Origin of the sequence: Aeromonas sp. 62-46 (genome assembly GCF_001898585.1) — a bacterium.
Lineage (GTDB): Bacteria > Pseudomonadota > Gammaproteobacteria > Enterobacterales > Aeromonadaceae > Aeromonas > Aeromonas caviae.
The window spans coordinates 55,684-145,055 of sequence record NZ_MKUI01000017.1 but is presented as its reverse complement, the minus strand read 5'-3'; the positions used below and the strand labels follow the sequence as shown (position 1 = coordinate 145,055).

The following is an 89,372-nucleotide window of genomic DNA, read 5'->3' as shown; positions in this document are numbered from 1 at the left end:
CCAGCGATGGATCATAGCTCTATGGCAGGTATGGATCATGGCTCAATGCCTGGCATGGCATCGGGGGCAATGCCAACGATGGATCATAGCTCCATGGCTGGTATGGATCATGGTTCTATGGCTGGTATGAGTAATGCTACACCGCCAAGCAAGGTTAGGCATGCCAGTACAGAGTTTGGGCCCAGTGTTGATGCGAGGGTAGATACACCAAGACGCAATCTGAATGACCCTGGTGTAGGGCTACGTAATAATGGGAGAAGAGTGCTTACGTTAGCAGACCTGAAAACTAAAGGTGGGCCCATAGATCCAAGACCAGCAGAACGCGAAATTGAACTTCATTTGACTGGAAATATGGAACGCTATACATGGTCGTTTGATGGCGTTGAGTTCGGTAAATCAACACCAATTCATTTTAATTATGGAGAAAGAGTTAGAATTACTCTCCACAATGACACCATGATGACCCATCCCATGCATTTACATGGTATGTGGAGTGAACTTGAGAATGAAGATGGCTCCTTTTTGGCAAGAAAGCACACAATACCTGTGCAGCCAGCACAACGAATTAGTTTTCTTGTGACCGCTGATGCCATTGGCCGTTGGGCTTGGCACTGTCATATTATGTTCCATATGGATGCTGGAATGTTCCGTGAAGTAGTGGTTTCTTGAGGAAATAAATAATGCTAATTCAAAGTATAGTAAAAAATGGAATATGGTTGATCAGCCTTGGGTTATTTGCTTCTCTTTCTTTTTCTGAGGAGTCAAAAGATGCTGTTAGCGGCTATCACCCTGATTTAACCGCATCTGAGGATAGCGAACAAAGAAGCCCTGATGAATATTCTGATGGACTCACACTTAGTTCAGGCCCAAGCCTTTTTGAAGGCAGAGAGCAGCTTTCCTTAGCAGATGAACATACCTTTTCTTCTCTGTTAATTGACAGGCTTGAATATTCAAATGGACGAGAGGAAAATTATGCTTCCTACAAAGCCCTTGCTTGGGTAGGGAAAGACTATCAAAAAATATGGTTTAAATCTGAAGGTGAATATAAAAATTCATTACAGGATACAGAAAACCAAGTTCTTTATGGGTATGCTACATCTGCATACTGGGACATCCTTTTTGGAGCAAGATATGATACATATCAATCTAGAAGCGATAAAGGATGGCTTGCCCTTGGCCTACAAGGATTAGCGCCATATTGGTTTGAGGTTGACTCCTCTTTATTTGTAGATCAGCATGGTCTAATGCTTTTAAGCCTAGAGGCGGAATATGACCTCTTACTTACTCAGAAATTGATACTACAGCCCCAAGCTGCAATGAATATTTACAGTAAAGATAATGATGATATGTCTGTTGGGCGAGGTATCTCAGACATCAGCACTGGCTTGCGGTTACGTTATGAAATAAGTAGGCAGTTTGCTCCTTACATAGGCGTTGAATGGAAAACTCTCGCTGGCAATACATACGATCTAGCAAAAGATCATGGGGAGAGTACATCTGATACGAGATTTATTGCAGGTGCCAGATTCTGGTTCTGATTACATAAGGAAGGTAATGTATGAAATTCAAAATGATTACTGCTGCTGTGATAGTAATTTCTACGGGTGTGATGGCTTCTGAGCAAGGTCATGACATGAACTCAATGAAGAATGGCATGAACCATGACATGAGTTCAATGAAGGGGAATCCAGCTCCTATGGGGCATGACATGGGGAGTATGGCTGGTTCCCCTGGTGTTGCCAAAGATGTGTCTAGAACCATTGACGTATCTATGGATGACACCATGCGGTTTACACCGAAAACGATATCGGTCAAACAAGGTGAAACAATCCGATTCTTTATAAAGAATAATGGAAAACTACCACATGAGTTCGTTCTCGGAACAACCTCAGAGCTCAAAGAGCATGCGGGAATGATGCAACAAATGCAAGGTATGCAGATGAAACATAGCATGCCAAACATGATCTCTCTTGCACCCAGTCAGAAGAGTGCAGTGCTATGGAAATTTGATAAAGCAGGTACAGTATCATTTGCTTGTCTTGTACCTGGGCATATGGAGGCTGGAATGCTTGGTGAAGTGGTAGTGAAATAATCCACTTTTCAAACAAAAAAAGAGGGGGCTCCCCTCTTTTTTTATTTGATTTTTTGTGTTTTTAGTTAAAAAGTTTTGCCAATATCACAGTTTGATGATCTGCTGACACAAAAAGATCTAAATACCAATTAATGCTCGGCAGTATAACTATACTTAATATTAAGTAAAAAATACCGCATCACTCAGATAGTGTGACTTATTGGGTGAGTGAGTACAGGACGTGGTGCTGAGAGAAAATGAGTTGTCTACAGCATCTAATATTAATTGGAGGGATGTCAATGAATTCACATCACGAGCATAACCAATCTGATGAACCAGGTTTCTGGCGTTCTAGAACTGGGGTTGCTTTTATCATCATTGGTAGCGTTGCTGGCTACTTTTTGGTCACAGAACACTGGGCCCATTTCATGGGAGCCTTACCATATCTGCTTCTTCTCGCTTGCCCACTTATGCATGTATTCATGCATGGTGGACATGGTGGACATGGTGGACATGGTGGACATGGTGGACATGGTGATAACCATGAAAACGGCGATCATGGTAGTGATGAAAAAAAACAAAATATACAAAAGAGCTCACCCGACCAAAATGATAAATCTGATAAAGGAGAATCCTTATGAGTAACGATTTTTCATCCTATGGATTATGGTCGCTTGTGGTACTTAATTCAGTAGTGTTTATAATGTTTATATTTAGCTTTTTCAAACCTAAGTCGGCTAGGGATTGGCGTACATTTGGATCTATATCTGCATTTATTATTGCTTTGTTTACAGAGATGTATGGATTTCCATTGACAATATATTTCCTGTCTGGCTGGTTACAAAAAAAATATCCAGAGGTTGATCTGCTCTCTCATAACTCAGGGCATCTGTGGTACACGTTTATAGGGGGTAATGGTGACCCACATTTTAATATCTTGCATATCCTAAGCTATTTTGTAATTGGTGCCGGATTTTACTTGCTTTCTAGTGCTTGGCATGTGCTCTTTTTTTCTCAAAAAATGAATAAACTCGCTATAACTGGCCCCTATTCAAAGATTCGTCATCCGCAATATGTCGCGTTTGCTATGATTATGTTTGGCTTTCTATTGCAATGGCCAACTATATTGACCCTTCTCATGTTTCCTATTCTCTTGATTATGTATAAGCACCTCGCGCTCACAGAAGAGCGCGAGGTTAGGTCTATATTTGGAAAAGCATATGATGATTATGCAAATAAAACCCCGCGTTTTATACCTTCATGGAAAGTAAGGAGCTGAGTGATGAGAATTAAGAAAATTTATCCATCAGCAGTAAACGATGACTTTCATCGCCATGATGATATAGAGGAACCAACAGAATTAGGCTCGCAATACCACACCGATCCTGTTTGTGGTATGAAAATACATCACACTGAAAAATATGTTAAATATGATGGTGGGCTATATTATTTTTGTAGTGATAAGTGTTTTATTGCCTTTAATAAAAATCCAGAAACTTATGTAAGAACGGATGCGAAGCCTTCCGTATCTACCAGTGAATCTACTGCGCACCAAGCCCAGAAAGGCAGTGACAAAGAAGTCATATATATATGCCCAATGCATCCTGAAGTCAGAGTTAACAAGCCTGGTAATTGTCCTAAATGTGGTATGGCTCTTGAACCTGAAATGCCTCAGTTTGAAGATGAGGATAAAAGTGATTCTGAACTTTATATTTTCCAGTATCGGTTTTGGTTAACCTTGCCATTAACTATTGTTGTAACACTATTAGCAATGCTTGGTCATAAATTAGCATTTTTTAGCATGAATACTCAGAGTTGGGTTGAGCTGGTGCTATCCTTACCCGTAGTATTATGGGCTGCATCACCATTCTTTGAACGATGGTGGCAATCTATAGTAACTTTCAATCCTAATATGTGGACATTAATCGGAACTGGAACTGGTGCTGCATTTATTTATAGTATCATTGCCACAATATTACCAGATATATTCCCTGTGTCGTTTCAGTCAATGGGACGGGTTGCTGTCTATTTTGAAGCGGCAGATGTCATCATCTCACTGACGCTGCTAGGTCAAATCATGGAGTTAAAAGCTCGCTCAAAAACCTCTGAGGCGATTCGGTTGTTAATAGGACTAGCTCCAAAAACTGCCCGTATAATATATCCAGATAGAAGCGAACGAGATATTCCACTTTCCCAAGTTCAGGTGGGAGACATTTTACGTATCCGACCTGGTGAAAAAGTTCCTGTGGATGGGGTCGTTGTTGATGGTATCAGTACAATTGACGAGTCAATGCTGACAGGAGAGCCTATTCCGGTAAGTAAAAAACGAGGTGATAAAGTAATCGGAGCAACGTTGAATACAACAGGATCTCTTACCATGAGTTCAGAAAAAGTGGGTTCACAAACCATGCTGGCTCAAATCGTTAATATGGTTGTGCAAGCACAGCGTTCCAAGGCCCCAATGCAGGGAATGGCTGATAAAATAGCAGGTAATTTTGTTGTTGTTGTTGTACTCATTGCCATAACCACGTTCTTCACTTGGGGTTTTTTGGGGGCCACAACAGGCTGGCAGTATGGTTTACTGAATGCGGTTGCTGTATTAATAATTGCTTGTCCTTGTGCATTAGGCTTGGCAACACCGATGTCAATTATGGTAGCGACTGGTAAAGGTGCAACACAAGGAATATTATTTAGAGATGCAGCTGCGATAGAAAATTTCAGGAAGGTCGATATATTGATTGTCGATAAAACTGGTACGCTTACCGCAGGTCATCCTATATTTGAACAAGCCATATCAGTAAACGGCTTAGAAAATGATGAAATACTGAGATTAGCTGCCAGTTTAGATCAAGGAAGTGAGCACCCATTAGCACAAGCAATTGTCACAGCAGCGAAAGATAGATTCTTGACTCTACATCATGTCAGCGATTTTGAAACCATTCCAGGGAATGGTGTAAAAGGTATCGTAGCTGAAAAGTTCCTTTTACTGGGTAATGCATCTTTGATGGAGCAAGAGGGAATAAGTACACAGGCAGTGAAGGATGATGCAGATCGATTACGTCACGAAGGTGCTAGTGTGATGTTCCTGGCCGTAAATCTTACCATCGTTGGCTTGCTAGTCATAAGTGACCCAATAAAATCATCCACACAGGAAGCTTTGGATGCATTGAAAAAAAGTGGGGTAACTGTAATTATGGCTACTGGCGATAGTCTATCTACAGCTAGGGCTGTGGGGGGTAAGCTCGGTATTAGCGAAATATATGGCGATGTTAAACCTTCAGAGAAATTGGCTCTAGTCACCAAGTTTCAACAGATGGGGCATATTGTGGCGATGGCGGGAGATGGTATTAACGATGCCCCTGCATTAGCAAGATCTGATGTTGGTGTCGCTATGGGAACAGGTACTGATGTGGCAATTAGTAGCGCCTCCGTTACTTTAGTCAAAGGTGATTTACGAGGGATTGCATTAGCCAGAACATTATCAAACATAACGATAAAAAATATGAAACAAAATCTAGCGTTCGCTTTCATATATAATGTTTTTGGTATACCGCTTGCCGCAGGTGTATTCTATGCGTCTACGGGATTCCTGTTATCACCAATGGTCGCGGCGTTAGCTATGAGCTTAAGTTCAGTCTCGGTAATTTTGAACGCGCTGAGACTCCGTGGTATGAAGGTCACGAATGCTTGATCCTATCTGCGGAGGTTATATGTCCGCAGATGAGTCTAAATGTCACCTATCGACATTCCACGACCAAGTGGCCTTGCTAGTTAATTTTAAAACAAGGCTGCTTGCTCCCTGATCGTTTTCCTTACCCAACTGACTTACTGCCAAACGGGCATACTTAAGCCCATTATCCTGTTCATGACCTTTACCCCTGCTAGGATTTCCCCCGCCACCTGCGCATTGCCTGCCTGTAAGGAAGCCCCGTGCGTAGCTGTCACTTGGGGCTGGGGAAGTCATGACTTACTGGCTGATTTTGGCAACCATGCTCTTTAATAATGCTAGTGTCGTCCTACGTTAAATAGCTAAAAGCTATTTGGCTGGGAATAATATATAAAATGAAATATAATCACCACTTAATTTGTTCCATGCCTTCCCTCCATTAACTTCGGTTATCGATTTAACAATCGATAGACCCAACCCGACACTATCGTTATTGCTAGATCTTGATAAATCTGCCCTATAAAATCGATCAAACATTCTCAAGGATTCATCGTAAGATATATCTTTGCATTTGTTCTTTATTTCAATGATAGAATTATTTCCTTCATCGTTTGATATTGAGATGCTAATGGCAGAGTTGCTCTCTGAGTATTTTATTGCGTTAGATATCAGATTGGATATCGAACGACGAAACATTATTTTGTCAGCAAATATAAGCTTATTAGTATTTGCAACGTTAAACGTAAGGCTTTTTTCTTCTGCTAAATACATAAAGAAATCTAAAATAGAAGAAAGTTCATTCTCTGAATCTAAAAATTCTTTATTTGCAGAAATCAAACCTTTGTCTGACCTGGCAATCCACAGCATATCGCTAACCATCTTTGCCAAACGCTCAAGCTCTTCCAGAATTGAATATAGGAACTCTTTATATTCGGAGATGCTCCTGTCTTGATTTAACCCAACTTGAGCCTGCATGATTATATTGGTTAATGGGGTTCTTAGTTCATGCGCTACATCATCTGAAAAATCAGATAACTTAACGAAACTATTGTTTAGTTTAGATAGCATGGTATTGAATGAGTCAACCAACTCCCTTAACTCTCTCGGATATTGGTTGGGTTCTAATGTTGAGTTCAACTGTTCAGCCTGAATAGTCGACATATGTTTGCTTAATATATAAATAGGTTTGTGGCCTTGCCTTATACCCAAGTATGTAGACAATATTATGATCGCCCAAACACCAAAGACTATGATTAATAGCTGCATCCTAAAGTCAGACAAAAAATGAGAGTGAACACTTGAGTCTAAATAGAACACGACTGAATAGGAGTTATCATTTTTTTTAAAATTAATGTTTTTACTGAGATATTTATGTGGAGCGGAAGTGTCAGTTTCAGATACATGAATTAGTGTATTGCTGAACTTTCTCAAATTAAAGCTATCTCGTTCACTCCTATATATTTTTTTACCATCTTTTAATATCTCGATATAAAAATTAGAGTCAGGATTGATTGTATCCCAATTGATAATTCTTTGAACTGCATCTATGCGCTTTGAAAACTGCTCGATAATAATCGTTTTGTTATCTATCGTTTCATTATCAAGGTCTAAGAAATGATTTTTGATAGATGTCTCTACCAAAAATAACAAGGAAATCATACTGATCGTTATGGCGACAGAAACAAAAAGCATAGCACGTATAGTTATAGGCATGTTACTCTTCATCGCCAGCACCTTCTAATTTATATCCCATTCCTCGAATAGTATGAATTAATTTTATTTGATAATCATCATCAACCTTGGCTCTTAATCTTCTGATTGCAACATCTATTACATTTGTATCGCTGTCAAAATTCATATCCCATACCAAAGAGGCAATTAATGAGCGAGGTAATACTTCACCATGCCGCCGAGCTAATAACTCAAGTAATAGATATTCTTTAGGGGTGAGATGTATTTTTTTACCCGACCGCTTAACTGTTCTTGATTTGATGTTTATAATCAAATCTGAAATTGATATAACCTCTTCAATATGATTGTCTTTGGATCGCCTAAGAAGGTTTTTTATTCTGGCTAGTAGTTCAGTGAATGCAAATGGTTTTGAAAGATAATCATCAGCTCCAGACTCTAGCCCCTTTACTCTATCTCCGACACCATCTTTTGCCGTCAGGAACATGACAGGTACTTGAATGTTTATATTTCTAATTTCCTCAAGAAGCTGCCATCCGTTAATCCCAGGTAACATAATATCTAGTATTATTAAGTCAAATTCATGGCTAAGTATATAAAAGCGACCATCAATTCCATTTGTGGCGAGAGTAACAATGTAGCCTGACTCAGTGAGTCCTTTCTTTAAATACTCACCTATCTTTGGCTCATCTTCAACAACTAAAATATTCATTATGTTCTCCAATATGCAGTATTAAGATAGTCAGTAGTCTATGCTACTACATACACTAAAAAATAAAAAAAATCCAGCTGCATCAAGAGTTTCAATGAAGGTTATATCGAAATTATAAAATCTAGAATGATTATTTTTAATGTTTAAAAAACGGCCAGCATAAGCTGGCCGTTTTTTACATGTGGAAGATCTTAACGGTTACTACCGCTTCCCATACCATGCGAGAGAGAGACGTTATGAATGGTTCCTTTATAGTCCACGATAACTTCTTTAATATTTTTATCAGAAGGAAGTGTTAACTGCTTGGTCTTACCAGGGAGAGCCTTCACAACGCCCAGTTTCGTGCCATCGGGGGTGGATACGTCCACGGAGTCAGTAGGCAATGCAGATATTTTCCATTCTACATAGACTACTCCATGCCCTGCTCTAAGATCGAAAGGCATTGGGGCATTAGCGAAAGCCGCTGAACTACTAATCAACATGGTGAGCGCAGCTAAGATGGTCTTGATTTTCATTGGATTACCTCATTTCGTTGTTATTGCACGGTTATCGCTTATCACTATATACAATCAACATTACATGCTGCTGTCAGCAAGATTACATTACCGTAAGGATATAGATCTTTAAGAGGGCAAGTATGTATGATTCACCCTATTGGGGTATGAGAGATGATTTTACACCACCTGGTTTTCCATATTTTGAATATATCTTAAGGGGCATGGCATGATGAAATTTATTGCAATGTTGTTAGTTTTTGTCGCAGGAGGCGGTAGTGTCTACCTGCTCACAAATTTTAAAGATGTAAATACATTAAAGGAAAAACAACCTCTTTATTGGGTAAACCCGATGGATCCAGCTGATAAGAGACCTTCTCCAGCCAAGGACACAATGGGAATGGATTTCATTCCTGTTTATGAAGAGAAAGCTCAAGGTCAAGGGTCAGCTGGCACAGTTACAATATCACCGGAAATACAGCAGAATCTTGGTGTTCGTCTCGATCAAGTCAAACGAGCTCCTACTTATCAGGAAATTGATACTGTTGGATATGTTGGATATGATGAAGACCGTCTTGAAGCTATCAACTCACGTATGGCTGGCTGGGTACGAACCCTTGCAATTAAAAGTGAGGGGCAAAGGGTTACCAAAGGTAGTTTTATTTACGCATTATATGCCCCTGATTTAGTAAATGCGCAGCATGAATACTTGTTGGCCATGAATAGCAGTAACCCTTTGTTGATTCGAGCCGCAGAAGGGAAACTCAAGGCGCTACAAATTCCAAGTGATCAAATATCTATTTTAAAGCGAACTAGGAAAGTGCGTGAAACAATTAATTTCTATGCACCTAGTGATGGATATATTTCTGAGCTAAAAATTCGAGAGGGACAGTACGTAGAACCAGCTGAGGCGCTATTTAATATCAGCACATTACAACAAGTTTGGGTCAGTGCAGAAATTTTTGAGCGCCAAGCTACCGTATTGAAATTGGGAGATCCAGTTACCATGACTCTTGATTATGCGCCAAGCAGAACTTGGGTCGGGAAAGTTGATTATTTATATCCCACCCTAAACGCATCAACTAGAACGCTTAAGGTCAGGCTACGCTTTGATAATCCAGACGAGTTCCTTAAGCCGAATATGTTTGCTCAGATCAACATAAAAGCCGGTGGAACCGAGTCTAATCTTGTGGTGCCTAGTGAGGCTATTATTAGAACAGGAACGCAGAATCGAGTAGTGCTGTCATTAGGTGATGGGCGCTTCAAATCTGTTGAAGTCACTCTCGGTTCTCAGTTTAGGGAACATATCGTTGTTACATCTGGAGTTGAAGAAGGTGATGAGATAGTAAGGTCTGCTCAGTTTTTATTAGACTCTGAGTCAAGTATCAGTTCCGACTTCCAGCGCATGACTGCATTTCGTCCTGCTCAAGTCTGGGTCAATGCTGACATCGTTGATATTGGTCAGAATAGGCAGATCACAATTGCACACCAACAAGTACCAGAATGGCAATGGCCAGCAATGCGTATGAGCTTTGAACTTGATAAGAGTATTGCTCCTTCAAGTTTAAAGATGGGTCACTCCGTGAGTGTTTTGCTAAGGCAGGATGGGGAACGATACATTATAACTGGTATCAAGGAGCCGATTGCTAAAACAAATATTAAAAATTCAGATTCAAATAGTAGCAACGGGAAAGGTAAGGCTCCATCTGCTCCACAATTGGACCATTCCAAGCATGATATGGCCGAAATGGATGAGATAGGAGGTCAGAAATGATCACATCAATAATTCGATGGTCTATTGGCAATCGATTCCTTGTTCTTTTGTTAAGTGTGTTGCTCACTGCATGGGGAATATGGTCAGTCAAGCAAACTCCTGTTGATGCGCTGCCTGATTTGTCGGATGTTCAAGTTATTATCAAAACAAGTTATCCTGGGCAAGCACCACAAGTAGTTGAAGACCAAGTAACTTACCCATTAACCACCGCCATGCTTGCTGTTCCTGGTGCAACTACCGTCCGTGGTTATTCTTTCTTTGGTGATTCTTTCGTTTATGTTCTATTCGATGACAATACGGATTTGTATTGGGCGCGGGCGCGAGTTTTAGAATACTTGAGCCAAGTTGCTCCTAATTTACCATCTTCTGCGAGGCCCCAGCTTGGGCCTGATGCAACTGGTGTTGGTTGGGTCTATCAGTATGCACTGATCGATAGAACAGGTAAGCATGACTTAAGTGAATTAACCTCACTGCAAAACTGGTTTTTAAAGTATGAATTACAGACTGTAGAGGGGGTTTCTGAAGTCGCTACGGTTGGAGGAATGGTTCGTCAGTATCAGGTTCGTGTAGACCCCAATAAGCTGCGTGCATATGGTGTACCTTTGTCTTTAATTCAGACAGCAATAGAACAAGGTAACCAGGAAACAGGTGCTTCAGTTATCGAGATGGCCGAAGCTGAGTATATGGTTCGCTCCAATGGGTATTTGAAAAATGTCTCTGATCTAAAAAACATTCCATTAGGAACAAATGTACGTGGTGCTCCACTATTGCTAGGTGATGTAGCGGATGTGGTAACTGGCCCTCAAGTACGTCGAGGCATCGCAGAGCTCAATGGTGAAGGTGAAGTCGTTGGGGGCATTATCGTCATGCGTTATGGCGAAAATGCACAACACACTATTGATGGAGTTAAGACTCGTCTTGATGAATTAAAAAGTAGTCTACCAGATGGGGTTGAGATAATAACTGTATATGACCGCTCAGATCTAATCCAAAGAGCAATCGACAACCTTTCAGGGAAGTTACTGGAAGAGTTTATTGTTGTTGTATTAGTTTGTTTAGCATTTTTATTCCACCTACGGTCATCGTTAGTAGTGATTATCACCCTACCAATCGCAATTCTAGTTGCATTTATAATAATGAATATACAGGGTGTCAACGCCAACATAATGTCTTTGGGAGGGATAGCCATCGCAATTGGAGCAATGGTTGATGGTGCAATTGTAATGATTGAAAATGTCCATAAGCATATGGAACAGACACCCCTAACTAATGAAAACAGATGGAAGGTAATTGGAGAGGCCAGTGCAGAAGTCGGCCCTGCTATATTTTTCTCTCTATTAATTATTACCATGAGCTTTTTACCAGTATTTGCTCTTGAAGCACAAGAAGGGCGGATGTTTGCTCCGCTCGCATATACTAAGACTTATGCTATGGCCGCAGCTGCTGCACTTGCAATAACGTTAGTCCCTGTTGTAATGGGGTACTTTATTCGTGGTAAGGTACTTGCTGAACAAGCGAACCCAATTAATAGATGGCTAAGTCAGGGTTATATACCTTTGCTGAAATGCGTCTTAGCATGGCCGAAGGTGACTCTTACTTTAGCATTTATCGTGACCGTTGTTGGTTTCTTGCCTTTAAAATATTTAGGGTCTGAGTTTATTCCTCCACTTGATGAGGGGGATCTGATGTATATGCCGACAACGGCAACAAATATCTCGGTAGGGAAAACGCGAGAGATATTACAACAAACAGATAAGCTGATTAGAACTGTCCCTGAGGTAAAGAATGTATTCGGTAAGGCTGGCCGTGCGGATAGTGCAACAGATCCAGCTGATCTTGTTATGATGGAAACCACTATTCAGCTGAAGCCTCAATCAGAGTGGCGTCCTGGGATGACACCAGAGAAATTACGGGAAGAGCTAGACTCATTAATTCAATTTCCTGGTTTGACAAATGCGTGGGTCCCCCCAATCAAGACTCGAACAGATATGCTCGCAACAGGAATTAAAACACCTGTTGGGATCAAGATTGCTGGTCCAGATCTTAAAGTGATACAAAAAATAGGACAGCAACTTGAGAAAATTGTTGGCAGTGTAGAGGGGGCATCATCCGTGTATGCTGAGCGTGTCGCCGGTGGTCGTTATGTCAAAGTTGATATCGATAGACTGAAGGCTGCCCGATATGGACTCAATATTGCGGATGTTCAAGCAGTACTAGCAACGGCTGTGGGCGGCATGGATGTTGGACAGACGATAGAGGGGCGAGAGCGATATCCAATCAATATACGCTATCCACAAAGCTATCGCGACTCAGTCGCTAGTCTAGAGTTGCTTCCTTTGATCACTCCCAAAGGTGAACGAATTGCTCTAGCTGATGTTGCTCGAATTTATATTAGCGATGAAGCCCCAATGTTGCGAAGTGAAAATGCTAGGTTAAATGGTTGGGTATATGTTGATATTAGTAATAGAGATATTGGATCATTTGTCGCGGATGCAAAAAAAATGGTCGGAGAACAATTAGTTCTTCCTGCTGGGTACTCTATTACTTGGTCTGGTCAATACGAATATATGGAACGAGCTAAAGCTCGCCTTACCTATGTAGTCCCATTAACCGTTGCCATCATAGTTCTATTGCTTTACTTGGCGTTTCGGCGTGTTCAAGAAGTGCTTCTTATTCTTACGACCTTGCCTCTTGCTATAGTTGGTGGCATTTGGTACGTGTGGCTAGCTGGATTTAATATGTCAGTGGCCGTTGGAGTTGGATTCATAGCACTTGCAGGTGTCGCTGTAGAAACAGGTGTATTGATGTTGATCTATCTCAACCATGCTTGGGATGATCTCGTTAAGAACGATAAACTTGATAATGCAGGATTACATGGTGCCGTTATCCATGGAGCTGCAATGCGACTACGTCCTAAAATGATGACAGTGGTAACGATAATTGCTGGCCTATTACCTATCATGTGGAGTCATGGGACTGGCTCTGAGGTTATGCAACGAATAGCCGCGCCAATGATTGGTGGGATGGTAAGCGCACTCGTTTTAACTCTCTTAGTTCTACCTGCGGCATTTTACTTATGGCGTAGACGTACTCTGAAGAGCATCACTAATACTACAGGTGTTGATATGCCTGAATAACGGTTGGTGCACAGGCGGATGCATTATATGAATATGCATCCGCTACTTTCGTTTTCTTTATTTACAATCTGTTGGTATCTATCATGATGAACAAAATGTTTTTACCTATACTCGCTCTTCTTAGTAGTTACACGCATGCGGAGGGCTTGCTAGATATTTATAACTTGGCGAAGCAAAAGGATCCGCAACTTCTTGAGTCAAAGGCAATGCGTGACCAATCATTCGAAAAAATCAATGAAGAGCAAGCATCATTTCTACCAAAGATAAATCTTGGTCTTAGTGCTAACTATGTTGACGATAATCTGGATATGCAAACTGGGAGCGCAACGAATAGTGCAATCAATCTAGAGCAATCTCTCTACAACAGTGCTAATTGGATTAATCTTGATTTAGCTGCGAAGAATGCGACACTATCAGATGTTTCTTATGTTCTTGAGCATCAAAACTTAGTGCTTCGTACAATACAGACATATTTTAATGTTCTCCAGGCTGAAGATTCGCTGATTTATTCTCAGGCAACGAAAACGGCAATTCAGAGGCAGCTTGCTCAAACCCAGCAGCGTTTTGAGGTAGGTTTGGCCGCGATTACTGATGTACATGAGGCAGAGGCCGCCTTCGATCAGTCTTTTGCCGATGAGATCTATGCAGAGAACACGCTTGAAAATAGCTATGAGGCTCTACGTGAGTTAACTGGTCTTGAGCATAGAAAGCTTAATAAGCTTGATACAGAGCGTTTCAGTCCTCAAAAAACTTTATGGAAAATTGATAAGTGGACTGATGCAGCAATTGAAAAAAATTTGGCATTACATCAGGCTCGGATTAAAAAAGAACTTGCGAAGATGCAGATCGATTTATCTAAGTCAGGACATAAGCCATTAGTTGATCTTACTATGGGGTTATCTTCAACTTATAATAACTACAAAGATAATACAGTTAATACGGACGGTTATTCCAATCAAGGCGACATTGGTATTAAATTTTCATTGCCACTATATACAGGTGGTGCAACAGCATCACAAGTCAAACAATCTTCTTTTGACTATGTTGCTGCCAGTGAGCAGCTGGAGAAAAGTTATCGCTCGGTCATGAGTGCAGTTAAGTCTTCATATAACAATGTTAATGCAAGCATAGGATCCGTTCGAGCATACCAACAAGCTGTAGTTTCTGCTGAAAGTGCTTTAAAAGCGACCGAGGCAGGATATGAGGTTGGCACTAGGACTATCATTGATGTATTGGATGCTAATAGAAAATTGTATGATGCAAAGACAAAGTTAGCTATTTCTAGATATAGTTACATAGTCAACGTTGCCACATTGAAATTAAATTCAGGGTCTTTAGGTAAAAAAGAAATAATTGATATTGATAATGGTTTAGTTAATTTAAGGTAGTTGTGTGTAATCTATTTTTCAATAGGCATCAGTTTTGCACTGATGCCTTTCATTTAACCTAGGGAAGGTGCGAACAAGTCCCTGATATGAGATCATGTTTGTCATCTGGAGCCATGAAAAAGGGTTCATCATGAGTCATCAACTTACTGAAAAACGATAACCAACTGGCGATGTTATTCACGCTGGCCAACCTGTTTCGGGCGGACCAAATGATACGTCAGTGGGAGAGATCTCACTAAAAACTGGGAATAACGCCTTAAATGGCGAAGAAACGGTCTAAATAGGCTGATTCAAGGCATTTACGGGAGAAAAGATCGGTTCAAACTGAAAAAATGAAATGACTGAGTCAGCCGAGAAGAATTTCCCCGCTTATTCGCACCTTCCCTAGCAAAAACACCTTTTAAATTTCCGCCCTACAGGGCGAATATAACCACATCTTAACTGAGGTTACATTTCTGTTTTCTGTTTTCTGTTTTCTGTTTTCTGTTTTCTGTTTATATGAATCTAATTTATTACTGAGTGATGGAGCATTGATATCTTAAGCTAAGTTAAGGAACTTTAATTTATCAGTGCTCTTTAAATTTCATTTATTTAAAAAAATAGCTTATGGGGGGGGTAGTAAAACTGGTTTCTCTTCGCTGCGCAGCAGCGGAATGTTGAAATGGAAAAAATTAATTTATAGCTCTCATAATTAGTAAATGGACAATTTTCCGAATTTTTCAAGTGGGGGGATGTGAAAAAGTTTGAAAATAATTCTGTTTGGTGAAAATTTAGCCAATCTGGATGGTTTTATTCTCACCGCCCCCCGACTTATTGCTTATACGCAAACCCCATGCCTAATCCGTCCCACCAGATCGACAACAGCCAGAACCCCCATTTGTGTCGTCAATACCTCAGCTGGAGCTATGCCACCTAAGCCCCAGGCTGGGCGGCTTAACCATGAAATCGCTCTGGTGGTGTCGTGCTCATGGAGGGAGAGAACCGCATCTAGGGCCTGTACAACGCCGTATACCCTGGTGCCCTGCGAGATTGATAGGGGAGCCTCAATCCTCAGCTTGCGAGCAACAGTGCTCCGGCTAATGCCTGCTAAGCGGCATATCAAACCTGAGTCTGTGTTCATCAATTCAGCTAGTCGATGAATGATGCCAGGAGCTACGCCAGCCACGATCCATAGATGTGCCCCCAACGGGTCACTCGGTATGCCAAGAGAGTCAAATATTGTCTTAGTAGAGGCCGTAGCCTTACCTGGATGATAACTCGCATAGGACATGATGAAATCTCCCCTGAACCTACGATACCAGATTACCTTATCCTATCTGTTCCATGTGGCGATGGCGATGGGTCTGAGGACTTTGTTGGATGAGGCACAGGATACAGAGGTTGAAGCGCCCCATTCGGGCAATACCAACTTTTTCGTGAATCTCTGTGCATAATTCTATCTGGGGTCTTTATGAGACTTGAATTCTCATATATTTACTATGCTATAACCACTAGCTAGCCGAGAGAACATTCAGTGACCATCAATTTTGATTATCGTTGTGGCATCTTAGAGGCAGCCGACACAAAAACTGGCCGAGAATGGTGTTGGTATAAGGGTGATCCCGAGGTTACCAGAACTGAAAATGGCGAGTTATTGAGTTCGATAGGTGTTCCTATCGGCGCCACTGTTGTCGAAGTGAAAGCTCTCATTCGCATGGATACCAGAAAGTAACCAAAACAAGTTGCAATATATATAGTGTGTCCGCGTATGATAACTCCTATTCTCATCAGATTAGGAGCGTAGCATGCTCGTAAAAGAAATTGTGCCAACAGAGCAGGTCGTTGACATTCTCTGTGATGTCTGTGGTCGTAGTACAAAAACGAATTTTGGAACCAATCAATACGGCTCGTTATCGGCGGATTTTGGCTATGGTTCCCGTCACGATGGTGAACGTTATAAGGTGCATCTGTGTGAAATGTGCTTTTTCGGTACACTCGCAACAGTGAGGGAGATGCATCGCGGGGAACATATGTTTGACGATGACTATGAGGCTGCAAACCCAGACACATTTGGGCGTGATTATTCTAATAGGGAAATAATATGAGTAATATGCTCCCATACTCTAGTTTGTGTGGAGATAAAAATCTCTTATCATCGACTCATTCTGTGAGCCAATGATACTTTTCAATCGGCTCATTTCGTGAGCCAATGATACTTTTCAATCGGCTCATTTCGTGAGCCGAACAAGATCCTTCATCGGCTCATCTGGTGAGATGGTCTCAACGCTCACTACCACCTAGATTTAATTTTTGGCTACATAGTTTCATAGCAGATTGGAGCTAGGCTATTAAATAGATTCAAGCGCAATTTAGCTCACGATTTTTGAATGATGCTATTTCCAAACTATCTTGGTGCAAAAAACAGTGGAGCTGATGCTGAGATTGAGAGATAATTTTCATGATATAAAAATGTGATACATGAGGCTATCAATGAACGATTTTTTGAAAACACTGATGAATATTCGTAGTCTGCGAGCTGTACTGCGTGAGTTGTCTTATGAGCAGTTGGTCGAGGCTAAAGACAAATTTGACGAAATCTATGCCGAACGTGAGCAGCAAGAGAGCAAATTGAGAGAAGAGTCAGCTGAACGCCTGCAAAAACTGGCTGAGTTTACCGAGCTGCTGAAACAAGCGGGCATAGATCCGAGTGAGCTGGTTGGCACTGCGGCTCCAGCGAAAGCTGATGGTTCAGCCAACAAAGCCAAACGCGCTCCCCGTCCTGCAAAATACAAGTACACCGAAGGCGGTCAGGAGAAGACATGGACTGGCCAGGGGCGCATGCCCAAGGCCATTGCAGACGCTGTTGCGGCTGGAAAAGCACTGGATGACTTCTTGATCTAATGCTGAGAGCCCATGCCTGCTCGGCGTGGGCCTTTAATTCTATCTGTAGTAGGAGCACCGTATGGGGAGGACATTGGAGGATATGATTTCATCCGAATCACCCGAGGTTGTCCAGAGAGCCAAGGCGCTGGCCGAAGAGCAACTGGTACGTCTCAGTGTGACCAAACTGCTTTCAAATCTCGGGCCTGGTGATGTTCCTGCAATAGATCCCGATGTTCTCGATAGTTTGTTATCACTCAACAGATTAGTTGAGAGCCATGACTGTCGGTTAAGTCTATTCGTTCATATGCCTGACGGCACACATCATGGCGTCAACATTTAACTAAATAGCGTCATTTGTACACCAATCGCAGCTCTCATCTACCAGATGAAATTAACGCCCCATGGCGATGCTTTTTCAAACTCCCTCGGTGTGCAAGCAGATCTGATAGCGTGTATTGCGTCCGCCACCAGGTAATTTCTCAATGCATCCCCTCTCCACCAGTTCAGCCAGATGGCGTGTGGCAGTCGCCTTGCTGACTCCGGCGACTTTTTGATATTGACTGGCACTGATGCCATTTTCAAAACCCTGTTCGCCGCCATCCAGTAAACGATTCAGCACTTTGGTTTGCTCTGGACTCAGACTGTCATGACAGTGCCGCAACCAAAAATGAGCCTTGGCAAGAGAACGAGCAATAACCTGTAATGCCAGCTCTATGGAGTAATCCAGTGTGTCGAGGAACCAACATAGCCAGGAGGTAATATCCAGCGTGCCCTTCTGTGTTGACTCCAGTGCCCAATAGTAGTCAGCCCGCCGTTCTAGAATAGCAACTGACATGGCATACAAACGGATGCTGTGGCTGTCAGCCTGTGACAGCGCGAGATCGGTCAATGCCCGCGTGAGCCGCCCATTGCCATCATCAACGGGATGCAGGGTCACGAACCAGAAATGACAGATCGCCGCACGAAGCAGTGGATCCATCGTGGGGTCATGCTGAGTCTGGTTAAACCAGGGGATGAACTCGGCCAGTTGATCGTCCAGAGTTGCTCTGGGCGGTGCCTCAAAATGCACGGTAGGGCGATCAACACGCCCAGAGACAACCAGCATCGGCTCATCTCCTCGCAACTGCCCTACGTTCATTGGCTGTACCGACCATTCGTTGACAGGGAACAGCCAACGATGCCATTGGTAAAGTCGTTCAATTGTCAGTGGTTGTTCATGGTTGTCGATGGCATCCAGCATCATGGCCGCGAGCCCCTCTGAGCGCTCTGATACTGGATAGGACTGAGTTTGTGAGCTCCCTAACCGCCTAGCCAGGGAAGATCGCACGGATTGGGCATTGAGACGTTCGCCTTCGATAGCGGATGAGGAGATGATGTTAGCCAGTAACGTATCCAACGTTTGGTCGGAGTTCCCCAATCTGGAATGACTACCTATTAGCATTCCCAGCCTGCGTTGAGCATGCCGTAATCTGGGCAATATCTCGCTATCCCGCCAACGAAAATGGGGCCAATCTGCTTGTTGCCAAATCCAAAATGGTTCCATTATTTCCTCATCCAACGTGCTAGGGTCTCAATAATGAGCCGACCCAGCCCATCATTCAGCTCAATGTTTGAGCCGAATATAACACATGCAGCAGAACAGCAGAGCTAGTAATGAGGTGCCGCTCCAGGCTGAAAAACCTCAGGCCGGATTTATTGCTGCTGGATTGCTCTACAGTAATCCGTCGAGATGGGCTCTCTAGCGGGTGCTCATTTTCTTTTCGGAAGGATCTTGTGATTTTGCAGCATGTGCTGCATTGGGCCCATAGTGTCGTCTATTGATTTCGAATCCACGAGTTAACCCTTTCCAAATAGCTTATCCGCTGTCAGTCACGATGAACTGATGAATCAGGATGACCCTCTATAGATAGCAGCTGATATGTCCCCATATTGTTTTGCGATCTTCCTCTCTGCTCGCGGTTGTGCACCTTAAATCAACTCAGCAAAGCGGTGTGCGTGGCTGGCAGCTTGGTTTGGTGGTAAAATCTTGACGTGTTGGGAGCCCCCAACTACACACGACTATACACGCAAAGAAAAGTGCGTTAAGTTATTGTTTATTAGACTCTATTAGGTAGAGTCGTCCTGATTTGCAATCAGATAAAAGAGTCCAACATGTTCAGACCAGAATTGCTCTCCCCTGCCGGGACCCTCAAGAACATGCGCTACGCCTATGCCTATGGCGCAGACGCCGTCTATGCGGGCCAGCCGCGCTACAGCCTGCGGGTGCGCAACAACGAATTCGATCACGAGAATCTGCAGCTCGGCATCAACGAGGCCCATGCCCTCGGCAAGCAGTTCTATGTGGTGGCCAACATCCAGCCCCACAACTCCAAGCTCAAGACCTTCATCCGCGACATGCGCCCCGTGGTGGACATGAAGCCAGATGCACTCATCATGTCAGACCCCGGCCTCATCATGATGATGCGCGAAGCCTTCCCCGACATGCCTATCCACCTCTCGGTACAGGCCAACGCGGTCAACTGGGCCACGGTGAAGTTCTGGCATCAGATGGGCCTGACCCGTGCCATCCTCTCCCGCGAGCTGTCTCTCGACGAGATCGAGGAGATCCGCATGCAGGTGCCGGAGATGGAACTGGAAGTCTTCGTCCACGGGGCGCTGTGCATGGCCTACTCCGGCCGCTGCCTGCTCTCCGGCTACATCAACAAGCGTGACCCCAATCAGGGCACCTGCACCAACTCCTGCCGCTGGGAGTACAAGGTGCACGAGGGCAAGGAAGATGACGTGGGCCAGATCGTCCACCGCCAGGAGCCCATCGCCGTGCAAAAGGTGGATCCGACCCTGGGCGCAGGCAAGCCAACCGATGCCCTGGTGCTGCTGGAGGAGTCCAACCGCCCGGGCGAGTTCATGACTGCGTTTGAAGACGAGCACGGCACCTACATCATGAACTCCAAGGATCTGCGCGCCGTCGAGCACGTCGAGCGCCTGACCAAAATGGGCGTTCATTCCCTGAAAATCGAAGGCCGTACCAAGTCCTTCTACTATTGCGCCCGTACCGCCCAGGTCTATCGCAAGGCCATCGACGATGCGGTGGCTGGCCGTCCGTTCGATCCGACCCTGATGGGCACCCTCGAGAACCTGGCCCACCGCGGCTACACCGAGGGCTTCCTGCGCCGTCACAACCACAGCGAATACCAGAACTACGACTACGGTTACTCCGTCTCCGACACCCAGCAGTTCGTCGGCGAGATCACCGGTCGCAACGGTGACATGGTCGAGGTCGAGGTGAAGAACAAGTTCCTGCTGGGCAACAGCCTGGAGCTGATGACCCCCCAGGGCAACCTCAGCTTCAACCTGGAGCAGATGCAAAACCGCAAGGGCGAGCTCATCGACACCGCGCCGGGCAACGGCCATGTGGTTTACGTGCCGGTTCCCAAGGAGATCGACGTGAATTACGGCATCCTGCTGCGTAACCTCGGCGAGCGCGAGGATACCCGTCAACCTCACTCGGCGGCCTGAGATGGCACTGCTCATCACCGACAAGTGCATCAACTGTGACATGTGCGATCCGGAGTGTCCGAACCAGGCCATCACCCTGGGGAGCAAGATCTACGAGATAGACCCGGATCGCTGCACCGAATGCGTCGGCCACTATGAGAAGCCGACCTGCATCAGCGTCTGCCCTATCGATTGCATCATCTGGGATCCCGCCCACGTGGAAACCGAAGATCAGCTGATGGAAAAGTTCGTGCGGATGCACAGGCAGTAGCAGTAGCAGTAACACTTGCATCAGCGTCTGCTCTACAGGGACTGCATCCTCCGGGATCCCGTCCATAGGTTGGAAACCGAAGATCAGCGGATGGAGAAGTTCGTGCGGATGCACAGGCAGTAGCTGTAGCACCTGCATCAGCGTCTGCGCCCCATGGACGGCATCCTCCGGGATCCCGTCCATAGGGTGGAAACCGAAGATCAGTTGATAGAGAAGTTCGTGCGGATGCACAGGCAGTAAGCCTGTATCAGCGTCTGCGCCCCATGGACGGCATCCTCCGGGATCCCGTCCATAGGGTGGAAACCGAAGATCAGTTGATGGAGAAATTCGTGCGGATGCACAGGCAGTCCGCGTCTGACACGCGCGGAGTGCATTATCCAAAAATAGAAAAAGCCGGGCATGCCCGGCTTTTTCTATTGCGCTGCCCTTCCCTCAGGGTTTGACCAGTTTTTGCAGCGCCTCGAGTTCGCGCTGGGCTTCCAGCAACTCGGCCTGGGACTCCTCCAGCTTGGACTGCTTCTTCGCAATCTTGTCCGGCTTGCCCGATACCCGTGCGCTCTGCAACTCGGCTAGCCGCTCTTCCACTTCTTCCCTCTGCTTGACCACCTTGCGTTGCTGCTCCTCAAGGAGCCCGGCATAGGTACAATGGGCCTCCAGGTTGCGCAGTGCCCGCTCAAGGCCGGCTACCTGCTCCTGGTTGTTGTGCGCCCTGGCGAACGCAAGCTGATCCGTCACGGCCTGCTCTCTGGCCTTGCAGCCGATGTTTTCACTACCATAGGCTTGTCCGGCCAACAACAATAAGCCTATTCCGGCGCTCTTCCACATAACAACCTCTTTGTTCTGTCATACTGGATGGCCGTCCATGAGACCTGACTCCCTGTGTGAGGTCAAGACACACGGGGCCGGGCTACGACAGAGTGTGCTCTGCATCATGCCGGGCCGCTTTCGCCGAGGCTACAATGGCCCTTTCAATCAGGAGAGCCACATGACCCAACACATTCTCATCATTGCCAACGGCGCCCCCTATGGCAGCGAGTCCCTGTTCAATGCCCTGCGCCTCGGCATCGCCCTCAAAGAGGAGGGGAAGGTAGACCTCAACCTCTTCCTGATGTCGGATGCCGTCACTGCTGCTCTGGCCGGGCAGGCTCCGGCCGAGGGCTACAACCTGCGCCAGATGCTGGAGATACTGCTGGCTCAGGGCACCCGGATCCGGCTTTGCAAGAGCTGCACCGATGCGCGCGGCATCACCCCGCTGCCCCTTGTCGAGGGCATAGAGATAGGCACCCTCCCCTTGCTGGCTCAATGGACTCTGGCCGCCGACAAGGTGCTGACCTTCTAGCCGTCAGGGCCCGGCCCGGACCAGCGCAGTGCGCGAGGTCCGGGTACTCAGACCATAGAGCATCAGGATCACCAGGCAGAGCAGCGCCATCAGGGCGTAAAGCCAGCTCCCGCCCCAGTGGGCCAGCACCCAGCCTCCCAGCAAGGCCCCCATGGCCACCCCGAGTCCGGAGATGGAGGCCGCCCCGAAATAGCTCCCCTTCAAATGACCAGGCGCCATCTGATCGATCAGCACATTGAGCAAGGGGAAGAGGATGCACTCCCCGACGCTCAGGAGGATCACCGCCACTATCCAGTGCCACCAGATGGCGGTATCCCCCAGCGCAAACTGCAACTGGGCGCCGAGAAAGAGCGCCACCCCGAGTTGCAGCTTGCGCCGCGTGGACCAGCGGGCAGTCAGGTGCAGCAGGGGGAACTGCAGCATCACTATGGTCAGCGCGTTGGTCGTCACCAGCCAGCCGATGAGCCGCTCCACCTCCGGCGTCCCCGCGCGGGTCAGAAACTGGATGAGGGGCGACTCGAACTGGGCGTAGACCAGCATCAGCAGCAGATTGGCCATGATCAGCAGCAGAAATCCCCTGTCCTGCCAGAGCACCCGCAGCACGGCACGCATGCCGGGCCCGGCCGCCTGGCTGGTGTGGCAACCCGCCAGCCTGAACCCGATGACAAAGACCATGCCAAGCAGCAGATAGCTGGCACTGAGCAACAGGAAGGTCTCCTGACGCGCGCTCAGGCCATAGGTGACGCCGAGCAGAGGACCGATGGCCGCCCCCAGGTTGAGCAGGAAATAACGCAGGTGCAGCGCCAGCTCACGGGCTTTGGGCTCGGCCAGATTGTCGGCCATCAGTGCCTTGCCCGGTGAGTCGATGAGCCCGTAGGAGAGTCCGCTGCCGATCACCCCGAGTGCCAGCCAGCCCACCTGGTGGGAGAGGCCGAGCAGGGCCACGCTGGCGGCGGAAACCAGGCAGCCGAACAGCAGGATGTTGCGCCGCCCCCATTTGTCCGAGAGCCAGCCGCCATAGAAGCTGACGAGAGTGGAAAGCGCCGCCGTGGCCCCCAGGATCAGGCCTATCAGGGTCGCCGAAAGTCCGTAGTCACGGTAGAGCAGGATGGAGAGAAAGGGCCAGACCATGAAGAAGGTGGTACGCACCATGAAAGTGCCCAGGATGACGATCCAGACCAGGGAAGGAAACTGCCTGAGGTAGGCCCATGACATGCTGCAATTCCTTTTGCCAACGAAGCGGGGTCGTCCCTTATATCAAGGGGCGCCAAAAGGAACAAGGAGACAATCTGCGCCATGCCGGGCGACAGGCACAAAAAAGCCGACCCAAGGGTCGGCTCTTTCACATACGGCAGCCTTATTCGGCAGCCGGCTCTTCGACGGCAACGGCAGCAGGAGCAGCAGCCGCTTCGGTCGGTGCGTTCGCTTCCTTGATGGAGAGACGCACACGGCCCTGACGGTCCACTTCCAGTACCTTCACCTTCACCACGTCACCGATTTTCAGGAAGTCGGCCACGTTCTGTACGCGGGCATCGGTGATCTGGGAGATGTGCACCAGACCGTCTTTACCCGGCAGGATGTTGACGAAGGCGCCGAAGTCAGCCAGGCGCACGACCTTGCCTTCGTAGATGCGGTTCACTTCGATCTCGGCGGTGATGGCCTCGATGCGGCGGATCGCTTCCATGGCGGCTTCGTTGGCCACGGCGGAGATGCGAACGGTACCGTCATCATCCAGCTCGATGTTGGTGCCGGTCTCTTCGGTCAGTGCACGGATCACGGAACCACCCTTGCCGATCACATCCTTGATCTTCTCAGGATTGATCTTGATGGTGTGGATGCGCGGTGCGAAATCGGAGATCTGGGCACGGGGAGCCTGGATAGCTTCGTCCATCACTTTCAGGATGTGCAGACGAGCGCCACGAGCTTGCTTCAGCGCTATCTCCATGATCTCTTTGGTGATGCCTTCGATCTTGATGTCCATCTGCAGCGCGGTCACACCTTCGCTGGTACCGGCTACCTTGAAGTCCATGTCGCCCAGGTGATCTTCGTCACCCAGGATGTCGGACAGCACGACGAAACCTTCTTCTTCCTTCACCAGACCCATGGCGATACCGGCAACGGAGGCCTTGATCGGCACACCGGCATCCATCAGCGCCAGGGAGGAACCACAGACAGACGCCATGGAGGAGGAGCCGTTGGATTCGGTGATTTCAGAGACCACGCGCACCACGTACGGGAACTCGGCGGCGCTCGGCATCACGGCAGCAACGCCGCGCTTGGCCAGACGGCCGTGACCGATCTCACGACGCTTCGGGCTGCCCATCATGCCGGTCTCGCCGACGCAGTAGGGCGGGAAGTTGTAGTGCAGCATGAAGCGATCGGCGCGGTTGCCGGTCAGCTCGTCGATGTTCTGGGCGTCACGCTCGGTACCCAGCGTGGCCACCACGATGGCCTGGGTTTCACCACGGGTGAACAGGGCAGAACCGTGGGCACGGGGCAGGATGCCGGTACCGACGGAGAGGGCGCGGATCATTTCCGGATCGCGACCGTCGATACGCGGCTCACCACGTACGACGCGACCACGGACGATGCGGCTCTCCAGGCTGTGGAACTCTTCGCCGATCTTCTTGGCATCTTCTTCCACGCCGGATGCGATGACTTGCTCGACCACGCGGCCCTTGATGGCAGCGATGGTTTCGTAGCGAACAGCCTTCTCGGTGATGCGGTAGGCTTCACCCAGCTCAGCTGTGGCCAGTTCGGCAACTTTGGCTTTCAGCGCTTCGTTGACGGCAGGCGGGGTCCAGTCCCAGGGCTTGGTACCGACGTCGTCAGCGAATTCATTGATGGCGTTGATCACGGTCTGCATCTGCTCGTGACCGTAGACCACGGCGCCCAACATCACCTCTTCGGAGAGGATGGCCGCTTCGGATTCCACCATCAGCACCGCATTGGCAGTACCGGCAACCACCAGATCCAGATCGCTCTGGGGCAGTTCGGTGGTGGTCGGGTTCAGCACGTACTGGCCGTTCATGTAACCCACGCGGGCTGCACCGATCGGGCCGCCGAACGGGATGCCGGAGATGGCCAGGGCCGCGGAGGCACCGATCATGGCAACGATGTCGGGAGAAACGGCCGGGTTCACGGACATGACGGTGGCAACCACCTGAACCTCATTGAGGAAGCCTTCCGGGAACAGCGGACGGATGGGACGGTCGATCAGACGGGAGATGAGGGTCTCACCCTCGCTCGGACGGCCTTCACGACGGAAGAAACCACCCGGGATACGACCAGCAGCATAGGTACGCTCCTGATAGTTGACGGTCAGCGGGAAGAAATCACGGCCGTGATCGGCCTCTTTCTTGCCAACGACAGTCACGAAGACACAGGTATCGTCCATGCTGACCATGACGGCCGCAGTGGCTTGACGGGCCATCACACCGGTTTCCAGTGTGACGGTGTGTTGACCGTACTGGAATGACTTTACAATAGGATTCACGTGAATTTCCTTTTAACAATTTGGCGCTTTAAATTCGCGTGCAAGTATACTTGATTCGCATCAAAAGGTAAGCGCGGACGTCAATTCTGTGAGGCAGGCAACGGCCTGCATCCTGTTTGAAACGGGCAATAAAAAAGGGGAACCTCGCGGTTCCCCTTTTTTGCGAAATCTGATGGTCGATTAACGACGCAGACCCAGCTTGGCGATCAGAGCAGCGTAACGCTGAACGTCTTTACGCTTCAGGTAGTCCAGCAGCTTACGACGCTGGGAAACCATGCGCAGCAGACCGCGACGACCGTGGTGATCCTTGGCGTGCTCCTTGAAGTGACCTTGCAGATGGTTGATCTGGGCAGTCAGCAGGGCAACTTGCACTTCGGGGGAACCGGTGTCGTTGGCGCCACGAGCGTTGTCGGCAACGATTTGAGCTTTGATCTCAGCATTTAGAGACATGGTATTACTCCAGTAGAGTGTTTAAAGGTTCACAGCCAATCTCTAATTCAGCCGTGAAATGAGGGCGGTATCATAATCGTCCCTGCCCCTTTTCGCAACGGGAAAGACGCGTGACAGACCGATACCGCCTGAGGATCACTCCTCGTCGTGGTAGCGAACAAGACGCTTGGGCGCCACGCGCCCCTCGTCATCGATCTCGCCAACCCCGATAAATTCGCGCTCCGGGCCAACCGTCATGCGGACCTGGCCGCTTTGGGGGCTACCTGCCACCTGCACGGCCTGACCCTGGTTCACATAGGCGGCCACGGCGACCAGCATGTTCACCTCGGGCAGAGAGGCCACGGCGGTGTCCATCGGCAGCAACAGGGGATCCAGCTGCTCCCGTGGCGGAATGCTTTCGGCCTTGGCCTGCTCGAAGATACACTCGAGCTGCTCCAGGGTCAGCATCCGCTCGTAGGGGTAGCTCGCCACCTGGGTGCGACGCAGCTGGGTGACGTGAGCGCCGCAGCCCAGCACTTCCCCCAGATCGTCCACCAGGGAGCGGATATAGGTACCCTTGCTGCAATGCACTTCCAGCTTCACCTCGTTCCCCTCGAAGCCGAGCAGCTTGAGTTCGAAGATGGTGATGGGACGGGCTTCCCGCTCGATCTCGATCCCTTCACGGGCATATTCGTAGAGCGGGCGGCCGTTGTGCTTGAGGGCGGAGTACATGGACGGCACCTGCATGATGGGGCCGCGGAACTGGTCCAGCGCCTCGATCAGGGTGCCCACCGCCACGCTCACCGGGCGGGTGGAAACCACCTCGCCGTCGGAGTCGCTGGTATTAGTGCGCTCGCCCAGCTTGGCGGTCACCTCATAGCGCTTGTCCGCTTCCAGCAGATACTGGGAGAACTTGGTGGCCTCCCCGAGGCAGATCGGCAACATGCCGGTGGCCAGGGGGTCCAGGGCGCCGGTATGGCCAGCCTTGGCGGCGTTGTAGATCCGCTTGACCTTCTGCAACACATCGTTGGAAGTCAGGCCGGTCGGTTTGTCCAGCAGCAGGATGCCGTGTACGTCACGGCCTTTGAAACGACGTCTACGAGACATCTCAGGCGTTATCCTCAGTCGTGTCATCCGGTGCGGATTGCTCTTCGTCACGACCGGCTTCAGTCATGCGACGCTTGTCTTCACGCACAGTGTTGGTCACCAGGTTGGAGAGGCGCATCCCCTCGACCAGGGTCTGGTCGTAGTAGAAACGCAGCTCGGGCACCACCCGCAGACGCATGGCGCTGCCCAACAGGCTGCGGATGTAACCGGCAGCCTCGGTCAGGCCCTTGAGCCCTTCCTTGATGCGCTCGGCGTCATTCTCCAGTTGCAAGAAGGTGACATAAACCTTGGCATAGTTGAGGTCCTTGGAGACCTCCACGTCGGAGACGGTCACCATGCCGATGCGCGGGTCTTTCACCTCGCGCTGCAGGATCAGCGCGATTTCACGCTGGATCTGCTGTCCGACCCGACGGGTCCGGCTGAATTCTCTGGCCATATTCTATCCTGCGATAAAAGGGGGCCGCGGCCCCCTATTTTGTCTAACGCTCGGCTTACAGAGTCCGTTGGATTTCAACGGTCTCGTACACCTCGATCTGGTCGCCTTCGCGCACGTCGTTGTAGTTCTTGACCGCGATACCACACTCGTAGCCGTTGCGAACTTCGTTGACGTCATCCTTGAAGCGGCGCAGGGATTCCAGCTCGCCTTCATAGATAACCACGTTGTCACGCAGAACGCGAATGCGGTTGGAACGCTTGACCACACCTTCGGTAACCATACAGCCGGCAACGGCGCCGAACTTCGGCGACTTGAAGACGCTACGCACTTCAGCCAGACCGATGATCTCCTGACGATACTCAGGAGCCAGCTTGCCGCTCATGGCCTGCTTCACTTCGTCGATCAGGTCATAGATGACGGAGTAGTAACGCAGATCCAGGCTCTCGGATTCGATGACCTTGCGCGCAGAAGCGTCGGCACGGACGTTGAAGCCCACCAGGATGGCGCTGGAAGCCGCGGCCAGGGTCGCGTCGGTTTCGGTGATGCCACCTACGCCGGAACCCACGATCTTCACCTTCACTTCGTCGGTGGAGAGTTTGACCAGCGCATCGCAGATCGCTTCCACAGAGCCTTGTACATCGGCCTTGATCACCACGTTCACTTCGGACACTTCGCCCTCGGTCATGTTGGCAAACATGTTTTCAAGCTTGGCCTTCTGCTGGCGAGCCAGCTTGACTTCGCGGAACTTGCCCTGACGGTAGAGCGCCACTTCACGGGCTTTCTTCTCGTCACGCACGACCGTGGCTTCGTCACCGGCAGAGGGAACGCCGGACAGGCCGAGGATTTCCACTGGCAGAGAGGGACCGGCTTCCTTGATCTCGCGACCCAGTTCGTCACGCATGGCGCGAACCCGGCCGTACTCAAGACCACACAGCACGATGTCGCCCTGACGCAGAGTACCTTCCTGTACCAGCACGGTGGCAACCGGACCACGACCTTTATCCAGGAAGGATTCGATCACGACGCCGTTGGCCATGCCGTCAACCACGGCTTTCAGCTCCAGGACTTCGGCCTGGATCAGGATGGCTTCCAGCAGGTCGTCGATGCCTTCGCCAGACTTGGCGGAGACGTGCACGAACTGGCAATCGCCACCCCAGTCTTCGGACATGACGTTGTAACGGGCCAGCTCGGTCTTGACGCGATCCGGATCCGCTTCCGGCTTGTCGATCTTGTTCACCGCAACAACCAGCGGCACACCGGCCGCCTTGGCGTGCTGGATAGCTTCGATGGTTTGCGGCATCACGCCGTCGTCAGCTGCAACAACCAGCACAACGATGTCGGTCGCCTTGGCACCACGAGCACGCATGGAGGTAAACGCCGCGTGACCCGGGGTATCCAGGAAGGTGATCATCCCGCTGTCGGTCTGGACGTGGTACGCACCGATGTGCTGGGTAATGCCACCGGCTTCGCCCGCGGCGACCTTGGCTTTACGGATGTAGTCCAGGAGCGAAGTCTTGCCGTGATCGACGTGACCCATGATGGTCACGACCGGCGCACGCGGCTTGGCTTCGGAGGTCTCGTCACGATCGCTAAGTACCGCCTCTTCCAGCTCGTTCTCACGGCGCAGCACCACCTTGTGACCCATCTCCTCGGCGACCAGCTGAGCGGTCTCCTGGTCGATCACCTGGTTGATGGTGGCCATGGCACCCATCTTCATCATCACCTTGATGACTTCAACGCCCTTGACGGCCATCTTGTTGGCGAGCTCCGCCACTGTGATGGTCTCGCCGATGACGACGTCACGGTTGACCACTGCAGCCGGCTTGTTGAAGCCGTGTTTCATGGCGTTCGGCATGGCCATCTTGCCACGCTTGCCTTTGCGGGCACGGGGATCGCGGGAGTTGCGGTCATTGCGGTCGTCTTCGCGACGGCCGACTTTCTTCGGCGCCTTGGCAGCGGCAGCCGTGCGACGGCTGGTCTCTTCCTTACGATCCAACTCATCTTCGGCCGCTTGCGCGTGCTTGTTGGTGGTCAGATGGTAATCGCTGCTCTCTTTGGCGCGAGCCGCTTCTTCTTCAGCCCAGCGGGCCGCATTCTGTTCCGCCATGATGCGAGCCTCTTCGGCTTTCTTCGCGGCGAGTTCTTCAGCTTTTTGCAAAGCTGTCTGTTCCTGTTGGCGCTTCAGTTCTTCTGCTTCGCGCTTGGCCATCTTTTCTGCCTCTTGCTGAGCTGTGCTACCGGCTGCTTTGGCGGGCTGTTGAGCCTGTCGAGCCTTCTGTTGTGCCTCGATCCGCGCCTTTTCCTCAGCTTCACGACGAGCCTGCTCAGCCTCACGGCGAGCCTTCTCTTCAGCGTCGAGGCGGGCCTTCTCTTCGGCCTCGCGACGAGCTTTTTCTTCTGCTTCCAAACGCGCTGTTTCCTCGGCTTCCGCCTGGCGCTGTTCATCTTCCAGCGCCGAGCGTCTTACATAGGTGCGAGACTTGCGCACTTCTACCTGCACTTCCTTGTTCTTGCCACCAGTCCCCTGAACACTCAGAGTGCTCTTGGTCTTGCGCTGCAAGGTCATGCGAGCAGGTGCGGTGACCTCGTCACCTCCATGCTGTTTCTTCAGATGTGCCAGTAGAGTCTGTTTCTCAGACTCGCTGACCATGTCGTCGGCCTTGCTCTTCACGATGCCGGCATCGACAAACTGCTGGAGAAGACGATCAACCGGCGTGTCGATGTCAGTGGCAAGTTGCTTAACTGATACTTCTGCCATTCATTTTCCTCCGTTTGACCTTATTCAGACTGCTCTTCTCCGAACCAACAGATATTGCGAGCAGCCATAATGAGCTCACCAGCCTTCTCGGCGGTCAACTCTTCGATGTCGGCAAGGTCATCGATACCTTGCTCTGCCAAATCTTCCAGGGTGCCGACACCGCGAGCGGCCAGGGCATAGGCCATTTCACGGCCGAGGCCGGAGAGATTGAGCAGTTCTTCGGAAGGCTCGACGCCTTCAAAGGATTCTTCTTTGGCCAGGGCCTTGGTGGTCAGGGCATCCTTGGCACGCTTGCGCAGCTCTTCGACCATGTCTTCATCCAGACCGTCGATGGCCAGCAGCTCGTTGACCGGGACGAAGGCGATCTCTTCCAGGGTGGAGAAGCCCTCTTCCATCAGCAGGCCGGCGAAATCGTCGTCGATATCGAGGGTGCTGGTGAACAGCGTCAGGATGCGGTCGTTCTCGGCCTGGTGCTTGGCACGCATGTCCTCGACGGTCATCACGTTCAGTTCCCAACCGGTCAACTGGGAGGCCAGACGCACGTTCTGACCGTTGCGGCCGATGGCCTGGGCCAGGTTGGCGGCTTCCACGGCGATGTCCATGGTGTGGTTGTCTTCATCGACGATGATGGAGGCCACATCGGCTGGCGCCATGGCGTTGATCACGTATTGGGCCGGGTTGTCATCGTACAGCACGATGTCGGCACGCTCACCGCTCAGCTCGGCGGAGACGGCCTGAACGCGGGCACCACGCATGCCGATACAGGCACCGATCGGGTCGATACGACGATCGTTGGTCTTGACCGCGATCTTGGCGCGGGAACCCGGATCACGGGCGGCGCCCATGATTTCGATCATCTCTTCGCCGATTTCCGGCACTTCGATGCGGAACAGCTCTTTCAGGAAGTCCGGGCTGGAGCGGCTGACGAACAGCTGGGAACCACGGGCTTCCGGACGCACGGCGTAGAGCAGGCCACGGATACGGTCGCCGGGACGGAAGGTCTCACGGGGCAGCATGTCGTCACGGAAGATCACGGCTTCGGCATTGCTGCCCAGATCCAGGATCACGTTGTCGCGGTTGCTCTTCTTGACCACGCCGCTGATGATGGTGCCTTCCTTGTCCTTGAACTGGTCAACGACTTGGGAACGCTCGGCCTCGCGCACTTTCTGCACGATGACCTGCTTGGCGGTCTGGGTGGTGATACGGTCGAAAGTCACAGAGTCAATCTGGTCTTCCACATAGTCGCCGATCTGGATATCCGGCTGCTCGATCTGAGCGGCTTCGAGAGTGATTTCCCCGTACGGGTTCTCCATGGAAGCCTGATCGGCCACCACTACCCAACGGCGATAGGTGTCATAGTCACCGGTCTTGCGATCGATCTCGACACGCACTTCAATCTCGCCTTCGTATTTTTTCTTGGTCGCAGTCGCCAGCGCAGTCTCCAGAGCCTGGAAAATCTTCTCGCGGGGGACAGCCTTCTCGTTGGACACAGCGTCAACGACCAGCAAAATCTCTTTATTCATATCCGATAGCCTCGTTAACCAAAGTTCGGCACTATGTTCGCTTTTTGGATATTGGTGAAAGCCAACACCTCGTCCTTACCATCTACCGTCAGAGTGATCATGTCCCCCTGCACGGCTTTGATTACGCCTTTGAACTTGCGGCGGTTGTTTGTTGCCATCCGAAGCGTTACCGCCGCCTCCTGGCCAACGTATTTTTCGAACTGGGCGACCTTGAACAGTGGACGATCCAGACCCGGGGAAGACACCTCAAGGTAGTACTCCTCGGTGATGGGATCTTCGACATCCATGATGGCGCCGACCTGGCGGCTCACCTCGGCACAGTCTTCCACCGTCACGCCTTGCTCCGAGTCGATGAAAACGCGCAAGGTCGAGTGCTTACCCGCACGGATAAACTCGATACCCCACAGTTCAAAACCCAAGGCAACGACCGGAGCCTCGAGCAGATCGGTCAAACGTTGTTCCAACGTAGCCAAAGTCACCCTCCGAAAAACGAAAAAAGGGCATATAGCCCAGATAGAAATAGATTCAGAGTAAATTGCACATAACAAAAAGCCCCGATGTCAAATCGGGGCTTGGCGCTTTACCCTGATTGTCGCCTCGCAGCGACCGCCTTCCTGAGCGTAGGAAATGCGTGAAATTTGGTTGCGGGGGCCGGATTTGAACCGACGACCTTCGGGTTATGAGCCCGACGAGCTACCATGCTGCTCCACCCCGCGTCCGAAATCGTGCGAGATTATAGCCACTTCACTCTCGCGAGACAAGACTCAGCGGCTATAACATCCCGGTTACCCGGGTTCACTACTTAATTGGTGCCGTGGGCGGGACTCGAACCCGCACACCCTAGAGCACTACCCCCTCAAGATAGCGTGTCTACCAATTCCACCACCACGGCAAAACTCTTACTCTGGAACGTCAGTATCTTTCTTCACTGGCGCTTTGCTCTGCTCAACTTGTTGAGTCTGTTGCAGATTTTCCCATTCACTACCCTGTTTGACCTTGTTGCTGGACATGGAACCCAGAACCAGACTAATCAAGAAAAACAGAGTAGCCAAAATCGCTGTTGTGCGGGTCAGGAAACTTCCTGAACCACCGGAGCCGAACACTGTATTCGATGCCCCTGCGCCGAAGGAGGCGCCCATATCAGCCCCTTTACCTTGCTGAATCATCACCAGACCAATCAGAGCCAGCGATACCAGCAGATAAACGACCAAAAGAATCTCGTACATTTAACTTGCACCCTTTGCCGCTTCAACTATTCCTAAAAACGCCTCGCCATCAAGACTTGCCCTGCCTATCAGACCGCCATCAATATCGGGCTGCGCAAACAAATCTTGTGCATTGGCCGGTGTCACGCTCCCACCATAGATGATTCTGACTTTCTCACCTATTACCGGAGTATCCTCCGCCAAGCGACTGCGAATAAAGGAATGAACCTCTTGTGCCTGCTCGGGTGTGGCGCATTTACCTGTACCTACAGCCCAGATTGGCTCGTAGGCGATGATAGCATTATCGAAAGCCATCGCGCCATTTTTCTCTATGACGATGTCCAGTTCCTCGGCAATCACCTCAAAGGTTCTTCTTGCCTGCCTCGCCGCACCTGACTCACCCAGACAAAGTATGGGTATCAGACCTGCTGCTCTGACTGCCGCAAACTTCTCTGCGACGATAAAACTGGTCTCACCAAAGAGACGCCTGCGCTCGGAGTGGCCAACAAGTACATATCGGCAACCTGCCTCGACCAGCATCTCACACGAGATTTCACCCGTATAAGCGCCTTGTCTGTGCTGGCTCACGTTCTGAGCCCCCAGTTTCACTCTTCCCTGCTCACCGAGCAGTTCGGCCGTGAAACCGATATGCACATGGGATGGACACAAGACCACATCTACGTCTTCATCAATGCACTCTGTGCACTGACTCGTAAACTGCTCTAACTGCGACCTACTACCGTGTAACTTCCAGTTGGCTGCTACAAACGGCTTGCGATGTCCCATCGGCAACTCCCTTGCGAAAGCGGGGCTGATAATATCCAGAGGATGCTCAGCTGACAAGTGCTATTTTCAAATTTTCGAATCGTTTGAACAAGATACAACCAAGGCGACTAAAAAGCCGCCTTGTCTGTTCATTAAAACGCCGATTCGACCTGTTTGGCGATGCGCTCTGCCATATCGCGCACCTGCTGTTCGTGTTCACCTTCGACCATGACCCGGATCAGGGGCTCGGTGCCAGATTTGCGCAGCAGCACCCGGCCACGGCCGGCCAGTTCCTGCTCCACTGCCGCCACTTCCTGCTGAACGGCACCGGAGGTCAGCGGATCCTTGCCTTCGGCGAAGCGCACATTGACCAGCACTTGCGGGAACTTGCTCATGCCCGAACGCAATTTGGCCAGCGGCATCTCGGCACTGCGCATGGCCGTCAGCACCTGCAGGGCGGCGACGATACCATCCCCCGTGGTGGTCTGATCCAGGCAGATGATGTGACCGGAGTTTTCGCCCCCGATGCGCCAGCCCTTCTCGTTCATCATTTCAAGCACGTAGCGGTCACCCACCTTGGCACGGGCAAAGGGGATGCCCAGGGTCTGAAGCGCCAGCTCCAGCCCCATGTTGGCCATCAGGGTGCCCACCACACCGCCCTTGAGGCGGCCATGGCGCAGGGCATCCCGGGCGATGATGTAGAGGATCTCATCCCCGTCGATGATGTAACCAGTGCTGTCCACCATCACCAGACGGTCGCCGTCACCGTCGAAGGCGACGCCGAGATCTGCCTTGCATTCCTGGACCTTGGCGGCCAGCGCCTCCGGTGCGGTGGAACCGACACCGTCATTGATGTTGAGCCCATCCGGGCTGCAGCCGATGGCGATGACTTCGGCACCCAGCTCGCGGAAGACGGAAGGGGCGATGTGGTAGGTGGCACCATGACCGCAATCCACCACCATTTTCAGCCCTTCCAGGCTCAGATTGGAGGGGAAGGTGCTCTTGCAGAATTCGATGTAGCGACCAGCCGCATCATCAATGCGCTGCGCCTTGCCAAGCTCCGCGGACTCCACGCACTTGAGTTCGTTGTCGAGCTCGGCTTCGATGGCCAGCTCGACATCATCGGGCAGCTTGGTGCCGTCGGCGGAGAAGAACTTGATGCCGTTGTCGTAATAGGGGTTGTGGGATGCACTGATGACGATGCCGGCTTCGGCACGGAAGGTGCGAGTCAGGTAGGCAACCGCCGGGGTGGGCATGGGTCCCATCAGTATGGCTTTGAGACCGGCGGCGGAGAGCCCCGCCTCCAGTGCCGACTCCAGCATATAACCGGAGATACGGGTATCCTTGCCGATCAGCACCTTCTTGGTCCCTTTCTTGGAGAGCACCTTGCCGGCGGCCCAGCCCAGTTTCATGACGAAATCCGGGGTGATCGGGTATTCACCCACCTTGCCGCGCACGCCGTCGGTGCCGAAGTACTTTCTGGTCATTGTCTGTTTCTCGTTTTTCTATTTGGATATGAAATCTTGTCCCGTCATGGTCATCCAGCCTGTACGCAAGACATCCATGGTGGCCCGCACGTCGTGCACCCGGATGATCCTGGCGCCATGTTGCAACCCGATCAGGGCACAGGCCAGACTACCAGCCAACCGCTCGGCTACCGGGCGGTCAAGCAGGTTGCCTATCATAGACTTTCGTGACATGCCCACCAAGAGCGGAAGTTGGTAATCGAGCAGTGACGCCTGCTGTGCCAGCAGCTGATAGTTGTGCGCCAGCGTCTTGCCAAAGCCATAGCCTGGATCCAGTACCAGATGCTCACGCGGGATACCGGCCCCCAGACAAGCGGCAATCCGCTCGTCAAAGAAGGCTCTCACCTCCCCCAGCAAATCGTCATAGTGCGGCTCCACCTGCATGGTACGGGGCTGCCCCTGCATGTGCATGAGGCATACCGGTACGCCAGCCTCGGCCGCCGCGCCCAGCGCTCCCGGCTCTTGCAGGGCGCGGACATCATTGATGAGGTGACCACCTGCAGCACAACCCTCCCGCATGACAATCGCCTTGGAGGTATCGAGGGAGATCATCACATCCAGCTCGGCGACCATGCGCTCCACCACGGGGATGACCCTGTCCAGCTCCTCCTGCTCGCTCACGTCGGGGGCGCCCGGGCGGGTCGACTCGCCACCTATATCGATAAGGGTGGCCCCATCGGCCACCATGTCGCGGGCATGACCCAACGCCAGATCGATCTGCTTGAAGCGGCCACCATCTGAAAAGGAGTCCGGCGTCACATTGAGAATGCCCATGACATGGGGACGGTCGAGAGAAAGGGGACGTCCCTTGCTGATTAACTGCATTGCTTCAACTACCTCCAACAAGAGCGGCAAACTCTTCGTGCAAAGAAAAACCCCGGGCAAGCCCGGGGTTTGTATCATGGCAACTTATTTGGCCGGGACATCGTTCGCCTTGTCGATGTCACTCAGAGGTGCACTGCCCTCTTCAGCCGGCGCCTTGGCCTCCGGCCCGTTGTTCACGCTGGCACCACCTTGCGGGGTGTCACCGTGCTCATCATGCCAGTTGCTCGGTGCACGGACCTCGCGACGCGCCATCAGATCATCGATCTGCTTGGCATCGATGGTCTCGTACTTCATCAATGCATCTTTCATGGTGTGCAGCACATCCATGTTGTCCAGCAGGATCTGCTTGGCACGATCGTAGTTGCGATCGATGACCTGCTTGACCTCTGCATCGATGATGCGGGCGGTATCGTCAGACATGTGCTTGGCCTTGGCCATGCTGCGGCCGAGGAAGACTTCACCGTCCTCTTCTGCGTAAAGCATGGGGCCGAGACGCTCGGACATGCCCCACTGGGTGACCATCTTGCGAGCGATGTCGGTGGCACGTTCGATGTCGTTGGATGCACCGGTTGATACCTTCTCGGCACCGTAGATCAACTCTTCCGCCAGACGACCGCCATACAGGCTGGAGATCATGGACTCCAGATGCTGCTTGGAGTGGCTCCAGCGGTCCTGCTCCGGCAGGTACATGGTCACACCCAGCGCACGGCCGCGCGGAATGATGGAGACCTTGTAGACAGGGTCATGATCCGGCACCACGCGACCAATGATGGCGTGACCCGCTTCGTGATAGGCCGTCATCTCCTTCTCGGACTCTTTCATCACCATGGAGCGACGTTCCGCCCCCATCATGATCTTGTCCTTCGCCTTTTCGAACTCCAGCATGGAGACCACTCGGCGGCTCTCGCGAGCAGAGAAGAGGGCAGCCTCGTTCACCAGGTTGGCCAGATCGGCACCGGAGAAACCAGGGGTACCACGGGCAATCAGCGCCGGATTGACGTCATCCGCCAGCGGTACCTTGCGCATGTGCACTTTCAGGATCTGCTCACGACCGCGAACATCCGGCAAGCCGACCACGACCTGGCGGTCGAAACGACCTGGACGCAGCAGCGCAGGATCCAGTACGTCGGGACGGTTGGTGGCGGCGATGACGATGATGCCCTCATTGCCTTCAAAACCATCCATTTCAACCAGCATCTGGTTCAGGGTCTGCTCACGTTCGTCGTGACCACCACCCAGACCGGCGCCACGCTGGCGACCGACCGCATCGATCTCATCAATGAAGATGATGCAGGGGGAGGATTTCTTGGCCTGTTCGAACATGTCACGCACACGGGAGGCACCGACACCCACGAACATTTCCACGAAGTCCGAACCTGAAATGGTGAAGAACGGCACCTTGGCCTCGCCTGCAATGGCTTTGGCCAGCAGGGTCTTACCGGTACCGGGAGGACCTACCAACAGGACGCCGGTCGGGATCTTGCCACCCAGCTTCTGGAATTTGGTCGGGTCACGCAGATAGTCGACCAGCTCCTTGACCTCTTCCTTTGCCTCGTCACAACCAGCTACGTCGGCGAAGGTAGTCTTGATCTGATCTTCGCTCATCAGGCGAGCCTTGCTCTTGCCGAACGACATGGCACCCTTGCCGCCGCCGCCCTGCATCTGACGCATGAAGAAGACCCAGACACCGATCAGCAACAGCATCGGGAACCAGGAGATGAAGATGGACGTGATCAGAGATGGTTCTTCCGGCTTCTCACCCATCACTTTGACGTTATGGTTGAGCATGTCGTTGAGCAGTTGGGGATCCGGCGCAGGAATGATGGTGGTGAAACGTTCACCGGTGCGCTTGACGCCATTGATGACCTTGCCATCCATCCGCACTTCACGGATCTGCTCCTGGGTCACTTCTTTCACGAAGCTGGAATAGTCCAGCTGGCGACTGGTGGTATCGCTGGGGCTGAAGCTATTGAACACCGACATCAGCACGACGGCGATGACCAGCCACAGGATTAGGTTTTTCGCCATGTCACTCAAATCAATGACCTCGCAGACTGACAGTTAACGATGAGGGTTAGGGTACTACAGTTTAAAACCGGTAGCCACAATGTAGACTTCTCGTGAACGAGCACGGGACGAGTCTGGTTTTCGAATCTTGACGACAGAGAAAAGTCTACGTATTTCATTGAGATAGGCATCAAACCCTTCCCCCTGGAACACCTTGACTACAAAACTGCCATTACTGCTCAGGACCTGATTGCACATGTCCAGCGCCAGTTCCACCAGGTACATGGCACGGGCTTGATCCACCTGCTGGGTACCGCTCATGTTGGGCGCCATGTCCGACATGACGACATCCACCTTGTCAGGGCCGACTCGCTCCAGCAAGGCGCCGAGTACAGTTTCCTCCCGAAAGTCCCCTTGCAGGAAATCGACACCGGCAATGGAATCCATCGGCAAAATATCGCACGCAATGACGCGCCCCTTGTCACCGACCTGGTCGATGGCAAATTGGGACCAGCCACCGGGAGCAGCCCCCAGGTCCACTACCGTCATCCCCGGCTTGAGCAGCCGGTCTTTGCCCTGGATCTCATCGATCTTGAAAACGGCGCGAGAGCGCAGTCCCAACTTCTGGGCTTTCTTGACGTATTGGTCGTCGAAATGTTCTTTTAACCAGCGGGTTGAACTGGGGGAACGTTTTTTCTGGGTCATGATTGTCGACTTTAAAAAACCACAAGGGTTATTAGTATTAAGGGCTAAGTGGGGGTAGAATACGCCCCTTTCAACCCTGACTTATGAAGAAATTGCCATGATTCTCAACAATAAACAGAAACAGTATCTCAAGGGCCTGGCCCACAGTCTGAAGCCGGTCGTCCTGCTGGGACAACACGGTCTGACCGAAGGGGTGCTGGCCGAGATCGATCTGGCCCTGAACCACCACGAGCTGATCAAGGTTAAGGTTGCGTCTGAAGATCGTGAGATGAAACAGCTGGTGATGGATGCCATCGTTCGCGAGACCGGCGCCATCAAGGTACAGAGCATGGGCCATGTACTGACCATCTACCGTCAGGCCAAAGAGCCCAAGATCCAGTTGCCGCGCAAGTAACAGGAAAGAGCATTCGCTCTTTCCTTCATTTCCCTTCTTCCCAAGTCGCTTGCCAAAATAGTGGTCAGGCCCTTAACCTGCGATGAATAGCCGTGGACACCCACTATGGACAAGCATCAGCTCCTCACCGATGAAGAACTGGCCATGCCGCGGGACCTGGGAAACGATGAAGACATTGCCACCAGCCAATACCTGCGCGGCACCCTGCCCCTTCCTCTCCAAAGCCTGTTGCAGCGAGCCAAGCCTCTGACACTCGAAGCCCGCATCGCCGGCTACCAATTGCGTTTCCCGCTCCACTGCACCCAGGCAGAGGAGGGCCACACCGAGCTGCGCATCGCCGCGCCGACCATTACCGAGCTGGGTTCGCCCCATCTGCGCGCCTGGCGACTAGACGAAAAGGCCGTGCTCTGCACCGAAGACACGGAGTACGAGGTATACAGCCTCTCCCTTGGCGGTCTTATCGTGGCCGGCTTGCCGGACTCCTCTGCCAAGGGAGATCCACTTGGCGGATACCTTCGCATCGAGGATCTCCCTCCCCTGGCCATGACCGGCACCCTCATCAGGCACGTGGATGCCAATCAACATCACCATGACTGGGCCGTCCAGTTCCGACTGGGCAAGGAGGATCAGGAACAATTGCGGGACTGGCTCTTCCAGCGCCACCAGGACGCCTTCGTCCAGGCCTATCAGGGTGACTAAAGACAACAGGGGAGCCCGGCTCCCCTGTCTCTTTCCCCGACGTTCAATCAGAGATAGGCAACTTCCAGGATCTCGTACTCCACATCGCCACCCGGCGTCTTAACGATGGCAACGTCATCCACTTCCTTGCCGATCAGGGCGCGGGCAATGGGGGAGTTCACGGAGATCATGTTCTGCTTGATGTCCGCCTCGTCGTCTCCCACGATGCGGTAGACCACTTCCTCTTCCGTTTCACTTTTGAGCAGGGTCACGGTTGCGCCGAAGATGACGCGGCCATTGTTGGCAATCTTGGTGACATCGATAATCTGGGCATTGGAGAGCTTGCCTTCGATTTCCTGAATGCGGCCTTCACAGAAACCCTGCTGCTCGCGGGCGGCATGGTATTCGGCATTTTCTTTCAGATCGCCATGTTCACGGGCATCAGCAATCGCTTCGATAATCTGGGGACGCAGCTCGGTCTTGAGATAATCGAGCTCTTGACGCAGCTTTTCAGCGCCGCGAACAGTCATCGGAGTATGATTCATAGTCGAAACCTGGGTTGCTTTATAAAGAGAAGCTGCGGCAATCAAAAGAGAGCCGCAGCTGTCGGTTCGGATGGGGCATCTTAATATGAAGCCGCCACAAAATCCATGTCAGCCCCTGCGAGCGGGATCCCGCTTTGGGCCAGCGTTACTTGGATTCCGAGACGCCAAGCGGAGCCGACACCGTCGGTTTGCCCTGCATGATGGCGATCTCGACACGTCGGTTCATGCGCCGATTCTCCGGGCTGTTGTTGGGCACCAGCGGCTGGGAATCCGCCATCCCTTGCACCACCAGACGATTGCCGTCAAAACCGGGCACCTTGATCATCTGGTGGGCAACCGCCACCGCTCGCTGGGATGAAAGCTCCCAGTTGGACTGGAACAACTCGTCCTCGGTGGCCACATTGTCGGTGTGGCCGGAGACGGTGATCTCCCCCGGCACATCCTTGAGCAGCGCTGCCACCTTGCGGATCACCGGCCAGAACTGGGGTTGCAGGAAGGCGGATCCCGCCGGGAACGCCGCTTTCTCGCGAATGCGAATGATGATCTGCTGACCCAGCGCCTCTATCTCGATGGCCCCATCCTGGATCTGGGCCTGCATCTGCTCCGCCAGTGCCTTGGCCAGGGTGTTGGACTGTTCCTGCGCCTTCTGGGCCTCCTGGGCGGTATCGCCACCGCTCTGCTGGCCTTCGGTCTTGTCATGTCCACCCGCCTTGTCCGCATCCCCAGGCTGGAAATCCAGCTCGGTCTGGGTCATGTCGATGGTCTGCTGCATGATGGTGTCAATAGGCGTCGGCTCGGGGCGACCAGGACGAAACTCCTGGGCGATGACGGAGGTTCCCTTGGGAATATCCTTGACCTCCAGGATGTTCTGCACCCCGAACGCCTTCTCCATGGAACCGGCGATCTGCTTGAACTTCTGCACATCCATCTCGGCAAAGGAGAGCAAGAGCACGAAGAAGCACATCAGCAGGGACATGAGATCCGCGAAGGTTCCCATGTAACCGGGCAATCCGGGAGGCGGGCACTTGCACTTTGCCATCTGCGCGCTCCTATTCGGTCCCGTTGTTGCGTTTGGACTGATTCAGGTAGTTCTGCAACATGGCCTGGATCACCCTCGGGTTCTGTCCATCCTGGATCCCCATGATGGCGTCGAGGATCAGGGTGCGGCTCAACTGTTCCTCGCCACTGCGCAGTTCCAGCTTGTCAGCGATGGGGATGGCAATCATGTTGGCCTCGATGGCGCCATACAGGGTCGTCAGCAAGGCCACCGCCATGGCCGGACCGATGGATTTGGGGTCGCTCATGTTGGCCAGCATGGCCACCAACCCCACCAGGGTACCGATCATGCCCATGGCCGGACCGAGATCCCCCAGGGAGCGGAACACCTTGATGGCCGTGGCGTGACGCTCGGACGTCAGTTCGATGTCCTTCTCCATCACCGCACGCACCACGTCGGCATCATGGCCGTCCACCAGCATGTCGATGCCCTTCTTCATGAAGGTATTGGGGATCTCCGCCGCCTCCAGAGCCAGAAAGCCCCCCTTGCGGGCCGCATCCGCCAGTTCCACCGCCTTGGTGATGAGATCGTCGAGCTTGTCCCCCTTGTACATGAAGGCCTTGCCCGCGACCTTGAAGGCCATCAGAAACTGACCGAGGTTGAACTTCATCATGCAGATGAACACGGACCCCAGTATGGTGATGTAGACCGATGGCATGTCCACATACATGCTCATGGGGCCGCCCAGCAACATGCCGTACACCACGACCCCGAACCCCAGCACTAAGCCTATCAGACTCCCTAAATCCACATCCCTACTCCTGTCGCCGAACGTGCCGTCTAATTATATTGCGTTGAATTTTCTGCTATTGCGCCCCCGGCAGCAAGCCCGGTACACCGCAATCGCCGATCGGCAATGCGTGGTTGCATGCCCGTTCTTATCGGCCATGGTCAGGATAGTTTGAGGACGCCGCGTTTTTCTGCCTCCCCCCTGTGGCCGGTCGATGTTAAGATGAGCCGTTTTTTTCAATCCCCGAGGATGGACATGGCCAGTAAAAAAATCGACCGTCTGAGTTTTGATGCCACCCTGGAAGAGCTGGAAACCATAGTGCATCAACTCGAACAGGGCTCGCTCCCCCTCGAGGAGGCACTCAAACAATTCGAACAGGGCATCCATCTGGTGCGCGCCGGCCAGCAGAAGCTGGAACAGGCCGAGCAGAAGATCCAGATCCTCCTGACCCAGGCCGATGGCAGCGAGCAAGCGGTCCCCTTTCGAGCAGAACAAGGAGAGGAGTGAGTGACCCTGGACGATTTCTCCCGCCTGCATCGGCGCCGCATCGACGACTGCCTCTCGGCACAGCTTGACGCCCTGCCCGCCATGGCGCCACGTCTGCGGGACGCGATGAAATACGGCCTGCTGCTCGGTGGGAAACGGGTGCGCCCCTTCCTGGTCTATGCCGTCGGCGAGATGCTGGGCGTCAAGAGCGAACTGCTGGATGGCCCCGCCGCCGCCGTGGAGTGCATTCACGCATACTCCCTCCTGCACGACGACCTGCCCGCCATGGATGACGACGACCTGCGTCGTGGTCAGCCCACCGTACACAAGGCCTTCGATGAAGGCACAGCCATCCTGGCGGGCGATGCCCTGCAGACCCTGGCGTTTTCCATTCTGGCCGACCACCCCATGCCCGATACATTGATGGCCAACCGGGTGCGGATGCTGAGTGCCCTGGCCCGCGCGTCCGGCTATCTAGGCATGTGCGGCGGTCAGGCACTGGATCTGGACGCCGAAGGGCGCCGGATCAGCCTCGCCGAGCTGGAGCAGGTGCACCGCCACAAGACCGGGGCCCTCATCGAGTGCGCCGTGACCCTCGGCGCCCTGTGCAAGGCTGACGTGGAACCCGCCACCCTCACCGCCCTGCAAACCTATGCCGCCGCCATCGGACTCGCCTTCCAGGTGCAGGACGACATCCTCGACATCACGGGCGATACCGCCACCCTGGGCAAGCCGCAAGGCTCGGATCTGGCGCTGGAAAAGAGTACCTATCCGGCCCTGCTTGGGCTCGACAACGCCCGTGAGCTGGCTCGCGAACTGCATGACAAGGCCTTAACAGCCCTGCAATCCTTGCCCTACAATACCGACATTCTGGAAGCGTTTGCCGATTACATCATCGAGCGAACCCACTAAACGCTGGATAACAGTAACAATATGAGCGTTGATATTAGCGATTTCCCCAACCTGGCCCTCGCGGACACGCCGGTCGATTTGCGATCCCTCCCCTTCGAGCGGCTGCCCGTGGTGTGCAACGAGCTGCGCGAGTATCTGCTGCGCTCGGTGAGCCGCTCCAGCGGCCACTTCGCCTCCGGCCTTGGCACCGTCGAGCTGACGGTCGCCCTGCACTATGTCTACAACACCCCCTTCGATCGGCTGGTGTGGGACGTGGGCCACCAGGCCTATCCCCACAAGATCCTGACCGGACGACGGGAGCGCATTCACACCATTCGCCAGAAAGATGGCCTGCACCCCTTCCCCTGGCGGGAAGAGAGCGAGTACGACGTGCTCAGCGTGGGCCACTCCAGCACCTCCATCGGGGCTGCGCTCGGCATGGCGGTGGCGGCCGAGAGCGAAGGGCTTGGCCGCAAGGTGGTCGCGGTCATCGGTGATGGCGCCATCACCGCCGGCATGGCCTTCGAGGCCCTCAATCACGCCGGCGACGTCCACAAGGACATGCTGGTGGTGCTCAACGACAACGAGATGTCCATCTCCGAGAACGTGGGGGCCCTGAACAATCACCTCGCCAGGCTGATGTCCGGCAAGCTCTACACCACCATTCGCGAGGGGGGCAAGAAGGTGCTGGCGGGGCTGCCGCCGGTCAAGGAGCTCGCCAAGCGGGCCGAGGAGCACCTCAAGGGCATGGTGGTACCGGGCACCCTGTTCGAGGAGTTCGGCTTCAACTACATCGGCCCCATCGACGGTCACGACATCCATGCCCTGGTCGAAACCCTGCGCAACATGCGCAATCTCAAGGGTCCCCAGCTGCTGCACGTCAAGACCAAGAAGGGCAAGGGCTACGAGCCGGCGGAAAAAGATCCCATCGGTTATCACGCCGTCCCCAAATTCAACCCGGATGACTGTGCCCTGCCCAAGAGCGCCGGTGGCAAACCCACCTTCTCCGCCATCTTCGGTCAGTGGCTGTGCGACATCGCCGCCAAGGACGAGCGCGTGGTCGGCATCACCCCCGCCATGCGCGAAGGCTCCGGTCTGGTGAAATTCAGCCAGCAATATCCGGATCGCTACTTCGACGTGGCCATCGCCGAGCAACATGCGGTCACCTTCGCCGCCGGTCTCGCCATCGCCGACCAGAAACCCGTGGTCGCCATCTATTCGAGCTTCCTGCAGCGGGCCTATGACCAGCTTATCCACGACGTGGCGCTGCAAAACCTGCCGGTGCTCTTCGCCATCGACCGGGCCGGTCTGGTGGGGGCCGACGGCCCGACCCATCAGGGTGCGTTCGACATCAGCTTCCTGCGCACCGTGCCCAACATGGTGGTGATGACCCCGTCCGACGAGAACGAGTGCCGCCAGATGCTCTACACCGGCTATCTGTGCAACGGGCCAGCGGCGGTGCGCTACCCTCGTGGCAGCGGCACCGGTATCCAGGCCGAGAGCGAGATGCAGGCCCTGCCCCTCGGCAAGGGACGTGTCGTTCGCGAGGGCAAGGGGACCGCCATCCTGGCGTTCGGCACCCTGCTGCAACAGGCCAGAGCAGCCGCCGAGGCGCTGGATGCCACCCTGGTGGACATGCGCTTCGTCAAACCCATGGACGAGGCGCTGGTGCTCTCTCTGGCCGCCTCCCACGATCAGTTCGTCACCCTCGAGGACAACGCCATCATGGGCGGTGCAGGCTCTGCGGTGAACGAGCTGCTGATGGGCTGCAAGCAGTGCAAACCCGTGCTCAACCTCGGCCTGCCGGACCGCTTCATCGAGCAGGGCACCCAGGATGAGATCTACGCCCTGCTGGGGCTGGACAGCGTGGGCATTCAGACCCGCATCGAGAGCTGGCTGCAGGCCTGACAAGGGTTATCGCAATCAATAAAAAAGGGCGCCTGATGGCGCCCTTTTTTGTTATTCACTGTGCCGGACCAACCCTGTTCACACACTGTCGCGAGAAGGCCGTCAACAAGGTTACAAGCCGCTCAGGAACCGAGACATACGTGAGCACTCCTTGGTTCCACATAAGCGAGCAGCACTTGAACCTTGATCACGGCCTCGCAGCCAGTTCGTGGAAAGGTTTATCAGCCCTTGTAGATCTTCGGGTTGAACACATCCCGCAGCCAGTCACCCAGCAGGTTGATCACCAGCACCAGCACCACCAGGCAGAGGCCCGGGAAGGCGGTGATCCACCAGGATCCGGAGAAGATGTAGTTGAAGCCCACGCTGATGAGCGACCCCAGGGACGGTTGATCAACCGGCATCCCCAGACCCAGGAAGGAGAGGGCCGCCTCGCTCATGATGGCGTTCGCCACCTGCACGGTGGAGATGACCAGGATGGGCGACAGGCAGTTCGGCAGAATGTGGCGGAACATGATGCGCGGGGCGCGGAACCCCATGACCTGAGCCGCTTCCACATACTCCTTCTTCTTCTCCGCCAGCACGGAGGCGCGCACCGTCCGGGCATACTGGGGCCACTCGGCGATACCGATGATCACCACCAGCATCAGGATGGCGAACTTCGAGTAGAACTCGGAGCCAAAGGTCGCCTGGAAGATGGCGGAGATGATGATGGCCACCATCATGGTGGAGAACGACAGCTGCACATCGGCAAAGCGCATCAGCAGGTTGTCGATGCGACCACCAAAGTAGCCGGCCATCAGACCGATGACGATACCGAGCACCAGCTGCAGCCCCACCGCGAACAGACCAATGGTCAGCGAGATGCGGGCGCCATAGAGGATGGTGCTCCAGATGTCGCGTCCCTGGTTGTCGGTCCCGAGCCAGAAGCGGGCCTCGCCCCCTTCCAGCCAGGAGGGGGGCAGCTCCGCATCCATCAGATCGAAGCTGGTCTGGTCATAGACGTTGTGCGGTGCGATCCAGGGTGCCAGCAGAGCCGCCAGCACGAAGACCACAAACACCGCAAAGCTGAACATGGCTACCTTGTCCCGCAGGAAGTAGTAGACGATGTCGGAATTTTTGAAGCGTGCCCAACGGCTTGGGCTTGCAGTTACAGCATTAGTCATCTGTTACCCCTTGGCGGTCAGGTTGACGGTCGGGTTGATCAACCCGTAGAGCAGGTCGACCAGGGTATTGGTCACCACGAAGATCAGGCCCACGAAGATGACGTAGGCGGTGATCAGCGGCGTATCGACCCGGTGGATCGCCTCAAGGAAGAGGAAGCCGGTCCCCGGCCACTGGAACACGCTCTCGGTCAAGATGGTGTAGGCCACCATGGTCCCGATCTGCACACCGCCCACCGTGATGACCGGCAGCATGGTGTTCTTCAGGGCGTGCTGGTAGTAGACCTTGTTGTTGTCCAGCCCCTTGGCACGGGCAAACTTGACGTACTCGGAGGAGAGCTGCTCCAGCATCTCCGAGCGCACCAGCCGGATGAACAGCGGCAGCATGATGGACGAGAGGGAGACCGCAGGCAGCACCAGGTGCAGGATACCGTCCCAGGTAAAGAAGCCCGACTCCCAGCCCAGCAGGTTGTAAGTCTCGCCACGGCCATAGGCCGGCAGCCAGCCCAGCTGGATGGAGAAGAGGTACATCAGCATGATGGCGGTCAGGAAGACCGGGATCGAGATGCCGATGCTGCTCACCGCCATGATGAGCTTGGTCAGGAAACTGCGCGGTCTTATCGCCGAATAAACCCCCAGCGGAATGGAGACCACGACGATGATGAGCGCGGCGGCAAACACCAGCTCAAGGGTAGCCACCAGCTTGTCGAGGATAACCTCGAGGGCTGGTCGCTTGAAGAAATAGGAAGTGCCCAGATCCCCGTGTACCGCGTTCTTCAAGAAGCGGCTGTATTTCACGAGGAAGGGATCATTGAGTCCCATCTTGTCGCGCAGCTCCTGGCGCACGGACTCGGAGACGGATTGTCCCACCAGCTCGCGCAGCGGATCCCCCAGGTTGTCCTGGATGGAGAAGGCGACCAGGCTGATGACGAACATCACTATCACGGCCTGATAGAACCGTTTCAGCAGGAATGTAAACATGCTTGTCCTTCTACGTGGCCTGTGTCTTGGCACAGGCTTCTGTTAATGACGGGGCAACCATGGGTGCCCCGCCGGGTCCTTCCTTAAACGCTTCGCTTACTTGTTGACCACCAGGTCACCCAGATAAGGGAAGTTCATCACGTTGACCACCGGCTTGATGTCGACGTTCTTCTTGGCGCCATAGGCCAGGTCTTCCCAGTGCAGCGGCACATAGGCAGCGTCGTCGATCAGCATGGCTTCCACCTTCTGCAGGATGGCGGCACGCTTGGCAGGATCGGTCTCGGTGTTGGCTTCCATCACCATCTTGTCAGCTTCCGCGTTGGCATAACCGCCGCAGTTGTACTGACCCATGCCGGTCTTGGCATCCTTGGTGAAGGTCAGGAACTCGAAGAAGTTCGCACTGTCTTCGGTGTCGGAGTGCCAGCCGATCAGCTGCATGTCAGCGGCGCACTTGTCAAACTCCGGCCAGTACTGGGCCACCGGCATGGTCTTCAGATCCACCTTGATGTTGATCTTGGACAGCATGGCGGAGACGGCCTGGGCAATCTTGACGTCGTTGACGTAGCGGGCAGCCGGGGAGATGAAGCTCATCTTGAAGCCCTTCTCGTAACCGGCTTCCTTCATCAGCTCCTTGGCCTTGGCCAGATCATACTGGGGCTTGAGGGCCTCGTTGTAGCCTGCGTAGCCTTTCGGGCTCAGCTGGCCGGCCGGGGTACCGAAGCCCTTGTTGATCTTGTCGACGATGCCCACCTGATTGATGGCGTAGTTGATCGCCTGACGCACGCGCTTGTCTTTCAGCGCAGGGTTGGTGTTCTGGTTCAGCTCGATGATGATGGCACGGGTACCGGACAGGGTGACCAGCTGGGAATCCTTGCCGTTCTTCACGCGCTCCAGATCGTTCGGGGCAACCGGGTAGATCATGTCCACGTCGCCGCCCAGCAGGGCTGCAACACGGGTGGCGTCTTCCTTGATCGGTACCACGGTCAGGTTCTCGACGTTGCCCTTGGAGGCCTTGTCCCAGTAGTTGGCGTTGCGCACGTATTCCAGCTTCACGCCCTGCTCGCGGAACTTGACGCTGAACGGACCGGTACCGGAGACATTGGTAGAGGCGAAGGAGTCACCGTTCTTCACGATCTCGGCCTTGTCCTTGCCCGCCTCGGTCTTGCCGCTATAGAACTTGGAGTCCATCGGGAAGATGTAGGTGACGGTCTGCAGCACCAGCGGGAACGGCTTGGCGGTGACGAGATCCACGGTGAAATCATCCACCTTCTTGGCTTCGGCGATGGGGTCGAAGATCGCCTTGAAGTCCGGGGAGGCCTTCAGACGGTTGACGGTCCATACCACGTCATCGGCGGTGAAGTCGTTGCCGGAGTGGAACTTCACACCCTTGCGCAGGTGGAAACGGACGGTCTTGTCGTCGATGCGCTCATACTTCTCGGCCAGACGCGGCTCGAACTGCAGATCCTGGGTGTAACGCATCAGGGGGTCGAACACCAGGTGAGACATCTCCAGGGTCTGACCGGAGAGCTGCTCCTGCGGGTCCAGCGAGGTGGCGTCGGACGCGACGGCGACCTTGATGTCGGCAGCAGAAACGTTGAACGCGAGACCAGCGGCGAACAGCGCCATGGCGATCTTGGATAATCCTTTCTTCATGTCTTTCTCCATGCTTTTGGCTTTTTATTGACAGACAAACCGGCGAACCGGTGCTTTCCTAGCTTGCGATTTCCAGCCCCTCGCGGGACATTCCCTTGAATTCCGGCATGAGGGAGATCAGCTTGCGGCTGTACTCATGCTCGGCATTGGTGAACAGTTTCTCGGTCTCGGCCACTTCCACCAGATGACCGTGCTGCATCACACCGATGCGGTCGCACATCTGGCGGATGACCGGCAGATCGTGACTGATGAACAGCATGGTGAGCCCAAGCTCCTGTTGCAAGTCTTTGAGCAGGTTGAGGATCTGGGCCTGCACCGAGACATCCAGCGCCGAGGTCGGCTCGTCGCAGATGAGGAAGCGCGGGCGGGTCGCCAGGGCGCGGGCAATGGAGATGCGCTGGCGCTGACCACCGGAGAATTCGTGGGGATACTTGACCCCGGCGCCGCGGCCCAGGCCCACGTGATCCAGCAGGTCCCCGACGATCTGCTCTATCTGCCGCTCGCTCTCGGCGAGGCGGTGGAAGCGGATCGGCTCGGCGATGATGTCACGCACCTTCATGCGCGGGTTCATCGAAGAGTAGGGATTCTGGAACACCATCTGCATCTGGCGGCGCAGGGGGCGACGCTCGTGCTCCCCTTTCAGGGCGGTGAGATCGATCCCCTCGAAGACAATCTTGCCGGTGTCGGGCGGATAGAGCCCGGTGATGGCACGGGCGATGGTGGACTTGCCGGAGCCCGACTCCCCCACCAGACCGAAAGTCTCACCCTCGAAGATCTCGAAGCTGATGTTGTTGCAGGCGCGCACGTACTGGCGGCGGCTCGGGAAGATGGAATCCTTGGTGACGAACTTCAGATCCACGTTCTCCACCCGCAACAGCGCGCCTTCATAGGTGCGCTCGTCCTGACTCTGGCCGAGCCAGTGGGTCTTGAGATCGATGCTGGTATCCGCCGCACCGGCATCCTCGATATAGGAGACCAGGGGGAAGCGCACCAGCTTGACATCCGAGCGGGGAACCGCCGAGATGAGGCTGCGGGTATAGGGGTGATTGGGGCGGCCCAGTACCTGTTCCGTGGTGCCGAACTCCACCAGATCGCCGCGGTACATCACCGCCACCTTGTCGGTGACGTTGGAGACCACCCCCATGTCATGGGTCACCAGCATGCAGCCGACCTGACGCTCTTTGCACAGGTTGCGGATGAGCTGGAGGATCTGATCCTGGATGGAGACGTCCAGCGCCGTGGTCGGCTCATCGGCGATGATGAGCTCGGGATCCCCGGAGAGGGCGATGGCGATCACCACCCGCTGGCGCATGCCACCGGAGAACTGGTGAGGATACTGCTTGATGCGCACGTCCGGGTTCGGGATCCCCACCGCCCCCATCAGCTCGAGGGCCTTGGCAAAGGCCGCCTCGCGGGACAGGTCGGTGTTGGCGAGGATGGTCTCCACCAGCTGCTGCTCCACGGTGAACAGCGGGTTGAGGGAGGTCATGGGATCCTGGAAGATGAAACCGATGCGCGAGCCGCGAATGGCCCGCATCTCGTTCTGGCTCTTCCCGGAGATGAGCTCGCCGTTGAGGTAGATATCACCACGGGCGATGCGACCGGGCGGGCTCAACAGATCGATGACGGCGTTGCCGATGGTGGATTTGCCAGCGCCGGACTCACCGACGACGCCGACGATCTCGCCCTTTTCAACAGAAAAAGAGAGATCCTTGACCGCGGCAAGCACCCCGTAGCGGGAGGGGTACTCGATCCGCAAGTTTTTGACTTCAAGCAAGGACATGGTTACCTCTGCGGGGGACATCCGTCCCAAATAATTCGTCCGTAAATCAGCCGCAGATGCTGGTTGTGCCTTGGTACTGCTCGAGAGCCGTTGTTGTGTAATTAACGCTCAATCCATGAGGCAGCCAAACCAGCGATCCGGGCGGGTTTTTTGCATTTTTTTGGAATAACCCGCGAGTAAGTTAGTCGGTTTGCCCGCGGGTGTAAATGATCCAGTTATACAATTTCGCAATACTTTGCCCAGAGAATGCCGACACCCTGGGGTTAAAATGTCGATAAAAGTCACATTACCAGAGATTACGCTGGCATTGCGAGACCATCAACCAATTATGTTTCAACAAAATAGCAACAAACCATCTTATTCACTATCAGCATTATGCTGACCAGCTTCGAATGAGTAGTGAATATTTATGTGAAATGATTTTTTGACGGCAGCATATCCGGAGTAAGGAAAAATAGGCAGAGCTAAATAGGGACAATGCAGAAGGATCAACCTGGGCCACAGGCCCGCCGGCACGGCAAGCCGGGAGGGATTGCATACAAAAAAACGCAGGCCCCTCAGGGCCTGCGTGTGCGGTATATCCGACCTCTTTGCAAGGGAGAGGAGTGAAAAACAACGAGACGGGCGTTCGGGAGCCGCCTCCCCTCACCAGTGGGCAAGCAGTTGCATGCAGGCCAGGGCGAACAGGCCGGCGATGAGATCGTCCAGCATGATGCCAAGCCCGCCGTGAATGCGGCGATCGAACCAGGAGATGGGCCAGGGCTTGAGCACGTCGAACAGGCGAAACAGCACGAAGCCCGCCAGCACCCACTCCCAGCCGGCCGGGGCCGCAATCATGGTGACCCCGAATCCGATGACCTCGTCCCAGACGATGGCCCCGTGATCCGGCATCCCGATGGCGTCGGTGGCGCTCTGGCAGATGCGGATGCCCGCCACGAAACCCACCACCAGCAGGGCGATGAACCAGGAGGTCGGCAGCCCGCTCACCAAGAGATAGAGCGGGATGGCTGCCAGGGTCCCCATGGTGCCCGGCGCCTTGGGGGAGAGGCCGGAGCCAAAGCCCACCGCCAGGAAGTGGAGCGGGTTTTTAAGGTTCAGCCGCGTCAGTTCGGGCTTTATCTTGAAAGACATCATGCGAAGTGATCCCAGCCCTTGAGGTGCAGTTCGACGGGTTGTTCGTCCTGCAGGTAGTCGATGCCAGGCTCCCCGGCCAGGATGCGGCCGATGCGGGTGAACTTCACGCCACAATTGGCCAGCGCCGTGTCCAGGGCGCCGTGATGCTCCTGAGGCACGGTGAAGCAGAGCTCGTAGTCGTCGCCCCCGGCCAGGGCCAGCTGCCAGGCATCCATGGCCGGCACCGCATCCTGCAACACGGGGGAGAGGGGCAGCAGATTGAGATCGATCTGGGCCCGCACACCGGACGCCTTGAGGATGTGGCCGAGATCGGACGCCAGGCCGTCTGAGAGATCCAGGGCGCTGCTGGCCAGCCCGCGCAGGGCCTGACCGGCCAGGATGCGGGGATGGGGATGGTCGAGGCGCGGCAACACGGCCGCCAGCTGGTTCTCGTTGAGGGTGCGCTTGCCCAGCAGGTGGGAGAGCGCCAGGGCGGCATCTCCCAGGGTACCGGTCACGTAGACCCCGTCACCGGCCTTGGCGCCGCTGCGCATCAGGGCGCGACCTGCCGGGACCGATCCTTTCACCGAGACGGTGATGGAGAGGGGCCCGCGGGTCATGTCTCCCCCCACCAGCGCCACGTTGTAGTACTCGGCGAGCTCGAGGAACCCTTCGGCGAAACCGGCGACCCAGCGCTCGTTGATGGCGGGTAGGGTCAGGGCCAGGGAGACCCAGCGCGGCTCGGCACCCATGGCGGCCAGATCGGAGAGATTGACCGCCAACGCCTTGTAGCCGAGATCCACCGGATCCATGTCGGGGAAGAAGTGCACGCCGCTCACCAGGGTGTCCGTGCTCACCGCCAACTGGGCGTCGGGGGGCAGGGTCAGCAGGGCACAGTCATCTCCAGGGCCCATCACCACGTCCTTGCGGGCGTGGGGGACCTTGAAGTACTTCTCAATCAGCTCAAATTCACCCATACAGTAAAAAGCCAGCAATAAGCTGGCTCCTCTCTTAATTGCTGACGGACAGCAGGATCAGCGCTTGGGCAGCGTCTTGATCACCTTGTCCAGGACGCCGTTGACAAACTTGTGGCTGTCATCGGCGGCGAAGGCTTTGGCCAGCTCGATCGCTTCGTTGATCACCACGCGCGGCGGCACATCTTCACGACGGGTCAGCTCGTAGGTCGCCAGACGCAGGATCGCCTTGTCCACCATGTCCACTTCTTCCAGCGGACGGGAGAGGAAAGGCGCGAACACCTTGTCCAGCTCGTTGCAGTGGACCGCTACCCCGAACAGCAGATCGCGGAAATAGTTCAGGTCCACACCCTTGGTGTCCTGATCGATCTTGAACTGCTCTTCGATGTCGCCCACGTTGGCCTGGGTCATCTGCCACTGGTAGATGGCCTGGGTGGCGCAATGGCGGGCCTTACGGCGCTCGGACGGTTTCAATGCATTTCTCCTCGTTACACGTCCAGTTGTTTCAGGACGTTGATCATTTCGAGCGCGCTCAGTGCAGCCTCTGCACCCTTGTTACCCGCCTTGGTACCGGCGCGTTCGATGGCTTGTTCAATGTTTTCGGTGGTCAGCACGCCGAAGGCAACGGGAATGTCATATTCCATCATTACCTGGGCCAGACCCTTGCCGTTCTCGCTCGCTACCAGTTCGAAGTGGTAGGTACCGCCGCGGATGACGGTGCCGAGTGCCACGATGGCGTCGTATTGACCGCTCTTGGCCAGCTTCTTGGCCGCCAGGGGAATTTCGACGGCCCCCGGTACGCGCACCAGGGTCAGATTGCTCTCCTGGACCTGACCTTGACGCTTCAGCACGTCCAGCGCGCCGTTCACCAGGCTGTCATTGATGAAGCTGTTGAAACGGGCAACGACAATAGCAACACGCGCCTCGGGAGCGGCGATATTTCCTTCGATAATCTTCATTGGAAATCCTGTCTCTGTGCAATCAATTAGGGGCCGGGCTCAAAAGTGCACGCATTCTAGCACAACAGAGCCGCGACAAAAAACCATGGCCGCAACGGGCGGCCATGGTGATGAATTCAACCGTACGCAGCGCTTACTCGCCGACGTACTCCACCACTTCCAGACCAAAGCCACCGAGGGCATGGTACTTCTTAGGGGAGCTCAACAGGCGCATCTTGCCGACCCCCAGCGCCTTGAGGATCTGGGAACCGACCCCGACCCGGCGCGAGGTGCCCTGCCACTTGGCCCCTTCCGGTGCCAGCCCCTTGTCGGCGGCTTCAAAACCCTTGACCCTGGCCAGCAGCTCGGCGCCATGGGCTTCCGCCCCCAGGATCACCAGCACCCCGCCCTCGTCGGCGATGCGGGCCATGGATTTGGGCAGCGGCCAGCTGCGGGCGCTGTGGCGGTCGGTGAGCAGCAGATCGCTCAGCACGTCGTGCAGGTGCACCCGTACCAGGGTCGGCTGGTCGGCCTTCACGTCCCCTTTCTTCAGGGCGAAGTGGACCTGGTTGTCGATGGTGTCGCGGAAGGTGACGAGGTCGAACTCGCCGTATTCGGTGGGCAACTTGCACTCGGCCACTTTCTCTACCGTGGTCTCGTGCTGGTTGCGGTATTCGATAAGGTCGGCAATGGTGCCGAGCTTGATGCCGTGCTGCTCGGCGAAGATCTCGAGATCCGGGCGCCGGGCCATGGTGCCGTCTTCGTTGAGGATCTCGACGATGACGGAGGCAGGCTCGAAGCCGGCCAGCCGGGCCAGATCGCAGCCCGCTTCGGTGTGGCCGGCGCGGGTCAGCACACCGCCATCCTGCGCCATCAGCGGGAAGATGTGGCCGGGCTGCACCAGATCGGCGGCCTTGGCATGGGGCGCCACCGCGGCCTGTACGGTGACGGCGCGGTCGGCGGCGGAGATGCCGGTGGTCACCCCTTCCGCCGCCTCGATGGAGACGGTGAAGGCGGTGGAGAACTGGGCATTGTTGCGATCGACCATCAGCGGCAGCGCCAGCTGCTTGCAGCGATCCCGGGTCAGGGTCAGGCAGATGAGGCCACGACCGTAGCGCGCCATGAAGTTGATGTCTTCCGGGCGGACACAGGAGGCGGCCATGATCAGGTCCCCTTCGTTCTCCCTGTCTTCGTCATCCATCAGGATCACCATCTTGCCAGCCTTGATATCGGCAATGATTTCCTGGGTCGTGCTCAGCGCCATGGGCTACTCCATCAACATGCTTGGGGATTGAGCCAGTCGGCTCGACTTGATACTGCGTATTGTGCTCTAGATGGGGGCACGCGGCCCCGTTTCAATCCGCGCGGGATCACAGAACCGCGTTTTCCCGTCAAAACGGCTCACAAGAATCCGGACTGGGCCAGCTTCTCCAGGGTCAGGGTAGAACCACTGCTCTCCTCGCGCTTGCCCGTCATCAGCCGCTCCAGATAGCGGGCTATCTGGTCCACCTCGAGGTTGACCCGGTAGCCGGGTTTCCAGCGGGCGATGGTGGTCTCCTGGGCGGTGTGGGGCACGATGGTCAGCCGGAACAGATCCCCCTGAACCGCATTGACGGTGAGGCTGATGCCATCCACCGCAATCGACCCCTTCTCGGCGATGTAGCGGGAGAGCTCCCCCGGCGCCTTGATCCAGTATTCGATGGCGCGGCCGCTGGACGATTTGCTCTTCACCTCGCCGATGCCGTCCACGTGGCCGGAGACCAGGTGGCCGCCGAGGCGGGAAGTGGGCATCAACGCCTTTTCGAGGTTGACCGGATCCCCCACCTTGGCGGCAGAAAAACCGGTGCGGGAGAGGGTCTCCAGGGAGACGTCGGCGGTATAGCTGTGATCCCCGAGCGCCACCACGGTGAGGCAGACGCCGTTGGTGGCGATGGAGTCGCCCAACTTGACGTCACTGAAGTCCAGGGTAGGCGCGTGCACGGTGAGGGCCATGTCCTCCCCCTGGCGACGCAGCTCGGCCAGGGTTCCCACCGCTTCGATAATTCCGGTAAACATGCAGATCACCTTGCTGATGACGGGGGCGACGGATGCCCCCGTGAACATTGAAAAATCAGGCTATTTTCGCAGTGATGCGAATATCCTGGCCAAGCATGCGCACATCCTTGAGGTTGAGTTTGGGGGCCTGGAACAGCCGGGTCAGCCCCGGCAGATGGAACAGGCCGCGCCCCTCATCCCCCATCAGTTTGGGCGCCTGATAGAGCACAAGCCCGTCCACCAGCCCCTTCTCCAGCAGGGCGCCGCACAGCCGTGGCCCCGCCTCCACCAGTACCGAGTTGACGTTCTGTTTGGCCAGCAGCATGAAGAGGCTGACCAGATCCAGCTTGCCATCCAGCAGCGGCACCTCCAGCTGCTGCACCCAGGCGGGCCACTCACCGGATGCCTTGTGGCGGGCCAGCAGTACCGGGCTCTCGCTCTGGAACAGGGGCAGATCCGGGGTGAGCCGGTTTTGCGAATCCACGATGACCCGCAGTGGCTGGCGCAGGGTCTCTTTGGGATAGACCGCCTTGACCGAGGGAGGCAGCTCGTCCCAGCGCACGGTGAGGGAGGCGCCATCTGCCAGCACGGTCTCGGCGCTGGAGAGGACCGCATCGTGACGGGCCCGCAGTCGCTGCACGTCCCGGCGCGCCTCCGGAGAGGTGATCCACTGGCTCTCGCCACTCGCCATGGCGGTGCGACCATCCAGGCTCGCCCCCAGCTTGACCGTCACCAGCGGAAACGCGGTGCGCATCCGCTTGAAGAAACCGGGATTGAGGGCCTCGGCTTCCGCGGCCAGCAGGCCGAAATCGGTCTTGATCCCCGCCTCGGAGAGCATCCGCAGGCCACGCCCGCCCACCTGGGGGTTGGGATCCACCATGGCAGCCACCACCCGGGTCACCCCGGCCTTGATGAGCGCCTCGGCGCAGGGCGGCGTGCGACCATGATGGGAGCAGGGCTCCAGGGTCACATAGGCGGTGGCACCGCGGGCCTCTTCCCCTGCCGCGTGCAGAGCATAGACCTCGGCATGGGGCTCACCGGCCCGCTTGTGCCAGCCCTCCCCCACCACCACGCCGGCCTTCACCAGCACGGCGCCGACGCAGGGGTTGGGGGCCGTGGTGTAACGGCCGCGCCGGGCCAGTTCGAGGGCCCGGCTCATCCATTGGTAATCGTCTTGACTAAACATCCGGGCTCCTGTGTCCAGCAACCTGTCCCCGGTGGCACGGCCATCCGATGGGACAAGAAAATAGGGTGTACGCGCTTGCCGCACGCCTTCTCGGGCAGATCGGCCATGGCATCTGACGCCATGGCGACGGGCACACACATCGCAGGATGCGGCCGCACGCCCTCATACTTTTTCACCAGTGCAACGATGCGCTATCTAGATGTCTCACTGGTGTGACAACTGGCGCTGCCGCAACGGCAGGCCCTCTCTTATTCACATAGGGAGCGACAGGCCGGCGTTACTTCTCCAGCTTGGCGATCTCTTCCCCGAATTCGCGAATGTCTTCAAAGCTGCGGTAGACGGAGGCAAAGCGGATGTAGGCCACCTTGTCCAGGCTCTTGAGCTCATCCATCACCAGATTGCCCACCAGCTGGGAGGCCACCTCCCGCTCACCGGTGGCCCGCAGGCGGGACTTGATGTGGTTGACCGCCTTCTCGATGGCCTCCATGCTCACCGGCCGCTTCTCCAGCGCCCGCAGAATGCCGGCACGCAGTTTGTCTTCGTTGAAGGGCTCGCGGGAGCCGTTGGACTTGATGACGCGGGGCATGACCAGTTCGGCCATTTCGAAGGTGGTAAAACGCTCGTGACAGAGCAGGCATTCGCGACGGCGGCGCACCTGATGGCCCTCGGCCACCAGACGGGAATCGATCACCTTGGTATCAACGGCACTACAGAAAGGGCAATGCATCTGACCTCCGGCGTGGATGAAAATGGGCGCGAGCCCCGGGGGCTGGCGCTAGGCCGGCCAGTGTAACACGGCCATCCAGAACCGGTAAAAGCCCATGAAAACAAGGGACAACCAGACAGACCTTCGGGCAGGACTCAGTCGTCATAGGGCAACGCCTCGGGGTCGCAATCCTGGTAATCGGGGGCAGGATCCGCCGCGAACCGGCGAGCAGCCACATGGCTGTGACCCAGCATCAGCGCCTTGCCCACCCGGTGCATGCCATCCATCACCCGACCGGCGCTGTCCAGCAGGATGGGATAGGCGAGATCCGCCGCCATCATGAGCTGGCAATGCGCCACCACGCTGCGCACCGTGGGACTGGCGGCGTTATGGCCGTACCAGTGCACCTGATCGAGCTCGGCAATCTCGCCAAGCGGCACCGCCTGCACCGGCAGGTTGCGGCTCAGCCGGATCAAGCGGCGCACATCCCAGGCCAGCAGCCCCTGTTCGCTGGCGTGAAGGTGGTACTGGGCGCGAACCGTCTGCCGCAGTGACGCCTCCAGCACGTCCTCTTCCATGTCATCGCACATGATCACCTCTGTCTCATCTTGCCAGACGCTGCAAAAAACAATGCCACCCGAGGGTGGCATTGGTCTTCAACCTGAAGGTCAGGCTGATTATGCGTAGACCGGGAAGCGGCGGCAGATGTCCAGCACCTTCTCGCGCACGGTCGCCAGCACTTCTTCGTTGTCGTGGCTGTCCAGCACGTCGCAGATCCAGTTGGCCAACTGGATGGACTCGGCTTCCTTGAAGCCGCGGCGGGTGATGGCCGGGGTGCCGATACGCACGCCGGAGGTCACGAACGGGGAACGCGGGTCGTTCGGTACGGAGTTCTTGTTGACGGTGATGTTGGCCTTGCCGAGGGCTGCGTCAGCATCTTTGCCGGTCAGCTCGCGACCGATCAGGTCAACCAGCATCAGATGGTTGTCGGTACCGCCGGAGACGATCTTGTAGCCGCGCTCGATAAAGGTCGCCGCCATGGCCTTGGCGTTCTTCACGACCTGGGCCTGGTAGGTCTTGAACTCGGGCTCCAGCGCTTCCTTGAAGGCCACGGCCTTGCCGGCGATGACGTGCATCAGCGGGCCGCCCTGACCACCCGGGAAGACGGCGGAGTTCAGCTTCTTGTACAGATCTTCGTCGTCGGCGGCGGAGAGGATCAGACCACCGCGCGGACCGGCCAGGGTCTTGTGGGTGGTGGAGGTGACCACGTGAGCGTGGGGCACCGGGTTCGGGTAGACGCCGGCGGCAATCAGACCGGCTACGTGGGCCATGTCCACGAACAGGTAAGCACCGATCTTGTCGGCGATCTCGCGCATGCGGGCCCAGTCGACGATGCCGGAGTAGGCGGAGAAGCCGCCGATCATCATCTTCGGCTTGTGCTCAACGGCCAGGCGCTCCATCTCGTCGTAGTCGATCTTGCCGGACTCGTCGATGCCGTAGGGGATGATGTTGTACAGCTTGCCGGAGAAGTTGACGGGGGAGCCGTGGGTCAGGTGACCGCCGTGGGCCAGGTTCATGCCGAGCACGGTGTCGCCTGGTTGCAGCAGGGCCATGTAGACGGCGCTGTTGGCCTGGGAGCCGGAGTGCGGCTGCACGTTGGCGTAGGTGGCACCGAACAGCTCTTTGGCGCGCTCGATGGCCAGGGTTTCAACCACATCCACATACTCGCAACCGCCGTAGTAACGCTTGGCCGGGTAGCCTTCGGCGTACTTGTTGGTCAACTGGGAGCCCTGGGCTTCCATGACGCGGGGGCTGGTGTAGTTCTCGGACGCAATCAGCTCGATGTGCTCTTCCTGACGACGGGTCTCGTCTGTGATGGCCTGCCACAGCTCTGGATCATAGCCGGCGATGGTCATGTCACGTTTCAACATCCGTTTATCTCCTGAAAATCGTTTGCGCGATAGGTGAAGTGGGCCCGCGCATTGTAACGTGAGCTGGATCAAAGAGACAGTCCAACCACCCAAAAAATTGTTTATAAAATGTAAAATACGTCGCAAATTTCGAATCCCGCCCCCTGGCTTCGCTCATCCCCCCGGCCTCCCCACACCAGCAATCCGGCTCCAGCCATCGTCCCCGCTTCCCGGGCAAGGCGATGAAAACCAGAGCCAGATCATGGATATAGCATTTACTAACAGATAACATCTTTAGGCCATGGGACATCTGCACGAGCGGGTGTCGCTCCCTGCCATCCCGGAACACAAGGGGAAACGCCATGATGGATCATCTGATGCTGTTCGTGATTGTCGCGGTCTTCGCTCTCTTCTACTGGGTCTACTACACCGCCAGCCGCAAGGGTGCCTGCACCGCCAACTGGGAGACACTTCCCACCCGGGAGCAGTACCTGGCGGCCCATCCCGGCGCCGCCGACGGGGATCTCATTTTCTGCATCCATTGCGGTCATCATCAGCAGCGGGAGGTCGGCCTGGTGCACCAGATGGATTACCGCCGCCAGCACATCTGCCCCCGTTGCAAGCAGGTGCTCTATCGCGTCGAGGAGTAGGTCGGCCTCCTCGTCGCCCACGGCGATCCCGCGATAGCGCCCCCCTCTCCTGGCGCTATCCGGCCAAAAGGCCCCATGAGTTTCCTTTATTTTTAAAGTCGTTAGAATCGGGGGCCATCAAGGCTCCCGATTGTCATCCACGGAGGAAAAATGCAGGAATTCATGGCGACCAGCGAACGCCGGGCCGAGCTTTACTGGTGGTTTTCCACCCTGTTTGCTGCCGAACTCAGTGATGCACAGATCGCTGAATACGACACCTATGACGTGCGCAGCTTCTTGAAGAGCCTCTCCACCCTCGATCCCATGCGCGAAGCCGTGGCCGAGCTCAACGACGCCATCGCCCGCCTGCTGGTGCGCCCCGAGCGCCAGACGGCCCTGGCCGCCGACTTCGCCGGCCTGTTCCTGAGCGCTCCCGGGCAGGGTGCCCTGCCCTACGAATCCCTCTACCGGGGCGAAGACAAGCAGCTGATGCAGGCACCCATGACCGAGATGCAGGCACGCCTCGATCGCCTCGGCATCAATGTCAGCGACAAATACAATGAGCCTGCCGATCATCTGGCCATCGAGCTGGACCTGATGGGCAGCCTCATCATCCGCGCCGCCGAGTCGACCACCGCCGACCAGCGCGAGGCGTGGCTTGGCGAGCAGGAGTCCCTGCTGCACGGCCACCTGCTGGGCTGGTTCGAGCGCTTCGAGCAGGCCTGCCGGGCCGCCGACAAGTTTGGCTTCTACGGTGCCAGTGCCCGCCTGCTGGGGGTGTTCCTCAAGATGGACGCCAACTACCTCTCCCTGGTCAAACCGGCACCGTCCGCCGACTGAGCCCGGCATGAAGACAGCCCTGCTTCTTATCGCATGCTGGCTGCTGGCCCTGATCCCGCTGGATCAGGGTCTCACTCCCCTCGTGACGCTGCTGTTCAACCCGGACCGCGCGCTCTACGGCACCGCCCAGCTCACCGGCTTTGCCGGCATCCTGCTGACCCTCTACCTCGCCAATCTCGGGGTGGAAGTGGTGCTGCGTCGCCGTTTCCAGATAGCGGGCATGCTGGCCCTGCTCGCCGCCTGGACAGATTTCATCAACAGCAGCGGCACCGAGAGCCACTGGCTGGTGCTCTACGCCATGGCGTTGCCGTTTCATCTGGTGGGCTGGCTGGTATTTGTTCGCGGGATCCAGGCGTTTGGCCGCCAGAAAGGCTGACATCTCGTTGATTTCACACCCTTCTCACACTTTCTTTCTCTCCTGACACTTCCTGCCATACTGACACAGTCGTCCAAATGACAAAGCAATCAATTCAGGAGCCTCCATGGAAAAAGTGCTACCCGAATCGGTTCCGACACGGCATTTGTCAGGCCCGCTCTCTCCCCACGAGTTGCAACAGCTGTTCGCCCAGGCGCCCGTCGGGATTGGGGTCTTCGATCACGAATTCAGGTGTCGCGACGTCAACGGACGCTTTGCCGAACTGACCGGCCTCGCGCGGGCAGAGCACCCGGGCAAGACGCTGTTCGACATTGTCCCTGCCCAGACTCCCCAGCTGCTCCCGCTGTTTCAGCAACTGCGGCAAGGTCCCCCCCGATGCACATTTGAGGTGGAAATGGTCGGTCTCTCCCGCGCGGCCTCCCCGGCACGCTGGCAAGTGAGCGTCAGCTCCGTGCTGGATGAGGAGGGCACCTTCAGCGGCATCTTCCTCGTGATGAGGGAATCCGCGCAGACAGGCCCCCACCTCGACGCACCCGCGTCACCCGGCCTGCAGGAGATGACCCACCGCCATGCACTGCGTCTCTATCAGGCCGAAGCCCGCTTGCAGCACCTCTCCTATTACGATCCCCTCACCGATCTCGGCAATCGCCATCTGCTGCAAGAGCGCCTCACCCTGGAGATAGAGACGGCCAGGGTGAACCACCACGTCCTGGCGCTGCTGTTCATCGATCTCGACGGCTTCAAGCTCATCAACGACAACCTGGGGCACAGTGCCGGCGATCTGCTGCTCAAGCTGTCGGCAGACCGCATTCGCCACTGTCTGCGCCCCGGAGACATCGCCATCCGGCTGGGGGCAGACGAATTTCTGGTGTTGCTGCCCGCCATCAGGGAGACCCAGGATCTGCTGGGTCTCATCGAGGGGTTGCAACGCAGGCTGCACGATCCCGCCGACATCGGCCAGGAGCGGGTGAGGCTCTCCGCCAGCATCGGCGTCTCCCTCTATCCGGAGCATGGCCAGACCCCGGACAGCCTCATCAGCGCGGCGGACAACGCCATGCATGAAGCCAAGCGCCGTGGCCGCAACGGCTATCTGTTCCACTCCCCCGACATGACGGCACAGACCAGGGAGCGGATGCTGCTGGAGCAGGGACTGCTCAAGGCCATTGAGCAGCAACAGTTTCGCCTGCTCTACCAACCCATGACGGATCTGGCGGATGGTCATCTCAGCGGCCTGGAGGCCCTGATCCGCTGGCAGCATCCCAGCCTTGGCATGATATCCCCGGACCGTTTCATTCCGGTGGCAGAGGAGTGCGGTCTCATCGAACCACTGGGCGAATGGGTGATGCGCACCGCCTGCCGGCAAGGGCAGCAGTGGCTAGCCGAAGGGCTCGCCGTGCCCCGGCTCTCGGTCAATGTGTCGGTCAGGGAGATGCGTTCCCACGACTACGTGGAGCGGGTGACAGCCATTCTGGCCGAGACCGGTTTTCCTGCCGAGCGGCTGGAGATCGAGGTGACCGAGAGCATCATCCAGAGCGTGGATCACAGTCTGCGGCTCTTCACCCGTCTCAAGGCGCTGGGGGTACAGATCGCCATCGACGACTTCGGCACCGGTTTCTCCTCCCTGAGCCTGCTCAGGAGCCTGCCCATCGATCGCATCAAGATAGACAGGGCCTTCGTCCAGGCGTTGCCCGACGACAAGCACAGCCGCGAGCTGTGCCGTACCATAGTCCAGCTGGCCAGCTCCCGCGGCATGGCCGTCACGGCGGAAGGGATAGAAACCCAGCCCCAGCGCCAGTTCCTGCAATCCCTGCGTTGCGAGGAGGGACAGGGCTACCTGTTCAGCCATCCCCTGCCAGAACCCCACCTGCCTTCCCTGCTCCCCTTCCGCCATTGAGCCTTGGCCGCGCCACCACGAAAGCAAAGAAGGGAGCCCATGGCTCCCTTCTTTGCCCTCAACGTGTCCTCTCACCTGCTATCTTCGTCGCTATCCAAAAGTCTAATTGCCCTCGGGAACCAAAGGTATAAGTTGTTACTCAATCATTAAGAAAATGTATTCACAGGAGTGAGAGATGAGCGAGAGCAAGGTCTACCCGGTCAAGGCCCACATCGGCAACGGCGCCCTGCTGGACAAGGAAGGTTATGAAGCCATGTATCAGGCGTCGGTGCAGGATCCGGACGCCTTCTGGGGGGAGCAGGGCAAGATCCTCGACTGGATGACCCCCTACACCCGCGTCAAGAACACCTCCTACGATCCGGGCCACGTCTCCATCAAGTGGTATGAGGATGGTCTGCTCAACGTCTCGGCCAACTGCCTGGATCGCCATCTGAGCGAGCGCGGCGACAAGGTCGCCATCATCTGGGAAGGGGACAACCCGGCTGAAGATCGCAAGATCACCTATCGCGAACTGCACGCCGAAGTGTGCAAGTTTGCCAACGTGCTCAAAGCCCAGGGGGTCAAGCGTGGCCACATGGTCTGCCTTTATATGCCCATGGTGCCGGAGGCGGCCATCGCCATGCTGGCCTGTACCCGCATCGGGGCCGTGCACAGCATCGTCTTCGGCGGCTTCTCGCCGGAGGCGCTCTCGGGCCGCATCATCGACTCCGGCGCCTCCGTCGTCATCACCGCCGATGAGGGGTTGCGAGGCGGTCGCCCCATCCCCCTCAAGAAGAACGTGGATGAGGCCCTTACCCACCCGGATACCAAGGTCAGCAAGGTGATCGTCCTCAAGCGCACCGGTGGCAACGTGGCCTGGCACGAGCACAGAGACATCTGGTGGCATGATGCGGTCAACGCCGCCAGCCCGGATTGTCCGCCCGAAGCCATGGGCGCCGAAGATCCCCTGTTCGTGCTCTACACCTCCGGCTCCACCGGCAAACCCAAGGGTGTGCTGCACACCACGGGCGGCTATCTGGTCTATGCCGCCCTCACCTTCAAATACGTGTTCGATTACCACGAAGAGGACATCTACTGGTGTACCGCCGACGTGGGCTGGGTCACCGGTCACTCCTATCTGGTCTACGGGCCACTGGCCAACGGCGCCACCACCGTCATGTTCGAAGGGGTGCCCAACTACCCGGCCACCAACCGCATGAGTCAGGTGGTGGACAAACACCAGGTCACCATCCTCTATACCGCCCCCACCGCCATTCGCGCACTGATGGCCAAGGGCAAGGAGGCTGTCGAAGGCACTTCCCGCACCAGCCTGCGCATCATGGGGTCGGTGGGTGAACCCATCAACCCGGAAGCCTGGGAGTGGTACTACCGCACCATCGGCGACGAGCGCTGCCCCATCGTCGACACCTGGTGGCAGACCGAGACCGGCGGCATCCTCATCACTCCGCTGCCCGGCGTCACCGCGCTCAAGCCCGGCTCGGCCACCCGTCCCTTCTTCGGAGTACAGCCTGCTCTGGTGGACAACCTGGGTGAGCCGCTGGAGGGCGCCACCGAGGGCAACCTGGTGATCACCGACTCCTGGCCCGGCCAGATGCGTACCGTGTTCGGCGATCACGAGCGCTTCGAGCAGACCTACTTCTCCACCTTCCCGGGTCGCTACTTCACCGGCGACGGTGCCCGTCGCGACGAGGACGGCTACTACTGGATCACCGGCCGGGTGGATGATGTACTCAACGTCTCCGGCCACCGCATGGGCACCGCCGAAATCGAGTCCGCTCTGGTTTCCCATCCCAAGATCGCCGAAGCGGCGGTGGTGGGTGTTCCCCACGAGATCAAGGGACAGGGCATCTACGCCTATGTCACCCTGATCGCCGGGGAAGAGCCGAGCCGCGAGCTGCACAAGGAAGTGAAGGAGTGGGTGCGCAAGGAGATTGGCGCCATCGCGACCCCGGACGTGATCCACTGGGCCGAAGGGCTGCCCAAGACCCGATCCGGCAAGATCATGCGGCGTATCTTGCGCAAGATCGCCACCGGCGAAACCGACAGCCTGGGGGATATCTCCACCCTGGCGGATCCGGGGGTCGTGGACAAGCTGATCCGCGAGAAGTCGGAAGCGGCGTGAGTCTCTTCCCCACGTCAACAGAGCCGGCCACGTGCCGGCTTTGTTGTCTTCGGGATCCGGACAGGGCAGAGTTCGGTGGCAGGCAGGGCTTGCGGGCAAACCAGGCCGATAAATAGCCAGATGTAGAGATTAGACCAGTAAAATGCTGCTAATTTTCACGAAATCAATATAATTGCGAAATCTGTGTGTCAGGGCACACCGATTTGTGCAAAAATTGGCTAGATTTTTGGTAGTCCAAAGATAGCTGATAGATAGCAGCATAATCATCGAGGATGTACTCAATATGTCGCAACATCACCGAATCCTCCTGCTTAACGGCCCCAATCTGAATCTGCTGGGCAAGCGGGAACCGGGAATCTACGGCAGCAAGACGCTCGATGAGATCGTCGCCGATCTGACGCGCAGCGCCAGCGAACTCGGTGTCACCCTGGAACATCTGCAATCCAATGCCGAGCACGAGCTGATCGGCCGCATCCATCAGGCCATGGGCCAGGTGGATTTCATCATCATCAATCCCGCCGCCTTCACCCATACCAGCGTTGCCCTGCGCGATGCCCTGCTGGGTGTGGCCATCCCCTTTATCGAGGTTCACCTGTCAAACGTTCATGCCAGGGAGCCCTTCCGTCATCACTCCTATCTGTCTGATGTCGCCAAGGGGGTGATCTGCGGGTTGGGTGCCGATGGTTACCAATTCGCTTTAACCGCGGCCGTGCATCAGTTGCGCGCGGCTTGATAATCACTGATCAGATAAAGAAGAAAGAGAATGCTAATGGATATCCGCAAAATCAAGAAGCTGATTGAACTGGTTGAAGAGTCCGGCATCGCCGAGCTGGAAATCTCCGAAGGGGAAGAGTCCGTTCGCATCAGCCGTAATTTCTCCGGCCAGGTTAGCGTTGCCCCGCAGATGATCATGCCCCAGGCCGCAGCTCAGGTTGCCGCATCGGTTGCCGCTGCTCCGGCTGCAGCCGCTGCGCCTGCTGCCGATGCCGCCCCGAGCGGTCATCTGATGCGCTCCCCCATGGTGGGCTCCTTCTACCGCTCCTCCAGCCCGGAAGCCAAGCCGTTCGTGGAAGTCGGTCAGCACGTCAATGTCGGCGACACCCTGTGCATCGTCGAAGCCATGAAAATGATGAACCAAATCGAGTCTGACAAGGCCGGCGTGATCAAAGCGATCCTGGTTGAAAATGGTCAGGCCGTCGAGTTTGACGAGCCGCTGTTCATCATCGAATAAGGGAAAATGCCACCCATGTTGGACAAAGTAGTCATCGCCAACCGCGGTGAAATTGCCCTGCGGATCCTGCGCGCCTGCAAAGAGCTCGGGATCAAGACAGTGGCCGTTCACTCCACTGCCGATCGGGAGCTCAAGCATGTGCTCCTGGCGGACGAAACCATCTGCATCGGCAAACCTGCCAGCGGTGAGTCCTACCTCAATGTGCCGGCCATCATCGCCGCCGCCGAGGTGACCGGTGCCGTCGCCATCCACCCGGGCTACGGCTTCCTTTCCGAGAATGCCGACTTCGCCGAAGTGGTCGAGAAATCCGGCTTCATCTTCATCGGTCCGCGCGCCGAGACCATTCGCCTGATGGGTGACAAGGTCTCCGCCATCGAGGCGATGAAGAAGGCGGGCGTGCCCTGCGTACCCGGTTCCGACGGCCCGGTGGACAACGATGCCAAGCGCAACGCCGCCATCGCCAAGCGGATCGGGTATCCGGTGATCATCAAGGCCGCCGGTGGCGGTGGTGGTCGCGGCATGCGCGTGGTGCGCAACGAGGCCGAACTGGCCTCCGCCATCGCGCTGACCAAATCCGAAGCGGGCCAGTTCTTCAAGAACGACATGGTCTACATGGAGAAGTACCTGGAGAATCCGCGCCACATCGAGATCCAGGTGCTGGCTGACGGTCAGGGTACCGCCCTCTATCTGGGTGAGCGGGACTGCTCCATGCAGCGCCGTCACCAGAAGGTCGTGGAAGAGGCGCCGGCCCCCGGCATCACCGACGAGATGCGCAAGTTCATCGGTGAGCGCTGCGTGCGCGCCTGTCTCGAGATCGGCTACCGCGGTGCGGGTACCTTCGAGTTCCTGTACGAGAACGGCGAGTTCTATTTCATCGAGATGAACACCCGTATCCAGGTGGAGCATCCGGTCACCGAGATGGTCACCGGCGTCGACCTCATCAAGGAGCAGCTGCGCATTGCCGCCGGTCAGCCCCTGTCGATCACCCAGCAGGACATCCGCATCCGTGGCCACGCCATCGAGTGCCGGATCAATGCCGAAGATCCGGCCACCTTCCTGCCCTCTCCCGGTCTCATCCAGCGCTTCCACGCGCCGGGCGGCCTGGGCGTGCGCTGGGAATCCCACATCTATGCGGGTTACAAGGTCCCCCCCTACTACGACTCCATGATCGGCAAGCTGATCTGCTACGGGGAGAACCGCGACGTGGCCATCGCCCGCATGCGTCACTCCCTCGACGAGCTGGTGGTGGAAGGGATCAAGACCAACATCGCCCTGCAAAAAGAGATCATGAAGGACGAAAACTTCCAGCACGGTGGCACCAACATCCACTACCTGCACAAGAAGTTGGGTCTGTAATGGCTTGAGGCCCGACCCATTGAGCACGGTGGCAGCACAGAACAGCCACTCCCAGCACAAGAAGTTGGGTCTGTAATGGCTTGAGGCCCGGCCCATTGAGCACGGTGGCAACACAGAACAGCCACTACCTGCACAAGAAGTCGGGTCTGCAAAGACCCCTTTCATCGGGATATTGCGCGATCCACCCGGATCACCAACGTAAAAAAGGGCCATGGCGACATGGCCCTTTTTTGTTATTCTTGCGCCCCGCTCACTCGTCGGAGGCCACAGTGAACCGTTTCGCACTCGCCCGTCGGGAAGCAGCCTTCTGCCTGCTGCTGACCCTGCTCTACTTTGTCGCCTGGTATGGCTCGGCTTATTTCATCCCCGAGGATCTCGAGCTGTGGGACCTGCCCCTCTGGTTCCTGCTCAGTTGCATCCTGATGCCCCTGCTGTTCATCGGCCTCTGCGCCCTCATGGTGGATCGCCTGTTCGTCGATATTCCCCTGGATAGCGAGGTACCACCCCATGAATCTTGAGCTGATGCTGCCGCTCTGCATCTATCTGGTGCTGGTACTGGGGGTCGGTTTCTGGGCCAGTCGCCACCGGACCGGCGGCAACTTCATGCAGGAGTACTTCATCGGCAACCGCAGCATGGGGGGGCTGGTGCTCGCCATGACCCTGGTGGCCACTTATACCTCTGCATCGTCCTTCATCGGCGGGCCGGGTGCCGCCTACAAGGTCGGCCTCGGCTGGGTGTTGCTGGCGATGATCCAGCTGCCCACCGTCTGGCTCACCCTGGGGGTGCTTGGCAAGAAGTTCGCCATCATCGCCCGCCGGGTCAACGCGGTGACCATCAACGACATGCTGTGGGCCCGCTACCAGAGCAGGGCAGTGGTCGTGCTGGGCTCGGTCACCATCATCCTCGCCTTCATCGCCACCATGGTGGTGCAGTTCATCGGCGGCGCCCGCCTGCTGGAAACGGCGACTGGCCTCAGCTATCAGCAGGGACTCTTCCTGTTTGCCAGTTGCGTGCTGCTCTACACGGTGATCGGCGGCTTTCGCGCCGTGGTGATGACGGATGCCCTGCAGGGCATCGTCATGCTCATCGGCACTGGCGCCCTGCTGGCGGGCATCCTCATCGCCGGTGACGGGCTGCCGAATCTTGTCCACCAGCTCAAGGAGATAGATCCCAAGCTGGTGAGCCCCCAGGGGGCCGGCGACATGCTGACCCAGCCCTTCATGCTGAGCTTCTGGGTGCTGGTCTGCATCGGGGTGGTGGGCTTGCCCCACTCGGCGCTGCGCTGCTTTGGCTACCGGGACAGCAAGGCGCTGCACCGGGGCATCCTCATCGGCACCATCGTCTGCGCCCTGCTGATGTTCGGCATGCACCTGGCCGGGGCACTGGGCCGCGCCATCCTGCCCGGCATGGACAGCCCGGACAAGATCATGCCCTCCCTGATGATGGAGGTGCTCCCCCCCTGGCTGGCCGGGGTCTTCCTGGCCGCCCCCATGGCGGCCATCATGTCCACCATCGACTCCCAGCTGATCCAGGCCTCCGCCACCCTGGTGAAAGATCTCTACCTCAATTACCTCAACCCCAGGCAGGAGAAGCTGGAGGTCCGGGTGCCGCGCCTCTCCCTGCTCTGCACCCTGATCCTGGGTACCCTGGTGCTGCTGGCGGCGCTCCAGCCCCCCGAGATGATCATCTGGCTCAACCTGCTCGCCTTCGGCGGCCTGCAGGCGGTCTTCCTCTGGCCCCTGGTGCTCGGTCTCTACTGGTCCAGGGCCAACGGCCCGGGAGCCCTGGCCAGCATGGTCTGCGGCATCCTCTGTTACGGCACCTTGAGCCAGTGGGGGATCAAGCTGGCCGGCCTGCACGCCATCGTCCCGAGCCTGGCCCTTGGCCTGGCGGCCTTTGTCCTGGTCAGCCTGCTCACTCCTGCCCCGGATCAGCGTGTCCGTCGATTGTTTGATCAAAATTAAGAAAAGGATCAATAAAGGAAGGCTCGCCTATTCCCAAATGGGGGCTCACGGGTAAAATGTGCGTCACGTCACAAATACCGTGCCCCCATGCCAGTCCAGAACGCCAGAAAGATCCTGACCCAGTCCCTGCAGCGCCTCGGCTATGCCCTGTTGCTGCCCGTCTCCATCCTGCCCCTGGCCGCCCTGCTCCACCGGCTCGGCCAACCGGACGTGCTGGATCTCGCCGTGCTCTCCCTCGCCGGTCGCGCCCTCTTCAGCCAGATGCCGCTCATCTATGCGGTGGCCATTGCCTTCGGGTTGAGTCGCCAGGGGCAAGGAGCCCAGGCGCTCGCCGGAGCGGTCAACTTTCTGCTGCTGAGCTCGGCGCTGGGCACCCTGGTGCCCGGGCTGCATGCGGACATGATCTGCGGCCTGCTGGCCGGGCTCGTCACCGCCATCGTCTGCTCCCGGGCCCGCGCTCTGCGGCTGCCGGGCTGGTTGCGCCCGCTGCAGGAAGATCTGCCGGGCATGTTGCTCTCGGCGCTGGCCTGCCTGCTGCTGGTGCTTCCCCTCTCCATCCTCTGGCCGCTGCTGGAACAGGGGCTCACCCTGCTCGCCTCCGATCTGCTCACCACGCCATTTGGCGCCTTCTGCTACGGTGTACTGAACCGGCTGCTGATCCCCCTCGGCCTGCACCAGGTGCTGGGCAGCCTCATGGGGCTCGGGGAGAGCAACCTGCAAGCCCTCTCGACCGCCCAGCCGCTGCATGAAGGCTATGTGGCCGGGCTCTATCCGGTCATCATGTTCGGCCTGCCCGGTGCCTGTTTTGCCATCTGGATCCATCGCCAGCGGATGCAGCAACTGCCCCAGGGAGGGCTGCTGCTCACCCTGGCGCTCACCTCGGCACTGGTGGGCATCACGGAGCCCATCGAGTTCCTGTTTGCCTTCACCGCTCCCTGGCTGTTTCTGGCCCATGCCCTGCTGACCGGGCTGTCGCTGGCCATCTGCAGCGGGCTCGACATCCAGGTGGGCAGCTACTTTTCTGCCGGATTGCTGGATCTGGTGCTGAGCTACCACGCCGGTCTGCACAGCTTCTGGCTCATCCCCCTGGGCATCCTCTTCTTCGTCGTCTATGCCCTGCTCTTCTCCCGGCTGCTGGAACACGCTCCCCTCAGTCTGCCGGGCAAGCCCATCGCCGAGGATCTCTCCCGGCTCGCGACCGTGGCCCCCACCGATCCCCAGATGCTGGCTATCCAGTACCTCAAGATGCTGGGGGGCATGGACAACCTGCAGGCCATGAGCGTCTGCCTGACCCGCCTCAGCCTGCGAGTTCGCGACATGGCCCTGGTGGATCAATCCTGCCTGGCCAGACTGGGTTGCCTCTCCTGGATCGTGCTCAACGAACATCAGCTGGTGCTGGTGCTCGGCCCCCATGCCGGCCTCATCGAAGGGCAGATCCGCATGCTGGCGGAACGCCAGTCGGTCCCGCTCGGTCTCGAACCGGCTCAGGCTCCCCTTGGCCAGCACCAGTGATCAGGCGAAGGGAAGACGTTCGGCCACGAAGTCCATCAGGCTGCGAAGGGCGGGGGCCAGGTGTTCCCGGCTCGGGTAGATGAGATAGAAGGGGTTCACCGGAACCAGGAGATCCGGCAGCACCTTGAGCAGTCGCCCCGCCGCCAGATCGTCGCCGCAGACATGGGCCGGCAGCAGGGCAATCCCCCCGTCATGGAGTGCCAGCTCCCGCAGCGCCAGCAGGCTGTTGCTCTGGCAGGCCCCGCGAGGGCGCCAGCCCCCTTCCTGCAATGGCCACACCGGCAAGGAGCCATGTACCAGGCAGGCGTGTCCGGCCAGCTCCGAGAGCTGGAGCGGCGTCCCGTTGGCAGCTAGGTAACCGGGAGATGCCACCAGATGGCGCGCCACCTGGCCGATGCGCCGGCAGATGAGGCTGGAATCTTTCAGCGGCGCTGCCCGCAGCGCCAGATCGTAACCTTCCCCCACCAGATCCAGCTGTTCATCGCAAAGGGTCAGCTCCAGCACCACCTCGGGGTAGAGGGCGCGAAATTCGGCCAGTATCCGACCAAGCAGCAAGGTTCCCGTGGCTTCGGGAGCAGTGATCCGCACCCGCCCTCCAGGAGCCGCGCGCAACCGCGCCATCGCCAGATTGGCGCTGCGCGCCAGTGCCAGCAGCTCCTGACAATGGGCCACATAGACCTCCCCCTGGGGTGTCAGGCTGAGCCTGCGGGTGGTGCGTTGCAGCAACCTCACCCCGAGCCGGGATTCAAGGCGCGAGATCTTCTGGCTCACCGAGGACTTGGGCATGCCGAGCACCTCGGCCGCCCCGGTGAAGCTCCCCTGCTCCACCACGGTGGCGAACAGCCCCATCAACTCCAGTTCGACATTGTTCATATATTCAAACAGTCTTTACCAATTACCCATCTTAATCTTGATAATCATCCAGACTAGAGTGAGTGGCAATCCCGAACACTGCTATTTGAAAGGAAAAGCCATGAAAGCCATCGCCCTGACTCACTATCTGCCAAGCAACCACCCCCACTGCTTCATCGAGAGCGATCTGCCCGATCCGACACCGGGCCCGCGGGATCTGCTGGTACGGGTCAACGCCACCTCCATCAATCCGGTCGACACCAAGGTACGCGCCCCCAAGGACAAGGTCGAAAGCAGCCCCCGCGTGCTGGGCTGGGACGCCGTGGGCGAAGTGATCGCCGTCGGTAGCGACGTCACCCTGTTCAAGGCCGGTGACAGGGTCTGGTATGCCGGCGACATCAGCCGCCCGGGCAGCAACAGCGCCCTGCAACTGGTGGACGAGCGCATTGCCGCCATCGCCCCAGTCACCCTGACCGATCTGGAAGCCGCCGCCCTGCCGCTCACCGCCATCACCGCCTGGGAAACCCTGTTCGAGCGCATGAGCCTTACCCGCGAAAGCACCGGGCGACTGCTGATCATCGGGGGCGCCGGCGGGGTCGGTTCCATCGCCATCCAGCTCGCCCGCCAGCTTACCGGCATGGAGGTGATCGCCACCGCATCGCGCCCCGAAACACGGGAGTGGTGCCTGGACATGGGGGCCCACCAGGTGGTGAGCCATCACCATCTGCAGGCGGAGCTCAAGGCGCTCGGCATCAGCGAGGTGGATGCCATCTTCTGCACCAACGCCACCGAGCAGCACTGGAACACCATGGCCAGCCTCATCCGTCCGTTTGGTCATATCTGCACCATCGCCGAGTCCAGTGAACCCTGGGATCTGGGTCTGCTCAAGCCCAAGAGCGTCACCTTCAGCCAGGAGTTCATGTTTACCCGCTCCCTGTTCCAGACCCCGGACATGATAGAGCAGCACAACCTGCTCGGCCGGGTCGCGGCCCTGATCGATGAAGGGGTGCTCAAGACCACCCTCAGCAAGGTGGTGCCCGAACTGACCCCCCTCACCCTGGCCCGGGCTCATGCCGAGCTGGAAGCGGGTCGCATGGTGGGCAAGCTGGTGATCGACATGAGCGGCTTCCATCGCTGAGGCACAGCCCAAGCGGGCCTTACCGTCCAGCCTATTCCCTTGTAGGTAAATAAATGCACCATCATGGGGTGAAATCACCAGTGACAAGCCCCAAGAGTGCACAGCCCCGCAGGTGACCTTTGTCCCTGACGGGGCATCTCCCCCGAAAAAACCATAAAAAAGAGGCCATCCCGTCGGGATGGCCCTAAAAACCTGAACGTTGGGGTAACAATCACACACATATCCTTATGCAGGACATCTGTAACTTTGCAGATAGCGTGCCAATCTCTGCTTTTCCCTCCCAATTAACCGCTTTTCAGCGCACCGGCATAAAAAAAGCCACCCGAAGGTGGCTGAAAAAAGATGACGGAACTTCATAGAGCAAAGCATTCAGCGGGAACAAGTTGCTTCCCGTCACCCATGAAGGAATACATTAACCGTGCCAACTTGGCAGAGTTACCTCCCTTCCCCATGAGGCCATGGTCAAACCACGACAGCACGGGCCCATGATGATAGAATCCCGCGGTTTCACATTTATGAAGAGCCGACGCCATGCCCTGGATACAAATTCGAATCAACGCCACTGCCAAGACCGCAGACAAGGTGAGCAACATGCTGCTGGGGCGTGGGGCCCAGGCGGTGACCTTTATGGATGCCAAGGATGTGCCCGTCTATGAGCCCATGCCCGGTGAAACCCCGCTCTGGGGCGAGACCGAAGTGATGGGGCTGTTCGACGCCGAAACCGATCCGGCTCCCACCATCGCCTTCTTCCAGCAGATCTTCGGTGAAGACGTGGGCTACAAGGTCGAGCAACTGGAAGACAAGGACTGGGTGCGCGAATGGATGGATCACTTCCACCCCATGCAGTTCGGCGAGCGGCTCTGGATCTGCCCGAGCTGGCGCGACGTGCCGAACCCCGATGCGGTCAACGTCATGCTGGACCCGGGCCTGGCCTTCGGCACCGGTACCCACCCCACCACGGCTCTCTGCCTGCAGTGGCTGGACGGGCTGGATCTGGCCGGCAAAACCGTGGTCGACTTTGGTTGCGGCTCAGGCATCCTCGGCATCGCCGCCCTGAAACTGGGGGCCGCCCGGGTCATCGGCATCGACATCGATCCTCAGGCCATCCAGGCCAGCCGTGACAACGCCGAGCGAAATGGCGTTGCCGACCAGATCGAACTCTACCTGCCGGCGGATCAGCCGCAAGACGTCGAAGCGGACGTGGTGGTCGCCAACATCCTGGCCGGCCCGCTGCGGGAGCTGGCGCCGCTGATCGCCGGTCACGGCAAAGCGGGCAGCCTGATGGCCCTCTCCGGCGTGCTGGAAAGCCAGGCGCCGGAGCTGGAGACCATCTATGGCCAGTGGTTCGAGATGGACCCGACCGCCGTGAAAGAGGAGTGGTGCCGCCTCTCCGGCCGCAAACTCGGCTGATAAGCAACAAGCCACGGCAGTTGCCAACCCATCGGCCGCAAACTCGGCTGATAAGCAACAAGCCACGGTGGCTGCCAACCCATCGGCCGCACACTCGGCTGATAAACAACAAGCCACGGTGGCTGCCAACCCATCGGCCGTAAACTCGGCTGATAAGCAACAAGCCACGGCAGTTGCCAACCCATCGGCCGCAAACTCGGCTGATAAGCAACAAGCTACTGTGGCAACCAACCCATCGGCCGCAAACTCGGCTGATAAACAACAAGCCACGGCGGCAACACTTAGGTCGCTGAACGACAAGGGCACCCCAGGGTGCCCTTGTCGTTTCCGGACGCCGTTCTCCTTCTGCCCACTCTGGGGAGAGCCTCACGCTTCTCCGCTCTCCGATGGCTTATCCTCTCTTCCTCCACCCCATCGAGGCCCAGTCATGACCGAATACGAGAAGATGATCGCCAGCCAGCCTTACAACTGCATGGCGCCAGAGCTGGATCTGTTGCGCCGGGAGACGGCCCGCCTGTACCGCCGCTTCAATCACAGCGACGAGGAGGATGAACAGCTGGCGCTGCTGCTGCAGATCGTCGGCGAGCTGGCACAGGGTGCCTTCATCTGCCCGCCCCTCTACTGCACCTATGGCCGCCACATCCACCTTGGCAAGGGCAGCTACATCAACATGGGGGCCACCCTGCTGGACAACGCCCCCATTCGCATCGGCGCCGAGGTGATGATTGGGCCGAACGTGCAGATCTACACCGCCGCCCATGCGCTGGATGCCGATGAGCGCATTCAGGGGGTTGAGACGGCGCTGCCGGTCACCATTGAAGACAGGGTCTGGATTGGCGGAGGTGCCATCCTGCTGCCCGGTATCACCATAGGGCGGGAAGCTGTTGTGGGCGCTGGAGCCGTGGTCACCAAAGACGTGCCGGCCGGCGCCATGGTAGTGGGCAACCCGGCCCGGCTTTTACTAGTCAAAGACTAGGCAGAGGGCCCGAGGCTCGCTCAGGCGCTCTCCAGCAAGCGGTCGATGCAGTACACCACCTGCATGCTGGCGTTTTCCATGGTCTTGAGCTGCTCGACCATCCCTTTGATATCCCCCTGCTCGCGCGCGTGCAGGGCAGCCTTGCCGCTCTCGTGGACCCGCTTGTGCGGCCCGTCCAGTTCACGAAAGCCCGGCTTGTGGGCAAAGAGCTCGGCACCCTGCCCCTCTAAATACCATTTACCCAACCTGCACTGAGCGTGGTCGCTCACCGGCTCGTGAAAATGCTGCTGATCGATGAGCCGATAGATGGTGTTTTTCCAGACGGCGTGATCCAGCTTGGTGGTATTGAGGAAGGAGGTGGTGGCCGCGCTGTGGATCACCTGCTGCATCCGGCCAGATTGTGCCAACACCTGGGTCACCACCACATCGATCTGGGAGGAGGAGGTCGCCACCTCGGCGGCACTGGCCTGGTTGTCATCGATGATGGACTTGATCTCCTGTGCCTGGGCCACTATCTGCCTGACCAGCACCTCGATCTGGCTGCTGGCCTCATGGGCCTTGCTCGCCAACTGACGCACCTCATCGGCGACCACGGCGAATCCTCGACCAGCTTCACCGGCCCTGGCCGCCTCGATGGCCGCATTGAGTGCCAGCAAGTTGGTCTGCTCCGAAATCCCCTGGATGGCGGTCACGAACTGGTTGATGGCGGATGTGCTGGCATCGAGCTGATGGACGGCTACGAGGCTGCGAGCCGCCTCATCCGTGATGGCATGGGCGCGATTGGAGAGACGGGTGATGGCGCCCCGGGTCTGGGCAAAGAGCTGATCCAGCTCGCAGAGCGCTCCCTTTTCCGCCATCAGGTGCTCGGCACTGCCAGCCAGCGCTTCCCGCACGCTCTGCAGCATCTCACCTCCCTGGTTCTGGCAGGAGATCACCTGATTGAAGAGATCGCCACGTTCCCGGCTGGTGCGCTGCATGTGCTCGTATTCACCGATGGTGGCACGCAATTCGGCCAGCTCGCTCTGGTGCTGCTGCTCTTTGAGAAGCATCGCCTCCCTGAGCTGTTGATTCTCTTTTTCAAGCTTGCGGTTGAACCACATATGGCCTCCGGATGGCAAAGGTGCGGACAGTCGACGTCGAAGGGAAGCCTCTGGCTCTCTTGTCTCTGCCGATGCTGGCGGATCCCGGGCCGGATTTCACCTGCAAATGCAGGATATTTGACCCTGGTCCTAATTCCAATCGAGGCCACATCAATGACTGTGCAAAAGATCGCCGGAAAGAGGCCGGGTGAGGTAGAGAAGAGGCAGAGGAGAAAGAACGCTGACGTGCCGATCCCGCAAAAAATGAAGCCCAATGTCATCAAGACGTTGGGCTCTAAAAAGGTGCTACGGAATTGCGACTCTCATCGCAGAAAATTAGAAGGGGTCACCTTCTAAACTGGCAGTGGGATAATAACGCGGCGCAAACGTTTTACATAGCGTAATAAACCAGGAGTGAGAAGAATCTCTCACAATTCAAAAAATGTCCGGCCAACCCCCTTCTCCCCTCTTGGCAAGTGCGCATTTATCAGTACAGCCTGACGGCTTTGTCAGAAAACAAAAAAGCCCTGAATAATCAGGGCTTTTGGCGTTCTGCGCTTCAGAAGCTGCGCACGAAGTCCTGGATGGGCAACTCGCGCAGCTTGCGGGCCTCCAGCATGGGGGTGCCAAGGTAGAGGAAGCCCACCAGTTGATCCTCCGGTGCCAGCTCCAGTGCACCATGGATCTGCTCGTCGAAGATGAACCAGCCGGAGCGCCAGATGCCGTTGAAGCCCTGGGCCTGGGCCGCCATCTGCATCGCCATCAGGGCGCAACCGGCAGAGAGCTCCTGCTCCAGTTTCGGTACCTTGGGGTGCGCCTGATAACGGGTCGCCACCGCGATCACCAGGGGAGCACGCAGTGGCGCGGCGCGGCACTTCTCGACACTGTCCGCATCCTCGCCACGGGCATGGGCGGCATCGGCCAGCAATGTCCCCAGGCGCTCACGCCCCTCCCCTTCAAACAGGATGAACTGCCAGGGGGTCAGAGTGCCGTGATCCGGCGCCCGCAGCCCGGCCTTGAGGATATTGTCGAGCACTTCGCCACTCGGGGCAGGCTCGGCCAGACGACCACAGGAGTGGCGATTGAGTAACAGATGGAGGGCATCCATGGGGCAGTTCCTTGTCAAAGGCGATGATGGCGCTACCTTAGCACAGCACTGGATGAAGAAAACCCCTGGGGTTCAGGGGTTTGTCAGGATACGAAAGGGTCGGGAGGCTAGATGACGGCAGCCAGCTCCGCCCCTTGCCGGATGGCGCGTTTGGCATCCAGCTCGGCGGCCACGTCGGCACCGCCGATGATGTGCACCGGCTTGCCAGCAGCCTGCAGACCAGCCTGCAACTCCTTGAGGGGTTCCTGTCCGGCACAGATGATCACCTGATCCACCGGCAGGCACTGCTGCTGGTCGCCCACCTGGATGTGAAGCCCGGCATCGTCGATACGCAGGTACTGGACGCCGGAGAGCATCTGCACCTTGCGATTCTTGAGCACGGTGCGATGGATCCAGCCGGTGGTCTTGCCAAGGCCGTCGCCCACCTTGCTCTCCTTGCGCTGGAGCAACCAGATCTGGCGCTCGGGGGCATCGATTTCGGGGGTAGTCAGGCCGCCGCGCTCACCCAGTTGCTTGTCGATGCCCCACTCCTTGAGCCAGTGATCGCGATGGCTTGCAGCATCCGGCGATCCTCTCTTCTCCACCAGGTATTCGGCCACATCGAAGCCGATACCGCCGGCGCCGATGACCGCCACCTTCTCGCCCACCGGCTTGTGATCACGCAATACATCGAGGTAGCTCAACACCTTGGGGTGCTCGATACCCGGAATGTTGGGAGTGCGCGGGCGGATGCCGGTGGCGAGGATCACCTCGTCAAAACCGCCGCCCAGCAGGCTCTCGGCACTCTGGCGCTGGCCCAGATAGAGCTCGACGCCGCACTTCTCAAGCCGTTTGGCGAAGTAGCGCAGGGTCTCGTGGAACTCCTCCTTGCCCGGGATCTGCTTGGCAAAGTTGAACTGGCCGCCGATTTCGCTCGCCTGATCGAACAGGCTTACCTGATGGCCCCGCTCGGCGGCGTAGCAGGCAAACGCCAGCCCCGCAGGACCCGCCCCCACCACCGCCAGCTTCTTGGGCTGGGGCACCCGGCCAAACGTCAACTCGGTCTCAAAGCAGGCGCGGGGATTGACCAGGCAGGAGGCACGCTTTTGCTTGAACACGTGGTCGAGGCAGGCCTGGTTGCAGGCGATGCAGGTGTTGATCTCGTCCGCCCTGTCTTCAGCCGCCTTGATGACGAATTCGGGGTCCGCCAGGAAGGGGCGCGCCATGGAGACCATGTCCGCCTCGCCGCCTGCCAGGATGCGCTCCGCCACCTCGGGGGTGTTGATGCGGTTGGTGGTGATGAGGGGCACCTTGAGGTGCTTTTTCAGCTCGGCGGTCACCCAGCTGAAGGCACCGCGCGGCACGCTGGTGGCGATGGTGGGAATGCGCGCCTCGTGCCAGCCGATACCGGTGTTGATGAGGGTCACCCCCACCTGCTCCAGTGCCCGACCAAGTGCGATCACTTCCTCAAGGGAGGAGCCCTGCTCCACCAGATCCAGCATGGAGAGGCGGAAGATGATGATGAAATCCGTGCCCACCCGCTCACGGATGGCGCGGACAATCTCCACCGGGAAGCGCATGCGGTTTTCGCTGCTGCCGCCCCAGCCATCGGTGCGCTTGTTGGTGCGTTCGCAGATGAACTGGTTGATGAGATAGCCTTCCGACCCCATCACCTCGACCCCGTCATAACCGGCCGCCTTGGCCAGCGCCGCAGTGGCGGCGAAGTCGCGAATGGTGCCGCGGATCTGCCGCTCGCTCATGGCCCGCGGCTTGAACGGGGAGATGGGAGCCTTGAGGGCGCTCGGCGCCAGGCTGAACGGATGGTAGGCGTAGCGGCCCGCATGAAGGATCTGCAGCGCTATCTTGCCCCCTTCCTGGTGCACTGCCTCGGTCACCTTGCGGTGTTTGGCTACCTGCCAGGGAAAGCTCAGCTGGGAGCCGTGGGGCACCAGCCGCCCCCGCAAATTGGGGGCGATACCGCCGGTCACGATGAGACCGACCCCGCCACGGGCCCGCTCACCATAGAAGGCGGCCAGCTTGTCAAAGCCCCCCTTCTCCTCCTCGAGGCCGGTGTGCATGGACCCCATCAGTACGCGGTTGCGCAACTGGGTAAAACCCAGATCGAGGGGGGTCAGCAGCGTGGGATAACGGCTCATGATGCACTCCTTGTCGAGGTCGATGTGCACGGGGTCATGCTCCAGCCTTCCTGGCTGCCTCGGGTGACGGGCAGTAAAAAGAAGCGGTGGGTGGAGGTGGGGCCGGCTCATCGGGCCTTTCAGTTAATTTTTTGTTATCAAACTGGAGCTAGAGTAAAGAATCGAAAACTCTTTTTCAAACAAATGTTTGGACATTTTTTCAGCGAACAGCCGTGTTCCGAAGTGGCGGGGAGGCAGTCGACTCAAGGGGAAATGGCAATTGGCTGCGCAACTGGTTAATAATGGCTGCTCTCAACCCATTAACAGGGCGACAACGCAGCTATGTCTATTTTCAAAGGTCTGGGATGGCTCTTTCGCAGCCTCTGGCGCCTGCTCAACTTTACCCGCTTGATGCTGGTCAACCTGCTGTTTCTTCTCGTCGTGCTGGTCATTGTCTTCAGCGTCAGCCAGAGCGAGACCCCAAGCACCCCCATCGAGGGGGCGCTCACCCTCAATCTCTCCGGTGTGCTGGTAGAACAGCGCACCCAGACCGATCCCACGGTGCAACTGCTCAGGCAAATGGACAAGGGGGACGAGCAGCCAAGCGAAATCGTCCTCTCCGATCTGCTGTGGGCCATCAAGAGCGCGGGGAATGACGATCGCATCAAGGCGCTGGTGATCAAACCCCAGGGTCTGCAAGGGGCCAGCCTCTCCAAACTGCAGGAGGTGACGGCCGCCATCGACGCCTTCAAGGAGAGCGGCAAGCCGGTCATCGCCATGGCGGACTACTACAGCCAGGGGGCCTATCTGCTCGCCGCCCACGCCGACCACGTGCTGCTCAACCAGAGTGGTGCCGTGCTGATCGAGGGGCTGGGTGTCTACCAGACCTACTTCAAGTCGGCACTGGAGAAGCTCAATATCACCCCGCACGTCTTCAAGGTCGGCACCTACAAGTCCTTCGTCGAGCCCTACACCCGGGACGAGATGTCCCCCGAGAGCAAGGAGGCGAACCAGCGCTGGCTGGATCAGCTATGGCAATCCTATGTGGCCGACGTGGCGGAGCAGCGGGAGATCGAACCGGATGCCGTGGCACCGAACAAGGATCACTTCCTCGATCTGCTGCGCAAGGCCGGTGGCAATGCGGCCAGCTACGCCCTCGACAACGGTCTGGTGGATCAGCTCGCCACCCGCGACGAAATGACCCAGGCGGTGATCAAGGAAGTGGGCGAGGCCGATGATCATGGCTGGAAAGGCGTGGGCCTGAAAGAGTATCTGGCCGCCATCCCGGAGCAGTACCCCCAGAGCGGCAAGGATGAGGTAGGCCTCATCACCGCCAGCGGCGCCATCATGGATGGCGTCCAGCCTGCCGGCACCATCGGTGGCGACAGCCTTGCCGATCTGCTGGCCGAAGCCCGCCGTGACGATCAGGTGAAAGCCGTGGTGCTGCGAGTGGACAGCCCCGGCGGCAGCGCCTTCGCCGCCGAGCAGATCCGCGCCGAATTGCTGGCCCTGAAACAGGCGGGCAAGCCGGTGGTCATCTCCATGGGCAGCTACGCCGCCTCCGGTGGCTACTGGATCTCCGCCGATGCGGACAAGATCTTCGCCTCCCCCACCACCCTCACCGGCTCCATCGGGGTGTTCGGCATGTTCGCCACCATCGACAAGGCGCTCTCCCAGTACGGGGTACACACCGACGGCGTCGGCACCACCGACTTCGTGGGGGTCGGGCTGACCCGTGCCCTGCCGGATCACGTGGGTGAAGCCATTCAACTGAGCGTGGAAGACACCTATCAGCGCTTTGTCGGCCTGGTGGGCAAGGGCCGGGGCCTTAGCCCGGAAGAGGCGGAAAAAGCCGCCGAAGGCCGGGTCTGGACCGGGCAGGATGCCAAGGCACTGGGGCTGGTGGACGAGTTCGGCAATCTGGATGACGCCCTCAAGGCGGCCGCCGATCTCGCCAACCTCAAAAGTTGGCAGGTCACCCCCATCGCACCGGAAGAGTCGGCCAGGGACAAGTTCCTGCGCGAGCTGTTTGACAGCAGCGCCCAGGCGCTGGCCCCGCACCTGCAAAGCTGGCTGCCCGCCGGGCTTGGCAAGGCGCTGCTGGAGATGAACCGCACTCTGGACCCGCTGACCCGCTTCAACGATCCCCAGGGCACCTACGCCTTCTGCCCGGTCTGTCTCACCTGACGCCGGGGACAGCCATAAAAAAACCGCCGACAGGCGGTTTTTTTATGGGGCAAGCGGCCTTGTCAGGTCAGCAAGCCGGACGCTTGCCAGCGGTGCAACTCTGCCAGCACCCGGGTCTCTCGCGCCGTCCACTGGGGACAGGGACCCGCCAGCTGGGTCTTGTTGGTCTGCAGGGCCTCGGCCAGGGGGAACCAGCCCGGCGTGAAGCCGAGGCGGATCTCGTAGGGCTGGGGGCGCGGCGCACTCCAGTCCTCCCCGACCCGGCAGAGGTAATAGGACGATCGGATGCAGTAGGCATCGTAATCCGGCTCGCGCGCGGCACGATACTCCCGGGTCTCTCCCAGCAGGGGGCCCACGGCCACCAGCTCGGCGCCACACTCTTCCCGCAGCTCCCGGGCCAGGGCCGCATCGTGCGCCTCCCCGTGCTCGATGCCGCCACCGGGGAACATGAGATCCCCGTTGACGCTGGAGTGCACCAGCAGCAGTCGATCACCACGCATCACCACGGCCCTCACCGTGGCCCGTTCAAGCACCCTGTCCTCGCCGCGGATCTGGCCGTGCACGAGACGGATATCGAAGGGATGGGCCCACTCCCGGACCTCTGTCAGGGTCGGATTCATGGTGTGCGGTAGCTCCCCTGCCTGAGTGCATCGACGATGGTGGCCGCCTGGTCGTCCAGCGTCTCCTGCTCCTCCTTGCCGATGGCATGGTAAATGCCGAGCCGGGTGGCGGAGACCTCGGGGCTCTCCTGGAATGACTCGCTCACCTTGCCCCACAGATAGGCCTGATCAAATCGCTTCTGCCCCATGTAGAGGGTGCTGAGGGCGGTGAGGATCCGGCTGTTGACCTTGTCCCCCTCCCGATAGAGAGAGAGCGCATGGTGCATCAGCCTGATGGCCTTCTCGGGCTCGCTCTTGGCATAAATGCCGCCGAGCGCCAGTTGCAGCTCGGGCTCCTCGAGGCTCGGCGTCCCCTCCTGCGCGAGGAAGCTGGCGCGGGCCTCGGGGCTGGTGGTGTTGGTCCAGTGCCAGAGCAGCAGGTAGGGATCCCGGGAGCCCCGGGTCTGTGCATCCAGTTGCTCCAGTTGACGGCCGGCGGCCAGCATCCCTTCCACTCTGGGGCTCTTCTGCTCCCTGGCCCGCTTGTACTCGATGTTGGTGGAGTGCTCGGCGCATTGCAGATAACGCTCCAGGCCGCGCATCAGATCGTACTTGCGCCTGTCCGTCCCCTCTTCCTGGAGATAGTAACGACCGCGAATGACGTCGCTGCGCTCATAGCGACACCAGCCGTCGTCCACCAGGTCCGCGCACAGGGCGGGATATTGGGAGCAGATGTTGTGGATCCTGTCGTCGTCGCAGGCCGTCAACGTCAGGCAACAAGCGAGGGAAAGCAGTAACGGACGCTGTGAGAATAGGGTCATGGTTCACATCTGGTTGATAACAATCGCAACCCGCACCGGCCACCGCCAACTAGCAAACAGGCTACATATCCATTACAATGCGCGCGCCGTATAAGGCCGCGATTGCAGAATAATATAACGAAACCATCAGCCCTACACTGATCTGCCTTCGACGAATTTCAATTTGCCCAGGCAACTTGCTTCAACAACGTGAAATAAAAGGATCTGGTTAATGACCCACGAGCACTACTTGCAGGCGTGGCAGGAGAGCCAGGAGCTCGCCGAAGCCATGCAACCCTTGATAGGTCGCCTCTACCGACAGCAAGGGATAGAGATCACCCTCTACGGACGCCCCCTGCAAAACGCCTCCACCATCGATATCCTCAAGGCCCACCGGGTCGTTCGCCGCCACCAGGGAGCCCCCCTCCCTATCCAACAGAGCTTTCCCCTGCTGCAAGCCATCCTGGCCCTGAACCCCACCGCCGCCGAAGTCGATCTCGGCAAACTGGCCGTGGGCTACTGGCAAGATCACCAGGATGAAGCCGGCATCGAGGACTATCTGCGCGCCAAGCTGGCACCGGCCCTGAACCGCAGTGCTGTGCCCGCCCCGACCGACGTGGTGCTCTACGGCTTCGGCCGCATCGGCCGCCTGCTGGCCCGTCTGCTCATCGAGCGCACCGGCGCCGCCAACTCCCTGCGCCTGCGCGCCATCGTGGTGCGCGGCGGTCGCGACGGGGATCTGGAGAAGCGTGCCAGCCTGCTGCGCCGCGATTCGGTGCACGGCCCCTTCAACGGCTCCATCGAGGTGGATGCAGAACGCAGCGCCATCATCGCCAACGGCACCTTCATCCAGGTGATCTACGCCAACAGCCCGGCCGACATCGACTACACCGCCTACGGCATCGACAATGCGCTGATCGTTGACAACACCGGCGTCTGGCGTGACGAGGCGGGCCTGTCCGAGCACCTCAAGGCCCGCGGCGCCGCCCGGGTACTGCTGACCGCCCCCGGCAAGGGGGAGATGAAGAACGTGGTGTTCGGGGTCAACCACGAGGTGATAGGTCCGGATGACAAGATAGTCTCCGCCGCCTCTTGCACCACCAACGCCATCACCCCGGTGCTCAAGGTGATGCAGGACAAGTACGGCATCCGCCACGGCCACGTGGAGACGGTCCACTCCTATACCAACGATCAGAACCTCATCGACAACTATCACAAAGGCGAGCGCCGCGGTCGCAGCGCAGCCCTCAACATGGTGATGACCAGCACCGGTGCCGCCAAGGCGGTGGCCAAGGCGCTGCCGGAGCTCAAGGGCAAGTTGACCGGCAACGCCATCCGGGTGCCCACACCCAACGTGTCCCTGGCCATCATCAACCTGTCGCTGGAACAGACCACCGATCGGGAGAGCCTCAACGCCTATCTGCAGCAGATGGCGCTGAGCTCGGCCCTGCATCGCCAGATCGACTTCAGCGCCAGCACCGAGCTGGTCTCCTCCGACATGGTGGGCTCCCGTTTTGCGGGCATCGTCGACTCCCAGGCCACCATCGCCGAGGGGGATCACTGCGTGCTCTACGTGTGGTATGACAACGAGTTCGGGTACAGTTGTCAGGTAGTACGGGTGATGGAGCAGATGGCTGGCGTAGTCCGCCAGGATCTACCGGTATAGTCCGACAGGATCTGCCCGCCGGAACCCGTGTTCATGGCTCAATTTTCAAGGAGAGGCCGGATGTCGTCTCAGCAAGTGACGTTTCAACAAGCGATAGCGCAGATGCCCAAAGAGGTGTACGAGCGGCTCAAGACTGCGGTCGAGCTCGGCAAATGGCCGGATGGCAAGCCCCTCACCGAGGAGCAGAAGGCCACTTCCCTGCAGGCCGTGATGGCCTGGCAGGCGATGCACCTTGAGAACCCCGAGCACATGAACATCGGCCGTGACGGCGAGATCGTGATGAAGAGCAAGAGCGAGCTCAAGCGCCAGTATCGCGATGAGGAAGAGATAGTACGGGTAGACCTTAGCCACTGAGGCAGGCCGCACGTCACCTATCGCGGTAACGAAGCGAAAGAGGGGAGCCATTATGGCTCCCCTCTTTTTTTCCTCTCTATGCAGGATGACTCATCCCCCTCATCCCCGGCCCTTCTCCCACCAGGGGAGAAGGGAGCTGGCACTCCCCTGCGAGCAGTCAGCGGGCCACCTACCGGCGATCTTCATGGCAAACCTCGCCACCTCGATCTATCCCCTCTCCCGCTGTGAGAGGGTTAGGGTGAGAGGGAAAGTCAGGGGGTCAGCTCCCCGCGCAGAGACTGCTGCATCAGCTCGCGGATGCGCGGCGCCGGCAGATCCTGGCTCAGCAGGAAGTGCAGCTTGGTGAGCGCCGCCTCGGCGGTCATGTCAAAGCCCGAGATGACTCCCGCACGGGAGAGGGCGTTGCCGGTGGCATAGCCCCCCATGTTGACCTTGCCGTGCAGGCACTGGCTCAGGTTGACGATGATGACGCCCCGGGCAGATGCCTCGGAGAGCAGCGCCAGCATGGCCGGGTTCTGGGGCGCATTGCCCACCCCGAAGGAGAGCAGGATCAGCGCACGCACCGGCTGTTGCAGGATGTTCGCTATCACCTCCGCCGATATCCCCGGATAGAGGGTCACCACCCCGATGGGCTGGGGGGTGATGTCGTGCAGCACCAGGGGGCGATCGCACGGCACGCCCAGCTCACCTGCCTCCAGGGAGATGGCGATACCGGCATTGAGCAGGGGCGGGTAGTTGGGCGAGTCGAAGGCGTGGAAGCCGTCAGCATGCACCTTCTTGCTGCGGTTGCCGCGATAGAGCTGATTGTTGAAGAAGAGCGTCACCTCGTGGATCGGGTAGTTGGCCGCGATATAGAGGGCGTTGAGCAGGTTCTGCTGACCGTCCGAGCGCAGCTCAGCCAGGGGGATCTGGGAGCCGGTGATGATGACCGGCTTGTGCAGATCTTCGAGCATGAAGGAGAGCGCAGACGCGGTGAACGACATGGTGTCGGTGCCGTGCAGAATGACGAAACCGTCGTACTTGTCGTAGTTGCCCTTGATATCCTCGGCGATGCGCTGCCAGTCTGCCGGCGTCATGTCGGAAGAGTCGATGAGGGGGGCATATTCGTGGATATGGTAATCGGGCATTTCCGGTCGATGGAACTCGGGCATCCGTGCCAGACAGTCCTCCATGAAGCCCGCCATCGGTACATAACCGTGGTCGGAACGCTGCATCCCTATGGTGCCGCCTGTGTAGGCAATGTAGATGGACTTCTTCACACCCTCTCCTCTCTCTGGACTGGAAACCGGCAAATCAAACAGGGCTCAACCGATACAGCCCCCGTCCTTCAGATGGTGAGGGCGGGCTCAATATCGGTCATCAGCAGACCTCTTGAGGGTCTGTGTCCTCCCGTGGGGGCGGAACCGGGCGAATTATAAAGAGTGCCGCTGCAAATGACAGCCGCAGCAGCATTGTTGCGATCCGGAGCACACTCGGCGAGGCAGTTTTAAATGCCATGTTAACACCATGTTTTAATCATTAATGTGACATATGTGGATGTACTTGGTGTTTTTTGCTAGTATCCGGCGGATTTTTCACAAATCTCATCTGGACGCCCGACGAACACGGGCTCGTGTCGACCCCCTCTTTTGCAGAGGGACGGGGCTGCGGCCCCTCTGTCACTGGCGCGTTCGCCACTCTGTTTCATCCCGGCTGGATCCGTGAGTCTTTCTCGCCAAAGACACAGCCGATCAACATGGGAGCACTGAATGCTACAACTTGATGCCTACGCCACCCTGGTCGCCGCGACCCTGGTGCTGCTGCTTGGCCGCCTGCTGGTCAACAAGATAGGACCCCTGCGCACTTTCAACATCCCCAAACCCGTGGCCGGTGGCCTGGTGGTTGCCCTGGTGCTGCTGGTGCTGCGCTCCACCCTGCAGATCGAACTGCAATTTGATACCAGCCTGCAAACGGCCCTGATGCTGACCTTCTTTGCCTCCATCGGCCTCTCCGCCGATCTGGGCAGCCTCAAGCGCGGCGGCAAGGCGGTGGCCACCTTCCTGCTGGTGGTCACCGGCCTGCTGCTGGTGCAGAACAGCCTGGGGGTGGGTCTGGCCACCCTGCTGGGGCTGGATCCCCACATGGGGCTGCTGGCCGGCTCCATCACCCTCTCCGGCGGCCACGGCACCGGGGCGGCCTGGGGCTCCATCTTCACCGAGAAGTACGGCGTGCAATCCGCCGCCGAGCTGGCGATAGCCTGTGCCACCTTCGGCCTGGTGCTGGGGGGCCTCATCGGCGGCCCGGTGGCCCGTTATCTGGTGAAGAAGGTGCAGGTGCCCGGTGAGGAGCACAACCGTGACGGCGCCCCCCAGGGCTT

Annotated in this window: 81 protein-coding genes, 2 tRNA genes and 3 pseudogenes (1 of these 86 running past the window's edge); 38 read left to right on the top strand and 48 right to left on the bottom strand. The window is 56.9% G+C overall.

Annotated features, from left to right (window positions below; translation table 11 throughout):
• The 6 genes from BGO64_RS06010 to BGO64_RS05985 form a co-directional block, all read left to right on the top strand.
• Window positions 1–669 (top strand): multicopper oxidase domain-containing protein (locus tag BGO64_RS06010; RefSeq protein WP_275872953.1); only part of this gene is annotated, 669 nt, incomplete at its 5' end.
• A gap of 11 nt (window positions 670–680) precedes the next feature.
• Window positions 681–1,538, top strand: a complete 858-nt coding sequence (locus tag BGO64_RS06005) for a copper resistance protein B (RefSeq protein WP_005303868.1) — start codon at window positions 681–683, stop codon at window positions 1,536–1,538.
• Window positions 1,539–1,558: 20 nt separating this feature from the next.
• Window positions 1,559–2,092 carry a cupredoxin family protein gene (locus tag BGO64_RS06000; RefSeq protein WP_005303871.1) on the top strand — a complete coding sequence of 178 codons (534 nt, stop codon included), beginning with the start codon at window positions 1,559–1,561 and terminating at the stop codon, window positions 2,090–2,092.
• A gap of 278 nt (window positions 2,093–2,370) precedes the next feature.
• On the top strand, window positions 2,371–2,712 hold the full coding sequence (locus BGO64_RS05995; RefSeq protein ID WP_286700329.1) for a DUF2933 domain-containing protein: 342 nt from the start codon (window positions 2,371–2,373) through the stop codon (window positions 2,710–2,712).
• On the top strand, window positions 2,709–3,350 hold the full coding sequence (locus tag BGO64_RS05990; protein ID WP_005303876.1) for a methyltransferase family protein: 642 nt from the start codon (window positions 2,709–2,711) through the stop codon (window positions 3,348–3,350). Before BGO64_RS05995 ends, BGO64_RS05990 begins: the two co-directional genes overlap by 4 nt.
• A 3-nt stretch (window positions 3,351–3,353) precedes the next feature.
• A complete protein-coding gene (locus BGO64_RS05985; RefSeq protein ID WP_052130372.1) occupies window positions 3,354–5,762 on the top strand; it encodes a heavy metal translocating P-type ATPase in 2,409 nt (802 codons plus the stop codon).
• Between the two features lie 134 nt (window positions 5,763–5,896).
• Here BGO64_RS05985 and BGO64_RS05980 read toward each other — a convergent pair.
• The 4 genes and pseudogenes from BGO64_RS05980 to BGO64_RS05965 form a co-directional block, all read right to left on the bottom strand.
• A pseudogene (locus BGO64_RS05980) lies at window positions 5,897–5,995 on the bottom strand (IS5/IS1182 family transposase); the annotation flags it as partial.
• 112 nt (window positions 5,996–6,107) lie between these two features.
• A complete protein-coding gene (locus BGO64_RS05975; RefSeq protein WP_005303879.1) occupies window positions 6,108–7,463 on the bottom strand; it encodes a heavy metal sensor histidine kinase in 1,356 nt (451 codons plus the stop codon).
• Window positions 7,453–8,139 carry a heavy metal response regulator transcription factor gene (locus tag BGO64_RS05970; protein ID WP_005303881.1) on the bottom strand — a complete coding sequence of 229 codons (687 nt, stop codon included), beginning with the start codon at window positions 8,137–8,139 and terminating at the stop codon, window positions 7,453–7,455. The genes BGO64_RS05975 and BGO64_RS05970 overlap by 11 nt, the downstream gene beginning before the upstream one ends.
• Window positions 8,140–8,330: 191 nt before the next feature.
• On the bottom strand, window positions 8,331–8,654 hold the full coding sequence (locus BGO64_RS05965; protein ID WP_010675347.1) for a hypothetical protein: 324 nt from the start codon (window positions 8,652–8,654) through the stop codon (window positions 8,331–8,333).
• Between the two features lie 208 nt (window positions 8,655–8,862).
• Here BGO64_RS05965 and BGO64_RS05960 point away from each other — a divergent pair, with 208 nt between their 5' ends.
• The 3 genes from BGO64_RS05960 to tolC all read left to right on the top strand — a co-directional run bounded on the left by BGO64_RS05960 (window position 8,863) and on the right by tolC (window position 14,932).
• The gene (locus BGO64_RS05960) at window positions 8,863–10,407 is read left to right on the top strand and encodes an efflux RND transporter periplasmic adaptor subunit (RefSeq protein ID WP_286700328.1); all 1,545 of its coding nucleotides are present in this window, start codon (window positions 8,863–8,865) and stop codon (window positions 10,405–10,407) included.
• Window positions 10,404–13,544 (top strand): efflux RND transporter permease subunit, encoded by a 3,141-nt coding sequence (locus BGO64_RS05955; protein WP_005303884.1) that lies wholly within the window; start codon window positions 10,404–10,406, stop codon window positions 13,542–13,544. Before BGO64_RS05960 ends, BGO64_RS05955 begins: the two co-directional genes overlap by 4 nt.
• A gap of 86 nt (window positions 13,545–13,630) precedes the next feature.
• Window positions 13,631–14,932, top strand: a complete 1,302-nt coding sequence (gene tolC / locus BGO64_RS05950) for an outer membrane channel protein TolC (RefSeq protein WP_041202624.1) — start codon at window positions 13,631–13,633, stop codon at window positions 14,930–14,932.
• A gap of 817 nt (window positions 14,933–15,749) precedes the next feature.
• On the opposite strand, the gene BGO64_RS05940 is transcribed toward tolC, so the two are convergent.
• A complete protein-coding gene (locus tag BGO64_RS05940; protein ID WP_010675351.1) occupies window positions 15,750–16,202 on the bottom strand; it encodes an Xre family toxin-antitoxin system antitoxin in 453 nt (150 codons plus the stop codon).
• A gap of 514 nt (window positions 16,203–16,716) precedes the next feature.
• Here BGO64_RS05940 and BGO64_RS05935 point away from each other — a divergent pair.
• Together BGO64_RS05935 and BGO64_RS05930 are read left to right on the top strand one after the other, a co-directional pair.
• Entirely contained in the window at window positions 16,717–17,016 is a 300-nt protein-coding gene (locus tag BGO64_RS05935; protein WP_005303889.1) for a hypothetical protein, read from the top strand.
• A 385-nt stretch (window positions 17,017–17,401) separates the two neighbouring features.
• Complete coding sequence (locus tag BGO64_RS05930; RefSeq protein WP_005303890.1) at window positions 17,402–17,812, top strand: H-NS family histone-like protein; 411 nt, start codon at window positions 17,402–17,404, stop codon at window positions 17,810–17,812.
• A gap of 397 nt (window positions 17,813–18,209) precedes the next feature.
• Here the strand turns inward: BGO64_RS05930 and BGO64_RS05925 are convergent, their stop codons facing one another.
• Window positions 18,210–19,037, bottom strand: a complete 828-nt coding sequence (locus BGO64_RS05925; RefSeq protein ID WP_224481307.1) for a Fic family protein — start codon at window positions 19,035–19,037, stop codon at window positions 18,210–18,212.
• Window positions 19,038–19,103: 66 nt separating this feature from the next.
• Window positions 19,104–19,337: pseudogene (locus tag BGO64_RS05920) on the bottom strand (DUF4172 domain-containing protein); the annotation flags it as partial.
• Between the two features lie 608 nt (window positions 19,338–19,945).
• Between BGO64_RS05920 and trhP the strand changes: the two are divergent.
• From trhP to BGO64_RS20850, 3 genes and pseudogenes are all read left to right on the top strand, one after another.
• Window positions 19,946–21,310, top strand: coding sequence for a prephenate-dependent tRNA uridine(34) hydroxylase TrhP (gene trhP, locus BGO64_RS05915; RefSeq protein ID WP_010675357.1), 1,365 nt, complete (start codon window positions 19,946–19,948; stop codon window positions 21,308–21,310).
• Window position 21,311: 1 nt separating this feature from the next.
• Window positions 21,312–21,560 (top strand): YfhL family 4Fe-4S dicluster ferredoxin, encoded by a 249-nt coding sequence (locus BGO64_RS05910; protein ID WP_010675358.1) that lies wholly within the window; start codon window positions 21,312–21,314, stop codon window positions 21,558–21,560.
• A 130-nt stretch (window positions 21,561–21,690) separates the two neighbouring features.
• Window positions 21,691–21,800, top strand: a pseudogene (locus BGO64_RS20850) (YfhL family 4Fe-4S dicluster ferredoxin); the annotation flags it as partial.
• Between the two features lie 192 nt (window positions 21,801–21,992).
• On the opposite strand, the gene BGO64_RS05905 reads toward BGO64_RS20850, so the two are convergent.
• Entirely contained in the window at window positions 21,993–22,385 is a 393-nt protein-coding gene (locus BGO64_RS05905) for a DUF1090 domain-containing protein (protein WP_286700327.1), read from the bottom strand.
• A 160-nt stretch (window positions 22,386–22,545) separates the two neighbouring features.
• Between BGO64_RS05905 and BGO64_RS05900 the strand changes: the two genes are divergently transcribed.
• Window positions 22,546–22,899 (top strand): DsrE/DsrF/TusD sulfur relay family protein, encoded by a 354-nt coding sequence (locus BGO64_RS05900; protein WP_010675361.1) that lies wholly within the window; start codon window positions 22,546–22,548, stop codon window positions 22,897–22,899.
• Window positions 22,900–22,902: 3 nt separating this feature from the next.
• On the opposite strand, the gene BGO64_RS05895 is transcribed toward BGO64_RS05900, so the two are convergent.
• The 16 genes from BGO64_RS05895 to rlmE all read right to left on the bottom strand — a co-directional run bounded on the left by BGO64_RS05895 (window position 22,903) and on the right by rlmE (window position 39,681).
• Entirely contained in the window at window positions 22,903–24,114 is a 1,212-nt protein-coding gene (locus tag BGO64_RS05895) for an MDR family MFS transporter (protein WP_286700326.1), read from the bottom strand.
• 142 nt (window positions 24,115–24,256) lie between these two features.
• A complete protein-coding gene (gene pnp, locus BGO64_RS05890) occupies window positions 24,257–26,395 on the bottom strand; it encodes a polyribonucleotide nucleotidyltransferase (RefSeq protein ID WP_286700325.1) in 2,139 nt (712 codons plus the stop codon).
• A 180-nt stretch (window positions 26,396–26,575) separates the two neighbouring features.
• Window positions 26,576–26,845: a 30S ribosomal protein S15 gene (rpsO, locus tag BGO64_RS05885; protein WP_010675364.1), complete on the bottom strand. Its 270-nt coding sequence runs from the start codon at window positions 26,843–26,845 to the stop codon at window positions 26,576–26,578.
• A 135-nt stretch (window positions 26,846–26,980) separates the two neighbouring features.
• Window positions 26,981–27,931 carry a tRNA pseudouridine(55) synthase TruB gene (gene truB, locus BGO64_RS05880; protein WP_286700324.1) on the bottom strand — a complete coding sequence of 317 codons (951 nt, stop codon included), beginning with the start codon at window positions 27,929–27,931 and terminating at the stop codon, window positions 26,981–26,983.
• A gap of 1 nt (window position 27,932) precedes the next feature.
• A complete protein-coding gene (gene rbfA, locus BGO64_RS05875; protein WP_010675366.1) occupies window positions 27,933–28,367 on the bottom strand; it encodes a 30S ribosome-binding factor RbfA in 435 nt (144 codons plus the stop codon).
• Window positions 28,368–28,422: 55 nt separating this feature from the next.
• Complete coding sequence (gene infB / locus BGO64_RS05870) at window positions 28,423–31,125, bottom strand: translation initiation factor IF-2 (protein ID WP_043153231.1); 2,703 nt, start codon at window positions 31,123–31,125, stop codon at window positions 28,423–28,425.
• Window positions 31,126–31,145: 20 nt separating this feature from the next.
• Window positions 31,146–32,648, bottom strand: coding sequence for a transcription termination factor NusA (gene nusA, locus BGO64_RS05865; RefSeq protein WP_039040286.1), 1,503 nt, complete (start codon window positions 32,646–32,648; stop codon window positions 31,146–31,148).
• Window positions 32,649–32,662: 14 nt separating this feature from the next.
• Window positions 32,663–33,121, bottom strand: coding sequence for a ribosome maturation factor RimP (gene rimP / locus BGO64_RS05860; protein WP_010675370.1), 459 nt, complete (start codon window positions 33,119–33,121; stop codon window positions 32,663–32,665).
• Window positions 33,122–33,287: 166 nt separating this feature from the next.
• A tRNA-Met gene (locus BGO64_RS05855) sits at window positions 33,288–33,364 on the bottom strand.
• A gap of 91 nt (window positions 33,365–33,455) precedes the next feature.
• Window positions 33,456–33,540, bottom strand: a tRNA-Leu gene (locus BGO64_RS05850).
• A 7-nt stretch (window positions 33,541–33,547) separates the two neighbouring features.
• Complete coding sequence (gene secG, locus BGO64_RS05845) at window positions 33,548–33,874, bottom strand: preprotein translocase subunit SecG (RefSeq protein ID WP_010633113.1); 327 nt, start codon at window positions 33,872–33,874, stop codon at window positions 33,548–33,550.
• On the bottom strand, window positions 33,875–34,639 hold the full coding sequence (gene tpiA, locus BGO64_RS05840) for a triose-phosphate isomerase (RefSeq protein ID WP_286700323.1): 765 nt from the start codon (window positions 34,637–34,639) through the stop codon (window positions 33,875–33,877). It lies immediately after the preceding gene.
• A 131-nt stretch (window positions 34,640–34,770) separates the two neighbouring features.
• On the bottom strand, window positions 34,771–36,105 hold the full coding sequence (gene glmM, locus BGO64_RS05835; protein ID WP_069652095.1) for a phosphoglucosamine mutase: 1,335 nt from the start codon (window positions 36,103–36,105) through the stop codon (window positions 34,771–34,773).
• A gap of 18 nt (window positions 36,106–36,123) precedes the next feature.
• Complete coding sequence (gene folP, locus BGO64_RS05830; protein ID WP_029314768.1) at window positions 36,124–36,969, bottom strand: dihydropteroate synthase; 846 nt, start codon at window positions 36,967–36,969, stop codon at window positions 36,124–36,126.
• An 84-nt stretch (window positions 36,970–37,053) separates the two neighbouring features.
• Window positions 37,054–39,006 (bottom strand): ATP-dependent zinc metalloprotease FtsH, encoded by a 1,953-nt coding sequence (gene ftsH / locus BGO64_RS05825; protein WP_041212504.1) that lies wholly within the window; start codon window positions 39,004–39,006, stop codon window positions 37,054–37,056.
• 45 nt (window positions 39,007–39,051) lie between these two features.
• Window positions 39,052–39,681 (bottom strand): 23S rRNA (uridine(2552)-2'-O)-methyltransferase RlmE, encoded by a 630-nt coding sequence (gene rlmE / locus BGO64_RS05820; RefSeq protein WP_010675375.1) that lies wholly within the window; start codon window positions 39,679–39,681, stop codon window positions 39,052–39,054.
• 97 nt (window positions 39,682–39,778) lie between these two features.
• On the opposite strand from rlmE, the gene yhbY reads away from it, so the two are divergent.
• Together yhbY and BGO64_RS05810 are read left to right on the top strand one after the other, a co-directional pair.
• Window positions 39,779–40,075 carry a ribosome assembly RNA-binding protein YhbY gene (gene yhbY, locus BGO64_RS05815; protein ID WP_010675376.1) on the top strand — a complete coding sequence of 99 codons (297 nt, stop codon included), beginning with the start codon at window positions 39,779–39,781 and terminating at the stop codon, window positions 40,073–40,075.
• A 105-nt stretch (window positions 40,076–40,180) separates the two neighbouring features.
• Window positions 40,181–40,774, top strand: coding sequence for a PilZ domain-containing protein (locus BGO64_RS05810; RefSeq protein WP_286700322.1), 594 nt, complete (start codon window positions 40,181–40,183; stop codon window positions 40,772–40,774).
• A gap of 47 nt (window positions 40,775–40,821) precedes the next feature.
• Here BGO64_RS05810 and greA read toward each other — a convergent pair whose 3' ends face one another.
• From greA to pomA, 3 genes are all read right to left on the bottom strand, one after another.
• Window positions 40,822–41,298, bottom strand: a complete 477-nt coding sequence (gene greA, locus BGO64_RS05805) for a transcription elongation factor GreA (RefSeq protein ID WP_010675378.1) — start codon at window positions 41,296–41,298, stop codon at window positions 40,822–40,824.
• A 145-nt stretch (window positions 41,299–41,443) separates the two neighbouring features.
• Window positions 41,444–42,337, bottom strand: coding sequence for a flagellar motor protein MotB (locus tag BGO64_RS05800; RefSeq protein WP_042878323.1), 894 nt, complete (start codon window positions 42,335–42,337; stop codon window positions 41,444–41,446).
• Between the two features lie 10 nt (window positions 42,338–42,347).
• Window positions 42,348–43,106 (bottom strand): flagellar motor protein PomA, encoded by a 759-nt coding sequence (pomA, locus tag BGO64_RS05795; RefSeq protein WP_029314770.1) that lies wholly within the window; start codon window positions 43,104–43,106, stop codon window positions 42,348–42,350.
• A gap of 234 nt (window positions 43,107–43,340) precedes the next feature.
• On the opposite strand from pomA, the gene xseB reads away from it, so the two are divergent.
• The 3 genes from xseB to dxs are packed head-to-tail and all read left to right on the top strand — an operon-like array spanning window position 43,341 to window position 46,370.
• A complete protein-coding gene (gene xseB / locus BGO64_RS05790) occupies window positions 43,341–43,592 on the top strand; it encodes an exodeoxyribonuclease VII small subunit (protein ID WP_010675381.1) in 252 nt (83 codons plus the stop codon).
• Window positions 43,593–44,483, top strand: a complete 891-nt coding sequence (gene ispA / locus BGO64_RS05785; protein WP_041215676.1) for a (2E,6E)-farnesyl diphosphate synthase — start codon at window positions 43,593–43,595, stop codon at window positions 44,481–44,483.
• A gap of 21 nt (window positions 44,484–44,504) precedes the next feature.
• Window positions 44,505–46,370 (top strand): 1-deoxy-D-xylulose-5-phosphate synthase, encoded by a 1,866-nt coding sequence (gene dxs / locus BGO64_RS05780; RefSeq protein ID WP_043153238.1) that lies wholly within the window; start codon window positions 44,505–44,507, stop codon window positions 46,368–46,370.
• 221 nt (window positions 46,371–46,591) lie between these two features.
• On the opposite strand, the gene BGO64_RS05775 is transcribed toward dxs, so the two are convergent.
• The 14 genes from BGO64_RS05775 to glyA form a co-directional block, all read right to left on the bottom strand.
• On the bottom strand, window positions 46,592–47,533 hold the full coding sequence (locus tag BGO64_RS05775; protein ID WP_029314771.1) for an ABC transporter permease: 942 nt from the start codon (window positions 47,531–47,533) through the stop codon (window positions 46,592–46,594).
• A gap of 3 nt (window positions 47,534–47,536) precedes the next feature.
• A complete protein-coding gene (locus BGO64_RS05770; protein WP_010675385.1) occupies window positions 47,537–48,511 on the bottom strand; it encodes an ABC transporter permease in 975 nt (324 codons plus the stop codon).
• 96 nt (window positions 48,512–48,607) lie between these two features.
• Window positions 48,608–50,164, bottom strand: coding sequence for an ABC transporter substrate-binding protein (locus BGO64_RS05765; protein ID WP_010675386.1), 1,557 nt, complete (start codon window positions 50,162–50,164; stop codon window positions 48,608–48,610).
• A 58-nt stretch (window positions 50,165–50,222) separates the two neighbouring features.
• Window positions 50,223–51,947, bottom strand: a complete 1,725-nt coding sequence (locus BGO64_RS05760) for a dipeptide ABC transporter ATP-binding protein (protein ID WP_010675387.1) — start codon at window positions 51,945–51,947, stop codon at window positions 50,223–50,225.
• 645 nt (window positions 51,948–52,592) lie between these two features.
• Window positions 52,593–53,081, bottom strand: a complete 489-nt coding sequence (locus tag BGO64_RS05755; RefSeq protein WP_010675388.1) for a phosphatidylglycerophosphatase A family protein — start codon at window positions 53,079–53,081, stop codon at window positions 52,593–52,595.
• Window positions 53,078–54,037 carry a thiamine-phosphate kinase gene (thiL, locus tag BGO64_RS05750; RefSeq protein ID WP_039040298.1) on the bottom strand — a complete coding sequence of 320 codons (960 nt, stop codon included), beginning with the start codon at window positions 54,035–54,037 and terminating at the stop codon, window positions 53,078–53,080. The genes BGO64_RS05755 and thiL overlap by 4 nt, the downstream gene beginning before the upstream one ends.
• 57 nt (window positions 54,038–54,094) lie before the next feature.
• Window positions 54,095–54,508, bottom strand: a complete 414-nt coding sequence (gene nusB / locus BGO64_RS05745; protein ID WP_010675390.1) for a transcription antitermination factor NusB — start codon at window positions 54,506–54,508, stop codon at window positions 54,095–54,097.
• A gap of 14 nt (window positions 54,509–54,522) precedes the next feature.
• Complete coding sequence (gene ribH, locus BGO64_RS05740; RefSeq protein WP_010675391.1) at window positions 54,523–54,993, bottom strand: 6,7-dimethyl-8-ribityllumazine synthase; 471 nt, start codon at window positions 54,991–54,993, stop codon at window positions 54,523–54,525.
• Between the two features lie 133 nt (window positions 54,994–55,126).
• Window positions 55,127–56,236 carry a bifunctional 3,4-dihydroxy-2-butanone-4-phosphate synthase/GTP cyclohydrolase II gene (ribBA, locus tag BGO64_RS05735; RefSeq protein WP_039040299.1) on the bottom strand — a complete coding sequence of 370 codons (1,110 nt, stop codon included), beginning with the start codon at window positions 56,234–56,236 and terminating at the stop codon, window positions 55,127–55,129.
• A 137-nt stretch (window positions 56,237–56,373) separates the two neighbouring features.
• A complete protein-coding gene (locus BGO64_RS05730; RefSeq protein ID WP_213319651.1) occupies window positions 56,374–57,027 on the bottom strand; it encodes a riboflavin synthase in 654 nt (217 codons plus the stop codon).
• A gap of 55 nt (window positions 57,028–57,082) precedes the next feature.
• Window positions 57,083–58,192, bottom strand: coding sequence for a bifunctional diaminohydroxyphosphoribosylaminopyrimidine deaminase/5-amino-6-(5-phosphoribosylamino)uracil reductase RibD (gene ribD, locus BGO64_RS05725; RefSeq protein WP_286700321.1), 1,110 nt, complete (start codon window positions 58,190–58,192; stop codon window positions 57,083–57,085).
• Window positions 58,193–58,469: 277 nt separating this feature from the next.
• Entirely contained in the window at window positions 58,470–58,919 is a 450-nt protein-coding gene (gene nrdR, locus BGO64_RS05720) for a transcriptional regulator NrdR (protein ID WP_010675395.1), read from the bottom strand.
• Between the two features lie 134 nt (window positions 58,920–59,053).
• The gene (locus BGO64_RS05715; protein WP_286700320.1) at window positions 59,054–59,488 is read right to left on the bottom strand and encodes a hypothetical protein; all 435 of its coding nucleotides are present in this window, start codon (window positions 59,486–59,488) and stop codon (window positions 59,054–59,056) included.
• A gap of 87 nt (window positions 59,489–59,575) precedes the next feature.
• Entirely contained in the window at window positions 59,576–60,829 is a 1,254-nt protein-coding gene (gene glyA, locus BGO64_RS05710) for a serine hydroxymethyltransferase (RefSeq protein ID WP_010675397.1), read from the bottom strand.
• Between the two features lie 341 nt (window positions 60,830–61,170).
• Between glyA and BGO64_RS05705 the strand changes: the two genes are divergently transcribed.
• The 11 genes from BGO64_RS05705 to BGO64_RS05655 all read left to right on the top strand — a co-directional run bounded on the left by BGO64_RS05705 (window position 61,171) and on the right by BGO64_RS05655 (window position 72,733).
• The gene (locus tag BGO64_RS05705; protein ID WP_010675399.1) at window positions 61,171–61,458 is read left to right on the top strand and encodes a hypothetical protein; all 288 of its coding nucleotides are present in this window, start codon (window positions 61,171–61,173) and stop codon (window positions 61,456–61,458) included.
• A 150-nt stretch (window positions 61,459–61,608) separates the two neighbouring features.
• Window positions 61,609–62,277, top strand: coding sequence for a molecular chaperone TorD (torD, locus tag BGO64_RS05700; RefSeq protein WP_167824688.1), 669 nt, complete (start codon window positions 61,609–61,611; stop codon window positions 62,275–62,277).
• Between the two features lie 7 nt (window positions 62,278–62,284).
• Window positions 62,285–62,653 (top strand): hypothetical protein, encoded by a 369-nt coding sequence (locus BGO64_RS05695; protein WP_045525778.1) that lies wholly within the window; start codon window positions 62,285–62,287, stop codon window positions 62,651–62,653.
• Between the two features lie 106 nt (window positions 62,654–62,759).
• Window positions 62,760–64,547 (top strand): sensor domain-containing protein, encoded by a 1,788-nt coding sequence (locus tag BGO64_RS05690; protein ID WP_286700319.1) that lies wholly within the window; start codon window positions 62,760–62,762, stop codon window positions 64,545–64,547.
• A gap of 175 nt (window positions 64,548–64,722) precedes the next feature.
• On the top strand, window positions 64,723–66,669 hold the full coding sequence (gene acs, locus BGO64_RS05685; protein WP_286700318.1) for an acetate--CoA ligase: 1,947 nt from the start codon (window positions 64,723–64,725) through the stop codon (window positions 66,667–66,669).
• A 283-nt stretch (window positions 66,670–66,952) separates the two neighbouring features.
• Window positions 66,953–67,402 (top strand): type II 3-dehydroquinate dehydratase, encoded by a 450-nt coding sequence (gene aroQ, locus BGO64_RS05680; protein ID WP_039040307.1) that lies wholly within the window; start codon window positions 66,953–66,955, stop codon window positions 67,400–67,402.
• A gap of 36 nt (window positions 67,403–67,438) precedes the next feature.
• Complete coding sequence (accB, locus tag BGO64_RS05675; protein WP_286700317.1) at window positions 67,439–67,900, top strand: acetyl-CoA carboxylase biotin carboxyl carrier protein; 462 nt, start codon at window positions 67,439–67,441, stop codon at window positions 67,898–67,900.
• A 15-nt stretch (window positions 67,901–67,915) separates the two neighbouring features.
• Entirely contained in the window at window positions 67,916–69,256 is a 1,341-nt protein-coding gene (gene accC, locus BGO64_RS05670) for an acetyl-CoA carboxylase biotin carboxylase subunit (RefSeq protein ID WP_010675406.1), read from the top strand.
• A gap of 269 nt (window positions 69,257–69,525) precedes the next feature.
• A complete protein-coding gene (locus BGO64_RS05665) occupies window positions 69,526–69,774 on the top strand; it encodes a YhdT family protein (RefSeq protein WP_039040309.1) in 249 nt (82 codons plus the stop codon).
• A complete protein-coding gene (gene panF, locus BGO64_RS05660; RefSeq protein ID WP_043153258.1) occupies window positions 69,764–71,221 on the top strand; it encodes a sodium/pantothenate symporter in 1,458 nt (485 codons plus the stop codon). Before BGO64_RS05665 ends, panF begins: the two co-directional genes overlap by 11 nt.
• A gap of 87 nt (window positions 71,222–71,308) precedes the next feature.
• A complete protein-coding gene (locus tag BGO64_RS05655; protein ID WP_286700316.1) occupies window positions 71,309–72,733 on the top strand; it encodes a PTS transporter subunit EIIC in 1,425 nt (474 codons plus the stop codon).
• Here BGO64_RS05655 and BGO64_RS05650 read toward each other — a convergent pair whose 3' ends face one another.
• Window positions 72,734–73,606, bottom strand: a complete 873-nt coding sequence (locus tag BGO64_RS05650; protein WP_042014452.1) for a LysR family transcriptional regulator — start codon at window positions 73,604–73,606, stop codon at window positions 72,734–72,736.
• Between the two features lie 100 nt (window positions 73,607–73,706).
• Between BGO64_RS05650 and BGO64_RS05645 the strand changes: the two genes are divergently transcribed.
• From BGO64_RS05645 to BGO64_RS05635, 3 genes are all read left to right on the top strand, one after another.
• Window positions 73,707–74,723 (top strand): zinc-binding alcohol dehydrogenase family protein, encoded by a 1,017-nt coding sequence (locus BGO64_RS05645; protein WP_069784403.1) that lies wholly within the window; start codon window positions 73,707–73,709, stop codon window positions 74,721–74,723.
• A gap of 531 nt (window positions 74,724–75,254) precedes the next feature.
• Entirely contained in the window at window positions 75,255–76,133 is an 879-nt protein-coding gene (gene prmA / locus BGO64_RS05640; protein WP_010675412.1) for a 50S ribosomal protein L11 methyltransferase, read from the top strand.
• Between the two features lie 427 nt (window positions 76,134–76,560).
• The gene (locus BGO64_RS05635; protein ID WP_286700315.1) at window positions 76,561–77,109 is read left to right on the top strand and encodes a sugar O-acetyltransferase; all 549 of its coding nucleotides are present in this window, start codon (window positions 76,561–76,563) and stop codon (window positions 77,107–77,109) included.
• A 20-nt stretch (window positions 77,110–77,129) separates the two neighbouring features.
• On the opposite strand, the gene BGO64_RS05630 is transcribed toward BGO64_RS05635, so the two are convergent.
• The 3 genes from BGO64_RS05630 to BGO64_RS05620 form a co-directional block, all read right to left on the bottom strand.
• Window positions 77,130–78,209, bottom strand: a complete 1,080-nt coding sequence (locus tag BGO64_RS05630; RefSeq protein WP_286700314.1) for a methyl-accepting chemotaxis protein — start codon at window positions 78,207–78,209, stop codon at window positions 77,130–77,132.
• A 538-nt stretch (window positions 78,210–78,747) separates the two neighbouring features.
• Window positions 78,748–79,296 (bottom strand): NAD(P)H nitroreductase, encoded by a 549-nt coding sequence (locus tag BGO64_RS05625; RefSeq protein ID WP_214002467.1) that lies wholly within the window; start codon window positions 79,294–79,296, stop codon window positions 78,748–78,750.
• Window positions 79,297–79,403: 107 nt separating this feature from the next.
• Window positions 79,404–81,431 carry an NADPH-dependent 2,4-dienoyl-CoA reductase gene (locus BGO64_RS05620; protein ID WP_201894375.1) on the bottom strand — a complete coding sequence of 676 codons (2,028 nt, stop codon included), beginning with the start codon at window positions 81,429–81,431 and terminating at the stop codon, window positions 79,404–79,406.
• Between the two features lie 321 nt (window positions 81,432–81,752).
• On the opposite strand from BGO64_RS05620, the gene sppA reads away from it, so the two are divergent.
• The gene (sppA, locus tag BGO64_RS05615; RefSeq protein WP_286700313.1) at window positions 81,753–83,597 is read left to right on the top strand and encodes a signal peptide peptidase SppA; all 1,845 of its coding nucleotides are present in this window, start codon (window positions 81,753–81,755) and stop codon (window positions 83,595–83,597) included.
• 62 nt (window positions 83,598–83,659) lie between these two features.
• Here the strand turns inward: sppA and BGO64_RS05610 are convergent, their stop codons facing one another.
• Window positions 83,660–84,217: an NUDIX domain-containing protein gene (locus tag BGO64_RS05610; RefSeq protein ID WP_041212486.1), complete on the bottom strand. Its 558-nt coding sequence runs from the start codon at window positions 84,215–84,217 to the stop codon at window positions 83,660–83,662.
• Window positions 84,214–85,017, bottom strand: coding sequence for a DUF2989 domain-containing protein (locus BGO64_RS05605; RefSeq protein WP_286700312.1), 804 nt, complete (start codon window positions 85,015–85,017; stop codon window positions 84,214–84,216). Before BGO64_RS05605 ends, BGO64_RS05610 begins: the two co-directional genes overlap by 4 nt.
• Window positions 85,018–85,228: 211 nt before the next feature.
• Between BGO64_RS05605 and BGO64_RS05600 the strand changes: the two genes are divergently transcribed.
• Both BGO64_RS05600 and BGO64_RS05595 read left to right on the top strand, forming a co-directional pair.
• Entirely contained in the window at window positions 85,229–86,662 is a 1,434-nt protein-coding gene (locus BGO64_RS05600) for a glyceraldehyde-3-phosphate dehydrogenase (protein WP_201968614.1), read from the top strand.
• Between the two features lie 60 nt (window positions 86,663–86,722).
• Window positions 86,723–87,016 carry a YeaC family protein gene (locus tag BGO64_RS05595; protein ID WP_010675423.1) on the top strand — a complete coding sequence of 98 codons (294 nt, stop codon included), beginning with the start codon at window positions 86,723–86,725 and terminating at the stop codon, window positions 87,014–87,016.
• A gap of 251 nt (window positions 87,017–87,267) precedes the next feature.
• On the opposite strand, the gene ansA is transcribed toward BGO64_RS05595, so the two are convergent.
• Window positions 87,268–88,275, bottom strand: coding sequence for an asparaginase (gene ansA / locus BGO64_RS05590; protein ID WP_010675424.1), 1,008 nt, complete (start codon window positions 88,273–88,275; stop codon window positions 87,268–87,270).
• Window positions 88,276–88,764: 489 nt separating this feature from the next.
• On the opposite strand from ansA, the gene gltS reads away from it, so the two are divergent.
• A protein-coding gene (gltS, locus tag BGO64_RS05585) for a sodium/glutamate symporter (RefSeq protein WP_041212483.1) crosses the window boundary here: on the top strand, window positions 88,765–89,372 show its 5' portion. It continues 592 nt past the right edge of the window; the window shows 608 of its 1,200 coding nt (coding positions 1–608); the start codon lies at window positions 88,765–88,767; the stop codon falls past the right edge of the window.

Excerpts from the sequence above, each read along its gene's own strand:
- BGO64_RS06005 (WP_005303868.1), top strand. The coding sequence starts at position 681 with ATGCTAATTCAAAGTATAGTAAAAAATGGAATATGGTTGATCAGCCTT.
- BGO64_RS06000 (WP_005303871.1), top strand. The coding sequence starts at position 1,559 with ATGAAATTCAAAATGATTACTGCTGCTGTGATAGTAATTTCTACGGGT.
- BGO64_RS05995 (WP_286700329.1), top strand. The coding sequence starts at position 2,371 with ATGAATTCACATCACGAGCATAACCAATCTGATGAACCAGGTTTCTGG.
- BGO64_RS05990 (WP_005303876.1), top strand. The coding sequence starts at position 2,709 with ATGAGTAACGATTTTTCATCCTATGGATTATGGTCGCTTGTGGTACTT.
- BGO64_RS05985 (WP_052130372.1), top strand. The coding sequence starts at position 3,354 with ATGAGAATTAAGAAAATTTATCCATCAGCAGTAAACGATGACTTTCAT.
- BGO64_RS05975 (WP_005303879.1), bottom strand. The coding sequence starts at position 7,463 with ATGAAGAGTAACATGCCTATAACTATACGTGCTATGCTTTTTGTTTCT.
- BGO64_RS05970 (WP_005303881.1), bottom strand. The coding sequence starts at position 8,139 with ATGAATATTTTAGTTGTTGAAGATGAGCCAAAGATAGGTGAGTATTTA.
- BGO64_RS05965 (WP_010675347.1), bottom strand. The coding sequence starts at position 8,654 with ATGAAAATCAAGACCATCTTAGCTGCGCTCACCATGTTGATTAGTAGT.
- BGO64_RS05960 (WP_286700328.1), top strand. The coding sequence starts at position 8,863 with ATGATGAAATTTATTGCAATGTTGTTAGTTTTTGTCGCAGGAGGCGGT.
- BGO64_RS05955 (WP_005303884.1), top strand. The coding sequence starts at position 10,404 with ATGATCACATCAATAATTCGATGGTCTATTGGCAATCGATTCCTTGTT.
- tolC (WP_041202624.1), top strand. The coding sequence starts at position 13,631 with ATGAACAAAATGTTTTTACCTATACTCGCTCTTCTTAGTAGTTACACG.
- BGO64_RS05940 (WP_010675351.1), bottom strand. The coding sequence starts at position 16,202 with ATGTCCTATGCGAGTTATCATCCAGGTAAGGCTACGGCCTCTACTAAG.
- BGO64_RS05935 (WP_005303889.1), top strand. The coding sequence starts at position 16,717 with ATGCTCGTAAAAGAAATTGTGCCAACAGAGCAGGTCGTTGACATTCTC.
- BGO64_RS05930 (WP_005303890.1), top strand. The coding sequence starts at position 17,402 with ATGAACGATTTTTTGAAAACACTGATGAATATTCGTAGTCTGCGAGCT.
- BGO64_RS05925 (WP_224481307.1), bottom strand. The coding sequence starts at position 19,037 with ATGATGCTGGATGCCATCGACAACCATGAACAACCACTGACAATTGAA.
- trhP (WP_010675357.1), top strand. The coding sequence starts at position 19,946 with ATGTTCAGACCAGAATTGCTCTCCCCTGCCGGGACCCTCAAGAACATG.
- BGO64_RS05910 (WP_010675358.1), top strand. The coding sequence starts at position 21,312 with ATGGCACTGCTCATCACCGACAAGTGCATCAACTGTGACATGTGCGAT.
- BGO64_RS05905 (WP_286700327.1), bottom strand. The coding sequence starts at position 22,385 with ATGTGGAAGAGCGCCGGAATAGGCTTATTGTTGTTGGCCGGACAAGCC.
- BGO64_RS05900 (WP_010675361.1), top strand. The coding sequence starts at position 22,546 with ATGACCCAACACATTCTCATCATTGCCAACGGCGCCCCCTATGGCAGC.
- BGO64_RS05895 (WP_286700326.1), bottom strand. The coding sequence starts at position 24,114 with ATGTCATGGGCCTACCTCAGGCAGTTTCCTTCCCTGGTCTGGATCGTC.
- rpsO (WP_010675364.1), bottom strand. The coding sequence starts at position 26,845 with ATGTCTCTAAATGCTGAGATCAAAGCTCAAATCGTTGCCGACAACGCT.
- truB (WP_286700324.1), bottom strand. The coding sequence starts at position 27,931 with ATGTCTCGTAGACGTCGTTTCAAAGGCCGTGACGTACACGGCATCCTG.
- rbfA (WP_010675366.1), bottom strand. The coding sequence starts at position 28,367 with ATGGCCAGAGAATTCAGCCGGACCCGTCGGGTCGGACAGCAGATCCAG.
- infB (WP_043153231.1), bottom strand. The coding sequence starts at position 31,125 with ATGGCAGAAGTATCAGTTAAGCAACTTGCCACTGACATCGACACGCCG.
- nusA (WP_039040286.1), bottom strand. The coding sequence starts at position 32,648 with ATGAATAAAGAGATTTTGCTGGTCGTTGACGCTGTGTCCAACGAGAAG.
- secG (WP_010633113.1), bottom strand. The coding sequence starts at position 33,874 with ATGTACGAGATTCTTTTGGTCGTTTATCTGCTGGTATCGCTGGCTCTG.
- tpiA (WP_286700323.1), bottom strand. The coding sequence starts at position 34,639 with ATGGGACATCGCAAGCCGTTTGTAGCAGCCAACTGGAAGTTACACGGT.
- glmM (WP_069652095.1), bottom strand. The coding sequence starts at position 36,105 with ATGACCAGAAAGTACTTCGGCACCGACGGCGTGCGCGGCAAGGTGGGT.
- folP (WP_029314768.1), bottom strand. The coding sequence starts at position 36,969 with ATGCAGTTAATCAGCAAGGGACGTCCCCTTTCTCTCGACCGTCCCCAT.
- rlmE (WP_010675375.1), bottom strand. The coding sequence starts at position 39,681 with ATGACCCAGAAAAAACGTTCCCCCAGTTCAACCCGCTGGTTAAAAGAA.
- yhbY (WP_010675376.1), top strand. The coding sequence starts at position 39,779 with ATGATTCTCAACAATAAACAGAAACAGTATCTCAAGGGCCTGGCCCAC.
- BGO64_RS05810 (WP_286700322.1), top strand. The coding sequence starts at position 40,181 with ATGGACAAGCATCAGCTCCTCACCGATGAAGAACTGGCCATGCCGCGG.
- greA (WP_010675378.1), bottom strand. The coding sequence starts at position 41,298 with ATGAATCATACTCCGATGACTGTTCGCGGCGCTGAAAAGCTGCGTCAA.
- BGO64_RS05800 (WP_042878323.1), bottom strand. The coding sequence starts at position 42,337 with ATGGCAAAGTGCAAGTGCCCGCCTCCCGGATTGCCCGGTTACATGGGA.
- xseB (WP_010675381.1), top strand. The coding sequence starts at position 43,341 with ATGGCCAGTAAAAAAATCGACCGTCTGAGTTTTGATGCCACCCTGGAA.
- dxs (WP_043153238.1), top strand. The coding sequence starts at position 44,505 with ATGAGCGTTGATATTAGCGATTTCCCCAACCTGGCCCTCGCGGACACG.
- BGO64_RS05775 (WP_029314771.1), bottom strand. The coding sequence starts at position 47,533 with ATGACTAATGCTGTAACTGCAAGCCCAAGCCGTTGGGCACGCTTCAAA.
- BGO64_RS05770 (WP_010675385.1), bottom strand. The coding sequence starts at position 48,511 with ATGTTTACATTCCTGCTGAAACGGTTCTATCAGGCCGTGATAGTGATG.
- BGO64_RS05765 (WP_010675386.1), bottom strand. The coding sequence starts at position 50,164 with ATGAAGAAAGGATTATCCAAGATCGCCATGGCGCTGTTCGCCGCTGGT.
- BGO64_RS05760 (WP_010675387.1), bottom strand. The coding sequence starts at position 51,947 with ATGTCCTTGCTTGAAGTCAAAAACTTGCGGATCGAGTACCCCTCCCGC.
- BGO64_RS05755 (WP_010675388.1), bottom strand. The coding sequence starts at position 53,081 with ATGATGTCTTTCAAGATAAAGCCCGAACTGACGCGGCTGAACCTTAAA.
- thiL (WP_039040298.1), bottom strand. The coding sequence starts at position 54,037 with ATGGGTGAATTTGAGCTGATTGAGAAGTACTTCAAGGTCCCCCACGCC.
- ribH (WP_010675391.1), bottom strand. The coding sequence starts at position 54,993 with ATGAAGATTATCGAAGGAAATATCGCCGCTCCCGAGGCGCGTGTTGCT.
- ribBA (WP_039040299.1), bottom strand. The coding sequence starts at position 56,236 with ATGGCGCTGAGCACGACCCAGGAAATCATTGCCGATATCAAGGCTGGC.
- BGO64_RS05730 (WP_213319651.1), bottom strand. The coding sequence starts at position 57,027 with ATGTTTACCGGAATTATCGAAGCGGTGGGAACCCTGGCCGAGCTGCGT.
- ribD (WP_286700321.1), bottom strand. The coding sequence starts at position 58,192 with ATGTTTAGTCAAGACGATTACCAATGGATGAGCCGGGCCCTCGAACTG.
- nrdR (WP_010675395.1), bottom strand. The coding sequence starts at position 58,919 with ATGCATTGCCCTTTCTGTAGTGCCGTTGATACCAAGGTGATCGATTCC.
- BGO64_RS05715 (WP_286700320.1), bottom strand. The coding sequence starts at position 59,488 with ATGTGCGATGACATGGAAGAGGACGTGCTGGAGGCGTCACTGCGGCAG.
- glyA (WP_010675397.1), bottom strand. The coding sequence starts at position 60,829 with ATGTTGAAACGTGACATGACCATCGCCGGCTATGATCCAGAGCTGTGG.
- BGO64_RS05705 (WP_010675399.1), top strand. The coding sequence starts at position 61,171 with ATGATGGATCATCTGATGCTGTTCGTGATTGTCGCGGTCTTCGCTCTC.
- torD (WP_167824688.1), top strand. The coding sequence starts at position 61,609 with ATGCAGGAATTCATGGCGACCAGCGAACGCCGGGCCGAGCTTTACTGG.
- BGO64_RS05695 (WP_045525778.1), top strand. The coding sequence starts at position 62,285 with ATGAAGACAGCCCTGCTTCTTATCGCATGCTGGCTGCTGGCCCTGATC.
- BGO64_RS05690 (WP_286700319.1), top strand. The coding sequence starts at position 62,760 with ATGGAAAAAGTGCTACCCGAATCGGTTCCGACACGGCATTTGTCAGGC.
- acs (WP_286700318.1), top strand. The coding sequence starts at position 64,723 with ATGAGCGAGAGCAAGGTCTACCCGGTCAAGGCCCACATCGGCAACGGC.
- aroQ (WP_039040307.1), top strand. The coding sequence starts at position 66,953 with ATGTCGCAACATCACCGAATCCTCCTGCTTAACGGCCCCAATCTGAAT.
- accB (WP_286700317.1), top strand. The coding sequence starts at position 67,439 with ATGGATATCCGCAAAATCAAGAAGCTGATTGAACTGGTTGAAGAGTCC.
- accC (WP_010675406.1), top strand. The coding sequence starts at position 67,916 with ATGTTGGACAAAGTAGTCATCGCCAACCGCGGTGAAATTGCCCTGCGG.
- panF (WP_043153258.1), top strand. The coding sequence starts at position 69,764 with ATGAATCTTGAGCTGATGCTGCCGCTCTGCATCTATCTGGTGCTGGTA.
- BGO64_RS05655 (WP_286700316.1), top strand. The coding sequence starts at position 71,309 with ATGCCAGTCCAGAACGCCAGAAAGATCCTGACCCAGTCCCTGCAGCGC.
- BGO64_RS05650 (WP_042014452.1), bottom strand. The coding sequence starts at position 73,606 with ATGAACAATGTCGAACTGGAGTTGATGGGGCTGTTCGCCACCGTGGTG.
- BGO64_RS05645 (WP_069784403.1), top strand. The coding sequence starts at position 73,707 with ATGAAAGCCATCGCCCTGACTCACTATCTGCCAAGCAACCACCCCCAC.
- prmA (WP_010675412.1), top strand. The coding sequence starts at position 75,255 with ATGCCCTGGATACAAATTCGAATCAACGCCACTGCCAAGACCGCAGAC.
- BGO64_RS05635 (WP_286700315.1), top strand. The coding sequence starts at position 76,561 with ATGACCGAATACGAGAAGATGATCGCCAGCCAGCCTTACAACTGCATG.
- BGO64_RS05630 (WP_286700314.1), bottom strand. The coding sequence starts at position 78,209 with ATGTGGTTCAACCGCAAGCTTGAAAAAGAGAATCAACAGCTCAGGGAG.
- BGO64_RS05625 (WP_214002467.1), bottom strand. The coding sequence starts at position 79,296 with ATGGATGCCCTCCATCTGTTACTCAATCGCCACTCCTGTGGTCGTCTG.
- BGO64_RS05620 (WP_201894375.1), bottom strand. The coding sequence starts at position 81,431 with ATGAGCCGTTATCCCACGCTGCTGACCCCCCTCGATCTGGGTTTTACC.
- sppA (WP_286700313.1), top strand. The coding sequence starts at position 81,753 with ATGTCTATTTTCAAAGGTCTGGGATGGCTCTTTCGCAGCCTCTGGCGC.
- BGO64_RS05610 (WP_041212486.1), bottom strand. The coding sequence starts at position 84,217 with ATGAATCCGACCCTGACAGAGGTCCGGGAGTGGGCCCATCCCTTCGAT.
- BGO64_RS05605 (WP_286700312.1), bottom strand. The coding sequence starts at position 85,017 with ATGACCCTATTCTCACAGCGTCCGTTACTGCTTTCCCTCGCTTGTTGC.
- BGO64_RS05600 (WP_201968614.1), top strand. The coding sequence starts at position 85,229 with ATGACCCACGAGCACTACTTGCAGGCGTGGCAGGAGAGCCAGGAGCTC.
- BGO64_RS05595 (WP_010675423.1), top strand. The coding sequence starts at position 86,723 with ATGTCGTCTCAGCAAGTGACGTTTCAACAAGCGATAGCGCAGATGCCC.